Source organism: Pseudomonas sp. R1-7 (genome assembly GCF_051132105.1).
Taxonomy (GTDB): Bacteria; Pseudomonadota; Gammaproteobacteria; order Pseudomonadales; family Pseudomonadaceae; genus Aquipseudomonas.
Map to the genome: position 1 here is coordinate 4,700,627 of NZ_CP071661.1, position 115,343 is coordinate 4,815,969.

The following is a 115,343-nucleotide window of genomic DNA, read 5'->3' on the forward strand; positions in this document are numbered from 1 at the left end:
CCCAGCGTCACGCCAGCGCCAATCCGGGCCGCGCCTTCGATGACGACAAAAGGACCGATACTGGCCGTGGGGTCGACAATGGCATCCGCCGCGATCACCGCACTGGGATGGATGCCTGCCGCCGACTTGGGCTTGGGATCGAATAGATGGGAAATTCGGGCGTACGCCAGGTACGGATCGGCCACGACCAGCGCATCACCCACGAACCCTTCGGCATCGCCCGCTTTGAGCAATAACGCGCCAGCCCGGCTATCAGCCAGGTATTTGCGGTACTGGGGATTTGCCAGGAAGCTCAACTGAGCTGGGCCAGCCTCTTGCAAAGTGGCTAGCCCAGTGATTGGCTTCTCCGGGTCGCCACGCAGGGTGGCGCCGAGGAACTCGGCCAATTGGCCGAGCTTGATAGTCGCTGTCATGGATTACTTCAGCTGGTTCATGCGCTCGATGACCTGGCGCGTGATGTCATATTGAGGTTTGACATCGATGACCGCGCCCCGCTCGAACACCAGGTCGAAACCACCCTTCTTGATGACTTCTTCCACGGCGCTGTCGAGTTTCGGCTTGAGCTGCTTGAGCATTTCACGGTCGGCCACGGCTTTCGCTTCGTTCAGCTCCTTGGACTGGAACTGGAAGTCACGGGCCTTCTGCTTGAATTCAAGCTCCAGGCGTTCGCGCTCGCCTTGGGCCATCTTGTCGCCACCGGCGACCAGACGGTCCTGGATGCCCTTCGCACTGCTTTCCAGGCCCTTGAGCTTGGTCAGTTGCGGGCCGAATTTCTTCTCGGCATCCACGGCGTATTTCTTTGCCGCGTCGGACTCCAGCAAGGCCATCTGATAGTTCAGCACGGCGATTTTCATGTCGGCAAAAGCCGGGCCTGCGACCAGTACGGTCGCCAGGAGAACCAATTGAGTCAACTTACGCACGATGTACTCCTACAAAATCCATTGTCGTTATCTTGGGTCAGACGCTTAGAACGTCTGGCCGAGGGAGAATTGGAACACTTGGGTTTCAGCGTCATCCGGCTTCTTGATCGGCATCGCCAACGCGAAGCTCAGCGGGCCCAGCGCAGTGACCCAGGTCACGCCCACGCCGACGGAGCTGGCCAGGTTGCTCAGGCTGATGTCATTGCATTCCGCGTTGGATGACGTGCCATTGTTGTTGGTGGCGTTATCGCAACTGGAGTCGAATACGTTACCCACGTCCCAGAATACCGAGGTACGCAGGGAGCGCTGATCCTTGACGAACGGCATGGGGAACAGCAACTCAACCCCGCCCTGAATCAGCACGTTGCCACCGAATGGCAGCGGATCCTGGTCCGGATCTGCGATGGTCCCCTCGTTGCCAGTCACAGCTGCACCGCGGCTCGGCGTACTGCGCGGGCCCAAGGTGCTGTCCTTGAAACCACGAACCGAGTTGAAACCACCCGCGTAGTAGTTCTCGTAGAACGGCAGGCCGTCGGTCGAACCGTAGCCGTCGCCATAGCCCAGCTCGGTGTGCAGGCGCATGGTGTAGTTGTCCGACAGCGGCTGGAACAGCTGGCCACGGTAGTCGAGCTTGAAGAACGACAAGTCACTGCCAGGCGTGGTGGTTTCCAGGACGAGGCTTTGCGAACGGCCACGGGTTGCCAGCACACCCTTGTTCAGGGTCGACTCAGACCAACCAACAGATGCCTTGAAGTTCAGGTACTTGTCGCCTTCCTTCTCGACGAAATCGAAAATCTCGTCAACGGTATAGCGACCAGTGCTGATCTCGTCCTGCTGGGCGGTGAGGCCGAAGGTCAGGCGCGAAGTCTCGCTGATTGGATAACCCACGTTGACGCCGGCGCCCAAGCTGTCTACTGCATAGCTGGAAACATCGGAGTCGAGTTCGTCATAGTCAGTGGTGCGATAGAAGGCGTTATAGCCCAGGCTCACGCCGTCGGCGGTCCAGTAGGGGTCTACATAGCCGAAGTTGTAGCGGGTCTGGTATTCACTACGGGTCAGGCCGATGCTGACTTTGTTACCGGTACCGAGGAAGTTGTTCTGGGTGATCGAACCACCCAGGATCAGGCCCGCGCTCTGGGCGAAACCGACACTGGCGGTGATCGAGCCGGAAGCCTGCTCCTCGACGCTGTAGTTCACGTCGACCTGGTCATCGACGCCTGGTACGGCCGGGGTCTCGACGTTGACTTCCTTGAAGAAGCCCAGGCGTTCCAGACGGGTCTTGGATTGGTCGATCAGGTAGGTCGACGCCCAGCCGCCTTCCATCTGACGCATTTCACGGCGCAGCACTTCGTCCTCGGACTTGGTGTTGCCACGGAAATTGATGCGGTTGACGTAGGCACGCTTGCCCGGGTCCACGGCGAAGGTGATGTCGACGGTATGGTCTTCATCGTGCGGCTGCGGAACGCCGTTGACGTTGGCGAAGGTGTAACCCTCGTTACCCAAGCGGCGGGTGATCAGCTCGGAAGTGGTGGTCATCAGCTTGCGCGAGAACACCTGGCCTTTCTGTACCAGCAGCAGCGACTTGACCTGGTCCTCGGGAACCTTCAGGTCACCGCTGAGCTTGACGTCACGAACGGTGTACTTATCGCCTTCGTTGACGTTGACAGTGATGTAGACGTGTTTCTTGTCTGGCGTGATGGACACCTGGGTCGAAGCGATGTCCATGTTGATGTAGCCACGGTCCAGGTAATAGGAACGCAGGCGCTCCAGGTCACCGGAGAGTTTTTCACGGGCGTACTTGTCGTCATTCTTGAAGAACGACAGCCAGTTGGTGGTCTTGAGCTCGAACAGGTCGATCAGGTCTTCGTCCGGGAAAACCGTGTTGCCCACCACGTTGATGTGCTGGATGGCTGCCACCGTGCCTTCATTGATGTTGACCTTGAGGCCGACACGGTTACGCGGCTGCGGCACCACTTCGGTGTCGACGGTGGCCGAGTAGCGGCCCTGGGCAACGTACTGGCGCTGCAGCTCGTTACGAACACCTTCGAGGGTAGCGCGCTGGAAGATCTCGCCTTCGGCAAGGCCGGATTGCTTGAGGCCTTTCATCAGGTCCTCAGTGGAAATCGCTTTGTTGCCTTCGATCTCGATACTGGCGACCGACGGACGCTCGACTACCGTGATGACCAGGACATTGCCGTCGCGGCCCAGCTGGATATCTTGAAAGAAGCCGGTCTTGAACAACGCACGAGTGGATTCCACCAGGCGCCGATCATCCGCTTGCTCGCCGACGTTCAGCGGCAAGGCACCAAAGACGCTACCTGCGGAAACCCGCTGGAGGCCGTTGACGCGAATATCAGAGATAGTGAAGGACTCGGCGTGAACTTCGGCGATCATCAATACGGTGAGAACCGCAGTTAGCAGCAGACGTTTCATGAAGTCCTTTCTTATTCCAACTGGCAATAAACAAACTGCCGCAAAACGCGGCAGATTCGCAATTCAGCGAAGCGTTACAGACGACCCAGATCGTTGACCAAGGCAAGCAACATCACCCCGACCACCAAGCTGATACCGATCTGTATCCCCCAACCTTGCACCCGATCCGACAAGGGACGACCACGCGCCCACTCGATCAGATAAAACAGCAGATGCCCCCCATCCAATACCGGGATGGGCAGCAAATTCAGAACTCCCAGGCTAATGCTTAGATAAGCAAGGAAATTCAGGAAATCAGCGACGCCCGACTGGGCAGAAGCGCCCGCCACTTTAGCAATGGTTATCGGTCCACTCAAGTTTTTTACCGAGAGCTCGCCGAACAACATTTTCTTCAGCGAGTCGAGCGTCAGGACACTCATGGTCCACGTACGACGCGCGCCCTCGCCAATAGCCGCGACAGGACCGAAGCTGACCTCGCGAACCATCTCCGGCGGCCAGTCGACAGCCTTGACGCCCGCCCCCAGGTAACCCGTCGGGGCCTTGCCTTCGCCACGGGCGGCCAAGGTGACAGGCACATCGATTGAAGCACCGTCGCGCTCCACCCGCAGCAATATCTTGGTATCAGGACGGACACGAACCGAATCGACCACCTGCTGCCAGTCGCTGACCGCCTGGCCGTCGAACGCGAGCAAACGGTCACCGGTCTTCAAACCTGCGGCTTGGGCGGGACCTTTCGGATCGAGCTCGGCAAGCACGGGCGGCAGCGCGGGTCGCCATGGGCGGATCCCGAGGGAGCGGATCGGGTCGGGCTCGTCGGCCCCCTTGAGCCAGTTATCGAGCACCAGCTCCCGCGGCGAGTCCGCAGTGGAGCCCTCTTCGCGGACCATCATGTGCAGGGAGCCGCTCTCACCCAGGCGACGCACCAACTGCAAATTGACTGCAGCCCAACCCGAAGTTGGCTCGCCATCGATGGCGACGATTTCCTGGCCAGCGCCCAGTCCGGCACGCGCCGCAACGCTCCCCGCCTCGACCGCGCCAATGACCGGTCGCACCTGCTCGCTTCCCAGCATGGCCAGCGCCCAGAAAAACACCAGGGCCAGCAGGAAATTGGCGATCGGCCCCGCCGCGACGATGGCGATACGCTGACGAACGGTCTTGCGATTGAAGGACTGGTCGAGCTGGTCGGGCGGCACCTCGCCTTCGCGCTCGTCGAGCATCTTGACGTAACCACCCAGCGGAATGGCCGCGACAACAAATTCGGTGCCCTGCTTGTCGTGCCAGCGCAACAGAGGCATGCCGAAGCCGACAGAGAAACGAAGAACCTTGACGCCACAGCGACGCGCGACCCAGAAATGGCCGGATTCGTGAAAAGTGACCAGCACCCCCAACGCAACCAGGGTGCCGACAATCATATAGAGCGCGCTCATCTGTTTTCTCCACAATCCTGCCCGGGACAACCCTGGCTAACGTACCGCAGCCTCAACGCCCGTGGCGGCTCAACCATTGGCCTGCCAACTGACGGGCCCTGGCATCCACGGTGAATACCGCGTCGAGGTCATCGAGGGAGACCACGGCCTCGAGATTCAAGACTTCCTCGATGATACTCGCGATCTCGAGGTAACGGACACGCCCGTCTAGAAACGCTGCAACCGCCACTTCGTTGGCCGCGTTAAGCATGGCCGGCGCGCTGTTGCCCGCCTCGGCCGCCTGTCGCGCCAGGCGCAGGCAGGGAAAGCGCTGCTCATCGGGCGCCTGGAAATCCAGGCGCGCGATCGCGAACAGGTCCAGCGGCGCCACACCCGAATCAATCCGCTCCGGCCAGGCCAATGCATTGGCGATCGGGGTGCGCATGTCCGGGTTGCCCAACTGGGCCAGCACCGAACCGTCGACATAATCGACGAGGGAGTGAATCACGCTTTGCGGGTGGATCACCACCTCGACCTGCGATGGCCTGGCATCAAACAGCCAGCAAGCTTCGATCAACTCCAAGCCCTTGTTCATCATGCTGGCCGAGTCCACGGAAATCTTGCGCCCCATGGACCAGTTCGGGTGGGCGCAGGCCTGTTCGGGTGAAACATGCACCAATTCTTCCAGCGGTGTCTGCCGGAACGGACCACCGGACGCCGTCAGAAGAATCCTGCGCACACCGACCGCACCCAGGCCACGGGAAAAATCCAGCGGCATGCATTGGAAAATCGCGTTGTGTTCGCTGTCGATCGGCAGCAACACCGAGCCGCTTTTGCGCACCGCCTGCATGAACAGCGCGCCGGACATCACCAACGCCTCTTTATTGGCCAGGAGGATTTTCTTGCCGGCCTCCACCGCCGCCAGTGTCGGACGCAAGCCTGCGGCACCGACTATCGCCGCCATCACCGCGTCGACTTCAGGGTCGGAAGCGACCTGACAGAGACCTTCTTCTCCCACTAGCACTCGGGTTTGCAGCCCGGCCGCCCGCAGATCATCCTGCAGGGCGCGAGCCGCGCCAGCCTCAGGCACTACGGCAAACCTGGGCGTGTGACGAATGCACAACCCCAACAGCTCGCTCAAGCGCGTGAACCCGCTGAGGGCAAACACTTGGTAGCGCTCAGGATGCCTGCCGATGACATCCAGCGTACTGAGGCCGATCGAACCGGTGGCGCCCAGCACGGTGATCTGCTGCGTACGACTCACGACGCCGCCATCCACAGAAGCACAGCGAAGATCGGGATCGCGGCAGTCAGGCTGTCGATGCGATCCAGCACGCCGCCGTGACCCGGCAGCAAGTTACTGCTGTCCTTGATCCCGGACTGACGCTTGAACATGCTTTCGGTCAGGTCGCCGACCACCGACACGAACACGATGAGGGCCGCACCGAACAGGCCCATCAGCAACTGCGCGACAGTCCAGTCCCGCACGAAACCAACCACCGCCGTGATGACCAGGCTCAAGGCCAGGCCGCCGTAGACGCCTTCCCAGCTTTTGCCAGGGCTGACCTTGGGCGCCAGCTTGCGCTTGCCGAAGGCACGACCCGAGAAATAGGCACCCACATCGGCGCCCCAGACCAGCACCATCACCGCCATGATCTGCCAGTTGCCCAGCGGCCCCTGCTTGATCCAGATAAGCCCTTGCCAGGCCGGTAGCAGGATCAGCAGGCCGATCATTAACTTGGTGGCGGCATTGGCCCAATGATGCGTCGTCTGCGGATAGGTCAGGACCAGGAAGGTCGCCACGGCCCACCACAGCACTGCCGCACCCAGCACCCAAGGCGCGAGGCCGGGCACCACATACATGATGAACAGCATGGCTGCCACGGCTGCCGCATAGATCACGCGTGCCGATTGCGCCGCAAAACCCGCCAGCCGCGCCCATTCCCACGCGCCAAGGGTCACGACCAGGCCGATGAACAGGGCGAAGCCCGCACCTTCGAGCAGGAAAAAACCACCCAAGGCGATGGGCAACAGGATCAGGGCGGTGATGATTCGTTGTTTTAGCATTAAACCCGGGCTCCAGCTTCGATCTGCTCGCTCGTTTTACCGAAACGACGCTGACGGGAAGCGAAATCGGCCAGCGCGGTGCGCATGGCTTCGTGTTTGAAGTCCGGCCAGAACAGGTCGGAGAAGTACAGCTCGGCGTACGCCAGCTGCCACAGCAGGAAATTGCTGATGCGGTGTTCGCCACCGGTGCGGATGCACAAGTCCGGCAGTGGGAGGTCGCCGGTTGCCAGGCAGGTCTGCAGCAGTTCAGGAGTAATGTCTTCGGGCCGCAGATGACCGGCCTGGACTTCCCGCGCCAGTCGCTGGGCCGCCTGGGCGATGTCCCACTGACCGCCATAGTTGGCAGCGATTTGCAGGACAAACCGATCGGCGCCAGCCGTAGCTGACTCAGCCTCACGCATTGCCGCCTGCAGTTCCGGATGAAAACGCGAACGGTCGCCGATGATGCGCAAGCTGATCTTGTTGTCGTTGAGGCGCTTGGCCTCGCGACGCAGGGCCTTGAGAAACAGGTCCATCAAGGCACTGACTTCATCGGCTGGACGCTGCCAGTTCTCACTGGAGAAGGCGAACAGGGTCAGTACTTCGACCCCGGCTTCGGCGCACACCTCGATAACTGCACGGACCGCATCAACCCCGGCCTTGTGCCCGGCGACGCCGGGCATAAAGCGTTTCTTGGCCCAGCGGTTATTGCCGTCCATGATGATCGCCACGTGGCGCGGCACCGTGAACGGTACGGCCTGCTTGGTCTTATCCATTAAAACGAGACCCTTATACGGCCATCAGGTCTTTTTCTTTCTCGTCCGTGGCCTTGGTGATCTGGGCCTCGGATTCTTTGGTCAGCTTATCGATATCAGCGATGGCACGACGCTCTTCGTCTTCACTGATTTCCTTGTCCTTGACCAGCTTCTTCAGCTCACCCAACGCGTCACGACGGATATTGCGCACGGCAACACGCGCGTCTTCCGCTGCGCTACGGGCCTGCTTGGTGAAACCTTTGCGCGTTTCCTCGGTGAGGGCCGGCATCGAAATCAGCAGCAGCTCGCCCAGGTTGGTGGGGTTGAGGTTCAGGCCAGCACTCTGGATCGCCTTGTCTACAGCAGCGAGCATATTGCGCTCGAAAGCCACGACCTGCAGGGTGCGCGAGTCTTTCACGGTGACGTTGGCGACGCTGCTCAGCGGCGTGTCAGCGCCGTAGTAAGGCACCATGACGCTGCCGAGGATGCTCGGGTGAGCCTTGCCGGTACGAATCTGGCCGAATGCGTGGCTCAGGGACTCCAGGGATTTCTGCATGCGCTCTTGAGCGTCTTTCTTGATGTCGTTGATCATTGCTTGCCTTCCTCGATCAGTGTTCCTTCGGCGCCGCCATGGACAATATTGAGCAGGGCACCGGGTTTGTTCATGTTGAAAACGCGCAGCGGCATCTTGTGGTCGCGGCACAGGCAGATAGCCGTCAGGTCCATTACACCCAGCTTGCGATCCAGCACTTCATCGTAGGTCAGATGATCGAACTTCTCGGCATGCGGGTCTTTGAACGGGTCAGCGGTGTACACACCATCCACCTTGGTTGCCTTGAGCACGACATCGGCGTCGATCTCGATCGCTCGCAGGCACGCGGCCGAATCCGTGGTGAAGAACGGATTACCGGTACCGGCGGCGAAAATCACCACTTCCTTGGAGTTGAGGTGGCGCATGGCTTTGCGGCGATCGTAGTGATCGGTCACGCCAACCATGGAAATGGCCGACATCACGATGGCCGAGATATTGGCACGCTCGAGCGCGTCGCGCATAGCCAGGGCGTTCATCACAGTGGCCAGCATGCCCATGTGGTCGCCTGTGACCCGATCCATGCCGGCCGCGCTCAGCGCTGCGCCGCGGAACAGGTTGCCGCCGCCGATGACCAGGCCGACCTGGACGCCGATCCCGACCAACTGGCCAACTTCCAGGGCCATGCGATCCAGCACTTTCGGGTCGATCCCGAACTCTTCCGAGCCCATCAGGGCCTCGCCGCTAAGCTTGAGTAGAATGCGTTTATAGCGAGCCTGATAACCACTGCCCTGCTGAGCCATTGCGAATCTCTCCTGCGGCGTATTTTTTCAAAAAATTCTTTGCGGCTGTTTGCAGCCTGCGTTCACTCTAGCTTGGCACTGACACAGCGCCATCGGAACACGGCTTTGTAAGCCAGTTCCGGCAGGAAACCAATATAAATCGGCATCCCATCCAAAAAGAGGCTGCGCGCGTTAAGCGGGCAGCCTCTTCTGGGCGACGTTATGAAAACCGTCTTATTGCTTGCTGGCAGCAGCTACCTGGGCGGCAACTTCTTCAGCGAAGTTGTCGACCGGCTTCTCGATGCCTTCGCCCACTTTGAAGTAGGTGAAGGAAACGATTTCAGCACCGGCTTTCTTCGCCAGGTCGCCGACCTTGATTTCCGGGTTCTTGACGAACGCCTGCTCAACCAGGCTGGCTTCGGCCAGGAACTTGGAGATGCGGCCGCTGACCATCTTCTCGGCGATTTCGGCAGGCTTGCCTTTCAGCTTCTCTTCGTTCAGCTGCAGGAAAACGCCCTTCTCGCGCTCGATCGCTTCAGCCGAAACGTCCGAAGGCAACAGGAACTCAGGATTGGTCGCAGCCACGTGCATGGCGATGTCTTTCGCCAGCTCGGTATCGCCGCCCTTCAGGACAACTGCAACACCGATCTTGTTGCCGTGCAGGTAGGTACCGACCACGTCACCTTCAACGCGAACCAGGCGACGGATGTTGACGTTTTCGCCGGTCTTGCCAACCAGTACCAGGCGCGCTTCTTCCTGAGCTTCGATCAGCGGAGCTGCGTCGGTCAGTTTGTCAGCGAAGGCTTTATCGACGCTGGCAGCGACGAATGCCTTGAAGTCGTCTTGCAGAGCCAGGAAGTCGGTCTGGGAGTTGACTTCCAGCAGAACGGCGGCTTTACCGTCGTCCTTGATGGCGATGGCGCCTTCAGCGGCAACGTTGCCAGCTTTCTTGGCAGCCTTGATGGCGCCCGAAGCACGCATGTCATCAATGGCTTTCTCGATGTCGCCGCCAGCCTTGGTCAAGGCTTTCTTGCAATCCATCATGCCTTCGCCGGTACGCTCGCGCAGTTCTTTGACCAACGCTGCAGTAATCTCTGCCATTTCAAAATCCTCTTGGATAGGTTTTCAACCATTCCACCCGACCGAACGGGCGATCAATTCTTCCTGGAAAACCACCGTTTATAGACCGCTGCAGGTTACAAACAGGTAGCTGCGCTGGCGACAAGTGGTTTTCGAGGTGGCAAAAAGGGGGCCAAGCCCCCTTTTTGCTTACTGAGTCAACGCCAGGGGCGTCGATTACTCAGCGGCTGCTGCCGGAGCTTCGTCAGCTGCGAACTCAACAGTACCGCCAGAAACATTGTTGCGACCACGGATCACAGCGTCAGCCATCGAACCCATGTACAGCTGGATGGCGCGGATGGCGTCATCGTTGCCTGGAATGATGTAGTCAACGCCTTCCGGGCTGCTGTTGGTATCGACAACGCCGATGACCGGGATACCCAGCTTGTTGGCTTCGGTGATCGCGATGCGCTCGTGGTCAACGTCGATCACGAACAGTGCGTCAGGCAGACCGCCCATGTCCTTGATACCGCCCAGGGAGCGGTCCAGCTTCTCAAGATCGCGAGTGCGCATCAGCGCTTCTTTCTTGGTCAGCTTGGCGAAAGTACCGTCTTCGGACTGGACTTCAAGGTCACGCAGACGCTTGATGGAAGCGCGAATGGTCTTGAAGTTGGTCAGCATGCCGCCCAACCAGCGATGATCGACGTACGGCGAACCGCAACGTGCTGCTTCTTCAGCAACGATCTTGCCAGCGGAACGCTTGGTGCCGACGAACAGAATCTTGTTTTTGCCCTGGGCCAGGCGCTCTACGAAGGTCAGTGCTTCGTTGAACATCGGCAGGGTTTTTTCAAGGTTGATGATGTGGATCTTGTTACGCGCGCCGAAAATGTACTTGCCCATTTTCGGGTTCCAGTAACGGGTCTGGTGACCGAAGTGCACACCGGCCTTCAGCATATCGCGCATGTTGACTTGGGACATGATAGTTCCTTGATAAGTCGGGTTTGGCCTCCACGTATCCCAATGACCAACCAGTGGCTATATAGCCAAAGGCACCCAGGTCATCGTGTCGACACGTGTGTGGATTTAAGCTTACGGGGTCATCCCCGGAAAGCGGCGCATTTTATACCACAGCAAGGGCGAAAACGAAACCCGGATTCTGAAATCCTGGAGAAGCACCCTCGCCCCGCCCTTCCATTGGCTGTGAATACACGCCCTTATAGACAGAAGCGATGCACGCAGGCGCGGATTTGCCTTGCTCGTCTGTTAGAATCGCGTTTTTCAGGGCCGCATGGATCATCATCCACCGCCCATTTCGTTTTGAACAGCGCCGTCGGGCGCAGAGAGAGCCTGTATGACCGTTACCCTCAAGACGCCCGAGGACATCGCAAAAATGCGTGTCGCCGGCAAACTCGCCGCCGAAGTGCTGGAAATGATCGCCGACTACGTCAAGCCGGGCGTGACCACGGAAGAGCTGGACCGCATCTGCCACGACTATATCGTCAACGAGCAGAAAGCCATCCCGGCCCCGCTCAACTACAAAGGCTTCCCGAAGTCGATCTGCACCTCGATCAACCATGTGGTCTGCCATGGCATCCCCAACGAGAAACCGTTGAAGGACGGCGACACCTTGAACATCGACGTCACCGTCATCAAGGACGGCTACCACGGCGACACCAGCCGCATGTTCCATGTCGGCAACGTACCGGAGTGGGCCGAGCGCCTGTCCAAGGTCACCCAGGAATGCATGTACATGGCCATCGAGCTGGTGAAACCGGGCTGCCGCCTGGGCGACATCGGCGAAGTGATCCAGAAGCACGCGCAAAAGAATGGTTTTTCGGTGGTGCGCGAGTTCTGCGGCCACGGCATTGGCAAGGTGTTCCACGAAGAGCCGCAGATCCTGCACTACGGCCGTGCCGGCACCGGCATGGAACTGCAGGCGGGCATGACCTTCACCATCGAGCCGATGATCAACCAGGGCCGCGCCGACACCAAGGTATTAGGCGACGGTTGGACCGCCATTACCAAGGACCGCAAGCTGTCGGCGCAGTGGGAACACACGCTGCTGGTGACCGAGACCGGCTACGAGATCTTTACCCTGCGCAGTGACGACACCATCCCGCGCGTTTCCGCCTGACCCGTAACCAGCCTATAGATAGAAAGGAAAGCCATTCGATGCCGCAGGTGGATCCCGAACTCTTCGACCGCGGCCAGTTCCAGGCTGAACTGGCCCTGAAGGCAAGCCCCATCTCGGCGTTCAAGAAGGCGATCCGCCAAGCGCACGAAGTGCTCGACCAGCGCTTTCGCAGCGGTCGCGATATCCGCCGACTGATCGAAGACCGCGCCTGGTTCGTCGATAACATCCTGCAAAAGGCCTGGGAACAGTTCAATTGGAGTGAAGACGCCGACATTGCCCTGGTGGCAGTGGGCGGATATGGGCGCGGCGAGCTGCACCCCTACTCCGATATCGACCTGCTGATCCTGCTGGACAGCGCCGACCATGAGGTTTTCCGCGACTCCATCGAGCGGTTCCTGACGTTGCTATGGGACATCGGCCTGGAAGTCGGCCAGAGCGTACGCTCGGTGCAGGAATGCGCCGACGAGGCCCGCGCCGACCTGACGGTGATCACCAACCTGATGGAAAGCCGTACCATCGCCGGCCCCGAGCGCCTGCGCCAGCGCATGCTCGACGTCACCAGTACGGCGCAAATGTGGCCGAGCAAGGACTTCTTCCTGGCCAAGCGCGCCGAACAAAAGGCCCGTCACCACAAGTACAACGACACCGAGTACAACCTGGAACCCAACGTCAAGGGCTCGCCTGGCGGGCTGCGGGACATCCAGACGATCCTATGGGTCGCCCGGCGCCAGTACGGCACGCTGAACCTGCGAGCCCTGGCCGGCGAGGGTTTCCTGGTGGAAAGCGAAAATGCCCTGTTGGCGTCGTCCCAGGAGTTTTTGTGGAAGGTCCGCTACGCACTGCATATGCTCGCCGGACGCTCCGAGGACCGCCTGCTGTTCGATCACCAGCGTTCCATCGCCGGCCTGCTGGGTTTTGAAGGACAGGACGCCAAGCAATCCATCGAAAACTTCATGCAGCAGTATTACCGCGTGGTGATGAGCATCGCCCAGCTCAGCGAACTGATCATCCAGCACTTCGAGGAAGTGATCCTCGCCCCCGAAGACGAAGAGCCGCCGCAGCCGATCAACTCCCGTTTTCAACTGCACGACGGCTACATTGAAGCGCGCAACGCCAACGTATTCCGCCGGACGCCGTTTGCCATGCTCGAGATTTTCGTGCTCATGGCCCAGCAGCCGGAAATCAAGGGCGTGCGCGCCGACACCATTCGCCTGTTGCGGGAAAACCGCCATTTGATCGATGAGGATTTCCGGCACGATATCCGCAACACCAGCCTGTTCATCGAACTGTTCAAGTGCAAGATCGGTGTGCACCGCAACCTGCGCCGCATGAACCGCTACGGAATCCTCGGGCGCTACCTGCCGGAGTTCGGCTATATCGTCGGACAGATGCAACATGACCTGTTCCACATCTACACGGTCGATGCCCACACGCTGAACCTGATCAAGCACCTGCGTAAGCTGCAATACACCCAGGTATCAGAGAAATTCCCGCTGGCCAGCAAACTCATGGCCAAGCTGCCCAAGCCCGAGCTGATCTACATGGCCGGGCTTTACCACGACATCGGCAAGGGCCGTCAGGGTGACCATTCCGAAATTGGCGCGGTGGATGCCGAAGCGTTCTGCCAGCGGCACCAGTTGCCGGCCTGGGACAGTCGGCTGATCGTCTGGTTGGTGCAGAACCACCTGGTGATGTCGACCACCGCCCAGCGCAAGGACTTGTCCGACCCGCAGGTGATCCACGACTTCGCCCAGATCGTCGGCGATGAAACCCGCCTCGATTACCTCTACGTGCTGACCGTGGCAGACATCAACGCCACCAACCCGAGCCTGTGGAATTCCTGGCGCGCGAGCCTGTTGCGCCAGCTCTACACCGAGACCAAGCGTGCCCTGCGCCGCGGCCTGGAAAACCCGGTTGACCGCGAAGAACAGATCCGCCGCACCCAGAGCGCCGCCCTGGACATCCTGGTCCGCGGCGGCACCGATCCGGACGATGTCGAGCAGCTCTGGTCGCAATTGGGCGATGACTACTTCTTGCGCCACACCGCCGGCGATGTGGCCTGGCACAGCGACGCGATCCTGCAGCAACCGGCCGATGGCGGGCCGCTGGTATTGATCAAGGAAACCACCCAGCGCGAGTTCGAGGGCGGCACGCAGATTTTCATCTACGCACCCGACCAGCACGACTTCTTTGCCGTGACCGTGGCCGCGATGGACCAACTCAACCTCAACATCCATGACGCCCGGGTCATTACGTCCACCAGCCAGTTCACCCTCGACACCTACATCGTGCTCGACACCGACGGCGACTCGATTGGCGACAACCCGGCGCGGGTCAAGCAGATCCGCGACGGCCTTACCGAGGCCCTGCGCAACCCGGCGGACTACCCGACCATCATCCAGCGCCGGGTGCCGCGCCAGCTCAAGCATTTCGCCTTCGCGCCACAGGTGACGATCCACAATGATGCCCAGCGCCAGGTCACCGTGCTGGAACTCAGCGCACCGGATCGCCCGGGCCTGCTGGCGCGAGTTGGCCATATCTTCCTGGAGTTCGACCTGTCTCTGCAGAACGCCAAGATCGCCACGCTTGGCGAACGGGTGGAAGACGTGTTCTTCATCACCGACGCCCACAACCAGCCGTTGTCCGATCCGCAGCTTTGCAGCCGCTTGCAGGAAGCGATCGTGCAGCACTTGAGCGTCAACCAGGAACCCGACATCAACCTGACGCGAATCAGCATCTGATCGCGTCATGATTCAGCCGATTTGAGAGATTGCGCAACGATGAACAACGCCCTGTCCCAGCTCCAGCCCTACCCGTTCGAAAAGCTCCGCGCCTTGCTTGGTAGCGTCACGCCCAATCCGGACAAGCGCCCAATCGCACTGTCCATCGGCGAGCCCAAGCATCGTTCGCCCAGCTTCGTGGCTGAGGCCCTGGCCAGTAATCTGGAAAAAATGGCCGTGTACCCGACCACCCTCGGCATCCCGGAACTGCGTGACGCCATCACCGGCTGGTGCGAGCGCCGTTTCAACGTGCCGAACGGCTGGCTCGACCCGGCGCGCCACGTATTGCCAGTCAACGGCACCCGCGAAGCCTTGTTCGCCTTCACCCAGACCGTGGTCAACCGTGGCGACGACGCACTGGTAGTGAGCCCGAACCCGTTCTATCAAATCTACGAAGGCGCGGCGTTCCTGGCCGGGGCCAAGCCGCACTACCTGCCTTGCCTCGATGCCAACGGTTTCAATCCGGATTTCGATGCCGTCTCGCCGGACATCTGGAAACGCTGCCAGATCCTGTTCCTCTGCTCCCCCGGCAACCCGACCGGCGCGCTGATCCCGGTGGATGTACTGAAGAAACTCATCGCCCTGGCGGACGAATATGACTTCGTCATCGCCTCGGACGAGTGCTACAGCGAACTCTACTTCGACGAACAAACCCCGCCTCCGGGCCTGCTCACCGCCTGCGTCGAACTGGGCCGCAAGGACTTCAAGCGCTGCGTAGTGTTCCACAGCCTGTCCAAGCGCTCCAACCTGCCGGGCCTGCGCTCCGGTTTCGTGGCCGGCGACGCGGAAATCCTCAAGGGCTTCCTGCTGTACCGCACCTATCACGGCTGCGCGATGCCGGTTCAAACCCAACTGGCAAGCATTGCCGCGTGGAACGACGAAGTCCACGTACGGGCCAACCGCGCGCTGTACCGGGAGAAGTTCGATGCGGTGCTGGAAATCCTCAGCCCGGTGCTGGACGTACAACGCCCTGATGGCAGTTTCTACCTGTGGCCGAACGTGGCGGGCGATGACGCGGCCTTCTGCCGTGACCTGTTCGAACAGGAACACGTGACGGTCGTCCCAGGCTCCTACCTGTCCCGCGATGTCGACGGCGTCAACCCAGGCGCCGGGCGCGTGCGCATGGCCCTGGTCGCGCCATTGGCAGAATGCGTGGAAGCGGCGGAGCGGATCCGCGCATTCATTCAGCGTCGGGGTTGATGGCTATATCGGGGCTGTTGTGGCGAGGGGATTTATCCCCGCTGGGCTGCGCAGCGGCCCCAGCAAGTCAACTCAATTTGCCTGATAGAACCGGGGCCCTTGGGTTTTGGGCCGCTTCGCGCCCCAGCGGGGATAAATCCCCTCGCCACAGGTTCAGTGCTTCACAGGTATTTTTGTATTTGCCTTTCGATTTATCGCGAGCAAGCTTTGCTCCCACCGTGGAGTTGTGTGGCTCACACAACCTATGATCGATACCTGATCCTGTGGGAGCAAGCTTGCTCGCGATGAGGCCGGCACTTATTGCATCAAGTCCGAAGCTCTACCCGCAGACGGGGCAGAGCAAGCTCAGTTGCGTGTCGATTGAAGCCGCCTTCGGGCGGCTTTGCTTTCTATGAGAACAAGGCACGCCTGGCTTTGTTGCGCCTGAAATGCTGAAGATCCGCAAAGTGGTTGGATCTCCCCTGTGGCGAGGGGATTTATCCCCGCTGGGCTGCGAAGCAGCCCTCAAACCGAACAACGCGCAGTGTCAAACAGCTTGAATTGACTGTTTTGGGACTGCTGCGCAGTCCAACGGGGATAAATCCCCTCGCCACACTTAGCTTTGCGCCAAGGCTGCTACTTACCCAACCCCAAATTCGCCTCCGCCAAATCCAACTCCCCCAACACCTCCCGCAATACATCATCCCCAATCTGATGATGACGACTGAGCCGATACAGCTCCAGCCGCTGCGCCCGATAGGCCTTCAAACGCAGCCGGCGTTCCAGCAAGTCCATCTCGAACGCCTGCGCCTGGGCTTCGGCGGAATCGTTGTACACCGCCAGTTGATGGCGATACTCGGACATCAACCGCGCCTTGACCTCCGTCGCCAGCGCAGCCTTGGCCGCGTCCGGCGCAACGCTTGGCTCTTCAACTTCCAACGCATGAATCGCCGCCTCAGCGGTTTTGCGCCACGCCTCGCGGACTTCGTTTCGGCGCTTGTCGTCGGGGCTTCTCTCGATGCCGCGCAGCAGCATCGGCAACGCGACGCAGGCCGCAATCAACGACAGCAGAATCACCCCGGCGGCGATGAAGATCAGCAAGTCCCGCTCGGGAAACGCCTCCCCGCCCCCAAGCAGCAACGGCACCGACAGCACGCCCGCCAGCGTCACTGCCCCGCGCACCCCGCCAAACGTCAGTAACCAGCAAGAGCGCGCGGTCGGCACCAGGGTCAACTCGCCCTTGCCGCGCCAACGTCGCAACCACCCGGACAAACGCCAGATGCTTTGCACCCAGACAAACCGCAGCACCAGCAACACCAGGAAAATCGTCACCACGTCCAGGCAGCGGTAGAACAGCGTGGGCCATAACGTCGGCTCATGGCTGGTCACCGCCTTGACGATGTCCGGCAGTTGCAGTCCGAGCAGGAGGAAAATCAAGCCATTGAAGGCAAATTCCAACAGCGACCAGACGCTGCGATTGAGCAGCCGCGTACCAGTCTGGCGCGGCAGCAGGTCGAGCCAGCTCTGCATCATCCCCGCCGCGACCGCCGAGAGAATCCCCGATGCGCCCAAGCGCTCGGCCAGCACATAGGCGGCGAACGGCAGTAATAACATGAACACTACGTGGGTGGCCGGATCGTCCCAGCCCCGGGCGATCATCCACGCCCGCGAGCGGCCTACCAGCCAACTCAGGGCCACGCCCACTAACAGGCCGCCGACCGCCACCAGGACAAAGGCCAGGCTCGCACTCGCCAGGGAAAACACGCCGGTGATCGCCGCTGCCAAGGCAAATTTGAAGGTCACCAGGCCTGACGCATCGTTCATCAACGCCTCGCCCTGAAGCATGTGCATCAAGGGCGCGGGCAAGCGATCCCGGGCAATCGCCGAGACCGCCACCGCGTCGGTCGGCGACAACACCGCCGCCAGGGCGAAGGCCACCGGCAACGGGATGCCGGGCAGCAGCCAATGAATGAAATACCCCGCGCCCACCACCGTGAACAATACCAACCCCACCGCCAGCGTCAGGATCGGCCCGCGCAGTCGCCAGAGTTCGCGCTTGGGCATGCGCCAACCGTCGGAGAACAGCAGCGGCGGCAGGAACAGAAACAGGAACAACTCGGGATCAAGCGCTATATGAAGCCCCAGCGAGGGCCAGGCCAGCACGGCACCGGCGGCGATCTGCACCAGGGGCAACGGTAGCGGGATCAAACGTCCGATCAGGCGCGACACGCCCACCAGCATCAACAGGATCAGGACGGTATAGGCGCTTTGCATAACGGACTTCCACTGACAGCCATACACATCTCCGGCAACAGTTGGCCGGTGAAGTGCCATATTAACTGCCAAGGCGAACCGCTGCCGTTGCACATTGGTCGCACCGCAACGGCGCCAAAGCGCAGTCGCCTCCTGGCCGCTCCTAACCTCCACGCGGCAGGAGCGACCGGCGACTGTCCGAAGCTAAACAGCTCGCTCAGCGGCACTGAGGGTCGAGCGGGCCGAGACAAAATCGACGCTGTCGCCCTCATTGTCACTGTCTTCCCCGGTCTGTTCGGCAATCGACGTTTCGACCAAGGGCAACATTCCCTGCAGCTCATCCTGATGGGCAGGACCGGTGGAAAGCTTGTCCAACGCCGCGGAAGCCTTGTCCGCCAAGGGTTGGGTCATCACAGCCGTGGTCACCCAGGCGGCGAGCACTGGGGCCATCGTGGCGGTGACGGTCGCCTTGCCAGCCGCCGCGACACCCGCAGGCGAAATCCCGGCGTCCCTTGCCGCGTTGACAGCGGCGGTCTGGGCCATACCGATCGCCGTAATACCGCCGGCCAACGCGCCGAGACCACTGACCAAGCCAGTCGGCGTAACCAGAGCTTGCAGCGATTTACTGCCATCGCGCATCGCGTCCAGCGGCAGGCTGCCAACCCGCTTGGCAATGCCCATCGCCGCATTCCCTACGCCATAATTCTTGAGGTCCTTGTAACGCTGGTGCCAGTCTTGGCGCCCCAGCAGGTATTCCGGGCCAATCCGGTGTTTTGATTTGTCGATGGAATGCTGCAGGTCATAGGCGGCCATGCCTGAAAGCGGCGATCCGACGGCGGCTATCACCGAGTCCACCTTGCTGCCCGTCTGCGCATCAACGGTCTTCGTCACAACGGGCTGGACCACTGTGCGCAGAACGTTTCGCGCGGTGAAGGTCTGGAAGGTCAGGCTGCCTTCGATGGCCTGGGTTCCCAGGCTCGGCTTTACTGCCTGAGCGGCCTCTTGCATGACCGGCTCCAACTCGGCATTTTCGGCCACCAGCCACTGGGTATCGCTGGTGGCCCGTTTCATCAGGCCATTGCCGACCGTGTCGGCGGCGCTGCTGACCAGGCCGGCTATCGCCGACAACGCCAACGGGGCGGTAATCGAGCCATTGCCGGTCACCGCCGGGGCGAAGTCCAGCGCTATGGACGCTGCGCCGAAGGGCACCGAACGAAGGAATCCAACCGTGTCATGGGACGCGCGATCCAGCCGCGCGCCCTTGGTCAGCACCGCATCGACGCTTTCAGCGGTTTCGCCATCATTGGCCAAGGTACGCGAACGGTCATCGATCAGCGCTTCGAAAGCGTCGCGATTGGCGCCGTTCATATGCGGCTCGAATACCCGGGTCAGCTGGGCCTTGATGGCGCCAGTCCGATTGGCCAGGTCCTGTTCAGCCGTGACAGGGCCGATCGCGACGGACGCAACGGTCCCGGTCGTCGATGTCGTTGCCGGGGGCGGGAGGGTTTCTTCAGTTTGGTCCGTCAGTGGGTGGAACGATGTCAGGGAGATGGAATCCATGGGCGGGGCCTCTTGTGCGCAAAAGTGCTGGGTGTACCTGTGCTGTGTGGCTGGCCCCGTCCTATCGGTTCCGCCTCGTCCAATCCGTCGCGACAGTCAGGGCACTGAAAGCAATGACGTGGCATAATCGTCGGCTGATTTTCAGGACGATACCGGGAACGTTTTGGGGGAGCATTCATGCCCAGTGAAAACAAGCACTTACAGCTTTTCGGCATCAAAGCCTGCGATACGATGAAAAAAGCGCGAACCTGGCTCGATGAGCACGCGGTGCGCTATGACTTTCACGATTACAAAATTGCCGGCATCGACCGCGAGCACCTGACCCAATGGTGCGACGAGCATGGCTGGCAAGTGGTGTTGAACCGCGCCGGTACGACCTTTCGCAAACTCGACGACGAACGCAAAGCCGATCTCGACCAGACGAAAGCCATCGAACTGATGCTCGCCCAACCCTCGATGATCAAGCGCCCGGTGCTCGATCTCGGTGACCGAACCCTGATTGGCTTCAAGCCAGATATCTATGCGGCAGAGATCAAGTAAGCCTGCCCAGTCCATTTCGTAGAGGTAATTTCATGTCCACTACCCTGTTCAGCCTGGCCTTCGGCGTCGGCACCCAAAACCGTGAAGGCGCCTGGCTGGAAGTCTTCTACGCGCAGCCATTGCTCAACCCGGCAGCCGAGATTGTCGCAGCCATCGCGCCAATCCTTGGCTACAGCGAAGGCAACCAGGCCATCACCTTTACCACCGCCCAAGCCTCCCAGTTGGCCGAGGCGCTTCGCAGCGTCGATGCCGCGCAAGCCAAGCTGCTGACCCGCCTGGCCGAAAGCCACAAGCCACTGGTCGCCACCCTGCTGGCCGAAGATGCCCAACTGAGCTCCACGCCTGAGGCCTACCTCAAGCTGCACCTATTGTCCCATCGCTTGGTCAAGCCCCACGGCCTGAACCTGGCGGGCATTTTCCCACTGCTGCCGAACGTGGCCTGGACCAGCCAGGGCGCGATCGACCTGGCCGAACTCGCCGAACATCAGCTCGAAGCCCGCCTGCGTGGCGAGTTGCTGGAAGTATTCTCGGTGGACAAGTTCCCGAAAATGACTGATTACGTGGTCCCGGCAGGCGTGCGTATCGCCGATGCCGCGCGTCTGCGCCTGGGCGCCTATGTGGGCGAAGGCACTACCGTCATGCACGAAGGTTTCGTCAACTTCAACGCCGGCACCGAAGGCCCGGGCATGATCGAAGGCCGTGTCTCGGCGGGCGTGTTCGTCGGCAAGGGTTCGGATCTGGGCGGCGGTTGCTCGACCATGGGCACCCTGTCGGGCGGCGGCAACATCGTGATCAAAGTGGGTGAAGGCTGCCTGATCGGCGCGAACGCCGGCATCGGCATCCCGCTGGGCGACCGCAACACCGTGGAGTCGGGCCTGTACGTGACCGCCGGCACCAAGGTTGCCCTGCTGGACGAAAACAACCAGTTGGTGAAAGTGGTCAAGGCCCGCGACCTGGCCGGCCAGCCTGATCTGTTGTTCCGCCGCAATTCCGAGACAGGCGCGGTGGAGTGCAAGACCCACAAATCGGCCATCGAGCTGAACGAAGCACTGCACGCACACAACTAAGCGCCACACCCTCACCTGTGGGAGCGAGACTGCTCCCACAGGGTCCGGCGTAACTCCAGCAGGGCCCGAAAGCATGTTGATTCAATCCCCCTGGCGTGCCGATTTCCCGGCCGTCGCCGCCCTGCAACGGCAAGGCCAGACCTATCTGGACAACGCCGCCACTACACAAAAGCCCCAAGTCTTGCTCGACGCACTGGCGTATTACTACGCCAACGGCGCCGCCAATGTGCACCGGGCTCAACACTTGCCCGGCGCCCTGGCCACCCAGGCATTCGAAGACAGTCGCTCCAAGGTTTCGCAATGGCTCAACGCGGGAGACTGCGGGCAGGTGGTTTTCACCCACGGCGCCACTTCGGCGTTGAACCTCCTCGCCTACGGATTGGAACACCTGTTCAACCCGGGCGATGAAATTGTCATCAGCGCCCTGGAGCATCACGCCAACCTGCTGCCCTGGCAGCAACTGGCCGAGCGTCGCGCGTTGACGCTGGTGGTGCTGCCGCTGGATGCCGACGGCATGATCGACAGCACAGCCGCCGCAGAGCTGATCGGACCGCGCACACGCCTGTTGGCCGTCAGCCAGTTATCCAATGTTCTCGGCACTTGGCAGCCCCTACCGGCGCTGTTGGCGATGGCCAAGGCGCAGGGCGCGCTGACGGTCATCGATGGCGCCCAGGGCGTGGTCCACGGCCGTCATGATGTGGAGGCCTTGGGCTGCGATTTCTACGTGTTTTCCAGCCACAAACTCTACGGTCCCGAAGGCCTGGGCGTGCTGTTCGGCCGCACCGAAGCGCTCAGTCAGCTGCGTCACTGGCAGTTTGGCGGCGAAATGGTGCAGCAAGCCGACTACCACAGCGCGACCTTCCGTGTGGCGCCGCTGGGTTTGGAGGCGGGGACGCCGCCCATTGCCAGCGTGATCGGCCTGGGGGCGACGCTGGATTACCTGTCCAGTCTGGACGGGCAAGCAGTCTTGGACCATGAGACAGCGCTCCACGACTATTTGATTGGCGGCCTCCTGGCGCGCAACGGCGTGCGCCTGGTGGGCAATCCACAACTGGCCCTGGTCAGCTTCGTGGTCGAAGGCATCCACAACGCTGACCTGGCGCACCTGTTGACCGAGCAAGGCATTGCCGTGCGTGCCGGGCATCACTGCGCGATGCCACTGTTCAAGCATTTGAAGCTTTCCGGGGCGATCCGGGTGTCGCTGGCGTTGTACAACGATTCCGCCGATATCGAGCGTTTCTTCGAGGCCCTGGACCAGGCCCTGGAGATGTTGCGATGAACTTGCCTGACGATGCTGTCGCCGCGCTGCAGATTTTCCAGGACGCCTCAGGTTGGGAACAACGCGCCCGGCTGCTGATGCAATGGGGCGAACGCCTGGCGCCCCTGAGCGACGCAGAAAAGTGCGAGGCCAACCTCGTCCATGGCTGTGAAAGCCAGGTCTGGCTGGTGGGTCGGTTGCACGACGGGCGCTGGCAGTTTTCCGCCAGTAGCGATGCGCGGTTGATCCGGGGGTTGGTGGCGTTGCTGCTGGCGCGGGTCAACGGCTTGTCTGCCGAAGCGTTGAAGCAAGTGGATTTGCCGGATTGGTTCAATCAGCTGGGGTTGTCGCGGCAGCTGTCGCCGTCGCGCAGCAATGGCTTGAATGCGGTATTACAGCGGATGCGCGAATTGGCCCAATAACCGTGGCGAGGGACTCCCTCGCCACAAAATCGGTCACTGTTCGGGCTTGACCCTGTCCGCCGGCCGCCGCACACCCGCTACGATCTTATCCACAGCCTTGGTCGCCGCGACCATGCCGAACGTCGCAGTGACCATCATCACCGCGCCAAATCCACCGGCGCAGTCGAGCTTGACGCCGTCGCCGACAAAACTCTTCTGCAAGCAGATGCTGCCATCGGGTTTCGGATAGCGCAGCTGTTCGGTGGAGAACACACAAGGCACGCTGTAATGACGGGTCACGGTGCGGGAGAAACCGTAGTCGCGACGCAAGGTAGAGCGCACCTTGGAGGCCAGCGGATCGTTGAAGGTGCGGTTCAAGTCGCAGACCTGGATCAGCGTCGGGTCGATCTGCCCGCCCGCGCCGCCGGTCGTGATGATCTGGATCTTGCGACGCTTGCACCAAGCAATCAACGCGGCCTTGGCGTTGACGCTGTCGATGCAGTCGATAACGCAGTCGATGTTCGGCGTGATGTACTCGGCCATGGTGTCGCGGGTCACGAAGTCCGCCACCGCGTGCACCGTGCAGTCGGGGTTGATGCCACGCAACCGCTCGGCCATCACCTCGACCTTGGGCTTGCCGACGGTGCTGTCCAGCGCATGCAACTGACGGTTGGCGTTGCTGACACAGACGTCGTCCAGATCGAACAGCGAAATCTCGCCCACGCCACAGCGGGCAATGGCTTCCGCTGCCCAGGAACCGACACCGCCGACGCCGACGATTGCCACATGGGCCGCCCGCAAGCGTTCCAGGCCTTCAATGCCATACAAACGGGCGATGCCAGCAAACCGTGGATCTTCTGTACTCATGACCATTACCCCAAAAACCGGCGCGCATTATAGGGCTTTGCCACAGGTTTTGTGTTCCAACCGACAGGAGCAGAGGCCCATGCCGGTCGTTTTGCTATAAGATAACCGCCATTTTGCGCGAGCCAGCCCGCGCCTGCACAAGCCTTGCGTTCACACAATAATCCCGGAGCTTCCATGACGGCCCACGCCGACCTCTCGCCGACCTTGCAACTCGCCTGCGACCTGATCCGCCGCCCGTCCGTGACGCCGGCCGATGCTGATTGCCAGAAAATCATGATGCAGCGCCTGGGCGACGCCGGTTTCAAGCTCGAGCCGATGCGCATCGAGGATGTGGATAACTTCTGGGCCAGCCATGGCAAGCATGACGGCCCGGTGTTGTGCTTCGCCGGTCACACCGACGTGGTGCCGACCGGTCCGGTGCAGGCCTGGCAGCTCGACCCGTTCGACGCGGTCATCGACGACCAGGGCATGCTCTGCGGCCGTGGCGCAGCGGACATGAAGGGCAGCCTGGCGGCCATGGTCGTGGCGGCCGAACGGTTTGTCGCCGATTACCCGGACCACAAGGGCTCGCTGACCTTCCTGATCACCAGCGATGAAGAAGGCCCGGCCCACCACGGTACCAAGGCCGTGGTTGAACGCCTCAAGGCCCGACAGGAACGACTGGACTGGTGCATCGTCGGCGAGCCGTCGAGCACCACGTTGGTGGGCGATGTGGTCAAGAACGGCCGTCGTGGTTCCCTCGGTGCGAAGCTGACCGTACGCGGCAAGCAAGGCCACGTGGCTTATCCACACCTGGCCAAGAACCCGATCCACCTCGCCGCGCCAGCCCTTGCCGAGTTGGCCGCCGAGCATTGGGACCACGGCAACGATTTCTTCCCGCCGACCAGCTTCCAGATTTCCAACCTCAACTCCGGCACCGGCGCGACCAACGTGATCCCCGGCGACCTGGAAGCGGTGTTCAACTTCCGCTTCTCCACCGAGTCCACCGTCGAAGGCCTGCAACAGCGCGTCGCCGATATCCTCGACAAGCATCAACTGGACTGGCACATCGATTGGGCCTTGTCCGGCCTACCATTCCTCACCGAGCCAGGCGCCTTGCTGGACGCCGTGTCGTCGAGCATCAAGGACGTGACGGGCCGCGAGACGAAAGCTTCCACCAGCGGCGGCACCTCGGATGGTCGTTTCATCGCCACCATGGGCACGCAAGTCGTGGAGCTGGGGCCGGTCAACGCGACCATCCACCAGGTCAACGAACGCGTATTGGCGGCGGATCTCGACGTGCTCACCGAGATCTACTACAAGACGCTGATCAAGTTGCTCGCCTGATGCTCGCCTGCCCGATCTGCAGTGAACCGCTGAACGCGGTGGACAACGGCGTGGTGTGCCCCGCCGGGCATCGGTTCGACCGTGCGCGGCAGGGTTACCTTAACCTGCTGCCGGTGCAGCACAAGAACAGCCGTGACCCTGGCGACAACCAGGCGATGGTCGAAGCCCGCCGTGACTTTCTCAACGCCGGGCATTACGCCCCGGTCGCCCGCCGCCTGGCCGAACTGGCCGCCGAACGTGCGCCTGGACGCTGGCTCGACATCGGTTGCGGTGAAGGCTATTACACCGCGCAGATCGCCGATGCCCTGCCTGACGCGGATGGCTATGCCCTGGACATCTCTCGCGAGGCGGTCAAGCGCGCCTGCAAACGCAACCCGCAACTGACCTGGTTGATCGCCAGCATGGCCCGGATACCGCTGGCCGACGGCTGCTGCCAGTTCCTCGCCAGCGTGTTCAGCCCGCTGGACTGGCAAGAGGCCAAGCGCTTGCTCAGCCACGGCGGCGGCCTGATGAAAGTCGGCCCCACCGCCGGCCACCTGATGGAATTGCGCGAGCGCCTGTACGACGAAGTGCGCGAGTACACCGACGACAAACACCTTGCCCTGGTGCCGCCGGGCATGGCGCTGGATCACAGCGAAACGCTCGAATTCAAACTGGTGCTCACCCAAGGCCAGGACCGCGCCAACCTGCTGGCGATGACGCCTCATGGCTGGCGCGCCAGCGCCGAGCGCCGCGCCAGCGTGATCGAGCAAGCCGAGCCGTTCGAGGTCACGGTGTCGATGCGCTACGATTATTTCGTTCTTCAATAATTAACCTTGGGCCCCGGGCGATTGTCTGGGGCCACCTAAATCCGCGAATGGATTTTTCAAGACCGCAGCGAGGACATCCATGCGCCAACCCGATATCGAGATTTACCTGAAGGACGCCGACGTCGACCACAAGGCCATTGCCCATTGGCTCGGCGAGGCATTGGGCCCGTGCAGCGACTGGGTGCAGAAAGGCCAGACCTACAAATGCAAGGCCGGCAATATCCCGGTCACCTGGCTACCCAAGGCCGTAGGCAAATGGAACAGCTTGTACCTGGAAAGCGACCAGACCCCATGGGAAGACGACATCGCCTGCGCCCGCGCCGCCTTCGCCGCGCTGGATGTCGAAGTGCGCTGCGCGCCCGGTTCGTGGGTGGAGGAAGAAGGCGAGGAATCGGCGGATCGCTGGATTCGCATCAGCGCCGATGGAGAAGAAGAAATTACCTGGAAGACGGCGTGACGCTGATTTAGCGCCTGGCGATGGTTCCATGTGGGAGCGAGCCTGCTCGCTCCCACAATGGTTTTTTGTTGCCAGTGAGTATGGCTTACAACCCCACGACATCCTCAGCCTGCAAGCCCTTCTGCCCTTCCACGACCGCGTATTCGACCTGCTGGCCTTCGGTCAGTGAACGGTGGCCTTCACCACGGATCGCGCGGTAATGCACGAACACATCCGCGCCGCCTTCGCGCTGGATGAAGCCGTAGCCCTTCGCGTCATTGAACCACTTCACACTGCCGGTTTCCCGTGCTGCCATGATGCTCACTCCCATTTTTATTTTGAGTCGGCTTTTCGCAGGAAAGCCGTACGAATTTAAGCCACCGTCCGGCCGACCTAGAGAAGGCCGGGGCAGTAACTGGCCGAGTATATGACACCCGGAAAAACTCTCAACTGACTTTACTTCGGGGCTTTTTTGCCGATTTTCGATGAATCCGGCACACTGGCGCCCGCGCCACTCCATTCACTCATGCAGAAGCCGTATGACCCGTTCCCCGTTCCGCCGTCTTGTGTTTGGCACCTTGCGCCGACTGTTGTACCTCTGGGTTCGCTCCGAGACGATCAACCAGTCGTCCTTCACCCTCAACCTCGACCGCAGCCGTCCGGTGTTTTATGTCCTGCAAGACCCTTCGCTCACCGACTTGGCGGTGCTCGACGCAGAGTGCACCAAGGCTGGCCTGCCCCGCCCGGTGCTGCCTGTCTCAGTGGGCAACCTGCTGGAGCCGGCGGCCTTTTTCTACCTGACGCCGGCACCGGACTGGCTCGGGCGCCAGGACAAGCGCGGTGCGCCGCCCACCTTGACGCGGCTGGTCGACGCCCTGACCCACGACGCCGCCGAAGACGCGCAGATCATCCCGGTCAGCGTGTTCTGGGGCCAGTCGCCAGACAGCGAATCAAGCCCATGGAAGCTGTTGTTCGCCGACAGCTGGGCCGTCACCGGACGCCTGCGTCGGCTGCTGAGCATCATGATCCTGGGGCGCAAGACCCGCGTGCAGTTCTCCGCGCCGATCCACCTGCGCGAGCTGATCGAACACGACAAAGGTCATGAACGCACCGTGCGCATGGCCCAGCGGATCCTGCGGGTACATTTCCGCAATCTTAAAGCGGCGGTCATCGGCCCGGACATCTCCCATCGACGCAACCTGGTCAAGGGCCTGCTGAACCAGCCACTGGTCAAGCAGGCGATTGCCGAGGAAGCCGAGCGGGAAAAGATCTCCCCGGAAAAAGCCAAGGCCCAGGCCCTGCGCTACGGCAACGAGATCGCCTCGGACTATACCTACACCGCGATCCGCTTCCTGGAAGTGGTGCTGAGCTGGTTCTGGAACAAAATCTACGATGGCATCAAGGTCAACCACATCGAGGGCGTGCAGAACGTTGCCCAGGGCCACGAAGTCATCTACGTGCCGTGTCACCGCAGCCATATCGATTACCTGCTCCTGTCGTACCTGCTGTTCCGCAACGGCCTGACGCCGCCGCACATCGCCGCCGGCATCAACCTCAACATGCCGGTAATTGGCAGCCTGCTGCGCCGTGGCGGGGCGTTCTTCATGCGCCGCACGTTCAAGGGCAATCCGCTCTACACCGCGGTGTTCAACGAATACCTGCACACGCTGTTCACCAAAGGCTTCCCGGTGGAGTATTTCGTCGAAGGCGGCCGTTCGCGCACCGGGCGCATGCTGCAACCCAAGACCGGCATGCTCGCGATCACCCTGCGCAGCTTCCTGCGTTCGTCGCGCATGCCGATCGTGTTCGTGCCGGTCTATATCGGTTATGAACGGGTGCTGGAAGGCCGCACCTACCTGGGCGAATTGCGCGGGGCCAGCAAGAAGAAAGAATCGATCTTCGACATCTTCAAGGTCATCGGCGCGCTCAAGCAACGCTTCGGCCAAGTGGCGGTGAACTTCGGCGAGCCGATCAAACTGGCGGAATTCCTCGACAGCGAACAACCCGGTTGGCGCCAGCAGGAACTGGGCCCGCAGTTCAAACCGGCCTGGCTCAACGCGACCACCAACCGTCTGGGAGAGCGCGTAGCCCGGCACCTGAACGAAGCCGCGGCCATCAACCCGGTCAACCTTGTCGCGCTGGCATTGTTGTCGACCAGCCGCCTGGCACTGGACGACCAGGCCATGGCCCGCGTGCTGGACTTGTACCTCGCGTTGCTGCGCCAAGTGCCTTACTCTCCCCACACCACCTTGCCTGAGGGCGACGGCCGGGCGTTGATCGAGCATGTCAAAGGCATGGACCTGCTGTCGGAACAGAACGATGCCCTGGGCAAGATTCTGTACCTGGACGAGCAGAATGCGGTGCTGATGACCTACTACCGCAACAACGTGCTGCACATTTTCGCCCTTCCGGCGTTGCTGGCGAGCTTCTTCCAGAGCAGCTCACGCATGAGTCGCGAGCAGATTCTGCGTTATACCCGCGCGCTGTACCCGTACCTGCAATCGGAGCTGTTCATTCGCTGGTCGCTGGAAGAACTGGACGCCGTGGTCGACCAATGGCTCGAAGCTTTCGTCGAACAGGGCCTGCTGCGTTTCGAAAACAACCTGTACCTGCGTCCCGCGCCGAGTTCGCGGCACTTCGTGCTGCTGACCCTGCTGTCAAAAAGCATCGCCCAGACCTTGCAGCGCTTCTACATGACGGTTTCGCTGCTGCTCAACAGTGGCCAGAACACCCTCAGCGCCGAAGAACTGGAAGACCTCTGCACCGTCATGGCCCAGCGCCTGTCGATCTTGCACGGCCTGAATGCGCCGGAATTCTTCGACAAGAGCCTGTTCCGTCACTTCATCCAGACCATGCTCGACCTCGATGTGCTGCGCCGCGACGAAGCCGGCAAACTCAGCTATCACGAGCTGCTGAGCGAACTGGCCGAGGGTGCGGCCAAGCGAGTGCTGCCGGCGGAAATTCGCCTGTCGATCCGTCAGGTAGCGCTGCATCGCAGTGAAGACGCCGCGGACGTCGCCGTCAGCCCCGGCAATTGAATATCGTCGAACACTCACCGAGGAACAGGGAGCAGTTCCGGTGAGTTTGATGGGGGAGCCAGCGAATATTCCGACGCTGTTGAGCGCCTAAAGCGACGTCAGACGAAGAAAGGAACTACAGAGAACTCTGAGACAGGCCTCTAAGATGGGCTCACGTCAATGCCGACGCACTGAAAAGGAATTCAGCATGAGCCTGCACACCATTACCGCATCCATTCACCCGCCGGACGGCTATCAACTGCCTGAAAGCGGTGGTACTCACATAAGCCTAACGACACCGCATAGCTCCAGTGGCAGTGGCTCCAACCAAATACCGAAAATGCCATGGATCGTCACCCTGACCGTTGATGGCGAAATTGCCACCAAAGGGGAAGAGTTTTCGTTGAAGGTGCAAATCAACGGCCCTACCCCTGTGTTTCTTGATACCCCACATACCTTCATCTGGAACGGTGGTGATCAGGAAGTTGATGTCAATCTGACCCTTGCGCCTGTACCGAAGACCGAAACCACTCAGCCGCTTACGTTCGGCTCCTGATTCACAACGTTCAATTGGATACGAGGCAACGCCTCCAATCATTTTGGCACCTGCATATTGCTGGTGTCATTCAGCGCCACTGATGGCAAAAAACTTAATATAAGGACATTACTATGAACCACTACTACAACGTTCCGTGCATCGCCTACTACGTTGAAAAAATCGCCCTGGCTCCAAACTCCACTCTCTATGCGTCCCTTGAAGACATCACCGTCGCCGACGCGCCGGCTGAAATCGTTGCGACTTGCGTGATCAAAAACGCTGAAACCGCAGGCTTGGGTTTCGAACTCCGAGTGGCGGAATCGACTGTCATCGAAAATCGTACCTATGCGGTCAGGGCGCGGATCGAAGCGGAAGGGGAAGTGCGTTTTACCACCAAAAAAATTCACACCGTTGACCCTCGCGTCAATTACTTGAAGCCGATCGAGATACTAATGTCTTCGGTTTAATACCTATGCTCCATAATCCACCTATTCAAGAATAGGCAGCGTGTTTCGCGTTTGAGTTTCACACATCGAGGGGTGGAAGAATCGTCTGGACAGTGACGCTTCGGCTGGATTTTTACCTCTCGATGCTCCAGATTTGCTTTGGCGCCATCACGTTGCTGGCGTCAAAGCAAAAAGGTACTTCCAAATGAACAAGCTCGTTCTGCTCGCATTCACTGCCTTGCTGGCCGCTTGCCAGTCGTCATTCCCGCCCAGCGCATCCACCCAGAAACTGGACGGCGAAGTGTTTTATCTTCAACGCATCGCCCTGCCTCCTACCGCCATACTGACCGTGCGCCTGCAGGACGTTTCCCTGGCCGATGCCCCTGCGGTGGTACTCGATGAACAGAGCGGCCCGGTCAAAGGCCAGGTCCCGCTGCCGTTCCACCTCAGTTATGATCCCGCGCAGGTCAAGCCCGGCCATCGTTATGCCGTGAGCGCCCGCATCGAAGTGGACGGCCAACTGATGTTCATCACCACCGAACAACACGCCGTGCAACTCGATGGCAAGGATCAGCTACCGTTGAAGATCCGCGTCAACGCCGCACGCTGATTCTTTTTTCCTACTTTTTTTCAAGGAAGCCATCATGCTCCGTTCTACCCTCCGTTTCACCGGCCTGTGCGCGGGCCTGTTGATCTGCGCCAATGCCATGGCCCTGTCCTTGGGCGATCTGTCGCAAAAAGACGCTACGGGCGGTCTCAAGGACGCCTTGACCCAAGGCGCGCAGGTGGCGGTCAAGCAATTGGGCACACCTGGGGGTTTCAGCAATAACCCGGAGGTGAAAATCGAACTGCCCGGCAAGCTCGGCAAAGTCGCCAGCAAGATGAAAGCCTTCGGCATGGGTGAGCAGGTCGATCAACTGGAAACCAGCATGAACCAGGCGGCCGAAGCAGCCGTAGTCCAGGCCCAGCCGATCCTGGTCAATGCCGTGAAGAACATGAGCGTGAACGATGCCAAGGGCATCTTGAGCGGCGGCAATGACTCGGCCACGCAGTACCTGAACAAGAGCAGTCGAGAGCAGATCCGCGCCAAGTTCCTGCCTATCGTCAAGCAGGCCACAGACAAGGTCGGCCTGGCCCAACAATACAATGCCTTTGCCGGTCAGGCCGCCACCTTCGGCGTGCTGGACGCCAAAAGCGCCAACATTGAGAACTACGTGACCGAGCAGGCGCTGGACGGGTTGTTCGAGATGATCGGCAAGCAGGAAGCCACCATTCGCCAGAATCCGGCGGCTGCGGCAACCAGCTTGGCTAAAAAAGTATTCGGCACTCTCTGAGCCCTATCCTGCGGACACGACACCTGTGGCGAGGGAGCTTGCTCCCTCGCCACAGGTTAGGTGTGCACCGGTTGATCAGGTCTTCCTGACCCTGAACCACGCCGCGTACAACGCTGGCAGGAACAACAGCGTCAGCGCTGTCGCCACGATCAATCCCCCCATGATCGCCACCGCCATCGGTCCGAAGAACAGGCTGCGCGACAGCGGGATCATCGCCAGCACTGCCGCCAGCGCAGTGAGCACAATCGGACGGAACCGTCGCACCGTCGCTTCGATAATCGCCTGCCACGGGGCAAGCCCGGACTTGATGTCCTGCTCGATCTGGTCCACCAGAATCACCGAGTTGCGCATGATCATGCCGGACAGTGCGATGGTCCCGAGCATGGCGACGAAACCGAATGGCTGGCGAAACACCAACAGGAACAGCGTGACGCCGATCAACCCCAGCGGCGCGGTGAGGAACACCATCGCCGTGCGGGAGAAGCTGCGCAGTTGCAGCATCAGCAACGTCAGCACCACCACGATGAACAGCGGTACACCGGCATTCACCGATTTCTGCCCACGGGCCGAGTCCTCCACGGTGCCACCCACCTCTAACAGGTAACCGTCTGGCAGTTCCGCTTGTATCGGGTCCAGGGTCGGGAAAATCTGCTGCACCAGGGTCGCCGGTTGTTCCTTGCCATAGATATCGGCCCGGACAGTCACGCTCGGCAGGCGGTTGCGGTGCCAGATCACGCCCTCTTCAAAGCCATACTCCAACGTCGCGATCTGCGACAGGGCAACGCTTTGGCCATTGTCGGTCGGCACGGCCAGGCTTGGCAGCAACGACAGTTCGGTGCGTTCATGCACGGTGCCGCGCAGCAGGATCTCGATCAGCTCGTTGTCTTCCCGGTACTGGCTGACGCTGGATCCGGTCAGAGAACTTTGCAGGAAGCTCGACAGATTGGCAGTGGTCACCCCCAAGGCCCGGGCGCGGTCCTGGTCGATATTCAGGTACACCACTTTGCTCGGCTCTTCCCAGTCAAGATGCACATTGGCGACGTAAGGATTTTCGCGAACCTTAGTCGCCACTTTCCGCGCCAGCGCCCTGACCTCCTCGATGTGCTCGCCCGTCACGCGGAACTGCACCGGGTAGCCCACCGGAGGACCGTTTTCCAGGCGTGTCACCCGTGAGCGCAAGGTCGGGAACTGCTCGTTCAGGGTGGTGATCAGCCAAGTGCGCAGGGGCTCACGATCCTCGATGGTCTTGGCCAGCACCACGAATTGGGCGAAGCTCGGCGCCGGCAGTTGCTGATCCAGCGGCAGATAGAAACGCGGTGAGCCGGTGCCGACATAGGCCACGTAGTTGTCGATGCCGGCGTGATCCTTGAGCAACGCTTCCAGGCGCTTGACCTGCTCGGCGGTGTTCACCAACGAAGCGCCTTCGGCGAGTTTCAGGTCGACCATCAGTTCCAGGCGCCCCGATGCCGGGAAAAACTGCTGCGGGACAAAACGGAACAGCACCACCGAGCCCAGGAACAACAGCACGGTCAATGCGATGACGGTCTTGCGCCGGCGCACGCACCATTCCACCAGTCGCCGCACGCGCTGATAGAACGGCGTGCCGTAGGGATCGGGCTGGCCGTCTACCGTGCCATGCTTCGCCGCATGAATCTTCGCCAGGTCCGGCAGGAATTTTTCCCCCAGGTACGGCACGAACACCACCGCAGCGACCCAGGAAGCCAACAGCGCAAGGGTCACCACCTGGAAAATCGAACGGGTGTACTCACCCGTGCCTGACTGGGCCGTGGCAATCGGCAGGAACCCCGCCGCCGTGATCAAGGTGCCGGTGAGCATCGGAAACGCCGTGCTGGTCCAGGCGTAGCTGGCCGCCCTGATTCGGTCGAAGCCCTGCTCCATCTTGATCGCCATCATCTCCACGGCGATGATCGCGTCATCCACCAGCAGCCCCAGCGCCAAGACCAGCGCGCCGAGGGAGATCTTATGCAGGCCGATGCCCAGGTAATACATCGCCGCGAAGGTCATCGCCAGCACCAGCGGGATTGCCAGCGCCACCACCATTCCGGTGCGCAACCCCAGGGAGAAGAAGCTCACCAGCAATACGATAGTCAGCGCTTCCACCAACACTTGGACAAACTCGCCGACACCGGTCTTCACCGCCGCTGGCTGGTCCGAGACCTTGCGCAGCTGCATGCCAGCCGGCAGCGTATTCTGGATCCGGGCAAACTCGACCTCAAGGGCCTTGCCCAACACGAGGATGTCACCGCCCTCCTTCATCGCCACGGCCAGGCCGATTGCATCTTCACCCATGAAACGCATGCGCGGCGCGGGTGGATCGTTGAAGCCACGACGAACCTCTGCCACGTCGCCGATGCGAAAGGTGCGGTCAGCCACGCGGATCGGAAAGTCACGGATCTCTTCCACCGTCTGGAAATTCCCGGAGACCCGCAGTTGCAATCGCTCACTGCCGGTCTCGAAGAATCCAGCCGTGGACACCGCGTTCTGGGCTTCCAGGGCTTGCTGGACCGCCGCCAACGGCAGGCCGAGGGTCGCCAGTTTCACGTTCGACAATTCAACCCAGATCTTCTCGTCCTGCAGGCCGACCAGCTCGACCTTGCCCACATCCTTGACCCGCTGCAGCTGGATCTGGATACGGTCGGCGTAGTCCTTGAGCACCCCGTAATCGAAGCCATCACCGGTGAGCGCGTAGATGTTGCCGAACGTGGTGCCGAACTCATCGTTGAAGAATGGCCCTTGGATTCCGGGCGGCAAGGTATGCCGGATGTCACTGACTTTCTTGCGTATCTGGTACCACAACTCGGGAATCTGCTTGGAGTGCAGGGAATCCCGGGCCATGAACGTTACCTGGGATTCGCCCGGGCGTGAGAACGAGACGATTTTTTCGTAATCGCCGGTTTCCATCAGCTTCTTTTCAATGCGCTCGGTGACTTGGCGCGAGACTTCCTCGGCCGTGGCGCCGGGCCAGATGGTGCGAATGACCATGGCCTTGAAGGTGAACGGCGGGTCTTCGCTCTGGCCAAGCTTGGTGTAGGAAAGCGCGCCGACGATTGCCAGCAACAGCATCAGGAACAGTACGATCTGGCGGTTACGCAACGCCCATTCGGAAAGATTGAAACCCATCGGGGATTACTCCTTGGCCGCCAGGTTGACCACGCGGTTGGAGCGATCCACCGGCCGGACCTGCTGGCCGTCGAGGAGCACATGCACGCCAGCGGCCACCACCCAGTCGTTGGCGCCCAGGCCTTCGAGCACCGGCACGGTTTTTTCGCCGAAGGCACCGACGCGCACCGGGACTTTTTTCAAGGTGTTGTCGGGATTGACCACCCAGACGTAGGTCGCGCCGTTCTCGGCGGTAAGGGCCGACAGCGGCACTGACAGCGGGACCTTTTCGGCACTCTGGATAAACACCCGGGCACTCTGGCCCAGCTCCGCCGGAACGCTGCCGGCGGTAAACGCGACGCGAGCGGCGAATGTGCGGGACTTCGGGTCCGCGGCCGGCGAGAGTTCGCGGATGCGCCCGCTGAAGCGCTGGTCAGGCTGGCTCCACAGTTCGACCGAAACCGGCTGGCCGATCTTGAAGCGACCGAAACTTTGCTCCGGAAGGCTGATCAGTACTTCGCGCTCACCGTCGGTGGCCAGGGTGAAGACGGTTTGACCGGCCGACACGACCTGACCGACCTCCACCGAACGGCGGGCCACGACGCCATCCTGAGGCGCACGCAGTATCGAATAGCTGGCCTGGTTGCTGGCAACGTCGAATTCAGCCCTGATCTGCTTGAGCCGCGCGGCACCGGAGCGATAGAGATTTTCGGCGTTGTCGTATTGGGAGCGGCTGACCATCTGCCGCTCCATCAAGGTCTTGTAGCGGTCGCGCTCGGCGCGGACCAGGCTCAGATTGGCCTCGGCGGCCGCCACTTGGGCCCGGCTCGCTTCCAGTTGCAGGCGCACGTCTTCGGGATCGAGTTCAGCCAAGGGCTGGTTGGCCTTGACCCGCTGGCCCTCTTCGACCAGCCGTCGGCTGACTTTGCCACCAATGCGGAAGGCCAGATCCGGCTCGAACCGCGCCCGCACTTCACCGGGATAACTGTCCATCGCCTGGGCCGAAGGCTCTGGCTTGACCACCATGGCGGGGCGGACGGTCACGGCCACCGGCTCCTCGTGGCCACACGCAGACAATAAAAAGGCCAGGCTGACTGGCACGGCGAGGGGCAGGACATAGCGGAACATGGTGGATGACCTTTCGCTAATGATGCTTGGAATAATTATACTGGCGGGTATGTTATTAATAGCAAACTCACCAGTCCAGTATTAAAAGCGAATAATGTCGAACAATCCTGCCCCTCCCAGCGGCCCTGGCCGTCCGAAGGATCTGGCCAAGCGCCAGGCCATTCTCGACGCGGCGAAAAAACTGTTTTTGGGCCTGGGTTACGCCAGTACCAGCATGGATGCGGTCGCGACCGAGGCCGGTGTGTCGAAGCTGACCGTCTACAGCCACTTCAACGATAAGGAAACGCTGTTTTCCGCCGCTGTGATTGCCAAGTGCGAAGAACAGGTGCCGCCGCTGTTCTTCGAATGGGTGGATGGCGTCCCGATTGAACATGTGTTGTTGAATATCGCCCGGGGCTTCAATCAACTGATCAACAGCGATGAGTCGGTGAACCTGCATCGACTGATGGTAGCCCTGGGTAGCCAGGACCCGAAGCTCTCGACGATTTTCTACGAGGCCGGCCCGCAACGCATGCTCTCAGGCATGGAACGGTTGCTGGGCAAGGTCAACCAGAGCGGCGCCTTGAGCATCGACAAACCGCGAAATGCCGCCGAGCATTTCTTTTGCCTGATCAAGGGCGCGGCGAATTTCCGGTTGCTGTACGGCTGCGACGGGCCGCAGGACGCCGAAGCGGCCGAGGCTCATGTACAGGAAGTGGTGGGGTTGTTCGTGCGGGCTTATCGGACTTAGTTCTCAAGGGATTGGGCGATCCGGTCTCAAGCCTTGAGCGCCTTCTTGGGATAGATATCGTACCGACTGGACTTGCCCTCCAGCCCATGGCTCGGCTTCGGCCCTTCGATGCATGGCGCCTTGCGCGGACGCTTGACCACCACCCGGTGGGTCGCCAGCGCCAGCGCCGCGGCCAACAGCGCCGGTGCGTCATTGTCATCGCCCACCAGCGGCCGGAACAGGCGCATTTCCTTTTTCACCAGGGCGGTTTTCTCCCGATGAGGGAACATCGGATCCAGGTAGATCACCTGGGGCGGCTCGCCTTCCCAGTTGCGCATCACCTCGATGGAATTACCCTTGAGCAAATGCATGCGTGCCACGATCGGCGCCACATCGAAGTCCTCCGCGCCGCGCGCCAGGCCATCTTCCAGCAAAGCGCCGATCAGCGGCTGGCGCTCGATCAGACTCATTTCGCAGCCCAGGCTTGCCAGCACAAACGCGTCCTTGCCCAACCCCGCCGTGGCGTCGAGCACCCGAGGACGCACGCCTTGGGCGACACCGACGGCCTTGGCGATCATCTGGCCGCTGCCGCCGCCGTACAAGCGCCGATGGGCCGCGCCACCCTCGACGAAATCCACCCGCACCGGGCCCGGCGCGTCCGGCCCCAGTTGCTGCAGTTGCAGCCCCTGCTCGCCGACCTGCAAGGCAAACTCGCCGTCGTCCACTTGCAAAGGCAGGCCAAGCCGCTCGGCCCACTGTTCGGCCTGCGGTTGGAAGGCCGGGGCCAGGGCCTCGACATGGATGCGGCAGGCCGCAGGTTGCTCAATCATGAAAACACGCCCAAAAAATTAAGGATCGGCAAAATCGGCCGATAACAACGGTGAACGGCATTTTGCCAGAGCTGAGCGTCGACCGAGAAAAATGTCAGACATTCAATCCACATCGATAGGCGTTATCTCCCCTTACGGCGATTACAGCCTGCGTAACACCCAAGCGCTGAGCGGCGTCAGTCACCTGTGGCAGGATTTTTTTGCCCGGGCCCTGGCCGATCAACTGGGTGAAAACGCACCGGCGCCTGGCAGCTTCCAGCCCGTCGCCCTTGATGAAGCGGTTGAACCGACCCTCGGCGCCGAATTGCTGGACCACATCGTCAGCCAGCGCACCTGCGACGTGACTGAAACCCAGGTCAAGCCACCAGAGCCATTGTTCCTGCCAATTGCCGAATTCGAACTCGACTTGCTGGACAAACCGTTCCCACCCTTCCCGCCGGAAGAAATCGTCGCCCAGCAAAAACAGCAGACCTTCGAGAGCAACTGGGTTCGCCCGATCGTTCTCACCGCCGGCCAACCACTGCCGGAACCGGGCCCGGCGCCACAACCGCGTCCGTTGCACCTGCCGATTGCCGAGTTCGAACTCGACTTGCTGGACAAACCCTTCCCGCCGTTCCCGGAAGAGGAACTGGTGGCGCAGCAGAAACAACTCGATTTCGATACCCGTTGGGCACGTCCGATCGTGCTGCAGAACCTGCGTATCGCCGCCTGATTCTTACCGACAGATCCACCACGGCCCCACATCCAGATGGAAATGGTTTCGGTGCGCTTCGTTGTAGTCCGGGCTCAACACCACGCTGAACATGTCACAGGCACCGCCTCGCACCTGCCGCAGGAACTGCGCGTGGTTGTTGTCCTTCGGCCAGTCCTTGAGCACGCTGATCGCCCGCCCATCGGCCAGGCGAAACCCGGCGATATCGAGCGCGCTGGCGGTGGCATGCTGACTGCGCGACCCGCTTTCACGACCGTACATGTTGCGACACGCAAAGCTGCCCAAGTGATCGACCCGCGTGACTTTCTGCCCATAGACCGCCGTTGCCGCCGGTTGCAGCGCATGGCGCTCGAACAACGCGAAAGCCACGGCCAGCGGGCAACTGGCGAGGAAGCTGCTGCTCAGCGCTACCTCGCCGCCCTGTACCCGCAACACATTGGTCAGCGGACACGTCGTGTTGGCGCCGCTGTCCGCCTGGCGAGCGGTACGAAGCCCTGACGTCGCAAGCGCCTGATCGCACAGTTGCGGGTCGTTGCGCAGGGCCATCAGCTTGTAGCGGGTCAGCAGATTCGGCGGGACGTTGACGTCCAGCGGCGCCCAGGGATTCCATTGCGGCGGTACCGACAACCAGCCACGCCAGACGCCAAGCACTGCGGCGCCAACGATCAGCGCCATAATCATCAAACCTTTGAAAAACCGCACGACAACGCCTCGGGCATCAACCCTTGAATAATTGGTTAGCCTGGTTGAACGGCATCGAACGACGGGTAAAAGTGAACGTGCCCTGCTGCTGGATTTCTTCGGCAGCACGGAAGAATTCGCCATAGGCCGCCAACGCCAGGGCCGATCCGACGCTGATGCGCTTGACACCCAATTCGCTCAACTGCGCCACGGTGAGGTCCAGCGCGCCGGACATCAGCACGTTCACCGGCTTGGGCGCCACGGCCTGTACCACGGCGAGGACCTGTTCGGCGCTGCTCAGCCCGGGCGCATAGAGCACGTCGGCACCCGCATCGGAGAAGGCCCTCAGGCGTCGGATGGTGTCGTCCAGGTCGGGTTTGCCGTGCAGGAAATTCTCCGCCCGGGCGGTCAGCAAGAAGGGAAACGGCAAGCTGCGCACCGCGTCGGCCGCGGCCTTGACCCGCGCCACTGCGTGATCGAAGCAATAAATCGGACTGTCCGGGCGTCCGGTGGCGTCTTCGATGGAACCCCCCACCGCTCCGGCTTCTGCCGCACGCAACAAGCTGCGGGCACACGCTTCAGGCGCATCGGCGAACCCGTTTTCCAGGTCGACGGCCACTGGCAAATCCGTGGCTGCCACGATCGCCCGCACGTTAGCCAGCGTGTCATCCAGGCCCAGCGCCCCATCGGGTCGCCCCAGGGAAAAAGCGTGGCCGGCGCTGGTGGTCGCCAAGGCTCCAAAGCCAAGGCTGGCGAGCATCTTGGCTGAGCCGGCATCCCACGGATTGGGAATGACAAATGCGCCTTCGCGTTCGTGCAAAGCCTTGAACGCCTGGGCTCGCCGGGTTTGTGCATCCATGAAAGTCGCTCCTGAGCAGTGGACGAGTTTGCCTCAGAGCAAACCCAGTTGCTCGGCGGCGGGTTCTCTATATAGCTCAGCCAGCGCCGGCAAGCCAGGCAAACGGTTCATCAAGCGGCTGTGAAAATGCATTGCGAGTTTCGCCGCCTGGAGGTTGTCGGCGGTGTGCAGGAACATATACGGCGTGCGCCCCTCTTCAATCCACTCGGCGACCTTTTCCACCCAAGGCGTCAGGAACGGCTCGTTGGCTTCCACCACCGGATGACCGACGAAGCGCACCTGGGGGCATTGAGTGAAGGCCGCTGGCCGCGTGGGCACCCGTGGTTTCTTGTATTGGGCATGGATCACCGAAGGCTCGGTCGACGCGCAACTGAACAAGCCCCGTGGATCGAGGCAGATGCGTTCCACGCCGCGATCGAGCAACAGGCGATTGAGTTGGCGCTCGGCATCGCCCTTGGCGAAGAACTCATCGTGACGAACCTCGACCGCCAGCGGTCGCGGGAAAGCGTCGATGAAGGCCGCCAGCTCCTGCAACCGATTGGGCGTGAACGCCTTGGACAACTGCAGCCAGAACGGCGAGACCCGCTCGCCCAAGGGGCTGAGCAATTGAACGAAGGTTTCGGTGGCGGTCAAGTGTTCGCGCAAGTCACCGCCATGACTGATGTCACCGGGGATCTTGGCGGTGAAGCGAAAATCCTCGGGCATGATCTCTGCCCAGCGCTGGACGGTGGACTCAGAAGGGCTCGCATAGAAGGTCGTGTTGCCTTCCACGGCGTTGAATACTTGGCTATAGAGATTCAGGAAGTCGGAGCTTCTGGCGTCCTGGGGATAAAGATAATCGCGCCAGGCATTTTCGCTCCAGGATGGGCAGCCGAGGTAGTAAGGCAACCGCATCAGATATAGAGATCGAGCCCCAGCACTTCCATATCCCAGTCGACAAAACCGGCAGTGCTCAAGTAGCTGGCGAGCGCGGCGGAAACACTGTGACTCATGGAGCGGTGATACAACATGTCCTGCTGGCGGGCGGGAAGATTGCTCAGGCGTTGCGCGGAGGCTTTGGCAGCGCGGGCGGCCAGTTGCTCTTCGGACGGAAATTCCAGGTCGCCATCGATGTCATCGAAGTTTTCGGGCTCAACGGCTTTACCCGTACGAGGCCGACGCTTGATGGGGTAGGACTGAGATGAAACGCCGTCTATACGCATGACAGAATGCTCGGTATCAATGATGGCAATTTAGCGGCACATTCGTAGCCGCGCAAATGCGCAAGTGATAACTAGAACACATAAAGTCAAAAAGGTTTAAAAACGGGCTAAAAAAGTGACGACTGGCAAGGTCGGATGTGACTTAGGTAGGCGGAAATGAATTTGGCAACATCGGCTCCAAGGTCATCGAACGCCGTTGTGGCGAGGTAGCTTGTTCCCTCACTACAACGGCGTTCGCTTGAAATGAGGTCAAAGCCGCTCGGATTTCGGCGTTGCCACCTTGTCCCGCAGGTAAACCGGCTGCGCCTCATCGGCCGGGATGGCCTCGCCGCGTTCCCAGGCGAAGCGTGCGAGCGCCAGCAGGTCTTCGGCATGAGGCAACATCGAGGCGTCCTGGCCGGCAACGCGGGCACCGATCCGCTCACCATAACCCCAGCCCGTACCAGCGCCGAACCACTCGCCGCTCGCCTCAACCGGCAACGCCGCCGATTCGGGCGGCAATACCGCTTCAGGACCGACCAGGCGCATCTCGCCGTCGGTTTCGCAATAGCAGCCCCAGTACACCTCGTCCATGCGTGCATCGATCGCGGCCGCGACCTGGTGCGCACCGTGTTCGCGAAAGGCACGCTGCGCCAGCACCGCCAGGTTCGACACGGGCAGTACCGGGCGTTCCAGGGCGAAGGCCAAGCCCTGCACCACGCCGATGGCAATACGCACGCCGGTGAACGCGCCAGGCCCACGACCGAAGGCGATTGCATCCACCGCCTGCAGGGTGGTGCCGGCATCGCTGAGCAATTGCTGGATCATTGGCAGCAGTTTCTGCGCGTGCAGGCGCGGGATCACCTCGTAATGGCTCGTGACTTTGCCGTCGTGCAGCAAGGCAACGGAGCAAGCTTCAGTCGCGGTGTCCAGGGCCAGCAAGGTGCTCATCGATGTGTCCGTAAATCAGGTGGGAAAAAAGTGCGTCAGTATAAACAACTACGGCCCGCAAGCGGGCCGTAGTTGATGCAACGGATCAGACTTTTCAGCTCAAGGCTGCAAGCACTTTGGCCGTGATCTCTTCAACCGAGCCCACGCCCGGGATGTGGCTGTACTTCGGCTTGCCGCCGTTCCTGGCGGACAGATTCTGGTAGAACTCCACCAGAGGCTTGGTCTGGGAATGGTAGACCGACAAGCGATGGCGCACGGTTTCTTCGGTGTCGTCCTTGCGCTGCACCAGCTCTTCACCCGTCACGTCGTCCTTGCCTTCGGCTTTCGGAGGATTGTAGACGGTGTGATAGACCCGGCCCGACGGCTCATGAACGCGTCGACCGGCAATGCGCTGGACGATTTCTTCGTCTTCAACGGCAATTTCAACGACCGCGTCCAGCTCAACACCGGCAGTCACCAAGGCCTCGGCCTGGGGAATAGTGCGCGGGAACCCATCGAACAGGAAGCCATTGGCGCAGTCGGGTTGAGCGATGCGATCCTTGACCAGGGCGATGATCAGGTCATCCGACACCAGGCCGCCGGCATCCATGATGCTCTTGGCTTGAACGCCCAGCGGGGTGCCAGCCTTGACCGCGGCACGCAGCATGTCGCCGGTGGAGATTTGCGGGATACCGAATTTCTCGGTGATGAACTTTGCCTGAGTACCTTTACCGGCCCCGGGAGCTCCCAGCAGAATGACGCGCATCGATGTGCTCCTCAATTTTTTTATGTAAACGCTCGGATTCGCCTCGTGGGGCCAATCTCGCAAAACTGGATCGTGACCGCCCAAACGGCCAAAGGCTGATCAAGATACACAGCAGGCCCGACCCACACAAGCCGCCGAAAGTCGGAGGAACCCGCGTCGGACGCGACCTTCGTACGAGGTGGCGAGAGTCGCAACCGGGCAACAAACTGTCGCCTGGTCGACCTGCCCTTCCCCGCAAATGGCTACGCCCGGACGAGCCGGGCAAGCTGTTTCAGGCAACGACCCGACGTTAGCCGGTGTTGCGCAGACCAGCGGCGATCCCAGCTACAGACACCAGCAACGCCTGTTCCACGGGGCTGCCCTGGGCAACGTCCTGCTGTCGCGAACGTGCCAACAGCTCGGCCTGCAACAGGTGCAGCGGGTCGAGGTAAGTGTTGCGCAGACGAATGAATTCCAAGGTGTCTGGGCTATGTGCCAGTAGTTGGGACTGGCCGGTCAACCCCAGGACCACCGAGCAAGCCTGCGACAATAGGTCGCGTAAATGCTCGCCCAACGGCAGCAACGCCGGTTCCACCAGACGCTCATCGTAGGACAGCGCAATGTCAGCGTCGGCCTTGGCCAGCACCATTTCCAGCATGTCGATGCGGGTGCGGAAGAATGGCCATTGCTCGCGCATCTGCCCCAGCAACTCACCCTCGCCACGCTCCAGCGCCTTGCCCAGGGCGGTTTCCCAACCGAGCCAGGCAGGCAGCATCAGGCGAGTCTGGGTCCAGCCGAAGATCCATGGAATCGCCCGCAAGCTCTCGATCCCTCCAGCACGGCGCTTGGCCGGACGACTGCCGAGGGGTAGCCGGCCCAACTCCTGCTCCGGCGTGGACTGGCGGAAATACTCGACGAACTGGGGATTTTCCCTGACCACGGCGCGGTAGGCACTGACGCCGTCGGCCGCGAGTTCGTCCATCAGGTGCCGCCATTCCGGCGTGGGCGGCGGCGGTGGCAGCAGGGTCGCCTCCAGCACCGCAGCGAGGTAAAGATTGAGGTTCTGTTCGGCGATGTCCGGCAGGCCGAATTTGAAACGAATCATTTCACCTTGCTCAGTGGTGCGGAACCGACCGGCCACCGAGCCCGGCGGCTGCGACAGAATCGCCGCGTGCGCCGGGCCACCGCCACGGCCCACCGTGCCACCGCGACCATGGAACAGCAGCAGTTCGACTTGCTGCTCGCGGCAGATATCCACGAGTCGTTCCTGGGCCCGATATTGCGCCCAGGCCGCCGCCGTGGTCCCGGCGTCCTTGGCCGAATCGGAATAACCGATCATCACCTCCTGAGGCCCTTGCAGGCGCGAGCGATAGCCCGGCAGCGACAGCAGGCGCTCCATCACCGGCCCGGCGTTGTCCAGGTCGGCGAGGGTTTCGAACAGCGGCACCACCCGCATCGGCCGCAGCACCCCGGCCTCCTTGAGCAGCAACTGCACCGCCAGCACATCGGAAGCCGCTCCGGCCATGGAAATCACGTAGGAGCCCAGGGACGCCGCCGGTGCCGCCGCAACTTCCCGGCAGGTCGCCAGGACTTCGGCGGTATCAGCCGACGGCTTGAAATGTGGCGGCAGCAAGGGACGACGGTTATTCAGCTCATCCAGCAGGAAACCGATGCGCTGCTCTTCGTTCCAGTCTTCATAGCGACCCAGCCCGAGGTAATCGGTGATCTCGGTCATTGCCATCGTGTGGCGCGTCGAATCCTGGCGCACATCAAGGCGCACGAGGAACAGCCCGAACGTCACCGCGCGGCGCAGGCAATCGAGCAGCGGTCCGTCGGCAATCACACCCATGCCGCATTCGTGCAGGGACTGGTAGCACAGCTCCAAAGGGTCAAGCAGTTCACGGTTGTTCTGCAACACCTCGGCAGAAGCCGGCGTACTGGCTTTCAGGGAGGCCTGGGCCCAGTTGCGGGTGGCCCGCAGGCGCTCACGCAATTGCTTGAGCACCGCGCGATACGGTTCGGCGCTCTCTCCTGCCTGGGCACGCAAGGCTGCGCTGGCGTTTTGCATGGACAGGTCGGCGGCCAGGTGATCGACGTCGCGCAGGTAAAGGTCCGCCGCCATCCAACGCGCCAGCAACAGCACCTCGCGGGTGACCGCGGCGGTGACGTTGGGGTTGCCGTCGCGGTCGCCGCCCATCCAAGAGGCAAAGCGGATCGGCGCGGCCTCCAGTGGCAGCCGCAGCCCGGTGGCGGCATGCAGGGCTTGGTCAGCCTTGCGCAGGTAATTGGGGATGGCGTGCCACAGCGAATGCTCGATCACCGCGAAGCCCCACTTGGCCTCGTCCACGGGCGTGGGCCGGGTGCGGCGAATCTCTTCGGTGTGCCAGGCTTCGGCGATCAGTCTCTGCAAGCGTTGGTGGATCTGCGCGCGCTCGGCACTGGTGAGGTCGCGGTGATCCTGGGCCGCCAACTGCGCGGCAATGGCATCGTACTTCTGGATCAATGTGCGCCGGGCCACTTCCGTGGGGTGCGCGGTGAGAACCAATTCGATATCCAGCCGCCCCAACTGCCGGGCCAGCGATTCGGCACTGTGGCCTTCGGCCCGCAAGCGTGCCAGCAGCTCGGGCAGCACCCGTGCTTCGAACGGTGCAGGCTTGGATTCTTCGCGCCGATGAATCAATTGGTATTGCTCGGCGATGTTGGCCAGGTTGAGAAACTGGTTGAACGCCCGCGCCACGGGCAGCAGTTCCTCCTCGCTCAACTGGTTGAGGCTGGCGCTCAGTTCGGCGTCCATGGAACCACGTCGGTCAGCCTTGGCGCCTTTGCGGATCTGTTCGATCTTGTCGAGAAAGGTGTCCCCGTACTGGTCGCGAATGGTGTTGCCCAGCAGTTCGCCGAGCAGGTGGACGTCCTCGCGCAAGCGGGCATCGATATCGGTCATCAGCAGTTCTCCAGCAAAAAGGTCCGGACAGCTTTGTAGAAGAGAGTGCCGATGCCAGTCGTTAATGACAAGCGACGAAGGGACTTTAAACCTTGTCGGACAAAGCTAGTCTCATGGATAAGCCACACGACGGCTTGTCACTATCGCGCCTACCAAAAGCAGGGCTATTGAGGTCATCATGAAAATCCGTGAGCTTGCCCAGCACTGGGAAGAAAACGCCAAGGGTCGCCTGACCCAGACCGGCTACACGATTCATCTCGACGTCGAGGCCGCGGCACGCCTGGCGGCCATCTGCGACATGTACCCCAAGCGCCAGCCCGAAGAACTGCTCGGGGAGCTGATCGGCGCAGCGCTGGAAGAACTGGAAGCCAGCTTCCCCTACGTCAAGGGATCGCAAGTCGTGTCGACCGATGAAGAAGGTGATCCGCTGTACGAAGACGTGGGTCCGACCCCGCGTTTCCTCGCGTTGTCCCGCCGGCACTTGCGCGAACTTTCCTCCCACGGCGACAAATCCAAACACTGATCGCCCTCCTTTCCAGCGTGCAAACTTCCAGTGCGGAGCCTGTTCCAGCCGCGCTGGAATACCGCTGGGCGCCTTGAAAGTTCAGCTTTTTCGCACCTGACCAAGCAGTCAGCATTTCTTTTGGCTAATGGCCACCCTCGCCTGAACTTTTGAAAAAAGCCTCGGGTCACACCGAATAACCATACTGGAACGGCCGTTTAAATAAACGCGCCCTGGCGCCAGCGCCAAAACAGACGTCACGGCTTCGGTCCCAGCATGGAATGGTGTTTTTTTTCAGGAGTTTTCCAATGGAGTTGAAGCCTATGAATACCTGCACTGCCAAACCCTCATCCACTGGCCTGCGTGGCCTGAAGTTGGCTGCCCTGGCGATCGGTAGCAGCTTCATCCTGGCCGGTTGTGCCGGCAATCCGCCTTCGGAGCAGTACGCGGTCACGCAATCGGCGGTCAACAGCGCCGTCAGCGCCGGCGGCACCGAGTTCGCCGCGGTGGAAATGAAATCGGCCCAGGACAAACTCAAGCAAGCCGAGATCGCCATGCACGACGAGAATTACGAAGAGGCCAAGCGTCTGGCCGAACAGGCCGAATGGGATGCCCGCGTCGCCGAGCGCAAGGCCCAGGCAGCCAAGGCCGAACAGGCCCTCAAGGACTCCCAGAAAGGGGTTCAGGAACTGCGTCAGGAAGGCATGAACAAGGTCCAGTGACCCGGTTCTAGCCACGACGTACTTCTCATCGATAAAAGGACGACAGACTATGACGCACAAACATTTCATGATGCCCGCCCTGCTTGCCGCCTGCGTAGCCCTGGCCGCTTGCTCCCATGATCCGAACGCCAACCTGGAACAGGCCCGCACCAACTACAACGGTTTGCAGGCCGATCCAGCCGCCACCAAGGTCGCGGCCCTGGAAACCAAGGACGCCGCCGATTTCCTGGCCAAGGCCGACAAGGCCTACCTGGATAACGAGGACGAAGCCAAGGTTGACCAACTGGCTTACCTGACCAACCAGCGCGTTGAAGTGGCCAAGCAGACCATCGCCCTGCGCAACGCCGAAGCCGAGCTGAAAAACGCCGGTGACGAACGCGCCCGCGCCCTGCTCGAAGCGCGCAACGCACAGATCAAGCAGTTGCAGGACAGCCTCAACGCCAAGCAGACCGAGCGCGGGACGCTCGTAACTTTCGGCGACGTGCTGTTTGCCACCAACAAGTCCGACCTGCGTGCCAGTGGCATGACTAACGTGAGCAAGCTTGCGCAGTTCCTCCAGGAAAACCCTGACCGCAAGGTGATCATCGAAGGCTATACCGACAGCACCGGTTCGGATTCCTACAACCAGTCGCTGTCCGAGCGCCGCGCCAGCTCCGTGCGCACCGCCCTGGTGAAAATGGGCGTCGATCCGGCCCGCATCGTGACCCAGGGCTACGGCAAGGAATTCCCGGTCGCTGACAACACCAGCGTCTCGGGCCGCGCCATGAACCGTCGCGTGGAAGTCACCATCTCCAACGACAACCAGCCCGTCGCCCCGCGCTCGACCATGAGCGCCAACTGATCGGTTGAGTGCAACGAAAAAGCCCCGCCTGAGTTCATTCAGGCGGGGCTTTTTCGTGGGCGAATACAGTTGGCAGTACCCCTTCCCTATGGGAGCGAGCTTGCTCCCACATGGGAAAATGTGGTGTCCTTGGATTGGCTTACGGCTGCAACTTCTGCGGCGTCTCCTGCCCCATGCAGCGCACTGCGCGCTTCTTCTCGTTGATCAGCACGCCGGTCAGGCCTTTTTGCTCGGTGTCGAACAACACCAGCACGCCATCGATGCATTGCGCGACCTGCGGCGCCGGTTCCAGGGCGACTTTGTAGTCCTCGCCCGGCACGGTCTTGAGCATGGTGAATTCGTTGAGCAGCAACGCATCCTCGGGCTTGGCGAAATGCAGGTAGCCGTAGTACCAGAGCACCGCGACAGTGCCGAGGATGCTGCAGATACCAGTGATGATCAGGGGGATGGCGTTACGTTCTTCGCTCATTGCGGGTTCTCTGAAGATTCAGCGGATGATTGTGGATAATTCGGCACCTCGCCCAGGCGGCGAAGGCCGTCGAAGTGCAGGGGGTCGTCCAGGTAGCGCAGCATCACGGTTCGCCAGGTCGGGTCGGCGAAGGTCTGCACATGCCCGCCGCGGGTCAGTTGCAACACTCGGGGCGGCGGCGCAGCTTGATACAAGCGGATGCCATTGGAAAGAGGCACGATCGGGTCGTCGAGGCTGTGGTAGATCAGTTTCGGCACGCCGGTCAATTGTGCGATCGAGCCGATGGCGCTGTCGCCGTCCGGCACTAGCCACGACAGGGGCACCTGGAACGCCCAGGTCAGCCATGACGTGCCCAAGGCAAAACGTCCCACATCGCGATAGCTGGCGGGCACGCCGTCGAGCACCAGTGCCTTGAGCTGCCGTTGGCGCTGCGGATGCTCCACCAGATAGTGCACCGCCAGCGCGCCACCCAGGCTCTGCCCGAGCAGCACCAACGGCTTGCCCCGGACTTCGGGGGCCTTGTCGAGCCAGCCGAACGCGGCGTCGATGTCCTGGTAGATCGCCGGCAGGCTCGGCTCGCCTTCGGAAACGCCATAGCCGCGGTAATCGACCATCAACACCTGGTAGCCCTGCTCCGGCAACCACCAGCTCCCGCCGAGGTGCCAGGCCAGGTTGCCGCCATTGCCGTGCAGATGCAGCACCGTGCCCTTGACCTCCACGCCCGACTTCACCGGCAGCCACCAGCCTCGCAGTTTCAGGCCGTCAGCGGTGGTCAGGGTGACGTCGCGGTATTCGAGCTTGGCCCGCTCCGGCGTAAAGGGCAGGCCGCGTTCGGGGTAGAACAGCAAGGAGCTGCAGCCGGCCAGGGCCAGCAGCAGGCAGATGATGCCGAGGGTTCGCATCCGGTGAAGCCTCGCAAAAAATCAGGGTTGAAACACCTCCCACAGGGATGGGTGGTGCGACTAGAGGATATTGGAATAATCCGCTTCGATCCGATCCAGGCTGAGATGGTTCAGGAAGTTGGAGAAACACATCCAGGCCGAGAGAGCGTTCATGTCGCGAAATTGCTCGGGCAGGTATTTGGGCGGTACGACCAGGCCTTCATCCACCAACTGGCGCAATGTGCGCATGTCCTCCAGGGTGGTCTTGCCGCAGAACAACAGCGGCACCTGCTCCAGCTTGCCTTTGCGCACGGCCAGCTGAATATAGTTGTAAACCATGATGAAGCCCTTGAGGTAGGACAAGTCTTTGGTGAATGGCAATCCGGACGGCACCGAGCCACGGAAAACCCGGCTGGCATTGCCATAGCTTTCGGCCATTTCGAAGCCCTGCTCACGGAAGAACTCGAAGACCTGCAGGAAATCGGCGCCCTCCTCCACCATATGAATGGCCCGGGTGCGGTTGGTCAGTTTGCGCAGGCGGCTCGGGTAGGAGGCAAAGGTGATGATCTCCATGAGGATCGCCAGGCCTTCCTGGGTCACCGTCGACGAGGGCGGGCCTTTGGACAGGAACGTGCAGATCGGCTGGTTTAGCCCGTTGAGCGTGGTGCCGACGTGCACCAGCCCTTCGTGGACTTCCAGCGCCCGAACGTCGCGCTCGTTGAACATCGCGTCGGTGCGAATCTTGATGTAGTCGGCGCCCGCCGCCGCGTCGGCCACGATGCCGTCGGACTCGAACACGCGGATGGTTTCCTCGGCCTCGCCGAACACCCGGTTGAGGCGGTGTTGCAACAGGCTGACGGCCTCCTTGGCGCTGAGGACCTTGGGCTCGTCCTTGAGGTCGCCGCGGCCATCGATGTTGTTCAGGTAATCGGAGAGCATCAGGCCCAGGTCGGCCAGGGTCGGGTCGCCGGCGTGGAAGGCGTCGGATGCGGCGCCATACAGCTCTTGGGAAATCAGCCCGAAATCCTCGGTCCCGCGCGCTTCGAGCATGCGCACCACCATGCGGTATTCCTTGCACATGCGGCGCATGATCTGGCCAACCGGGTTGAATTGCCCCAGTTGGCGGGTGATGTCGCGCTCGATGTTCTGGAACTCGAGCTTTACCTTGCTGGAATCGAACGACAGCGGTCGGTTGAGGTAATAATCGCGGTCCACCGCCGGCATTTCCTTGCCCTTGGCCTTGAGAAAACCCTTACGGATGTTCTCGTCCCACTTCACCGCGTCGAGAATGCGAATCGGCGTCTGCGCCAGCACAATGCGATCGGACAAGGTGCGTATCGTCTGCTGGTAATCGTCCACCCGGAACTCCTGTGAAAAAACGTCCGCTTGTAACCGTTATTGGGATTTGACCAGTCGCTGGTAGCGCACGGCTTCCGAGAACACGTCGGAATTGGCCGGATCGTCGAGGTAGTTGAAAACCTTGCGCATGTCGCTATCTACCAACACGCCATCGCCCTCTTCGCTCGGGTTCGGCTGGCCACTGAGGAGCTTCTGGCCGATGGCCTGGTTGATCTGCTCCATGTCCAGGTTGTAGACCACCAGTTCCTGCTTGTCGGTCAGTTCGAAACCGGCGATGACGAAATGCCCGCCAAACCGGGCCGGCACCTTCGCCGACAGGTACCAGCGGCTGCCGTGCCGGGAGACCGTCACAGGGATGGCTTCGCGCTCCTGGGGCTTGGCCCTGAAATAGCTGATGGCCTGGTAGCGGTGCTTGCCGACTTCCGACAGTTCCAGGTTCAACGGTTCACCCCAGGCGTTGGTGCTGGTCCACTGACCGAGCAGGCCCTTGGGCGCGGCTTCACTGTCAGGCAACGGCGCCTTGAAGGACACCAGGCAACCACTGAGCAGCAGCAACGACACGGCCATTACAACGGCACGCCAGGCTTTCATTTGAAACTCCCTATGGCAGGCGCCCTGTCCGTTGTAACCCAAAAAGGATCACACCGACGCTAGTACCAAGTGCATATAACGGGTCAGGATGCCGAGCATGTCTTCTTCGGCTACCGGCTCGGCGCCATTGAGCAAGCCCTGATATTCCATCCGTCCGATAATCGCCGTCAACACTTTGGCATCCTGTTGCGGCTCGCGCGAGCCCAGGACCTGGAAAAACTGACACGTGCCGTGCAACAGGATTTGCTGATGGGAGCGTACCAATTCCGCCAGGCGCGGGTTGAGCAGCGCTTCCTGGCGGAAAGCCTGTTCGGCCATCAAGTAGTCGCGACGACTGTGCAATTGATGTTGAACGTAGTCGGCTGTCATCCGCGCGATGTCGTCGGCCAGTTGCGAGCGTGACTCGGCGCTGCCGTCCCCGTAGGCGACCATCTCGCGTAGCAGCCCTTCGTTGTTGGTCCACAACTTGGCCATGAACGCCGCGCTGCGCTCCACGTACTGGGCGAAGGTATCGGTGAGCAGGTCATCGATATCCTTGAAGTAGTAAGTGGTCGCAGACAGCGGCACACCCGCTTCGGCGGCTACCGCGCGGTGTCGCACGGCCCGCACGCCATCGCGCACGACAATGCGCATGGCCGCGTCGAGAATGTCCTGGCGGCGTTGTTCACTGCCCTGTCGGCTGGCCTTGCGGCCTTGGTACTGAACACTTTCAGCGACAGCAGTGGCGACGCCTGCTGCACCTTCTGGAGCCATTGCACGATTCACGACAGGTCTTTCCTCGCTATTTCAGAAGTAACCAATTGATACGTTTGTACCAGACAGGCAATAAAAAGCCGCCCATCGAGGCGGCTTTTTAATTGAAACATTTACGCTTGGGGCCGCATGTGCGGGAAGAGGATGACATCGCGGATCGACGGCGAGTTGGTCAACAACATCACCAGGCGATCGATGCCGATGCCTTCGCCGGCGGTCGGCGGCATGCCGTACTCAAGGGCGCGCACGAAATCGGCGTCGTAGTGCATGGCCTCGTCATCGCCTGCGTCCTTGTCGGCCACCTGGGCCATGAAGCGCTCGGCCTGGTCTTCCGCGTCATTGAGCTCGGAATAGGCGTTGGCGATTTCACGGCCACCGATGAACAGCTCGAAGCGATCGGTCACGCTTGGGTTTTCGTCGTTGCGACGGGCCAGCGGCGACACTTCGAACGGGTATTGGGTAATGAAGTGCGGCTGCTCCAGCTTGTGCTCGACCAGTTCTTCGAAAATCATCACTTGCAGCTTGCCCAGGCCTTCGAAGCCGAGCACCTTGGCGCCGGCCTTCTTGGCAATGGCGCGAGCCTTGTCGATGTCTTGCAGATCAGCCGCCGTGATTTCCGGGTTGTACTTGAGGATCGAGTCAAACACCGACAGGCGCACGAACGGCTCGCCGAAGTGGAACACCTTGTCGCCGTAGGGCACGTCGGTCGTCCCGAGAACAAGCTGGGCCAGCTCGCGGAAGAGCTCTTCGGTCAGGTCCATGTTGTCTTCGTAATCAGCGTAGGCCTGGTAGAACTCGAGCATGGTGAACTCGGGGTTGTGCCGGGTCGAAACGCCTTCGTTACGGAAGTTGCGGTTGATCTCGAAGACTTTCTCGAAGCCACCCACCACCAAGCGCTTGAGGTACAGCTCCGGCGCGATGCGCAGGAACATTTCCATGTCCAGGGCGTTGTGGTGGGTTTCGAACGGCTTGGCCGCCGCACCGCCAGGGATGGTCTGCAGCATCGGCGTCTCGACTTCCAGGAAGTCACGCTTCATCAGGAAGCTGCGGATGTGGGCGATAACCTGCGAGCGCACGCGGAAGGTCTGGCGCACGTCTTCGTTGACGATCAGGTCGACGTAGCGCTGGCGGTAGCGCTGCTCGGTGTCGGTCAGGCCGTGGTGCTTGTCCGGCAGCGGGCGCAGGGACTTGGTCAGCAGGCGCACGTTGGTCATCTCGACGTACAGGTCGCCCTTGCCGGAACGGGCCAGGGTGCCTTCGGCGGCGATGATGTCGCCCAGGTCCCAGGTCTTGACGGCGGCCAGGGTTTCTTCCGGCAGGGTCTTGCGGTTGACGTAGACCTGGATGCGACCGGTCATGTCCTGGATCACCATGAACGACCCACGGTTGAGCATGATGCGACCGGCAACCTTGACCGCAATTGCCGCCTCGGCCAGCTCTTCCTTGGTCTTGTCCGCATACTGCTTCTGCAAGACGTCGCAATACGCGTCGCGGCGGAAGTCGTTGGGGAAGGCCTGGCCCTTCTCGCGCTCGGCAGCAAGCTTTTCCTTGCGCAGGGCGATCAGGGAGTTTTCTTCCTGTTGCAGGGCTTGCGGGTCGAGTTCTAGGTCGCTCATGTCTTTAAGGTTTCCATCACAGGTTCGTTGCCCCCGGCCCGGGCCGGAGTTTGCGGGCAGGCCTCGCTCCCATGGAAGCGTGCCTGCCCACCGCGTGGTGTCGCGTTACAGCCCTTGCTTGAGGCTGGCGATCAGGTATTCATCGATGTCGCCGTCGAGCACTTTGTCGCAATCGCTGCGTTCGATGCTGGTCCGCAGGTCCTTGATCCGCGAGGCGTCGAGCACGTACGAACGGATCTGGTGACCCCAGCCGATGTCGGACTTGGTGTCTTCCAGGGCCTGCGACGCGGCGTTGCGCTTCTGGACTTCCTGCTCGTACAAGCGGGCCCGCAGCATCTTCATCGCGGTGTCTTTGTTCGCGTGCTGGGAGCGTTCGTTCTGGCAACTCACCACGGTGTTGGTCGGTACGTGGGTGATCCGCACGGCCGAGTCGGTGGTGTTGACGTGCTGGCCACCGGCACCGGAGGAGCGGTAGGTGTCGATGCGCAGGTCGGCCGGGTTGATCTCGATTTCGATGTTGTCATCGATTTCCGGCGAGACGAATACCGCCGAGAACGAGGTGTGGCGACGGTTGCCGGAGTCGAACGGGCTCTTGCGCACCAGGCGGTGCACGCCGATCTCGGTCCGCAACCAGCCAAAGGCGTATTCGCCCTTGATGTGCACGGTGGCGCCCTTGATCCCGGCGACTTCACCGGCCGACAGCTCCATGATGGTGGCGTCGAAGCCGCGCTTGTCGGCCCAGCGCAGGTACATGCGCAGCAGGATGTTGGCCCAGTCCTGGGCTTCGGTGCCGCCGGAGCCGGCCTGGATGTCCAGGTAGGCGTTGTTCATGTCCATCTCGCCGCTGAACATGCGGCGGAATTCCAGCTTCGCGAGGTTCTCGTCGAGGCGGGTCAGCTCGGCGACGACATCGCCGACCGCGCCTTCATCGTTTTCTTCGACGGCCATGTCCAGCAGGTCGCGGCAATCGGCCAGGCCGCTGGACAATTCATCCAGGGTCTCGACGATTTGCGCCAGCGCAGAACGCTCGCGGCCCAGTTCCTGGGCGTACGAAGGGTTGTTCCAGACATTCGGATCTTCAAGCTCGCGATTGACTTCGGTCAGACGCTCATGCTTTTGATCGTAGTCAAAGATACCCCCGAATAGTTTCGGAGCGCTCGGACAGGTCCTTGATGGTGTTCAGGATCGGGTTGATTTCCATGGCGGGCAGCACTCGTTGGCGAACTTTTGAAAGCCAGCGAGTATAACGTAATCAAGCGCCAGCGGCAGCCCGCCTGGCGGCTTTAGAGGGAATGAAACCCGGTGGCATCGTTCAACACTGCTCCCTCGCCACAAAAGCACTCTCGCTAGGCAACAGGTTTATTCAACCCCAACCCGATTGCGCCCATTGTGCTTGGCCAGGTACAACCCCTTGTCCGCCGCCGAGATCAACTGTCGGCTGTCGCCGCCCTGCTGGGGCGTGAAGGTCGCGACGCCGACGCTGATGGTCAGGTTCTCGCCGCCGTCGGGCGTGGCATGGGGGATCTTCAGGGCAACGACGCTCTGGCGCAGTTTCTCCGCCATCAGCCGGGCGCCGCCAGGCGAGGTGCCGGGCAATACCAGGGCGAATTCCTCGCCGCCATAGCGGGCCGGCAGGTCGGAGGGGCGACTGCACGCGTCGCGGATCGCCGTGGCGACTTTACGCAGGGCTTCGTCGCCCTCCAGGTGACCGAAATTGTCGTTGTAGGATTTGAAGTAGTCCACGTCGATCATCAGCAACGACAACTGGGACTGATCCCGCAGCGCCCTTCTCCACTCCAACTCCAGGTATTCATCGAAGTGCCGCCGGTTGGACAACCCGGTCAGCCCGTCGGAATTCATCAGTCGTTGCAGCACCAGGTTGGTGTCGAGCAACTGCTGCTGACTCACCCGCAGGGCACGATAAGCCGCGTCGCGCTGCAACAGCATCATGTAGGAACGTGAGTGATAGCGAATGCGCGCCACCAGTTCGATATTGTCCGGCAACTTGACCAGGTAGTCGTTGGCCCCTGCACCAAACGCCGCGCTCTTGATCAGCGGGTCTTCCTTGGTGGACAGGACGATGATCGGGATGTCTCGGGTGGCCGGATGATTGCGATATTCGCGCACCAGGCTCAGGCCGTCGAGGCCAGGCATCACCAGGTCCTGGAGGATCACCGTCGGCTTGATGCGCACCGCGTGGGCGATGGCCTGGTGGGGGTCGGAGCAGAAGTGGAAATCGATGTTCTGTTCGTTCGCCAGCCCGCGTCGTACCGCCTCGCCGATCATCGCCTGGTCGTCGACGAGCAGGACCATGGCGGCATTCTCATCGCGCTTGAAATCGTCGAGCTGTAAATCATTCATGGGGCTCACCTGAATACTGCCTGGGGTGCGGGGGTTCGTCATTGGGTGAAAATCTGCACCAAGCGTGGCGCTATTCTATCCAGCGCAAGGACCTGCGTGGCCGCATCGATGGCCACCGCTGCCTTGGGCATGCCGTACACCGCGCTACTCTGCTGGTCCTGGGCGATCGTCACGCAGCCCTGCTGGCGCATGAGTTTAAGCCCTTGCGCACCGTCGCGCCCCATGCCGGTGAGCAAGACGCCCACCGCATCACCGCCCCAGAAACGGGCGACACTCTCGAAAAACACATCGATGGAGGGCCGATAGATCTCGTTGACCGGCTCGGCGGTGTAGGCCAGCGTGCCGTTTTTCAACAGGCGCAGATGGTGATTGGTCCCGGCCAGCAACACCGTCCCGCCTTGCGGCGCCTCACCCTCGCGGGCCAGGCGGACGTTGAGTCCCGACACGCCGCTGAGCCACTCGGCCATGCCGGCGGCAAACACCTCGTCGACATGCTGGACCAGCACGATGGCCGGGGCAAAATCTCGCGGCAATCCCTTGAGCAGTGCCTCCAATGCAGCCGGGCCACCCGCCGACGACCCGATCGCCACCAAGCTCTTGCGTGACGACGATGCCCGATGCGCAGCCGGCGCGGCGTGGTCGCGGCCACCACGATCGCCAATCAGCCAGCCGATGTTGGCGATCTTGCGCAGCAGCGGTGCTGCGGCGTCTTCGGGCTTGCCGACGCCCAAGGCCGGCGTGTCGACCACGTCCAGGGCACCATGCCCCATGGCTTCGAACACCTGGTGGACGTTCTGCCGGCTGTCGCCGGTGACAATCACGATGGCACACGGCGTGTCCGCCATGATCCGCCGGGTCGCCTCCACGCCATCCATGATCGGCATGAACAGGTCCATCAGGATCAGGTCCGGCGTGTATTCATGACAACGTTGCACCGCCTCGGCACCGTTGGCGGCGACCCAGACCAACTGATGCGCCGGCTCCAGCGCCAGTGCGCGGCGCAGGGCTTCGACCGCCAGGGGCATGTCATTGACGATGGCGATCTTCAAGCGCGTGCTCCTCCGATCAATTCGACCACGGCGTCGAGCAAGGCGTCGTCATGAAAACTCGCCTTGGCTAGATAGTAGTCGGCGCCGGCATCCAGGCCACGGCGGCGATCTTCTTCGCGATCCTTGTAAGAAACCACCATCACCGGTAGCGATTGCAGGCGGTTGTCGCGCCGCAGCAATGACACCAGTTCGATACCGTCCATGCGCGGCATGTCGATGTCCGTGATGAGCAAGTCGAAGTCCTCCGAGCGCAACGCATTCCAGCCGTCCATGCCGTCCACGGCCACCGCCACGTCATAACCGCGATTGAGCAACAGCTTGCGCTCCAGTTCACGCACGGTCAGGGAGTCGTCGACGACGAGGATCCGCTTGCGCGGCGCCTGGGCCTCGTTCTGTCGGGCGATCCGCTCCAGTCGCCCGGTGTCGAGCAACTTTTCCACCGAGCGCAGCAGGTCCTCGACGTCGACGATCAACACCACTGAGCCATCGTCGAGCAAGGCCCCGGCGGAAATATCCTGGACCTTGCCCAAGCGCTCATCCAGGGGCAGGACCACCAGCGTTCGCTCACCGATGAATCGCTCCACCGCCACGCCGTAGATCACCTCCCGCTCGCGGATCACCACGACCTTGAGGGCCTGGCCACTGTTGGGCGTGACCGGACGGTTGAGCAACTGCGTCGCGGCAACCAGGCCCACGTGCCGGCCTTCGTGCCAGAAATGCTGGCGACCCTCGACCAGGACGATGTCATCGGGCGCCAGGTCGCACATGCGTTCGATGTGGGCCAGCGGGAAGGCGTAGGCTTCGCCGCCGACTTCCACCACCAGGCTGCGCACCACCGAAAGCGTCAGCGGCACCTCGAGATGGAAACGACTGCCCTCGCCCGCCGTCTGTTCCAGCACCACCGCCCCGCGTAACTGGCGGACCATATGCTGGACCGCATCCAGGCCGACACCGCGGCCGGACACCTCGGTGACCTTGTCCCGCAGGCTGAAGCCCGGCAGGAACAAAAACGCCAGCAGTTCTTCTTCGCTCAGGCTGGCGGCGGTCTGCTCGGTAGAAAGCCCACGCTCCACAATCGTTCGGCGCACCCGCTCCAGGTCCACGCCGCCGCCATCGTCCGACAGTTCCAGCACCAACAGGCCGGCCTGGTGTGAGGCGCGCAGGCGAATCAGCCCTTCGGCGGGCTTGCCGGCCAACAGCCGCTGCTCCGGCGTTTCGATGCCGTGGTCCACGGCATTGCGCAGCAGGTGCGTCAGCGGCGCTTCGAGCTTCTCCAGGACATCACGGTCGACCTGGGTCTTCTCCCCTTCGATTTCCAGGCGCACCTGTTTGCCGAGGCTACGGCCCAAGTCACGGACCATCCGCACCTGGCCCGAGAGCACATCGGCAAACGGTCGCATGCGACAAGCCAACGCCGTGTCGTACAGCACCTGCGCCCGCTGGCTGCCCTGCCAGGCGAACTCGTCCAGCTCAGCGATCTTTTGCACCAGCACTTGCTGGGTTTCGGCCAGCAGGCGCCGGGCATCGTTGAGCGCTTCCTGGGCCTGGAGACTCAAGGCGTGATCCTTGAGATGCACGTTCAAATCTTCAAGGGCGCGCAGGCCACTGCTTTGCTGGCGCTTGAGGCGTTGCATCGTCGCCAGCCAAGGCTTGAGGCGCTGGGTTTCCACCAGGGACTTGCTCGACAAGTCCAACAGGCTATTGAGGCGGCCCGCCGTGACCCGCAAGACCCGCTCGCCATCTTCGGTGACACGTTTTTTTCGAGCGACCGGCTCGATGGGCTCCATGGGCGCAAAATCAGGCATTTCGACGCGCACGGGCTCGACGGGTATTTCGATTCGCGGCGGCGCGGCCATTGATGCCGGCGCAGCGGCAGGATCCAGCAGGCGCCCCAACAGGGCGACATAGGCCTCGATCTCCTCGGCTCCGACGGTGTTGCCAGGCGTCGCGATGCGGGTCAACAGATCGGTGCCCTGGAGCAAGGCGTCGATATGTTCGGCGCCCAACACCATGCGCCGCTCCTGGGCACTGACCAGGCAATCCTCCATCACGTGGGCCACGCTGACCCCGGCATCGACCCCGACAATTCGCGCCGCGCCCTTGAGCGAATGGGCTGCGCGCATGCACGACTCAAGGTGATCGGCCTGGGTCGGGTCACGCTCCAGAGCCAGCAGGCCGGCGCTCAACACCTGGACCTGGGCTTCGGCTTCCAGGCTGAACAGCTCCAGCAACGAGGCGTCGCGCATCTGATCGGGGGTCATGACAGGCTCCGGGACACGGCGGACAACAGTTGCTCTTCATCCAGCCAACGCAGGCTGCGACCTTTGTACGGCAGCACGCCACGGGTGTATTTGCCCTTTGATTGCGAAGCGCCGGCCAGGATGCGTTCGTCGATGGCATGAATGCCGTCCACCTCATCCACCGGCATCAGCACCGGCCCGCCCTGCGCGGCGACGATCAGCATGCGCGGCATGATCCGACCACCGGAGGACGTCGCCGAACCCGGCTCCAACCCCAGCAGTTCCACCAACGACAAGCAGGCCACCAGGGCTCCGCGCACGTTCGCCACGCCCAACAGGGCCCGCGAGCGCTGGTGGGGCAACGAGTGGATAGCCTGCACTGGCGCCACTTCCACCAGGCTGCGAGTGCTCAGGCCGAGCCATTCTTCGCCGAGGCGAAACATCAATAACGAGCGAGTGACGACATCGCTGTCCACCGGAGCGTGGGCCCGGTCATGATCGTCCTGGCGCAGGGCGTAACGGTCGAGCAGGCGTGTGGCGGCGGCCGAGTACACCGAGCAGTTTCGGCAATGGATATGCTCGGCCAGCAACGGGCAGGACTTGTCGCCATGGACACCGATGCGGTTCCAGCAGTCATCGATGGCCTGGGCATCGTCGTGGGTCACGTTATAGGAAGCCGAACCGCTCATCGTTTGTGCTCACTGTTTGCCGTGCGCCCGCTGCGGGCCGCGCGTTCCTGCAATCGACGGGCGCCAGCCGCGTCTCCCTGGGAAGCCAGCAGCGCCGCCAGGTGCACCAGGGCCTCGGCGTGTTGCGGCTCAAGATACAGCGCCTTGCGATAGAAACCCTGGGCTTCGAGCGCACTGCCCGCCATGTCGCTGAGCAGGCCCAACCAATAGAACACCTGGGCGTTGGGCGCGTGGCTGCACAAGTATTCTTCGCAAGCCACACGGGCCTCGACGCTTTTCCCGCCGTTGGCGAGGGCGGCAATATTGGCCAGGAGCGTCGCGGCGTCGTTGTTTTTCACTTCGGCAATCGGCGTCGCGGCGCTGGCGAAGGGTCGAGGCCCTATGACGGGCGGAACAACCCGTGGCGGCGGCTGGCGAATCGGCAATGGCGTCGGCATCAATGCCGGCAGCGGTTGCGGCTCGGGGGCGCCCTGGCGGCTGAACGCGAATGACTGGGCGATGCCGATCGAGCGCATGCCTAGCCGTCCCAGCAGACTGCCTTCGGCGGGGCCGATGAACAGAACGCCGTCCTGATGGGTCAGGCGCTTGAGTACTTCGAACACTTGTTGTTGGGTCGGCTGATCGAAATAGATCAGCAGGTTGCGGCAAAAGACGAAATCATAAGGCGCCTCGTTCACCAGCAAGGCCGGATCAAGCAGGTTGCCCACTTGCAGGCGCACCTGTTCGCGCACGCGGTCGTCGAGGCGATAGCCCTCGTCTTCGGCGTTGAAGTACCGTTCACGGAAGCCGAGGTCGGCGCCCCGGAAGGAGTTCCTGCCATAACGCGCTTGCCTGGCTTTATCGACGGACAGAGGGCTGACGTCCATGGCATCGACCTTGAACTGATGGCCCCCTAGGCCCGCGTCAAACAGCGCCATGGCGATCGAATACGGTTCTTCGCCCGTGGAGCACGGCAAACTGAGGATGCGCAGGGCGCGCAGGTGGTTGATGTCGGCGAGGCGCCGGCTGGCCAGTCGGGCCAGCGTCGCGAAGGATTCAGGGTAACGAAAGAACCAGGTTTCCGGGACGATCACGGCTTCGATCAGCGCCTGCTGCTCCTGCGCGGAATGCTGCAGGGACTGCCAATACTCGTCGGTGGTTCGCCCGGGGACGGCGAGCACGCGTTGGCGCACGGCCCGCTCGATGATGGCGGTGCCGACGGAGGTCACGTCCAGGCCGATGCGCTCCTTGAGGAAATCGAAAAAACGCTGGTCGTTATTCATGGCTGTTCCTCGAAGCCATCGAGGCTCAGCGGCGGCGAGGGAAACAGCAGTGCGCGAACCGACTCGTCGAGCAAATCGTTGACCCGCACCCATTGCAGCATGCCTTGGGCGTCTTCGCGTACCGGGCCGAGGTAAGGCGCCTGGCGATTGTCCAGGCCATAGGGTTTGAAATCCGCCGGATCGCAGCGCAAGGTGTCGGTAGCCTGCTCCAGTATCAAGCCCAGCACCTGTCCGGTTTCCTGCCCCTGCGGCCGATAATGCACCAGTACGAGCCGGGTACTGGTGCGCGCCTCGGCGTCCTGGCCGAAGGTCAGGGCGCACAGATCGATCACCGGCACCACGGCCCCGCGCCAGGCAAATATGCCGGCCACCCAGGACGGCATTCGGGCAATCGGCTTGAGCGACAGGCGCGGCAGCACTTCCACCACATCGATGGCTTGCAGGGCGTAGCGCTCGTTACCGATGCAGAACACCAGGAACAACGTTTTCCGGGCCGGCTGCGCGGCGCCACGGCGGGCTTCTGGCTCGCCCATCAGACTTTGAAACGCGAGACGCCGCTGCGCAGTCCCACCGCCACCTGACTGAGTTCGTCGATGGCGGAACTGGCCTGGCGCAGGGATTCCACGGTCTGGCTACTGGCATCGCCCAGTTGCACCAAGGCGTGGTTGATCTGCTCGGCCCCGGTGGCCTGGGCCTGCATGCCCTCGTTGACCATCAGCACCCGCGGCGCCAGCGCCTGGACCTGATGGATGATCTGCGACAACTGCTCGCCCACCTGCTGCACCTCGGCCATGCCACGGCGTACTTCTTCGGAAAACTTGTCCATGCCCATCACACCGGCCGACACAGCGGATTGGATCTCGCGGACCATCTGTTCGATGTCGTAAGTGGCGACGGCGGTCTGGTCGGCCAACCGCCGCACTTCGGTGGCGACCACGGCAAAACCGCGACCGTACTCGCCCGCTTTTTCGGCCTCGATGGCGGCGTTGAGCGACAGCAGGTTAGTCTGGTCGGCAACCTTGACGATGGTCACCACCACCTGGTTGATGTTGCCGGCCTTCTCGTTGAGGATCGCCAGTTTTGCGTTGACCAGGTCGGCCGCGCCCATCACTGAATGCATGGTTTCTTCCATGCGCGCCAGGCCTTGCTGGCCCGAGCCGGCCGCCACCGAGGCCTGGTCAGCGGCGGTGGACACTTCGGTCATGGTGCGAACCAGGTCGCGGGACGTGGCGGCGATTTCGCGGGATGTCGCGCCAATCTCAGTGGTGGTGGCGGCGGTTTCGGTGGCCGTGGCCTGCTGCTCCCGGGAGGTAGCGGCGATCTCGGTGACCGATGTGGTGACCTGCACGGAAGAGCGCTGGGCCTGGGACACCAGGGAGGTCAGCTCGGCCATCATGTCGTTGAAGCCGGTTTCGACGGCGCCGAATTCGTCTTTGCGGGCCAGGTTCAGGCGTCGACTAAGATCGCCGCTGCGCATGATCTCGAGAATCTCGACGATGCGGTTCATCGGCCCCATGATCGCGCGCATCAGCAACAAGCCGCACAGCACGGCGACGAGCACCGCGACCAGGAACGACAAGCCCATGGCGATCTCGGCCCCCGTCACCGCACGGCCAATGGTCAGGGAAGCTTGCTCCGCCAGCTCACGATTACGCTCGATGATCTGGTTCAAATGCACGCGACCGGCGAGCCATGCCGGCGTCAGTTCTTTTTCCAGGGCCAGCCTGGCGCCTTCGTAATCCTTGCGCTGATACAGGTCCAACACCTTGGCCAAGGCTTTGTTGAAGTCCTGGTGGTTGACTTCGAACTCATCGAACGAAGCCTGGTCCGCCGGGTCCTCGATGAGCTTTTGATAGTTCTGGATTTCCTCACGCAGGTGTTTTTCGTAACCCTGGTAGAGCGCCTGGTCTTCGGCGGTGATTTCCCGTTGGCCGGAAAGGCCGACGAGTTGCTGGGTCTTGACGTAGCTGTCGACCCAACCGCCCCGGATCATGGAGCTGTAATACACCCCTGGCACGGCGTCGGTACGCACCTTCTGTTCACTGGACTCGATCTTCAACAACCGGGAGTACGTGACAACCACCATCAGCAGCATGATGGTGATGATCACCGCAAAACTCGCCAGGATGCGTTGGCGCAACGTCCAGTTCTTCACAGTAAAACCTCGGGGCACTTTGAATTGCCGGGAGTATAGCCGAGGGCGGTAGGGCGTCTGTATGGCGGTTGTGGGAGATTTTTCAGTCGCCGTTTCGTACAGAGTGGCGACGCACTTCGTGGCGAGGGGACTTGCTCCGGTTCGACGGCGCAGCCGCCGTCAAACAGCCGATGAAATCCTTCGGCAAGCGCATTTTTCGGGGCGGCTTCGCCACCCAGCGGGAGCAAGCTCCCTCGCCACGGGGATCTTGCCGCAATGGTCAGGCAACCGCCTCGCGCACCTGTTTCTCCAGTTCTGCCTTCAACCCTGGCTCCAGCTTCAATTGCCGCGCCAGTTCGTCGAGGTAGGATTTCTCCATGAAATTCTCTTCGTCCACCAACATCACGCTGGCGATGTACATTTCGGCGGCGATTTCCGGCGTGCTTGCGGCGCGGGCGACGTCCGTGGGGTCCAGCGGTTTGTTGAGCTCGGCATGCAGCCAATGTTGCAGTTCCTGGTCGTTATCGAGCTTGGTGAATTCGCCTTCGATCAGTTGCCGCTCGCGTTCGTCCACATGGCCATCAGCCTTGGCCGCCGCGACCAGGGCCTTGAGAATCGCCTGGCTGTGCTGCTCGACCTGCCCCGCCGGGACGCGATCCAGGGTCTGCGGTTCGGTTTTCGGCGCGCTGCCCTGTTGGGCCTGCCAGTTGCCGTAAGCCTTGTAGGCAATCACGCCCAGGGCAGCCAGGCCGCCATAGGCCAAGGCCTTGCCACCGAAGTTGCGGGCTTTCTTGTTGCCCAGCAGCATACCCATGGCGCTCGCCGCCAATGCCCCGCCTCCCGCGCCGGACAGCATGCCGCCCAGGTTACCGGAGCCGCCGAGCAACCCGCCCAGGCCACCGGATGACGACTTGCCCTGTGAACCACCGGCCTTGTTCTGCAGCATTTCCTGACCGGACTTGAGTAACTGATCGAGCAATCCACGGGTGTTCATTTCCTGCCTCCACGCATTCGGGTTAACCGGATCATAAGGCCCACAGCCTAGAACGAAAGTGCCCTGTCGCCTTGGCCAGATTGCTTCTAGATGTTGCCCGCGCAGTCCGGGGCTCGCCGCAGCCATTCGATAAAAACGATATACACTCCATGATCTCGATAAATTCGATCCAAGGATGTGCGTCATGATGACCTTGCGCCAGATCCGCCATTTCATCGCGGTGGCCGAGACCGGCTCGATCTCTGCCGCTGCGCAGACCGCATTCATTTCCCAATCCACCCTGACCCTGGCGATCCAGCAACTGGAAGAGGAAATCGGTGTCAGCCTGTTCAACCGTCACGCGAAGGGCATGACGCTGACCCATCAGGGGCATCAATTCCTGCGTCAGGCCCATCTGATCCTCGCTACTGTCGACAACGCCAAGCGCAGCCTGCAGCAAAGCACCGACCAGGTGGCCGGCCAGGTTACCATCGGCGTGACCAGCCTGGTCGCCGGCTATTACCTGGCGGACCTCCTGACCCGTTTCCAGCGCGCCTACCCCAATGTGGCGATCCGGGTGATGGAGGACGAGCGCCCTTATATCGAGCATTTGCTGGTCAGCGGCGAGATCGACGTCGGCGTGCTGATCCTCTCCAACCTGGAAGACCGCCACGCCCTGCAGACCGAAGTGTTGACTCACTCCCCCCATCGCTTGTGGCTGCCGGCCCAGCATCCATTGCTTGAGCACGACAGCATCCACCTGGCGGATGTCGCCCGGGAACAGCTGATCCAATTGAACGTCGATGAGATGGATCGTAACGCGCAACGCCTGTGGCGCGGCGCCGGCCTGCAACCGCAAGTCACCTTGCGCACCGCGTCGACCGAAGCGGTGCGCAGCCTGGTGGCGGCCGGCCTGGGCGTTTCGATCCAACCAGACATGACCTACCGCCCCTGGTCGCTGGAAGGCGACATCATCGAGGCGCGACCCATCGCCGACCTCAACCAGACACTGGATGTCGGGCTGGCCTGGCGCCGGGGAACCGCGCGACCGGCCTCGGTCGACCCGTTCCTGGCCGTCGCCCGGGAACAATCCCACAGTGGACGCAAGCCATCGATTTAATCGAACGTAGCCTTGAGTATTTCGAATTTGTCGGCCTTGCGGGCGCGAACTAGTCTTGCTGAATCCTCAAGGCTGCTGACAACGAGAAATAAAACATGGCTGGCACGCAAACCCCGTTGTGTACCGCGTTGTTGATCAACGGAGAACTGGTGGCCGGGGAGGGTTTTGTCGAGCCGATTCTCAACCCGGCCACGGCTGAAGTGGTGGCGCACATCGCCGAGGCCAGCACCGAACAGGTCGAAAGCGCTATCCACGCAGCTCATCATGCTTTTGACGGCTGGTCACGGACCACGCCGCAGCAGCGCTCGAACCTGCTGTTGGAAATCGCCAGCGCCATCGAAAAAAACGCCGACCTTCTGGCTCGTCTCGAATCCTTGAACTGCGGCAAGCCCTTGCACCTGGCCCGCCAGGATGATTTGAGCGCCACGGTGGATGTGTTCCGTTTCTTTGCCGGCGCCGTACGCTGCCAGACCGGCCAGCTCAGCGGTGAATACTTACCCGGTTATACGAGCATGGTGCGTCGCGACCCGATCGGCGTGGTGGCGTCCATTGCACCGTGGAACTACCCGATCATGATGGCGGCCTGGAAAATCGCCCCGGCCCTGGCTGCCGGCAATACTTTGGTCTTCAAGCCCTCGGAGCACACGCCACTGTCGATCCTGGCCCTGGCGCCAATGCTGGCGGAGATCCTGCCGCGCGGCGTCATCAATATCATCTGCGGTGGCGGCGAAGGTGTGGGCAGCCATCTGGTCAGCCATCCGAAGGTGCGCATGGTCTCGCTGACCGGCGATATCGTCACTGGCCAGAAAATCCTCCAGGCGGCGGCGAAAACCCTCAAGCGCACGCATCTGGAATTGGGCGGCAAGGCCCCGGTGATTGTCTGTGACGACGCCGACATCCAAGCCGTGGTCGATGGCGTGCGCACCTATGGTTATTACAACGCGGGACAGGATTGCACCGCCGCCTGCCGGATCTACGCCCAGGCAGGGATCCACGACCGGCTGGTGGCCGAACTCGGCGCAGCGGTTGGCAGCCTGCGCTTTGCCGGCAAGCGCGACGCCGACAATGAAATCGGCCCGTTGATCAGCGTGCGCCAGCGCGACCGTGTCGCCAGTTTCGTCGAGCGCGCCCTTGGCCAGCCGCATATCGAACGCATCACCGGTGCCGCGGTGCATTCCGGCGCCGGTTTCTACTATCAACCGACGCTGCTGGCCGGCTGCAAGCAAAACGATGAGATCGTCCAACGGGAAGTGTTCGGCCCGGTGGTCACCGTGACCCGCTTCGACGAGCTCAGCCAGGCGGTGGACTGGGCCAACGATTCGGAATATGGCCTGGCCTCCTCGGTATGGACCCAGAATCTCGACAAGGCGATGCAGGTCGCGGCACGGCTGCAATACGGCTGCACTTGGATCAACAGCCATTTCATGCTGGTCAGCGAAATGCCCCACGGCGGCCTGAAACGCTCAGGCTACGGCAAGGATCTGTCCAGCGATTCGCTCCAGGACTACAGCGTGGTGCGCCATATCATGGCCCGCCACAGCCAGCATCTGTAAGGAACAGCACTACTCTAATAACAGGCCCTTCGTGGCGCTTCACCGGTTCAAAACTGCCCCGACCATAATTAAAGCAAGAGGGATTTCCATGTACGCGCACAAGACCGTATTGCTCAGCGCAATGACCACGGCGCTGCTGACCAGCGTCAGCCTCCAGGCCGCCGAACCGCTCAAGGCCGTTGGCGCCGGCGAAGGCCAATTGGATATCGTCGCCTGGCCGGGCTACATCGAACGCGGTGAAAGCGACAAGGCCTACGACTGGGTCACGGGGTTCGAGAAGGAAACCGGCTGCAAGGTCAACGTCAAGACCGCCGCCACGTCCGACGAAATGGTCAGCCTGATGACCAAGGGCGGCTACGACCTGGTCACCGCCTCGGGCGACGCCTCGTTGCGGCTGATTGCTGGCAAGCGCGTGCAGCCGATCAATACCGCGTTGATCGCCAACTGGAAAAATCTCGACCCGCGCCTCAAGGACGCGCCGTGGTACGTGGTCAACCAGCAGACCTACGGCACGCCTTACCAGTGGGGCCCGAACGTGTTGATGTACAACACCAGCGTGTTCAAGCAGGCGCCTGCCAGTTGGAGCGTGCTGTTCGAAGCGCAGAACCTGCCCGACGGCAAGCCGAACAAGGGTCGCGTGCAAGCCTACGATGGCCCGATCTACATCGCCGACGCGGCGTTGTACCTCAAGACCGCCAAGCCTGAACTGGGCATCAAGGACCCGTACCAGCTCGACGAAGCCCAGTACAAGGCCGTGCTCGAATTGCTACGGGCCCAGCAGCCGCTGATCCACCGCTACTGGCATGACACCACCGTGCAGATGAGCGACTTCAAGAATGAAGGCGTGGTCGCCTCCGGGGCCTGGCCGTACCAGGTCAACGGCCTGATGAACGAGAAGCAACCGATCGCCTCGACCATTCCCAAGGAGGGCGCCACGGGTTGGGCCGACACCACCATGCTGCATGCCGAGGCCAAGCATCCGAACTGCGCCTACAAATGGATGGACTGGTCGCTGCAACCGAAAGTCCAGGGTGACGTGGCCGCGTGGTTCGGCTCCCTGCCGGCCGTGCCCGAGGCGTGCAAGGGCAGCGAACTGCTGGGTGCCGAAGGCTGCAAGACCAACGGCTTCGATCAGTTCGACAAGATCGCCTTCTGGAAAACCCCACAGGCCGAGGGCGGCAAGTTCGTGCCGTACAGCCGCTGGACCCAGGATTACATTGCGATCATGGGTGGGCGTTAACCGCAGCCGAACACTGCTTTTGTGGCGAGGGGATTTATCCCCTCGCCACGAGTCCGTGTCTGTCCCCTGGTAATGATTTAACGAAAGCCCGCTTTTCCGGAGCCCAGCACCATGACGCTTGCAGTCCAATTCAGCCACGTTTCCCGTCAGTTCGGCGATGTGAAGGCCGTTGACCGGGTCTCCATCGATATCCAGGACGGCGAGTTCTTTTCCATGCTGGGCCCTTCCGGCTCAGGCAAGACCACCTGCCTGCGGCTGATCGCCGGGTTCGAGCAGCCCAGCGCCGGCTCGATCCGTATCCATGGCGAAGAAGCCGTGGGACTGGCGCCCTACCAGCGGGACGTGAATACGGTTTTCCAGGACTACGCCCTCTTTCCCCACATGAACGTGCGCGACAACGTCGCCTACGGCTTGAAGGTCAAAGGCGTCGCCAAGGCCGAGCGCATCCAGCGCGCCGACGAAGCGTTGGAGATGGTTGCCTTGGGCGGCTATGGCGAGCGCAAGCCGGTGCAACTTTCCGGCGGCCAGCGCCAGCGTGTCGCCCTAGCCCGCGCGCTGGTCAATCGACCAAGGGTGTTGCTGTTGGATGAGCCCCTGGGCGCCCTCGACCTGAAGCTGCGCGAACAGATGCAAGGCGAGTTGAAGAAGCTGCAACGCCAGCTGGGCATCACCTTCATCTTCGTCACCCACGACCAGACCGAAGCGTTGTCGATGTCCGATCGGGTGGCGGTATTCAACAAGGGCCGCATTGAACAGGTCGATACACCGCGCAACCTGTACATGCGGCCGGCCACCACTTTTGTCGCCGAGTTCGTTGGCACTTCCAATGTGATCCGTGGCGAACTGGCGCGGCAACTGAGCGGTTATCCACAGCCGTTCTCGATTCGTCCGGAACATGTGCGTTTTGCCGAAGGTCCGCTGGCGAGCCATGAAATCGAGGTCAGCGGCCTGCTCCATGACGTCCAGTACCAGGGCAGTGCGACACGCTACGAATTGAAGCTGGAAAACGGCCAGACCTTGAGCCTCAGCCAGGCCAACACCCAGTGGAGCGACAACGGCACCGGGCACCAGGCCGGCCAGCACCTCGCCGTGCGCTGGGCCCGCGAAGCGATGGTTGCCCTGCACGACACCGTCGGCGGCGAGGCCTGAGATGAGCACCCTGGCCATGACTCATACAGCGACACACAGCTCTGCGCTGCGGCGCTTTTCGAACCTGCTGTACCGACGGCCCAATCTCTACCTGTCGATGCTGCTCGTGCCTCCGCTGCTCTGGTTTGGCGCGATCTACCTGGGTTCCCTTCTGACCTTGCTCTGGCAGGGTTTCTACACCTTCGACGACTTTACGATGGCGGTCACGCCGGACCTGACCCTGGCGAATTTTGCAGCGCTGTTCCAGCCGTCCAATTTCGACATCATCTGGCGCACCCTGAGCATGGCCATCGCGGTGTCCATCGCCAGTGCCATCGTCGCGTTCCCGATTGCCTACTACATGGCGCGCTACACCAGCGGCAAGACCAAGGCATTCTTCTACATTGCAGTCATGCTACCGATGTGGGCCAGCTATATCGTCAAGGCCTATGCCTGGACACTGCTGCTGGCCAAGGGCGGTGTGGCGCAATGGTTCATCCAGCACCTGGGCCTGGGGCCGCTGTTGCAGTTCGTACTGGAAATCCCGGGCGTCGGCGGCAGCACGTTGTCCACCTCGCACCTGGGCCGTTTCCTGGTGTTCGTCTACATCTGGCTGCCGTTCATGATCCTGCCGATCCAGGCATCCCTGGAACGCCTGCCGCCATCGCTGCTGCAGGCCTCGGCGGACCTGGGCGCCAAGCCACGCCAGACGTTCATGCAGGTGATCCTGCCGTTGTCGGTCCCGGGTATCGCAGCGGGTTCGATCTTCACGTTCTCGCTGACCCTGGGGGATTTCATCGTGCCGCAACTGGTGGGCCCGCCGGGCTACTTCGTCGGCAGCATGGTCTACGCCCAGCAAGGCGCCATCGGCAACATGCCCATGGCCGCGGCGTTCACGCTGGTGCCGATCGTATTGATTGCCGTCTATCTATCCATCGTCAAGCGACTGGGGGCTTTCGATGCACTCTGACTCTCGAGGGTCGTGGGGCTTGCGGATCGCGGCATGGGGCGGGCTGGTGTTCCTGCACTTTCCGATCCTGATCATCTTTCTTTATGCGTTCAATACCGAAGACGCTGCGTTCAGCTTCCCGCCCAAGGGCCTGACCTTGAAATGGTTCAGCGTGGCCTTTTCGCGCCCGGACGTGCTGGAAGCGATCAAGTTGTCCTTGCAGGTAGCAGCCATCGCCACGCTGATCGCCATGGTGCTCGGCACGCTGGCCTCGGCGGCGCTGTATCGCCGGGATTTCTTTGGCAAACAAGGCATTTCACTGATGCTGATCCTGCCGATCGCCCTGCCGGGGATCATCACCGGTATCGCCTTGTTGGCGACTTTCAAGACCCTGGGCATCGAACCGGGGATGTTCACCATCATCGTCGGCCACGCGACCTTTTGCGTGGTGATCGTCTACAACAACGTCATCGCCCGCCTGCGCCGCACGTCCCATAGTCTGATCGAGGCCTCGATGGACCTGGGCGCCGACGGGTGGCAGACCTTTCGCTACATCATCTTGCCCAACCTCGGATCGGCACTGCTGGCCGGTGGGATGCTGGCATTCGCGCTGTCGTTCGATGAAATCATCGTCACCACCTTCACCGCCGGCCACGAGCGCACCTTGCCGCTCTGGTTGCTCAACCAGCTCAGCCGCCCGCGCGACGTGCCGGTGACCAACGTGGTGGCGATGCTGGTGATGTTGGTGACGATGTTGCCGATTCTCGGTGCGTATTACCTGACCCGCGGGGGTGAGAGTGTGGCGGGGAGTGGTGGGAAGTGAATGTCACTGTGGGACCGAATCCCACAGGAATCACAAACAAGATTCAAGAGGACATGGACATGCAAACCAAACTGCTGATCAACGGCCACCTGGTCAACGGCGAAGGCCCTGGCCAGGCTGTTTTCAATCCGGCCCTGGGCCGGGTGCTGGTGGAAATCAACGAAGCCAGCGAAGCCCAGGTCGATGCCGCCGTGCGCGCCGCCGACAGCGCCTTTGAATCCTGGTCGCAGGTGCCGCCCAAGGACCGTTCCCTGTTACTGCTCAAGCTGGCGGATGCCATCGAATCCAATGGCGAGGAACTGGCGAAACTGGAGTCGGACAATTGCGGCAAACCCTTCAGCGCTGCGCTGAATGACGAAATCCCGGCAATTGCCGACGTGTTCCGCTTCTTTGCGGGCGCGAGTCGCTGCATGAGCGGCTCGGCGGGCGGCGAATACCTGCCTGGGCACACGTCCATGATTCGCCGGGATCCGGTCGGCGTCATCGCCTCCATCGCACCGTGGAACTACCCGTTGATGATGGTTGCCTGGAAAATCGCCCCGGCGTTGGCCGCGGGCAACACGGTAGTGCTCAAGCCGTCGGAACAGACACCGCTGACTGCGTTGCGCCTGGCGGAACTGGCGTGCGAGATATTCCCGGCCGGCGTGCTCAACGTTATCTTCGGCCGTGGACAGACCGTGGGCAACCCGTTGGTTACGCACCCCAAAGTGCGCATGGTTTCCCTGACAGGCTCGATCGCCACCGGCTCGAACATCATTTCCAGCACTGCCGATAGCGTCAAGCGCATGCACATGGAATTGGGTGGCAAAGCCCCGGTGATCATCTTCGACGACGCCGACATTGACGCTGCGGTGGAAGGTATCCGCACCTTCGGTTTCTACAACGCTGGCCAGGACTGCACCGCTGCTTGCCGTATCTATGCCCAACAAGGCATCTACGACAAATTCGTCGAGAAACTCGGCGCCGCCGTCGCCAGCATCAAGTACGGTATGCAGAACGAGCCCGACACCGAAATGGGCCCACTGATTACCGCCCAGCACCGCGACCGGGTGGCCGCGTTCGTCGAGCGGGCCATCGCCCAGTCGCATATCCGCTTGGTCACCGGGGGCAAGGCGGTAGAGGGCAACGGCTTTTTCTTCGAACCGACGGTGCTGGCCGATGCCCAGCAGGATGACGAAATCGTGCGCCGCGAAGTCTTCGGCCCGGTGGTGTCCGTCACGCCGTTCCTGGATGAAGCCCAAGTGCTGGCCTGGGCCAACGATTCGGACTACGGATTGGCCTCATCGGTCTGGACCGCCGACATCGGCCGAGCCCATCGCCTCTCGGCGCGACTGCAATACGGCTGCACTTGGGTAAATACCCACTTCATGCTTGTCAGCGAAATGCCCCATGGCGGTCAGAAACGGTCGGGCTACGGCAAGGACATGTCCATGTATGGGCTGGAGGATTACACGGTGGTGCGGCATGTGATGTTCAAGCATTGACGACAAGACAACGTTGGCAACACATGCCCATGCCTGCCACGCATTCGTCCTGCTAAGGTTTTCGTCGATCGGTGCACGCTCGCCGGTTGACGGAAATCCTCGTGCCACCTAGGGTGTCTACAACGTATACACCGGAGATAAACCATGGCCTCGCCCGTTTTGTCCTTTCGTGTGGAGGAAGATCTGGCGCAACAGCTGGACTTACTGGCTGCCGCCACCGACCGCGACCGTCAATATCACCTCAAGCGTGCACTGGTTCGATATGTGGAAGCCGAATCGTGGCATCTGCAAGCGATCAGCGAAGGCATAGCGGATGCCGATGCTGGACATCTGACCGACCTGGACGCCGTGAAGGCTAAGTGGGCAAAGCGTGCCGAGCATCGTACTGACCGACAAAGCACAGAGTGACCTCGACTCGATCCATGAATATTACGCCCACACTATCGGCCCGGACGATGCTGATGAGGTCATCCTCACAATCCTTGAAACGTTGCAGCAACTGCAACGCTTTCCTGGTTCGGGTCGTCCCTCACTCGCTCCCGATATCCGAGAGCTGGTGCTGACGCGCTATCCGTTTGTTGCCCCCTACCGGCTCGTGCAGGGGCAATTACAGGTCCTGCGGATACTGCACCAACGCACCGAACGTCCTAAGGATTGGTCAGAGCAGTGAAGCCCGCCGGCCCTTCCCGATCCAACCGTCCATCAGTGCCGTATTCAAAACCGCGAAACACTGCGCATCGCATCCACCAGGCAACGCATGGCGATCCGGTCGTTTTCCGACAGCTCCCGGTAGCGCTCGATCAATCTCAATTCTTCCAGGCTGAGTCGGCGCCTCCTGCGCGCGTTGATCAGGCCCGGGAAGACTCCCAGGATTTCGGCAATGCCCAGTATTTTCGTCATGACTTGTCCTTCGTTACGTCAAGTTGACCCAATAGCGCCCAGTGAACCGGTTACATCGGCTATTAACCACAAGAATAGGGACGATCCACCGGGTGAAAAAGAGAGTTTTAGAGTAATTAGTCAAAAAATTCCGAATTTTTCACAAAAAAAGAAATAACTGTAAGAAAATTTGACCTGACCACGTTTTCCTATCTCTCCAAGCCCCTATTTCCCCTATGATTTTGCGCCTCGGTGAACCGATCCAGCTCTCAGGTATCTGTTCTTACGTTCGTCGCGTTTGGCCAAAGGCATGTCCGAACTCATTTATCAATCTTTGTTGCCAGGGTCGGCTCGGGATTGTTTCGAGAAAGGTTGTACTTATGCACCGCAGGAACCTGCTCAAGGCCTCCATGGCCTTCGCCGCCTACACCGGGCTATCGGCCTCCGGACTCATGGCCGCGCGCGCCTGGGCCGCCGATCAGACTGCCGATGGCGAAGCCCGTCCCTTCGACTTCAAAGACTTGAAGGATCAGGCCCGGCGGCTGGCCGAGAGCCGCTACGTCGACACCAAGCAAGTCCTGCCACCGACATTGGCCCAGATGTCGCCATTGCAATTCAACGCCATCAAGTACGATACCAACCACTCACTGTGGAATGAGCTGGACGGGCAACTGGACGCACAATTCTTCCATGTCGGCATGGGGTTCAAACAACCCGTACGCATGTACAGCGTCGACCCGAAGACGCGCATGGCCCGGGAAGTGCATTTCCGCCCGGAGCTGTTCAATTATGAAAAAACCACAGTCAACACCTCGCAATTGACGGGTGACCTGGGCTTCGCCGGTTTCCGGGTATTCAAGGCACCGGAGCTGGACCGACACGACATCGTTTCATTCCTTGGGGCCAGCTATTTCCGTGCTGTAGATGCCAGCGGCCAGTACGGGCTGTCGGCCCGTGGCCTGGCCATCGACACCTACGCCAAAAAGCGCGAGGAGTTTCCTGACTTCACCAAGTTCTGGTTCGAAACGCCGGACAAGAACAGCACCCGTTTCGTGGTGTATGCGCTGCTCGACTCGCCTAGCGCCACCGGCGCCTATCGTTTTGATATCGACTGCCAGCCGACCCGGGTCGTCATGGAAATCGACGCGCACGTCAATGCCCGTACCGCCATCGAGCAACTGGGCATTGCACCAATGACCAGCATGTTCAGTTGCGGCACGGTCGAGCGTCGCATGTGCGACACCATTCACCCGCAAATCCATGACTCCGACCGGCTGGCCATGTGGCGTGGCAACGGCGAGTGGGTCTGCCGTCCACTGAACAACCCCGCCACCCTGCAATTCAACGCGTTCGCCGACAAGAACCCGAAAGGCTTCGGGCTGGTGCAGACCGACCATGACTTCGAGAGCTACCAGGACACCGTGGACTGGTATAGCAAACGCCCAAGTCTGTGGGTCGAGCCTACGACCGCTTGGGGGGAAGGCTCGGTCGATCTGTTGGAAATTCCTACAACCGGCGAAACCCTGGACAACATCGTCGCGTTCTGGACCCCGAAGAAACCGGTTGCCGCCGGTGATTCGCTGAACTATGGCTACAAGCTTTACTGGAGCGCCTTGCCACCGGTGAGCACCGACCTGGCGCGAGTCGATGCCACCCGTTCCGGCATGGGCGGTTTCATCGAAGGTTGGGCACCCGGCGAGCACTATCCAACTGTCTGGGCCCGGCGCTTTGCCGTGGACTTCACGGGAGGCGGACTCGACCAATTGCCAGCGGGCACCGGTATCGAGCCGGTGGTGACGTGTTCCCATGGCGAGGTCAAGGACTTCAATGTATTGGTGCTCGATGCGATCAAGGGCTACCGGATTACCTTCGACTGGTACCCGACCGATGATCGCGTGGACCCGGTAGAGATGCGGCTGTTTCTCCGCTCCAAGGACCGTACGTTGAGCGAGACCTGGCTGTATCAGTATTTCCCGCCAGCACCGGATCGGCGCAAGTATCCCTGAGCGAACTCAGGACGCCCCGATAAACCAAAAGCCCCGGCCAAGACGACCGGGGCTTTTGGTTTTTATCTGTCGATTCAGTCCCGCAAATCCGACTCATGGATCGGCTGGTCCCGATGCGTCGCTCGCTGGTACTGCGCCGGCCAGGTGGCCTTGCGCCCGCCCAGGTCATCATCGGCATGCAGGGCCCAGTACGGATCGCGCAACAACTCCCGGGCGAGGAAGATAATGTCGGCCTGGCAGGTGCGCAGGATATGTTCGGCCTGGGCCGGCTCGGTAATCATGCCCACGGTGCCGGTGGCAATCTCCGACTCCTTGCGTACCCGTTCGGCGAAACGCGTCTGATAACCCGGGCCGGTGGGAATCTCCGCATTGGCGGCAGTTCCGCCCGACGACACGTCAATCAAGTCCACTCCCAACATGCGGAATCGCCGCGCCAGCTCTACGGTTTCATCCGGGTTCCACCCATCTTCGACCCAATCGGTGGCGGAGACGCGGACAAATACCGGCAGTTCGTCAGGCCACACCGCCCTCACCGCCTCGGTCACCTGCAACACCAGCCGGATGCGATTTTCGAACGACCCGCCATATTGATCGCGCCGTTGATTGCTCAAGGGCGACAGGAACTGGTGCAACAGATAGCCGTGGGCCGCATGGACCTCGACCACCTTGAAACCGGCGGTCAGGGAACGCTTGGCCGCGTCGACGAACGCCTGGATGACCTCGGCGATCTGCCCCTCATCCAACTGCCTCGGCTGGGTGTGCTGCGGGTCGAAGGCGATCGGTGATGGACCGACCGGAACCCAGCCACCGTCCTCGAGCTTGACGCTGCCATGTTTGCCCAGCCAGGGCCGCCAGGTACTTGCCTTGCGACCCGCATGAGCCAGCTGGATGCCCGGCACGGCCCCTTGGGCAGTAATGAAACGGGTAATACGTTGCAGCGCGGGAATCTGGTCATCGTTCCATAAGCCGAGGTCCTGGGCAGTGATACGACCATCCGCCGTGACCGCGGTGGCCTCGGTGAATATCAGCCCGGCGCCACCCACGGCGCGGCTGCCCAGGTGCACGAGGTGCCAGTCGTTGGCCAGGCCATCGACGCTCGAATACTGGCACATCGGCGAAACCGCGATGCGATTGGGCAGGGTCAATTGGCGAAGGGTATAGGGTTCCAGCAGCAGACTCATGGGGCACCTCTCGAATCAGTGGGCAGGCTCCAGGGTTCTGTTTGAAAAGTCGACGAGTGACAAAAGGTACAACACCCGCCCCCGCGGGAAAAAAAACGACAAGACGTCACAAGGGCTATCAAGCAGTGCTTAGAGACTAGTCGACAACCCGAGGGGAAGCAGGGTTCAGAACTTAAAAACTGGCCTGACAAATTCCAGGTCCACGTCGTGGCAAGGGACTTTTCCCTCGCCACAGGCTACCGCGGCTCGATATGGGCAATCATCAGTTGCACCGTTTCCTGGCCACGAAATTCGTTAAGGTCGAGTTTGTAGGCCAGCTCCACCCAGCGCACCGTCGGGTTCGGCCAGATCTCGCGGTCAATGCCAAAGGCAATGCCGTCGAGCTTCACCGAGCCGCACTCGCTCTTGAGAACGACCTTCAGGTGTCGCTCGCCCACCACTCGCTGCTCGACCAACTGGAACACACCGTGGAACACCGGTTCCGGAAAATGCTGTCCCCACGGCCCGGCGTGGCGCAGTGCCCGGGCCAATTCCAGATGGAACTCCTCTACCGCCAGGGTGCCGTCCGAGAGGAGTCGTCCGGTCAGGTCCTCTTCACGCAGCTGCCTACGTACTTCGGCGTCGAATGCCTCGGCAAACAACGGAAAATTCGCCTCGGGCAACGTCAGCCCTGCAGCCATGGCGTGGCCGCCATATTTGCTGATCAGCGTCGGGTGCTGTGCCGCGACGACGCTCAGCGCATCGCGAATATGGAAGCCTGGCACCGAGCGGCCGGATCCCTTCAGGAGACCATCCCCGGCATCGGCAAAAGCGATGGTCGGACGGAAATAACGTTCCTTCATGCGCGACGCCAGGATACCGATGACACCCTGGTGCCACTGGGGATCGAACAAGCACAAGCCAAACGGCATCGACTCTACCGGCAGGTCCTTGAGTTGAGCCAGGGCTTCGCGCTGCATGCCCTGTTCGATGGACTTGCGATCCTGGTTCATGCCGTCCAGTTGCGCCGCCATCTCACGGGCAAGCGCCGGGTCGGCGGTGAGCAGGCATTCGATGCCCAGGCTCATGTCGTCCAGGCGTCCCGCCGCATTCAGTCGCGGGCCAAGGATGAAACCGAGATCGGTGGAGGTTATGCGCGACGGGTCGCGCTTGGCCACCTCCAGGATGGCCTTGATTCCCGGGCGGGCGCGGCCGGCGCGAATACGCTCGAGGCCCTGATGCACCAGGATCCGATTGTTGGCGTCCAGGGGCACCACGTCGGCCACGCTGCCCAACGCCACCAAGTCCAGCAGCTCGCCGATGTTCGGCTGGGGTTTACTGGCATACCAACCCAGGTTGCGCAGGCGCGCCCGCAATGCCATCAGTACGTAGAAAATCACCCCGACGCCCGCCAGCGCCTTGCTTGGGAACTCGCAACCCGGTTGGTTCGGGTTGACGATGGCATCGGCCTCCGGCAACTCTAATCCAGGCAAGTGGTGATCGGTGACCAACACCTTCAGGCCGGCGGCCTTGGCCGCCGCCACGCCTTCGACGCTGGAAATGCCGTTGTCCACGGTGATCAACAACTGCGGTTCGCGTGTGAGGGCGACCTCGACGATTTCCGGCGTCAGGCCATAGCCATATTCGAAACGATTGGGCACCAGGTAATCGACATGGGCCGCACCCAGCAGCCGCAGGCCCAGCACGCCAACCGTACTGGCCGTCGCACCATCGGCATCGAAATCGCCGACGATCAGAATGCGCTGACGTTGTTCCAGCGCCGTCACCAGCAGGTCCACCGCGGCGTCGATCCCCTTGAGCTGTTGATAGGGAATCAAGCGAGCCAGGCTTTTATCCAGCTCAGCCGCCGATTGCACGCCTCGGGCGGCATACAGGCGGGTCAACAAGGGCGGCAGGTCACCTAGGAACGGCAGGGTGTCGGGTAACTGGCGGGGTTCTATGCGCATGGGGGAAGACGAAAACTTCTCTTAGAGTGGAAATCCTTGCGGCGCGGAAGCAAGCTCCCTCGCCACGGTGAATCTATGCAACATGGCCCATCAGCCACGCTCGCCGAGCAACCACTGCAACTGGACTTCATGCTGGCCACGGTCGTCGGTCACGAAAATGGTCCCTTCGCTGATCATCACGTCCCACTTGATGACGCGGGGCATGTCCTGAGCCAGGGTTTCGAGAACCTCCTGGGGCACGGCGGCGATATTCACGTTCTTCAGATTCTTCACGGCGGGAATCACCTTGCCTTCCCAGACTCGCAGGCTGCCATACGCCAGCAGGCTGGTGCGCTCGGTGCGGCGTGAACACCACGTCAGGCGCTCGGCATCCGGTTGACCCACTTCGATCCAGTGCAAGACGCGGTCGTCCAGGCTCTTTTCCCACAAGGCGGGTTCATCGACGTCTGACAGACCACGACCGAACGACAGCAGCTCGTTGTACCAGAACGCGTAGGCCAGCAGGCGCACCGTCATGCGCTCCTCGGTTTCCGAAGGATGGCGGGCGATAGTCTGCTTCACGCTCTCATACACATTGCGGTCGAGGTCGGTGAGGTTCAGTTCAAATTTGTAGGTCGTGGACGGCTGGGCCATGGACGGGCTTCTTGATACGAGGAAAGGCGGCAAGTCTAACCGATGAGACGGCCAATCCACGAATTGCCGACCATCAACCTGCGGCGAATGGCGTTGGCCTATGATAAAACGCTCTATTGGTTCTGCCTTTGTCCTACAGGATTCGTCATGTCGCTCACTGCCAAACCCCTAGCCGGCGTCAAGGTCATTGAACTCGGTACCCTGATCGCCGGCCCTTTCGCTTCGAGGATCTGCGGTGAATTCGGAGCCGAGGTAATCAAGGTCGAATCGCCCGACGGCGGCGATCCGCTGCGCAAATGGCGCAAACTCTATGAAGGAACATCCTTGTGGTGGTTTGTCCAGGCACGCAACAAAAAGTCCCTGAGCCTGAACCTCAAGCACCCTGAAGGCCTGGCAATCCTCAAACAGTTGATCGGCGAAGCGGACATCCTCATCGAGAATTTTCGTCCCGGCGTGCTGGAGAAGCTCGGCCTGGGATGGGACGTGTTGCACGCACTGAATCCGAAACTGGTCATGGTGCGGCTTTCCGGGTTCGGGCAGACCGGGCCGATGAAAGATCAGCCCGGATTTGGCGCCGTCGGCGAATCCATGGGCGGCCTGCGCTACATCACGGGTTTCGAGGACCGCCCGCCGGTGCGCACGGGGATTTCCATCGGCGACTCCATTGCCGCGCTCTGGGGCGTCATCGGCGCGCTGATGGCCTTGCGTCATCGCGAGGTGAACGGCGGGACTGGGCAAGTGGTGGACGTGGCGCTGTATGAAGCGATATTCGCCATGATGGAAAGCATGGTGCCGGAATTCGATGTGTTCGGCTTCATCCGCGAGCGCACCGGCAACATCATGCCTGGCATCACTCCGTCGTCCATCCATACCAGCGCTGACGGCAAGCACGTGCAGATCGGCGCCAATGGCGACGCAATCTTCAAGCGCTTCATGCAAATCATCGGGCGCGACGACCTGGCCAACGACCCGCAACTGGCCAGCAACGATGGACGCGACAATCGCCGCGACGAGCTCTACGGCGTGATCGATCGCTGGGTCAATTCACTGCCGCTGGACGCTGTCATCGAACAGCTGAACCAGGCCGGAGTGCCGGCCAGTCGGATCTTCAGCGCCGAAGACATGTTCAGCGACCCGCAGTTTCTCGCCCGGGAAATGTTCTTGCAGGCCAAGCTGCCGGACGGCAAGGCGTTCAAAATGCCTGGCATCGTACCGAAACTGTCGGACACGCCGGGCACATCCGAATGGGTGGGGCCGACGTTGGGTGAACACACGGCTCAAGTACTTGGCGAGCTTGGCTACGATGCACAGCAGATTTCCAGGCTGCGCACCGATGGCGCCATTTGATACGTCCCGCGGAACTCCCCGGGACGACAAATCCCAGGCAAAAAGAAACCCCGAGAAGTGGGGAGACAACTCGGGGTTAAACGTGACCATTCAAGGTCCGTGCAACAAGCGACAAGCACCGGAGCACAATGCCTGCTCTTGTTGGTAAAAGTTCTGACTCACTAGGATGTAGGAAGGTTCCCTCAGAACATCGCTCAATTAGGGGCAGCCATGACCTTGTCACGTGCCAGATTACGCAAAGCCGCGATCACACAAGGCTCCAGGCGCCCCTCGGCGATCAGTACATCGCGGTGCAGCCCATCGACCACATCGGTCAATTGGCGCTTGTCGGCAAGTTGGGCCTGGTTGAACAAGCGCTCGACCATGATCGCCCCGGAGGGGTTCTTCAGCGTTACCAGGCATTCGCCCTTGGCGCCGGAGGGAGTGAGCGTGACCTGATACGGGTTCAAGGCTTCATTCAGCAACAGGCTGATACTTTCCATTCGATCACCCTTCAATAGTCCGAAAAAACAACTGCACAATAAGTGACCGTGGGCCCTGGCTGAAAGTTCTGCCAGCGCAACGAACCGATACGTTCGCGGCCTGTTCAACCGAGCATGCGCGTCCAATATGACAGGCAGGCAACAGGTTCTTAAGCGATTCGATCAAGCGAGCAACCGGTTGCGGCCCCACCGGCGCCTGACATCGACCCAGCCCCCCAGCAGACCGCGCAACTGGCCATCGGCACCATAAAACGGCACTGACCAATGATAGATATCCCGCAATCCACCGCTGAACATCAGTTGGCGGTCGACGAAGCGCGGTTGACGGGTTTGCAACTGCTCCATCAACTCCCCATGCAACAATTCGGCGGTTGCCGCTGGAAATGCCGCGGAGTCAGTCAGGCGCGTGCCCTGCAGCTTCTCGAAGCGAGTATCGAACTGATCCTCATAGCTTTTGTTGCACATGATCAAACGTCCTTCCAGGTCGCGAATGAAGATCGGATCGGGAATCGCATCCATCAAGGCTCGTTGGAACTTGAGTTGATCGTTCAGGACTGCCTCGACCCTCAGGCGCTGGTCGATCTGGAATTGCATGCGGCGATTCCACAACAGAGACATCAGCGATAACAGGCCGAACACCCCGAACACGACCACGCACCAGTAGCCCCATCGGGTTGGGCGCAACCAGGAAGATGATGCCTGAAGGGGGGCAATCCCTGTCAGCCATTTGGAACGCAGCGCACGCATCTCCTCGGCCGGGAACGCTTCCAGCGCCTTGTTCAGGATACTCAACAACGGGCGCAGGTCTTGTCGCACAGCCAGATAGTCCGGTTCCCACCTGCCTTCGAGGTTGCTTCCTACCCGCAGTTGCCCCGCAGGGTACAGGTGCGCGCCGGTTTCATTCTCAATGGTGGCGTAGGCTTCACGGCTTTCCACCAACGCCCGTGCCTCAGCGTACGTCTTGACCGTGCGCAACTCGATGGCCGGATGGTTGCGCCGGATCTCCGTCTCCAACGCATGCCGTGCCGGCAACGCCAAGACTTTGCCCTCGAGTTGCTTCAGGGAACGAAGCGCGGGTTCTGAACTACGTCCGACGAAAACCCAGCCAGAACCTCCGAATGCATGGCTGAAACTCAAGAACGCCCGGCGCTCGTCGTTCATCGCCAGGGTGGTCGTCATGTCGGCCTCGCCATTTTCCAACATGGCGATCAACCGATCGGGAGAGAACGATTCCCGGTGGACGAATTCAAGTCCGGTCATGTGTCCGATACGCCGGAGAATGTCGTCGTTCAGCCCATTCCACTGCCCGCGTTCATTTTTGAACAGGTACAAAGGAAACTGCATCGAGGCGACGACAACGCGAGGGTTCTCCCTGACCCATTCAAGTTCCTGGTCATCGAGCGCAAGCCGCCCGCCGGCTTCGAACGGTGGTTTGCCAGAAGCCGCCAACTGAGCCGCGCCTCCCCCTTGCGCCCAACACAACAACATCAGGCCCATCATCCAGCTCATCGCTGGTTTGCATCGGTTAAAGAACAACATCTGCACTTCCTTCGAGATTACCCGCCCGTCCCTCCAAGGGCGGAAACCCGGTCAGTTTGGCATGCAGAAACAAGAAAGCCCGTCAGTAGACGGGCTTCAAAATGTGACAACTGCGAGACGTCAGAGAGGCTTGCCGCGGTTGCCATGCTGACTGACAAAGGCCTGCACGGCTTTCAAGTCATTGGGCAACACTGTGCAACGCTCGTTTCGCTCAAACAAATCCGAAAGATGTGCAGGCAGCTCAAGCGCTTTTCCTACGCCAGCTTTCTCCACCGCTTCAGGAAACTTGACCGGATGAGCGGTGCCCAAGATGACCATCGGGATATCCAGGCTACGGCGGCACTCGCGCGCGGCCTTCACACCGATGGCAGTGTGCGGGTCGAGCAACTCACCGCTCTGCTCGAACACCTCGGCGATGGTTTCGCAGGTCTGCGCGTCATCCACCGCCAGGGAATCGAACAGTTTACGGGCTTCTGTCCAGCGCTCCGCTTCGACGCTGAAACCACCGCCCTGGCGGAAGCTATCCATCAGGCCCGCAATCGCCGCGCCGTTGCGACCGTGCAGGTCGAACAGCAGGCGCTCGAAGTTCGACGACACCATGATGTCCATCGACGGCGACAGCGTGGCGTGCAGGGTCTCCTTGACGTACTGGTTGCCACTCATGAAGCGGTGCAGGATGTCGTTGCGGTTGGTGGCGACGATCAATTGATTGATCGGCAGCCCCATGTTGCGCGCCAGGTACCCGGCAAAGATATCGCCGAAGTTGCCGGTCGGCACCGAGAACGCCACCGAACGGGCCGGGCCACCCAACTGCAGGGCCGCATGGAAGTAGTAGACGATCTGGGCCATGATCCGCGCCCAGTTGATCGAGTTAACCGCTACCAGACGGGTACCCTTGAGGAAGCTCTGGTCGGCGAAGCTGGCCTTGACCATTTCCTGGCAATCATCGAAGTTGCCTTCGATGGCGATGTTGTGGATGTTATCGCCGAAAATCGTCGTCATCTGCCGACGCTGCACTTCCGAGACACGGTTGTGCGGGTGCAGGATGAAAATGTCGACGTTCTCGCAATGCTTGCAGCCTTCGATGGCGGCCGAACCGGTGTCGCCGGACGTTGCACCGACAATCACCACACGCTCGCCACGCTTTTGCAACACGTAGTCCAGGAGGCGGCCGAGCAGTTGCAGCGCGAAGTCCTTGAACGCCAGGGTCGGGCCGTGGAACAGCTCCATCACCCATTCGTTACCGTTGAGCTGACGCAGCGGTGCGATAGCATTGTGGGAAAAAACGCCATAGGTCTCTTCCAGGATCTTCTTGAAATCGGCGTCCGGAATACTGCCGGCGACAAACGGGCGCATCACTCGGAATGCCAGCTCGTGGTAAGGCAGGCCAGCCCAGGAGGCGATTTCTTCCTGGGTGAAGCGCGGCAGGTTTTCCGGCACGTAGAGGCCGCCATCCGTGGCCAGGCCGGCCAGCAGGACATCTTCGAAATTCAGGGCCGGTGCCTGGCCGCGGGTACTGATATAGCGCATAGGGGCAAACCTTCGGTTTGAGCTGTAAGCGGTAAGCTACGAGCCTCAAGTAAAAGCGGATCTGCCTTTACCTGGAGCTTGCAGCTTGCCGCTCACAACTGCTTCAGTTCAAGTGTTCGACGCGGATACGGACCACTGGGCCAACGACCCCCTGGAGCGCTTCCAACGCGGCGATCGCATCGTTGATGCGCTGCTCGACCACGCGATGGGTCAGCAGGATCATCGGCACCAGGCCGTCGTGTTCCTCGACTTCCTTCTGCATGATCGACTCGATGTTGATGCCACGTTCCGAAAGAATGCTCGCCACCTGGGCCAGCACACCGGGATGGTCCTTGGCCTGGATGCGCAAGTAATAGGCACTTTCGCACGCGTCGATCGGAAGAATCGGATGGGCCGACAACGAATCCGGCTGGAAGGCCAGGTGTGGCACACGGTTCTCCGGGTCGGAGGTCATGGCGCGAACCACGTCCACCAGGTCGGCGATCACCGAGGAGGCCGTCGGCTCCATGCCGGCGCCAGCGCCGTAGAACAGCGTCGAGCCGGAGGCATCGCCGTTGACCATCACTGCGTTCATTACACCGTTGACGTTGGCGATCAAACGATCGGCCGGGATCAGCGTCGGGTGTACGCGCAATTCGATGCCAGTGGCGGTGCTGCGTGCCACGCCCAGGTGCTTGATGCGGTAGCCCAGGGCTTCGGCATAGTTCACGTCGGCCGTGGTCAGCTTGGTGATGCCTTCGGTGTAGGCCTTGTCGAACTGCAGCGGAATACCAAAGGCGATGGAAGCCAGGATCGTCAGCTTGTGCGCTGCGTCGATGCCTTCCACGTCGAAGGTCGGATCGGCCTCGGCATAACCCAGGGCCTGGGCTTCGGTGAGTACATCCTCGAAGGTGCGCCCTTTTTCGCGCATCTCGGTGAGGATGAAGTTGCCGGTGCCGTTGATGATCCCCGCAACCCAGTTGATACGGTTGGCCGACAGGCCTTCGCGAATCGCCTTGATCACTGGGATGCCACCCGCCACGGCGGCTTCGAACGCCACGATCACACCCTTCTCGCGCGCCTTGGCGAAAATTTCATTACCGTGAACGGCAATAAGCGCCTTGTTCGCGGTGACCACATGCTTGCCATTCTCGATGGCCTTGAGTACCAGCTCTCGGGCAACGGTATAGCCGCCCATCAGCTCTATCACGATGTCGATCTCAGGGTTCGTGGCCACTTCGAACACATCGTTGGTAATCGCAATACCGGTCGTCTGGAACTGAGGCTTTGGCGTGCGCATGGCAATTTGTGCCACTTCGATTCCACGCCCGGCACGACGAGCAATTTCCTCGGCGTTGCGCTGAAGTACGTTGAAGGTGCCGCCACCGACGGTACCTAACCCACAGATGCCTACTTTGACCGGATTCACTCTTGACTCCCCATGAAACGGCCGACGCAAGGTCGGCCGTGAAATACAGCCGCGCAGCAACGCGACTTTGTGTTTAACGGCCCGACGAACGCTTTCGCCGAGCCGTGATCTTCAAAAGCGGATCGACGCAGGTCATTTTGCGTCCAGGGCCAGTTTGGCGACTTGCGGCGCCGGCTGATAGCCCGGAATCACCTGGCCGTCGGCCAAAACGATGGCCGGTGTGCCGTTGACGCCGATGGACTGACCGAGGGCGAACTGCTTGGAAACCGGGTTCTCGCACTTGGCGGCCTTGATTTCCTTGCCATCGACCATCTTGTCCATGGCCGCTTTCTTGTCCTTGGAGCACCACACCGCCTGCAACTGTTCATCGCCCGGCGAGCCCAGGCCCTGGCGCGGGAACGCCACATAACGCACTTCGATGCCACGCTTGTTCAGCTCCGGCACTTCCGCGTGCAGCTTGTGGCAGTAAGGACAGGTGGTGTCGGTGAACACAGTGATGTGCGACTTGGTTTCGCCGATTGCCGGGTAGACCACGGTTTCCGCGACCGGGATGCCGTTGATCAATTTGGAGATGCCCTGGCGCTCGGTGATCTCGGTGAGGTTGACCGGCTTGCCATCCTTGAGTGCGAACAGATTGCCCTGGACGATGTACTGACCGTCAGCGCTGGCATACAGCACGCGGCTGCCCTTGAGCTTGACTTCATAGAGCCCGGACATGGGGCTGGCAGAAATGGTTTCGATCGGCACTTCAAGCTCGAGGTTGGCCAGGCTCTTGCGGATAGCCTGGTCAGCCGCGTCGTCGGCGATGGCAAAGGTACTGGCCAACGCAATGGCGGCGGCGGTGAACATCTGGATCAAACGCATGAGGACTCCTGAGGCGAACAAATAGGCGGGGAACACCGACGCATGGATTCGGGTTCAAGCCGCCCACTGTGCAAACCGTAGAAGCCTACCACATAAGGCCCGCGTGGCCGAATTCACCTGTCGCAAGACAACACTGTGGCGAGGGAGTCCCCCTTCAACCGCGCGGATGGTGCTTGGCATGCAAGTCTTGCAACCGCGCCCGAGCCACATGGGTATAGATCTGGGTTGTGGATAAGTCGCTGTGTCCCAGCAGCATCTGCACGACTCGCAGGTCAGCGCCGTGGTTGAGAAGGTGTGTAGCGAAGGCATGGCGCAAGGTGTGGGGCGAAAGTGACTTGTTGATCCCGGCCACCTTGGCCTGGTGCTTGATGCGGTGCCAGAAAGTCTGGCGGGTCATTTGCTCGCCGCGCAGGCTCGGAAACAGCACATCGCTGGGACGCCCGCCCAGCAGGTCATGGCGGGCATCGCGCATGTAGCGCTCGACCCAGACGATCGCTTCCTCGCCCATCGGCACCAACCGCTCCTTGCTGCCCTTGCCCATCACCCGCAGCACGCCCTGGCGCAGGTTCACTTGCTCCAGCGTCAAACTGATCAGTTCAGTCACCCGCAAACCACAGGCGTACAACACCTCGAGCATGGCCCGGTCGCGCTGGCCGATGGGATCGCTGAGGTCGGGGGCTGCCAGCAGCGCCTCCACATCCGCTTCAGACAAGGATTTTGGCAGCGGACGGCCCAGTTGCGGCATTTCCACGCGCAAGGTCGGGTCTACCGCTATTACCTTTTCCCGCAGCAAATAGCGATAGAAACCACGCAGACCGGAAAGAAATCGTGCGGTGGAGCGCGGTTTGTAGTTCTGTTCCAGGCGCCACGCCAGATGATCAAGGATCAGCTCCCGGCCGGCATTGGCCAACTCCAGGTTCTGTTCCTGTAACCAGCCGTTGAACAGGGCCAAGTCGCTGCGATAGGCGCCACGGGTATTATCGGACAGCCCCTTCTCCAGCCACAGGGCGTCGAGGAACTGGTCTATCAGCGGATGATCGATGGCTGGCATAAAGACTCATGAGCTAGCGAAGACTGCATTGCATAAAAATGACGAGAGAAGAGTGCTCAAAGCACAAATCGCAGGCAACAAAAAAGCAGCCCGCAGGCTGCTTTTTTTGCATCGGAAGCTGGACTTAAGCCAGTTTTTCCTTGATGCGAGCTGCTTTACCCGACAGGTCACGCAGGTAGTACAGCTTGGCTTTACGTACGTCACCGCGACGCTTGACAGCCATGCTGTCGATTTGCGGGCTGTAGGTCTGGAAAGTACGCTCTACGCCAACACCGTTGGAGATTTTACGAACGGTGAATGCACTGTTTACGCCGCGGTTACGCTTGGCGATAACAACGCCTTCGAACGCCTGCAGACGCGAACGGTCGCCTTCCTTCACTTTCACCTGGACGACAATGGTGTCGCCTGGGGCAAAGGTAGGGATCTCTTTGGTCATCTGCTCTGCTTCGAGTGCAAGGATGATTTTGTTAGTCATGCTGTGCTCCTAAGGCAAGTCAGTGGACTTACCATCGATACGTTGTTAACTATCGTCCCGCTCGCGGATGTATTCCTCGAGCAGCTTCTTCTCTTCTCCAGAAAGCGAGCGGCTTTCCAGAAGATCGGCGCGTCGTTCATAGGTCCGACCAAGGGACTGCTGTAAACGCCAACGCCGGATGTGCGCGTGGTTGCCACTTAGCAACACGTCGGGAACACGCTGATCCGCATACACCTCCGGTCGGGTGTAGTGCGGGCAATCCAGCAGACCATCCGTAAAGGAATCTTCCTCGGCGGAATCCGCATGCCCTAAAGCTCCAGGCAGCAGTCGTGTAACCGCGTCGATCAGGACCATCGCCGGCAGCTCGCCGCCAGACAGTACATAGTCGCCAATCGACCACTCTTCATCGACATGAGCTTCAATGAAACGCTCGTCAATGCCTTCATAACGGCCGGCAATCAGGATCAATGCATCCGAATTCGCCAGCTCGCGTACCGCCGACTGAGTCAGTTGGCGGCCTTGGGGCGACAGGTAGATCACCTTCGCACCCTCCCCTGCTGCCGCCTTGGCCTGAACCAGTGCATCTTCCAGGGGCTTGATCTTCATCACCATGCCCGGACCACCGCCAAACGGGCGATCGTCCACAGTGTGATGCCGATCCGTGGTGTAGTCCCGCGGATTCCAACAGGTTAGCTGCAACAGCTCCTGTTTCACCGCGCGGCTGGTTATGCCGTATTCGCTGATGGCGGAAAACATCTCGGGAAACAGCGTGATCACTTCAACGCGCAAATTAGCCACGTTTAGAAATCCGCATCCCATTCCACCTTCATCTCGCCAGCTTCAAGGTCGACGGCCAACACGCATTGCTCGGTATAGGGCAACAGGCGCTCGCGATCATCCAGGCTGCCGACGCAAGGCTTGACCACCATGACATCGTTCGAACCGGTCTCGAGCAGGTGATCGATTTTCCCGAGCAATTGCCCGAGGTGGTCGATGACCTTCAGACCCACCAGCTGGTACCAGTAGTACTCGCCGTCGGTCAGTTCAGGGAACAGGTTGCGCGGCACGCAGATCTCATAACCGGCCAGAAGACGCGCTTCTTCACGATCATCGAGACCCTTGAGCTTCGCGACCAGGAACTTGTCGTTCCCGCGTCCGCTGACCAGCTCCACCTGTTTCACGCTACCTTCGCGCTTGAGCGTCCAGGTTTTGTAGTCCAACAGGTTCTTAATCGGATCAGTAAAGGAATACACCTTCACTTCGCCGCGAACGCCATGTACAGAATAGATCTTGCCGACAACGATCAAATCACCGGCATCATTTGGCGTCGCGTTCATACTGCTCAGGCCGCGGCCTTAGCCGATTCCTTCAACAACTGAGCAACGCGCTCAGAAGGTTGTGCACCAACGCTCAGCCAGTAGGCTACGCGCTCTTGGTTCACGGACAGACGAACTTCCTGACCACGGGCAACAGGGTTGAAGAAACCAACCTGTTCCTTGTGGGAACCGTCGCGCGGGTTGCGGCTGTCGGTTACGGTCAGGTGGTAAAACGGGCGCTTTTTGGAGCCGCCAAGGGCAAGACGGATTGTTAGCATGTGAACATCGTTCCTGTAGTCGGTGCTGCAAATCTAAATGCACAGCGGGCATAGGTGCCCGAAAGGCCGCATATTCTAAGGAATATCCGGACTTTTGCAAATGACTTTTTCCGGCGCCTGGCGCCGTGCGATCAAGATTTGCCATAGAGCCGTCATGAAAAACGGCAGATCAGCTCCCGCGCAGTGCGGGTTTGCTGGAGATCCCCGCTTCCGTGCGGGGCAACGCCGACATGACAGCCGGCGCAGATTCTTTACATTTTCGGCATGCCGCCACCGGGCAACATACCGCCCATGCCGCGCATCATCTTGGCCATCCCGCCCTTGGCGGAGAATTTCTTCATCATCTTCTGCATCTGCTTGTGCTGCTTGATCAAGCGACCGATGTCCTGCACCTGGGTGCCGGAACCCATGGCGATACGGCGCTTTCGCGAACCGCTGATCAGCTCAGGGTCGCGGCGCTCGGCCGGGGTCATGGAGTTGATGATGGCTTCCATCTGCTTGAACTGCTTTTCAGCCGCGCCCTGGGCGTTGCCCATTTGCGCCAGGTTCACGCCGCCGATGTTCGGCAGTTTGTCCATGAGGCCGCCGAGGCCGCCCATGTTCTTCATTTGTTGCAGTTGGTCACGGAAGTCTTCGAGATCGAAGCCCTTGCCCTTCTTCAGCTTCTTGGCCAGTTTGTCGGCCTTGTCCTTGTCGAGGGTCTGTTCGGCCTGCTCGATCAGGCTGAGCACGTCGCCCATGCCGAGGATACGCGACGCGATCCGCTCAGGATGGAACGGCTCGAGCGCTTCGCTCTTCTCGCCCATGCCGATGAACTTGATCGGCTTGCCGGTTATGGCACGCACCGACAGCGCGGCACCGCCACGGGCGTCGCCGTCGACCTTGGTCAGGATCACGCCGGTCAGCGGCAGCGCATCACCGAAGGCCTTGGCGGTGTTGGCCGCGTCCTGGCCGGTCATGGCATCGACCACGAACAGGGTTTCCACGGGGTTGATCGCGGCATGCAGTGCCTTGATCTCGCCCATCATCTCTTCATCGATGTGCAGGCGACCGGCGGTATCGACGATGACCACGTCGATGAATTTCAGTTTTGCTTCTTTAATAGCCGCCTGGGCGATGTCCACCGGCTTCTGGCTCAGGTCGGACGGAAAGAACGTCACGCCGATGTCGTTGGCCAGGGTTTCCAGCTGCTTGATCGCCGCCGGGCGGTAGATGTCCGCAGACACCACCATCACCGACTTCTTCTTGCGCTCTTTAAGGAAGCGCGCCAGCTTGCCGGCAGTGGTGGTCTTGCCCGCGCCCTGGAGACCAGCCATCAGCACCACCGCTGGCGGCACGGCGCTCAGGTTCAGGTCTTCGTTGGCAGCGCCCATCAGGCTTTCGAGCTCGGCCTGGACGATCTTCACGAAGGCCTGGCCCGGCGTCAGGCTGCGCGACACTTCGGTGCCGACGGCGCGTTCCTTCACCGAATTGACGAAGTCCTTGACCACCGGCAGCGCGACGTCGGCTTCGAGCAACGCCATGCGCACTTCGCGCAAGGTGTCTTTGATGTTGTCCTCGGTCAGTTTCGCCTTGCCGGTGACATGGCGCAGCGTCTGCGAGAGACGGTCGGTTAGGTTTTCAAACATGCGCGATCCTTTCAGGCCCAGATGAGACCGGGATAATGGCGGCCCAGACCGTGAAATATGTGCTCGGCGAGCCTGCGGCGTGGGCAGGTCGCGGATTATAGCGAAGAAGCGTGCGACGTACACCTTGCTGTCAGTTGCGGCGGTCTTTCGTGCGGTAGCGGTTCTATGCCAAACTCAGCGCCTTTCGGGCCTGCCTAACAGGATTTATGCTCCCCTTGTCACCCAGCTTGCTTGCTACCCTCGCCGCCGCTTGTCTTTATGCCGCTGCGACCTTCTATCAGGGCACCCGCCTGGCCACCGGTGCCAAGGCGAACAAGCGCCTGCTGGTCACGCTCGGCGTGCTGGCGGTGCTCGGCCATGCGGTCAGCCTGTTCACCCACTTGATGACGCCGATCGGCCTGGGCCTGGATTTCTTCAACGCCGCCAGCCTGATCGCCGTCGCCGTAATCGCCCTGACGCTACTGGCCTGCTCGCGCATCCCGGTGGAAAACCTGCTGGTGCTGCTTTTCCCGCTGGGGCTGGCCACAGTGTTGCTGGCGCAGTTCGCGCCCTCTGGCACCGTGCAGATCATCGATGAAGAGCCGGGCATCCTCGCTCACATCCTTCTGTCGATCCTCGCCTACGGCCTGTTTACCATCGCGGTGTTCCAGGCGTTGCTCCTGCTGGTCCAGGACCACCAACTCAAGCACAAGCACCCGTCCGGGCTGATCCGCAATTTCCCGCCGCTGCAAACCATGGAGAGCCTGCTGTTCGGTTTCCTTTGGGCAGGCTGGACCCTGCTGTCACTGTCGCTGATCTCCGGCTGGCTGTTCGTCGAGAACCTGTTCGCCCAGCATCTGGTGCACAAGACGCTGCTGGCGTGCCTGGCGTGGGTCGTGTTCAGCGTGCTGCTGTGGGGCCGCAACCGCCTCGGCTGGCGTGGCCACAAGGCCATCCGCTGGACCCTGGCAGGGTTCTGCCTGCTGATGCTGGCCTATTTCGGCAGCAAGCTGGTCCGCGAATACATCCTGCATGTCTGACGGACGACGCTGATGGATAGGCTGCCCTTGGGGCCATTGTTTGCGGTGATGGTGGTGCTGATCCTCTGGTCAGCCTTGTTCACGGCCATCGAAGCCGCCCAGCAACATCTGCTCGCCCAACGCAGGGCCTCGCGCGCCGGCGACAAGCCCTTGGCGAAGCTGAATTTCCCGCTGGCCAGCCTGATCCTCTGCAATACCCTCTGTCGCGCCCTCGCCGTGGTCATCGGCACATGGCTGGCTATTTTCACCTGGTTGGAAAACGGTCCGTGGCTGGCTTGGCTCGGCACCAGTGCCGCCCTGCTGGTGTTCGCCGATTACCTGCCGCGCACCCTTGCCACCCGTCATCCCGATGCAGTGCTGGGCCTGGGCAACGGTTTGCTCGGCATGCCATTGAAAATCCTTTATCCGGCGGCCTGGCTGCTCGATGGCCTCAGCCAACTGCTGCTGCGCCCCTTTGCCCGCAAGGCCGGCGCGGTCCAGCAAAGCGATGATGAAATGCCCGCGGCGCCGCGCACCGAGCATGAGCAGGAACAGGGCAGCGGTCGGGTCCATCCGGTTTCCGGCATCCATGCGCTGGACAACATCACCGTCAACGACATCCTCGTACCTCGTAGCGAGGTGGATGGGATCAACCTCGACGACCCCATTGGCGACATCATCGACCAGTTGCGCCTGAATCGGCGTACCCGCCTACCGGTGTTCCATAGCGATATCAACCAGGTCGAAGCGGTACTCAATACCCGTCAGGTTCGCCATTTGCTGGCAGATGCGAGCCTGACCAAGGAAGCACTGCTGGCTGCCTGCCACGAACCTTACTTCGTTCCCGAAAGCACCCCACTGCAGTTGCAGTTGCTCAACTTTCACAAGCAGCAGCGGCGCCTGGGCATGGTGGTAGATGAATATGGTGAAGTGCTGGGTATCGTGACCCTGGAGGACATCCTCGAGGAAATCGTCGGCGAGTTCGAAAGCGAGCACAGCCTCGACAACCCCCACGTCCATCCCCAGCCCGACGGACGCTTGATGATCGATGGCGCGGCATCGATCCGCGAGCTGAACAAGACCCTCGGCTGGCATTTGCCTTGCGATGGGCCCAAGACCCTCAATGGCCTGGTGACCGAAGCGCTGGAAACCATCCCCGAGAGCCCGGTGTGCCTGAAGATCGGCCGCTACCGGCTGGAAATCATCGAAACCGTTGATAACCGCGTCAGCCAGGTGCTGGTGTGGCATAACAGTACGGTGCCAGTGGTCCTCTAACCAGTGCCCTGTGCGCGCTTCAATATTGTGTTCCGGTTCACTTGTTGATTCGTTAGCCTCCTTCTTATACTCAATCCGCTTACCCAGCCTTGCCCGAACCCGGTGCCTACCCTGCATCAAGACGGTTCCGGGCCGCTCACCGGCTATATCCGCTTCAGCCCTGCGACTGTTCCTACCCGAAACAGCGACAGCGCCCACCCCACATCCCTGGGTGTTCGACCATAATAATTCGCTCCAACGGAGCACATGACTGTCAGGGATAACCGCATGACAACCACTACCTGCAACGACGCCGTGCCTGTCGAGCCAACCAACTCCGCCACTCGAGTGGCGACCGCGAGCTTCATCGGCACCGCCATCGAATTCTACGATTTCTACGTCTATGCCACCGCCGCCGCCCTGGTGATCGGCCCGGTATTCTTCCCGCAGACCTCAGGCACGGCACAGATGCTGTCGTCCTTCCTGACCTTCGGCATCGCGTTTCTCGCCCGCCCGCTGGGCTCGGCGCTGTTCGGCCATTTCGGCGATCGGATCGGACGCAAATCGACACTCGTGGCCTCGCTGCTGTTGATGGGCGTGTGCACCACCCTCATCGGTGTGCTGCCCGGCTACGCCAGCATTGGTGCCTGGGCTCCCATCCTCCTGTGCCTGCTGCGTTTCGGCCAGGGCCTGGGGCTCGGCGGAGAATGGGGCGGCGCGGCTTTGCTGGCCACCGAAAACGCGCCCAAAGGCAAGCGCGCCTGGTTCGGCATGTTTCCCCAATTGGGTCCTTCCATCGGCTTCCTGGCGGCGAACGGGTTGTTCCTGACCTTGGCCATGACCCTGGATGACGAGCAGTTCCGCTCCTGGGGCTGGCGAATTCCGTTCCTGCTCAGCGCCGTGTTACTGATCGTCGGCCTCTACGTACGCCTCAAGCTCCACGAGACGCCGGTGTTCGCCAGCGCCATGGCCCGCCAGGAACGGGTAAAAATCCCTCTGGTCGAGCTGTTCAGCCAGTACTGGGCGCCGACACTGCTTGGCGCGGCCGCGATGGTGGTGTGCTACGCCCTGTTTTATATCTCCACGGTATTTTCCCTGAGCTATGGCGTCGCGAGTCTGGGCTACAGCCGCGAGACCTTCCTCGGCCTGCTGTGCTTCGCGGTGTTGTTCATGGCCGCTGCCACGCCGCTGTCGGCCTGGGCGAGCGACCGGTATGGCCGCAAGCCGGTGCTCATTGGTGGCGGCCTGCTGGCGGTGGCCTCGGGTTTTCTCATGGAACCCCTGCTGACCCAAGGGTCGACGGGTGGCGTGGCGCTGTTCCTGTGCATCGAACTGTTCCTGATGGGCGTGACCTTCGCCCCCATGGGCGCATTGCTGCCGGAGCTGTTTCCTACGCATGTGCGCTACACCGGTGCCTCGGCGGCGTACAACCTGGGCGGCATCGTCGGCGCCTCGGCGGCGCCGTTCTTCGCTCAGAAGCTGGTGGCGATGGGCGGCCTGAGCTACGTCGGCGGCTATGTCTCCGCTGCCGCGGTGCTCAGCGTGATCGCGGTGCTATGCCTGAAGGAAACGCGTCATAACGACTTGAACCGGATTTCCTGAAGTCTCCGTGGCGAGGGACCAACCTCCCTCGCCACGCCGACCTGTCGCCGACCTGAACGGGAGTCAGTGAAATAACAGCTGACAACTCCCCCCATTGAAACCACCCCCCACCTGCCCCATCTAAGATCCATACTCCATTGCGCAGGTGCCCCATGAGCGACCAGCACTCTACTGAAGCGACGAACGAATACGCTGAATCCGAGCACATCGAACATACTTCTTCCGGCACCGGCCTGGCCCTGCCCGGCCAGAGCCTGCCGGACAAGGTCTACATCATTCCAATCCACAACCGTCCGTTCTTCCCCGCCCAGGTGCTGCCGGTCATCGTCAACGAAGAACCGTGGGCCGAAACGCTGGAATTGGTGGCCAAGTCCGAACATCACTCCCTGGCGCTGTTCTTCATGGACTCGCCCCAGGAAGACCCACGTCATTTCGACACCTCGAAGCTGCCGCTCTACGGCACGCTGGTGAAGGTGCACCACGCCAGCCGGGAAGCCGGCAAATTGCAGTTCGTCGCCCAGGGCCTGACCCGCGTACGCATCCGCACCTGGCTCAAGCACCATCGCCCGCCTTACCTGGTGGAAGTCGAGTATCCGCACCAGCCAAGCGAGCCGACCGACGAGGTCAAGGCCTATGGCATGGCGCTGATCAATGCGATCAAGGAACTGCTGCCGCTCAATCCGCTGTACAGCGAAGAGCTGAAGAACTACCTCAACCGCTTCAGCCCCAATGACCCATCGCCGCTGACCGATTTCGCCGCCGCCCTCACTTCCGCCACCGGCAGCGAGCTGCAGGAAGTGCTCGATTGCGTGCCGATGCTCAAGCGCATGGAGAAAGTCCTGCCGATGCTGCGCAAGGAAGTCGAGGTCGCGCGGTTGCAGAAGGAGATTTCCGCCGAGGTCAACAGCAAGATCGGCGAACATCAGCGCCAGTTCTTCCTCAAGGAACAACTCAAGGTCATCCAGCAGGAGCTGGGGCTGACGAAGGACGACCGCAGCGCCGATCTGGAGCAGTTCGAGCAACGCTTGGAAGGCAAGGTGCTGCCGGCCCAGGCCCAGAAGCGCATCGAAGAGGAAATGAACAAACTCTCGATCCTGGAGACCGGTTCTCCGGAATACGCCGTCACGCGCAATTACCTGGACTGGGCAACGTCAGTGCCGTGGGGTGTTTACGGCCAGGACAAGCTTGACCTCAAGCATGCACGCAAGATTCTCGACCAGCACCACGCCGGCCTGGACGACATCAAGGACCGCATCCTGGAATTCCTCGCCGTGGGCGCCTACAAGGGCGAGATCAGCGGCTCGATCGTCCTGCTGGTGGGCCCGCCCGGCGTGGGCAAGACCAGCGTCGGCAAGTCCATCGCCGAATCCCTCGGGCGGCCGTTCTACCGTTTCAGCGTCGGCGGCATGCGCGACGAAGCCGAGATCAAGGGCCATCGGCGCACCTACATCGGCGCCCAGCCGGGCAAGTTGGTGCAGGCGCTCAAGGACGTCGAAGTGATGAACCCGGTGATCATGCTCGACGAAATCGACAAGATGGGCCAGAGCTACCAGGGCGACCCGGCCTCAGCGCTGCTGGAAACCCTCGATCCTGAGCAGAACGTCGAATTTCTCGACCATTACCTGGACATGCGACTGGACCTGTCGAAGGTGCTCTTCGTGTGCACCGCCAATACCCTCGACTCGATCCCCGGCCCGCTGCTGGACCGCATGGAAGTGATTCGCCTGTCGGGCTACATCACCGAAGAAAAAGTTGCCATCGCCAAGCGCCACTTGTGGCCCAAGCAACTGGCCAAGGCCGGCGTGTCCAAGGGCAGCCTGAGTATCAGCGACAGCGCCCTCAAGGCCCTGATCGACGGCTATGCCCGTGAAGCCGGGGTGCGCCAACTGGAAAAACAACTGGGAAAACTGGTGCGCAAGGCGGTGATGAAGCTGATCGAGGAGCCAAAAGCAGTGATCAAGCTTGGGCCGAAGGATCTCGAGGCCTCCCTGGGCAAACCGGTGTTCCGCAACGAGCAGGTCCTGTCCGGCGTCGGGGTGATCACCGGCCTGGCCTGGACCAGCATGGGCGGCGCGACCCTGCCGATCGAAGCCACGCGGATCCACACGCTCAATCGGGGCTTCAAGCTCACCGGGCAACTGGGCGAGGTGATGAAGGAATCGGCGGAAATCGCCCACAGCTACGTCAGTTCACACCTGAAGCAATTCGGCGGCGATCCGAAGTTCTTCGACGAAGCTTTTGTCCACCTACACGTACCGGAAGGGGCCACGCCCAAGGACGGCCCGAGCGCCGGCGTGACCATGGCCAGCGCCCTGCTGTCCCTGGCGCGCAACCAGCCACCGAAGAAAGGCGTGGCCATGACGGGCGAACTGACCTTGACCGGGCATGTCCTGCCGATTGGCGGTGTACGCGAGAAAGTCATCGCCGCGCGCCGGCAGAAGATCAATGAACTGATCCTGCCAGAAGCCAACCGCGGCAACTTCGAGGAACTGCCGGACTATCTGAAGGAAGGCGTCACGGTGCACTTTGCCAAGCGGTTTGCGGATGTGGCGAAGGTGTTGTTTTGATGTTCCTCTAGCGGCTGTACCGGCCTCATCGCGAGCTAGCTCGCTCCCACAGGGTTTGGTGTGGATCACAAATGCTGTGAACACCACAAATCCACTGTGGGAGCGAGCTTGCTCGCGATGGCGACATCAGCAACAACACATCCCAACCTGACACACCCAGTAGCATCTTCGGTTATGCTCGCCGTTCGTCGTGAATGCCGGAGCCGTTGCCCTTATGTCCCTCACTCGCCTGCTTGTCCCCGTCAGCCTCGCCCTGCTGAGCGCCTGCGCCACACAGCCGAAACACATCGTGACGGTGGAAAAACAGAGCCAATGCCCGGTGCAGCTCAAAAGCGGCCAGAACCTGATCCTGAGCCTGCCGAGCAACCCCACCACGGGCTATCGCTGGAGTATCCAGGACTCGGCCGGTGGCGTCCTTAAAGGCCTTGGCCCTGAGGTCTATCGCAACCCCGAGGACGCTGGCGTGGTCGGGGCCGCCGGGGTCTCGACCTGGCGCTTCCAGGCCTTTGCAATTGGCACCGGGCGCTTGCGCCTGACGTATCAACAGCCTTGGGCACCGGAAGTGCCAGCCGTGGAAACGTTTGATTGCGCCATTTCGGTGGATTGATCGTGGGCTGGCTGATCCTCGCGCTGATGGGTGCGGCCACCTACCTTTACGGCCTGGCGATGCATGCCACGTTGCTGTGCCTGCTGGTCAAGCCGATGCCGGTGCTGGCCCTGCTCGGCTGGCTGCACGACGCGCCGCCAGGCGAATATCGACGCTGGATCAGCCTGGGGCTGATTTTTTCGGTGGTGGGCGATGTACTGCTGGCCTGGCCGGGGGACTTGTTTGTATTCGGGCTCGGCGCGTTCTTGCTGGCGCACCTGGCCTATTTGAAAGCCTACCTCAGTGACTGCCGCCGCCCAGCGCTGGTGCCGCTGGCCGTTGCCTTGTTCATCGGCGCCTTGCTGTTGGGAATACTGGTGTCGAATGGCCTCGGGCCGCTGCTGGTACCGGTGGTCGTCTATGGCCTGGTCATCAGCGCAATGCTTTGGAGGGCCCTGGCGCGCTTGGGGACCGAGGTGCCGAAACGCTCGGCCCTGCTCGCGTCCGCCGGAGCGCTGGGTTTTGTCTTCTCCGACAGCCTGATCGGTATCAACCGGTTCGTGGCGCCTTTTCATGCCGCGCCTTACCTGATCATCGTCAGCTACTGGCTGGGCCAGTGGGGAATCACTGCGTCGGCGTTTCCCCGAAAGCCGCACTAAAGCTCCGACTTTCTGGTTAAAATGCCGGCCTTTTCTACACCCCAGCCGCTGGAACCGCCGTGAGCAAAGAGCCCGATCGCCTATTCGCCCAACCCTTGGCCCAGGTGCCCGACTTCGCCTTCAATGAAGACGTGGTGCAGGTGTTCCCGGACATGATCAAGCGCTCGGTGCCAGGCTACCCGACCATCGTCGAGAACCTCGGCGTACTCGCGGCGCAATTCGCCCAGCCCAACAGCGTGCTCTACGACCTGGGATCGTCCCTCGGGGCGGTAACCCAGGCCCTGCGCCGCCATGTGCGCACCGACGGTTGCCGGGTGATTGCGGTGGATAACTCGGCGGCCATGGTCGAGCGCTGCCGCGAATACCTAAATGGTCAGGACTCGATGTTCCAGGAGCTGCTGCCGGTGGAAGTGATCGAAGGCGACATCCTCGCCCTGACGTTCCAGCCGGCCTCGGTGGTGGCATTGAATTTCACTTTGCAATTCATCGCGCCCGACCAGCGCACCGCCCTCCTGGGCCGCATCCATCAGTCGCTGCTGCCCGGCGGTGCCCTGATTCTCTCTGAGAAGTTGCGCTTCAACGATGCCGAAGAGCACGCGCTGCTGACCGACCTGCACGTGGCGTTCAAGCGCGCCAACGGCTACAGCGAACTGGAAATCGCCCAGAAACGCAGCGCCATCGAAAACGTCATGAAGCCCGACAGCCTCGAAGAACACCGCGAACGCCTGCTGGCCGCCGGGTTCTCGAAAGTCGTCCCGTGGTTCCAATGTCTTAACTTCGCCTCGTTGATTGCCCTGCCATGATCGATCTGTCCCCCCTCGCCCGCCATCTGGCCGGCACGCCCCTGGCCGACTGGGCCGTGACGTTGCAAACGCAGCTCGACATCAAGATGGAAAAAGGCCACGGCGATCTGGAGCGTTGGCAAAGCGCCCTCGATGCGCTACCGGTCTTGCAGCCCACCACCGTGGACCTGCTGAACGGGCTGACGCTGGATGCCGATTGTTCCGACGAAACCCGGGCCCAGATGCGTACCGCGCTGATGGGCCTGTCGCCTTGGCGCAAAGGCCCATTCGACCTGTTCGGTGTGTACGTCGACACCGAATGGCGCTCGGACTGGAAGTGGTCGCGCGTGGCGCCGCACCTCGACCTCCAAGGCAAGCGCATCCTCGACGTGGGCTGCGGCAATGGCTACTACATGTGGCGCATGCTCGGCGCCGGGGCCGACACGGTGATCGGCGTTGATCCCAACTGGCTGTTTTTCTGTCAGTTCCAGGCGGTACAGCGCTACCTGTCGCAGCCCAACGCCTGGCACCTGCCGTTCCCGTTCGAGGCCCTGCCGCCGGAGCTCGAAGGCTTCGACACGGTGTTTTCCATGGGCGTTTTCTACCACCGCCGTTCGCCGATCGAACATTTGCTGGCCTTGAAGGATTGCCTGGTCAAGGGCGGCGAACTGGTGCTGGAAACCCTGGTGATCGAGGGCGACGAGCATCAGGTGCTGGTGCCCGAGGATCGCTATGCGCAGATGCGCAACGTCTGGTTCCTGCCGTCGGTCCCGGCGCTGGAGCGCTGGCTGCGCCGCGCCGGGTTCAGCGATGTGCGTTGCGTGGACGTGAGCCTGACGACCGTGGAGGAGCAGCGCAGCACCGAATGGATGAAATATCAGTCGCTGAGTGACTTCCTCGATCCTGCGGACCACAGCAAGACCATCGAAGGGCTGCCGGCGCCGATGCGGGCGGTGATTGTGGCGCGCAAATAAGTGCTCAGTCTGAAGGCTTGGCTCGCCTGGCCTTGAAAAACTCGCTTAGCACCGTGCTGCACTCCTCAGCCAGCACCCCACCCTCGAACGTCACCCGATGGTTCAGAAAGCCCTGGCTGAAAAACTGCCCCTGGCTCTGCACAATCCCGGCCTTGGGCTCCAAGGCGCCGTAGACGACCCGGGCGATGCGCGAATGAACGATCAGGCCCGCGCACATGCTGCACGGTTCCAACGTGACGTAGAGCGTGCTGCCCGGCAGGCGATAGTTGCTCAGCGCCTGGGCCGCGGCACGGATGGCGACCATTTCGGCATGGGCGCTGGGGTCGTGGCCGCTGATCGGGCAGTTGAAGCCGCGGCCGATGATTTCACCGTCCTGCACCAGCACCGCGCCCACCGGCACTTCGCCCAGGGCCGCGCCTTGTGCGGCGAGGGCTAGGGCTTCGCGCATGAAATCCTGGTCACGGCTGCGGTCGATGATCCTGGCAGGGCGAATCTGGCGCATCACGCCACCTCGATGGCGGCCATCAGGCCGGTTTCCATGTGGTCGATCACATGGCAGTGGAACATCCATACGCCCGGATTATCCGCCACCAGCGCCACCTGCGCCCGCTCGTTCTTGCCCAGCAGGTAGGTGTCGGTGAAGTACGGGATGACCTTGTGCCGGTTCGACGCAATCACCTTGAAGCTCATGCCGTGCAAATGGATCGGGTGCTGGTATTGGGTCATGTTCTTCAATTCAAAAATGTAGCTCTGGCCTTTCTTCAGCGTGGCGATCGGCCGGTCGGCGCAGGTCTTGTCGGTGATGTCCCAGGCCTTGCCGTTGATCTGCCACAGGCTCGGCGGCTTGCCGTTGTCGACATTGACCGACACCGAGCCGACCCATTCGAAATTGAAGTTGAGTTTCTCGGCGTTGGCCAGGTCCGGCTCGGCCACCGGGTTGGGCGGCAATGCAGGCGGCCATGGCGTCGGCGCATCATTGTTCGGTACCGAACGCAACGTACCCAGGCGTACCGGACCGTTGCGCAGCGACAACTCTTCACCGGCCGGCGGCGCCTTGATCGCCAGGCAAATGCGCATGCCCGGGCCAAGCCAGTATTCCTTGCCCAGCGGGCGCGGTTCGATAGGGTTGCCATCCAGCGCATAGATCTGCGCTTCAACGCCGGGGATGTTGATACGGTAAGTCAGCGTGTTATCGAGGTTGAGCAAGCGCACCCGAGTGATCTGCCCGGCCGGCAGGTCAATCACCGCTTGCGGCACACCGTTGATGGTCGACAATCGTCCGGCCGTGCCGCCACGCGCTGCCTCGCGAGGAATGCTGAACGCGACGAACTCGCCCTGTTCATCCACATGCCAGCTCTTGAGGCTCAGGGTCTGTTCGTACTTGAAACCGGTGGGCTCTCGCTCTTCGATGATCAACGGCCCCACCAGCCCACGCCCGAGCTCTTCACTGCTGTTGACGTGGGGGTGATACCAATAGCTGCCGGCGTCGGGCACGCGGAACTTGTAATCGAAATACTCACCCGGCAATACCGGCAATTGCGAGACATAGGGCACGCCGTCCATTTCCAGCGGCAAGCGGATGCCATGCCAATGAATGGTGGTGGCGACCGGCAGGTGGTTGATGAAACGAACCCGCAACCACTCGCCCTGGCGCACCCGCAGTTCGGTACCCGGCGCCGACGGGCCGAACGCCCAGGCCTGGGTCTTGTGCCCGGCCACCAGTTCCACATCCAGAGGCGCGGCGATCAGTTCATAGTCGTGACCGGCCTCGGCGTCGGCCATTTTGCCCAACCAATACCGCGACGCGCCTCCTGCACCCACACCTACGACAACAAGACCGGCCAGGCCACCGAGTATTTGGCGACGGGTAAAGGACATGAACGCGACTACCTCTGCATCTGCGACGGACCGGTGGGCCCGCAAAAGGCGAATACGATACACCCGCAGATGAGAAACGGTAAGGAAACGAAGATGAAAAAACGTGTGGCGGTTATTTCCCGACAGAAACTCCATTACCCGCGAAACACCGAACGCCCCCCTCGCCGGACCGCTCTTGTGGCGAGGGAGCTTGCTCCCGCTGGGCCGGTCCGACGCTTCGGGCGCAGCCCCCCCCTCCGACAATTAGCCCGGCAGGCCTGTAATCAGATGCACTACGCCGTTGTCCAGCGTCATCACTCCCGCCACACCGGCGCCGCTCAACGCTGCCCGATCGATCCGTGCCACATCCCGCAGTTCCACCCGCAGCCGCGTCAACGCCACGGGCTGATGGGACTTGAGATTTTCCGCGCCGCCCAACGCTGCCATGACGGCCGGCGCCAGCCCTTCAACCGCTGCCGGCCGCTTGGGTTCTTCCGGTACCAGGTCCGGGGTCAGGGCTTTCCAGAACGCCCGTTGCAGTTTGTCGAACATGTTCAATGCTCCATGGCCAGGTTGGCCGGGTTGGCGGTGGATGAGTGAGTACGCAGGAGGTCACGCACCTGCTCCGCGCTGTCCTGGCCCAAGGCCTGTTGAGCGAGCGTGCGGCATTCCGTCAGATCCCAATTACGCACGCAGGCCTTGATCGCCGGAATCAGCGGCACACTGACCGATAACTCGTCCACGCCCAACCCCAGCAACAGCGGCACCGCCAAGGGTTCCGAGGCCAGCGCGCCACACACCCCGACCCATTTGCCGTGGGCGCGAGCCGCCTCGGTCGTGCGAGCGATCAGGCGCAACACCGAAGGGTGCAGGCTGTCGGCCTGGCTGGCCAGGCGCGGGTGGTCACGGTCCATGGCCAGGGTGTATTGGGTCAGGTCGTTGGTACCGATGGAGAAGAAATCCACCTCCGGGGCAAACAGGTCGGCCAGCAGCGCTGCCGCGGGCACTTCGATCATGACACCCAGCTTCGGCGCCTGCTTGAGTCCCAGCTGGCGGACCTCTTCGTCCAGCATCTGCCGCGCCAGGCGCAGCTCCGCCAGTTGCGTGACCATGGGCAGCATGATGTGCAGCCGCGCAAGCCCCGAACAGGCAAGAATCGCCCGGAACTGTTCGCGCAACAACTGCGGACGTTCCAAGCACAAGCGAATGCCGCGCATGCCCAGGAATGGATTGGTCTCATGAGCCATCGGAACATAAGCCAGCGGCTTGTCCCCGCCCACATCCAGGGTGCGAACCACCAGGTTGCGCTCAGCCCCAAGGATCCGGGCGACGGCGCTGTACAGGGCCGCTTGCTCGTCATGGCCAGGCGGGTGAGTACGATCCAGATAAAGCAGTTCGGAGCGCAATAGTCCCACACCTTCGCCTCCCAGCGTCATGGCCTGTTCCACGTCCCGCAGCGACCCGACATTGGCACTGACCTCGACTCGATGACCATCCAGGGTAAGGGCCGCCTGGGCCGACTGCTCCAAATCACGCTGATGTCGTTGGCGCTGCTGCTCACTCGCGGCCTGACGTTGGTCGATCAGGGCCTGGTCCGGGCTCACATGCAGTTCACCGCTGTCGGCGTCCAGCAATACCCGGGTGCCGTTCTCCAATGCCAGCACGTCTTGCGCCACGCCACACAACGAGGGCAGGCCCAGCGCCCGGGCCAGGATCGCGACATGGCTGGTGGCGCCACCGCCCACGGTAACAAACCCGGCGATGCGTGAGGTGTCGAGGCTGGCGGTCTGGGAGGGCGTCAGTTGCTCGGCCACCAGAATCGCCTGTTCGGGCAGGTTCCAGGCGTTGTCCTGCACCCCGAGGATCAACTTGAGCACCCGTTGCCCGACATCGGCCAGGTCCGTTGCGCGCTCGGCCAGCAAAGCGCTGCCCAATTGCTGGAACAGCGCAGCGCTCGCCTCGGTGGCGGTTTTCCAGGCGAACGCCGCGCTCTTGCCCGCGGCGATCAAGGCTTGGGCCTGCTCCAGCAAGGTGGGGTCTTCCAACAACTCTTGATGGGCACGAAAAATCTGTGCCTGGACGCTGCCTGCCGCCTCGTCCTGCAATGCTTTCAAGGCTTTTGTCGCCTGCTCCAGCCCTTGCTTCAGCGCCGTCTGCTCAACCTCGATGCCGGCGCCTGCCTCATCGATATCCCATACTCGGGAGGCGATCCGGACCACTTCGCCAAACGCCGAGCCGGGCGATGCGCAGACACCCCGTAGCCGACCGGGCATCGACGGTTCGATGGCGGTGATCGGCTCCAGTGTCAGCGGCGCCCGCACTGTTTCGCCGCACCCAGACAGCAACAATTGTTCCAGCGCTTCGATGGCCTGCCCAGCCTGGGCACCGGCGGCGCTGATCTGCACACTGTCGCCCTTGGCCGTCTGCAACGCCATGATCGCCACCAGGGATTTGGCGTTGGCGCTGGCTTGCTGCTTATGCAGTTGGATATGAGCATCAAAGCCCTTGGCCGCCTGGGCGAGTACCGCGGCAGGACGGGCATGCAGGCCACTTTCATTGGATAAGATCAACGACCTGGAAAACAGCACCGTGCCCAGCTGCGCCTCATCGATCGCCCCTTGCTCACCTGGGCGCACCTGCAACAACGGCACGCCGCTCTCGACGCAAGTGGCCTCGTCCGCAAGCAGGCTGAAGGGCTCGCCACTGACCACCAGCATCAGCGTCAACAGACTACGTGCGTGCAAGGCGATGTAGTCGGCATCGAAATCGATCAGCGGCTGGCCAGCCTCGACCCGCTGCCCCATGGTCACCCGCGAAGTGAACCCCTTGCCAGCCAGGTTAACCGTGTCCAGGCCTATATGCATCAGCACCTGGACACCATTGTCAGCAGTGATGCTCACTGCATGGGCGCTGTCCTGAAGCGTGCCGATGACACCGGACAGCGGCGCGCATAGGGTTTGCGAGGTTGGATCGATACAAATGCCATCCCCCACCACTCGGCTGGAGAAGACCGGATCCGGCACGCTGTCCAAAGGCATCAAGACCCCGGACAGCGGTGCGAGCAATTGCAAGGATTGCGTTGTGTTCATGACTTTACCTGCTGCTGTCTGTTCTTTTTCGCATCGCGGGCACGCAGCTCAGCGACCCGCGCCTGCACGGGTCATTTCCACCAATATTCGACCTGCAACCCCACGTTGGAACCATGTCGCGCTCCACCAAACACACCGGTGTCGGACAGCGCCGAGCCGGCGGCCAGTTGATTGGCTGCACGCTGGGCCGCCGCGTTCCAACTGGCGTAGGTGTAATAGAGCCGAATTTCCGGGCGAGCCCAGAATTCCGGGCCCTTGGGCGACCAGGTGGGGGCAAAGGTGAATTTGCTCAGCTTGCGTGTTCCATCGTTGGCATGCACCTGGTCGTGGCCCAGTTCGGCCACCAGCTTGAACTGATCGGTGATGGCGTACGCCGGGCGAACCCCCAACGACAGCCAGTCCTGGTCGGCGCCATCGGGGCGAATGTCCTTCTGATACACCGCCTGCACCTGCCCGCCAAAACGCGGCGTGACCTGCCAATCGAAAAACTCCACCAGACGATAACTCTTGTTGTTGTCGTCCAGCCCGGTGTCGCCGGTATACCCCAGCCCCGTGCCGGGGCCCTCGCCGTATTGCAAGGCCAGTTTATTCTTGCCACCCAGGAAGTCCTGCTGCACATGCTGGGCGGTCAGGGCCCAACCACGATGAGCGTCACGACGGTTCGCCCGGTCGATGAAACTCAGGCCAAATTCCAGCTCGCCGCCAGCGTTGGTCCTGAAACCGGCGACGTTGAAGTCATGCCGGTTGACCGGGTCTTTCTGGTAGAGGTTGTCCTTGCGCGAGAAGGCGTAGCTGTATTTCAGCCCACCGATCAGCACATCCTCGATCCCGCCACCCGTGGCGCTCTGGTTCCAGTAGTAGAAATCCGAAATATGGATGTCGTTGCGTTTGTAATACCGCCGGCCGGCCCACAATGACCCGCCGTTCAGGCTGGGCATGTTCGACCATTGGGCATACATCTGCGGCATGCGCGCCGCGCCGTTTTCACCTTGGAAGGTCGGCGTGCGATCGTAGCGGTTGTACAGCGACGCCATGCCGTCCACGCTCAACACCGAGCCATCGTCGAGGGTGAACAGATCCTGGCGCAGCTCCAACTCCCCGTACTGCTCGCACTCGTTGCCCAACCGATATTTAGTCTGCGCCCCAGGCAGTTGGAAACAGGATTGAGAACGGCCATTGGTCGCGCTGCCGACGCCACTGCGCAGATAACCGGAAAACTCCAGCGCCTGAACCGGGAACGGCAGCGCCAGGCAGATACAGGACGCGGCCAGGCCACGGTTTATTGTTGTTTTCATACGCCTCTCCATTGTTTCTTATTGTTGTTTGCTCCATGACTTCCCCCCTTGTTTGCCGTTTGGCCGACGACAAAGGGCTCACGATGCGTCTAGCGCAACGTGTTCGCTGTCAGGCATTGCCTGGGTCAGGGGAAGTTTTTTATTCAGTCGCTCAGGTGCAGCACGAACGACTCGTAGGGCCGCAGGCGCAGCCGTCGGTAACGGTGTTCACCGGCCTCGTAGTTGCCGACCACCCAACGTTGTTTCGTGTCAGGGGTGAGGACGCCTTCGGGCAGCTCCACCTCGCAGTCGCCTGCATAAAAATGGCTGACCACCAGCAGGCGCTCTCCCTGCCCTTCGCGCAGGTACGCCCACACATGCGGATGCTCAGGCAACAGCAGGCGGTAGACGCCGTCCTGGATCAAGGCTTCGCTGCGACGCAGGGCGATCAGCTCGCGGTAGTAATGCAGCACCGAGGTCGCGTCTTTTTGTTGTTGCTCGACATTGATAAACGCGGCGTTGGCAGGCACGCCAATCCAGGGTTCGACCGGACTGAAACCGGCGTTCGGCCCGGCACTCCATTGCATCGGCGTGCGCCCGTTGTCACGGGACTTCTGCATGATCGGCGCCATGGCCTCGGCTTCGGGGACCCCGGCGTTGCGCTTGAGGCGATAAATGTTCAAGGTTTCCACATCGCGGTATTGCTCGATGTGGTCGAAACCCGGATTGGTCATGCCCAGTTCTTCGCCCTGGTACACGAACGGCGTGCCCTGGAGAAAGTGCAACGCCGTGGCGAGCATCTTCGCCGACGGCACGCGGTACTCTGCGTCATCACCAAACCGCGACACCACCCGCGGCTGGTCATGGTTACACCAGAACAGCGCATTCCAACCGTCGCCGGCCTGCATGCCGACCTGCCAGTCGGACAGGATGCGTTTGAGCTCGAGAAAATCGAAGTCGGCCCGCACCCACTTTTGCAGGTTCGGATAATCCACCTTCAGGTGGTGGAAATTGAAAGTCATCGACAGTTCACGGGAGGCCGGGCACGAATAACGAACACAGTGTTCCAGGCTGGTGGACGACATCTCGCCAACGTTGATCAGGTCGAACCCCTCGAAGACTTCCCGGTGCATTTCCTGCAGATAGCGGTGCACGTTGGGACCGTCAGTGTAGAAACGCCGGCCGTCGGTGTGGTCGTCAGGGAAGTCGGCCGGCTTGGAGATCAGGTTGATCACATCGAGACGAAAGCCGCCCACACCCTTGTCCCGCCAGAAACGCATCATCTTGAACACTTCGGCACGGACCTGGGGATTGTCCCAGTTCAAGTCGGCCTGGGTGTGGTCAAACAGGTGCAGGTAATATTGGCCAGTCTGGGCTTCATACTCCCAGGCCGAGCCGCCGAACTTGGACTCCCAGGTGTTCGGCTGGTCCCGCCAGATATAGAAATCGCGGTACGGGTTGTCGAGGCTGCTGCGGGCGGCCTGGAACCAGGGATGCTCGATGGACGTGTGATTGACCACGATGTCGAGCATCAGCTTGATGCCGCGCTTGCGTGCTTCGGCGATCAACAATTCGCAGTCGGCCATGGTGCCGTAGCTGGGGTCGATGGCGTAGTAGTCGCTGATGTCGTAGCCATTGTCCCGTTGCGGCGAACGCAGGAACGGCGTCAGCCACAGGTAGTCCACACCCAGCCAGTGCAAGTAGTCGAGCTTGTCCACCACCCCCAGCAAATCACCGGTGGCCTGTCCGCCATGGCTGTAGAAACTCTTGGGATAGATCTGGTAGATCACCGAGCGTTGCCAGTCTTGCATCTGCAGTTCCTTCAGTCTGTTTGGTTCGGCCTTACGGGCCTCATCGTGCAAGCATCCGGTGTCAGGCCACCCGATAGCCCGGCCGGACGATCTTCATGCTCAACGCGCAGGTCAGGGCAAAGGGCACGCTCATGGCGATCACCATGCCGACCACGAACATCGGTATGTAGTCCGGCACGATGGAAATGAAACCCGGCAGCCCACCCACGCCAATCGCCGAGGCCTTGATCTTGTTCAGCGACAGGAAAATGCAACCCAGGGCCGAGCCGGCCAGGGCGCAATAAAAGGGGAATTTGTAGCGCAGGTTGACCCCGAACATCGCCGGTTCGGTGATGCCGAAATAAGCGGAAATCGCCGAGGTGGACGCCATGCTCTTGTCCCGCGCATTGCGGGTCATGTAGAACACCGCCAGCGCCGCGCTGCCCTGGGCCAGGTTGGACATGACGATCATCGGCCAGATGAAGGTGCCGCCCTGGGTCGAGATCAATTGCAGGTCCACCGCCAGGAACATGTGGTGCATGCCGGTCACCACCAGCGGCGCATAGAGCAGGCCGAAAATCGCCCCGCCAATCACCGGCGCCAGGTCGAACAGCGCCACCATGCCTTCGGTGATCAGGATGCCCAGGTGGCGGGTGACCGGACCGATGATGGCGAGGGCCAGCACCCCGGTGATCACGATGGTGGTGATGGGGATCACCAGCAGTTGGATCGCGTTGGGCACCCTGGCCCGCAACCAGCGCTCGATCACACTCATGACATAGGCCGCCAGCAGGATCGGCAGGATCTGCCCCTGGTAGCCGACTTTCTCGATCCGGAACCAGCCGAAGATGTCGAAATACGGCAGGCTCTGGCCTTCCAGTCCCGCCACCGCCTTGCCGTAGTTCCAGGCGTTGAGCAGGTCCGGGTGCACGAGCATCAGGCCCAGCACGATGCCGAGGATCTCACTGCCTCCGAAACGCTTGGCCGCCGACCAACCCACCAGGGCCGGAAGAAAAACGAAGGAGGTATTGGCCATCAGGTTGATCAGGCTCCAGACGCCGTCCAGGTTGGGATAGGCATCGAGCAATGTCTGTCCGGCAATGAACATGCCCTTGGCGCCCAGCAGGTTGTTGACGCCCATCAGCAGGCCAGCAATCACCAGCGCGGGCAGGATAGGCATGAACACATCGGAGAGCACCCGCACCAGGCGCTGCATGCCGTTGCCCTTCTGCGCGCCCTGGCGCTTGACGTCGGCAATGGTGGCGGCGGCCAGGCCCGTCAGCTCGCGCAGGGCGGCGTAGACCTTTTCCACCTCGCCCGGGCCAATGACCACCTGGAACAGGCCGCCGGTAAAAAACGACCCCTTGATCAGGTCGATCTGGTTCAGCGTGGCGCTGTCCACCCGGGCCGCGTCCTTGAGGGACAGGCGCAAGCGCGTCACGCAATGGGCGGCCTGCTCGATATTGTCGACGCCACCCAAGCTTTGCAGCAGCTCGCTGGCGATTTTGGAGTAATCGTGGCTCATGCTTTTTTCTTCCGCGTCATTCTTGTTATTGAGAGTCGACAGCACGTGGGAGAGAAAGTACTCGTCTGTACGAGTTAAATCAACAACTCGTACAGACGAGTTATGTTTTTGTTTATGATGAGGCCCCGAAGAGCCCGGAAACGTCCTACGCTCCTGTCGGGAAAAAATGACAGGTGATTGGACAAATCCCCCACTTGGCCCGTAAGGTTCCGCCCCGGTGAACAGCGCGGTACAGAGCCCTCTCCATGAGCAAATACAACCAGATCTACAACGATCTCCTGACCAGCATTACCACTGAACGTCTGGAGCGCGGCGCTCGCCTGCCCTCCGAAACCGAACTGATGGACAGCTACCAGGCCAGTCGCGGCACGGTGCGCAAGGCCATCGAACAACTCCAGGAGCGCGGCTTCGCGCAGAAGATCCATGGCAAGGGCACCTTCGTGCTGTCCACCCAGCCCATCGAATTCCAGCTCGGCGGCATCGTCAGTTTCCAGGAGACCTACCCGCGCCTGGGCAACGATGTCAGTACCGAAGTGGTCGAGTTCAGCCAGTTGCCGTTGGAAGGCACGCTGCTCGAGCACATCAAGGCCCCCGCCGGCAGCCTGGTCACCCGCATCAAGCGGGTCCGGCGAATCGATGGCAAGCGCGTGATCCTGGACATCAACCACTTCGTCAGCGACGTGATTCCCGGCCTGACCCGTGACATCGCCGTGCAGTCGATCTACGCCTTCATCGAACAGACCCTGCAACTGCAAATCGCCTACGCCCAGCGCACCATCGAAGCGGTCCGCTGTGGCAAGGACGATCAGCAGCACTTGGACCTCGAAGGCCAGAGCCATGTGATCGTGGTCAGCAACCAGACCTTTCTCCAGGACGGCCGGCAGTTCGAGTACACCGAATCGCGGCATACCCTGGACAAATTTTATTTTTCGGATGTGGCGCGGCGGTGAAGTCAGCCTAGATGACAGCCTTCATAGGCCGTGATCGAAAACTGTTGCGCGCATCCAGCCAAGCCTGGACACGTCTACGGCGTCGGAATGCTGGTTCAGTGACTTCCCAAGGCGGTCACCCAACCAAAGCGTCCAACTCTTCGCAAGCCATACCAGGAAACCGTAGGCCTTCTTTCGCAACGTTGACCTGCAGCGCCTCCTGGGCGACATCCAACACTTCCCTGGTAAGCGAATAGTTGCCCCTGGCCTGCAGCCAGGTCAGCACGTCCGCCAAATGCCAGATAGAAGCACTTTCCTCGTGCACCGGCGTCGGGAAACTGCCTGGATGAGCCAACATCAGCTTGCGCATGTTCTGCCGAGACACACCTACGATCTCAGGCCATACCGTTCGATGATAAGCGTGTCTTGGTACCCGCTGAGACGACAATCGTAGCGAAAGGTGACGGGGAAGCTGCATGAAGCCCCCGACGCCTGCGGCTTGTGCCTGGTCAATGAATAGTGGCCTAATGGCATCTTTGTCGCCCTTTCACCTGCTGCACAGGCTTCTTTGGACAAGGACTGTTTCATGACCTCCCGACCGACCCTGCAAGTGGATCCGCTGCTCACCAGCAATATCGATGCCCTGCTCAGTTCTGTGGTCGATGCTGACCAGCGCCAGCTGAAGGTTCCCGATGGCGCGCGCTCCGAACGCGAGATGCTGAAGGACAAGCGCCTCCAGGAACTGCTCGACCGCTGCCGCGAAGAAGCCCTGCAACAGGTGGTCGGCCCCTTCGGCCTGACCCCGGCGATGTTCTCGGACATCGACGGTGGCAACGTCACCACCCAGCACAATGCCAACCAGGACATCTACGCCAAGGACTCTGAGCATTACGATCGCGAAGCCGACTACGACTACTCAGCCGCGAAAACGAAAAAGAAGAATGATGCGGTGAAGAACGGCACGATGAACTCGCAGACCTTCGTCGACGCCTACACCAACGAAAAGGCACCGACCAAACGCACCGCCAAGTCCAATGGCAAGCTGGTGATGAACGCAGAGCTGGACCACACCATCCCCTTGAAGCAGGTGCACAAGGAGGGCGGCTGGATGCTGACCCCGGAGCAGCGCAAGAAGCTGGCCTCGGAAGAAGACAATCTGAATTTCACCACCTTCGAAAACAACCGGGAAAAGAGCGATACCGCGGCAGAGACTGCGCTCTCTGCCGAAAATGGTTACGACGAATCCATCACCAAGCCGTTGATTGACAAAGCCCGCGCCGCCATCGACCAGCATCAACCCGATACAAAGGACCGCCTGCTCTACCATGGCAAGGAGCTGGGCATCACAGGCGCGAAGGAGTTCGGTAAGACCGGCCTGCGCCGGGCAATGGGCGTGCTGTTGTTCGAAGTGGTCAACGGCAGCTTCGTCGAGGTGCATAAGGTGGTCAGCCAGCGCGACGACCAACAGCCCCTGCTCGACCGCGTGGTGGCGGCGGTGGAGCGCGTGCTCAAGCGCGTGCAGGGCAAGTTCAAGGCCGCCTTCGAAGCCTTCTTCGATGGCGGCATGCAAGGCTTGGTGAGCAACTTGCTGACCTTCCTGATCAACAATCTCATTACCACCTCGGCCAAGGTCGTGACGATCATCCGCGAAGGTATGCAAGAGCTGTTCAAGGCCCTCAAGCTGCTGCTCTGGCCGCCCAAGAATATGTCCGGCGCCGAGGTCATGCGCGCGGTCAGCAAGAGCCTGGCGGGCCTGTTCACCTTGGGTGCAGGCATGCTCCTGGAGCAATCGGTGAACACCTTCATCGTCGGCATCCCGGTGCTCGCACCACTGGCGGGCATGATCGCCCCTGTGCTCACAGGCCTGATGACCGGCCTCGCCAACGCCCTACTGATGTATGCCATCGATTCGCTGATCGATTGGATGCTGGATAAGGGCACCGACTTCATCAACGCGCAGATCGATACCCTGCAAGCCACAGCCGAACTGGGCGAGCGCATGATCGAACGGGTAGAGCTGCAGTTCCGCCTGTCGGCGCGCTACCGGATGATGGTCCAACTCAATCAGCGCATCGCCGAGCGCTTCGACCAGGCAACCGAGGCCGCGCAAGCCTCGGTGCAGCACGCGCAAGGCACCGTCGGAGAACAGGCGGCGACAATCGCCGCGCTATCCCAGGCCATCGACAGCAAGAAACAGTTCAACGAACGCCTCGGTTCGTTGCTTCAGCAGTTCAGGAAGGAAACATAAGGGATGTCCAAGGTCATTAGCCAACTCGCCAGCACCGTCCCCAGCGACGACCTGCTAGCCCGGATAGACATCGCCGAGGTGTACGAGAAGTTCCACAGTACCTTCAAGCGCCTAGACGATTTCAAGAGGGTGCGCGACGAACATGAGCAGCGTAACTTCCTCGGCCGGCTGTTCCATCGCGGGGAACTGAAGAACGCCCAGCTCGACGCCCAGGAAGTGCAGGCGGAATTCTCCAAGACTCTCGCCCAGTTGATGGTGATCAGTTCGCTGCAGGCGCAGCAACTGACCGAGCAGCAGGGGCAACTGGCCGACCAGCAGAAGACCCTGGATGCCAAGGCCGAGGAACTGGCTCGACAGAACATGCGCCTCGAACAGCACCAGACCGTGATCAAGCATCAGGCCGCAGGCTTGCGCCAATACGTCACCGACCTGTTGAAAGTCCAGGGACTGACCGACGAACACGGCGAGATGCTGATAAGCATCGCCAAAGAAGTGATGGAAACCCGGGATCGCCTGCTGACAGACTTCGACAATCGCATGCGGCAGGTGCAGGCAGCTCTGGACGAACAGCAGCAGGTGCTCCGGGAAGTGCTCGATGAGCAGGCGAGCACCTTGGAACAGCGCCTCACTCAGTTGCAGCAGACGGTCGACTCAACCCAGGAACAACGTCTCCAGGCCGTCGAGCAAGGTCTGCTCGCTGCACTCGACGAACAGCGACGCGAGGCCGTCGGCCAGACCGAGCGGCTCGATGCCAACCTGGCCTTCCAAGGGAAGTTGCTGGACGAGAATCACCGCGACCTGGACCGCCAGCTCTCGGAACTTCGCGAAGTGCTGGCCGAACAGGGGCAAGCGCTACTTAACGAGCGCAGCGAACGGCAGCAGGAGCAGGCCGCGCGCCAGGCCGAAGTGCATGCCCTGCGTAACGAACAGAACAATTGTGAAACACGCCTGCGCCGCGAGCAGCGTCATCTCATGGCTTGGCTGTGCGGCTTGGTATTGATGTGCATTGGCGCACTCGCCGGGTTCACCTTCTGGAGCACGTCGAAGCCTGTTTTGGCCCCGGCCGAAATCCACGAGGCTCAAATACCAGCGTCCTGAGCAGCCTGTTCAGATCCATGATCCCAAACCGGATCGGCACCCGAGCAGCCCGGCCCGACGCTGCGAATGCAAAAAACCTGTCCAAAGGAGCGGCATTAGGTGAACAAGATACTGTGGGTCAAATTCGGATGGTCAGAATACTATCGAGGCGGCGACATCGCTGGTAACTTTGCCTGGCTTAATCAGAACAAAGGTACGGAAAACGAAGGACGAGGCCATGAAGCGTACAATTTCATGCCCGATATCGACGGGACCTACTATTGTTATGTCCCTCCCCAGGGAGGCAACTACGCGCCTTATCACGACGACTCGGAAGGCTGGACGGTTGTATGTCTGGCCAAGAATCCGGCAACCCGAGGTGTACATGTGGTGGGCTGGTATACAAACGCAACGCTTCATGGTGAGTGGATTGTCCGCCCCGACAACACCGACCAGCGCCAGCAAATTTTTCCCCATCCTGCGTACGACTGGTCATATTGCATAACCAGCAAATCCGCCTTCTTCATCCCTCCCGAGGAGCGAATTCTGCCTTTCTCGGATCCCTCCGTGAAACAGGGAAAATACTCTTTTCTCGACGGCCCAAACGTTACGAAGACCGATAACAAAAAAAGAATGCGAGCTCGGCTCGAGGGATTGATGACGCGTTTGGCTTCAGTCGCAATAAAAAACCCCAATGAGCACACCGTTTTTGACCCAGAACTGGATCAGGCCGACCCCCTTCGGGGATTTGGCAGCCCTGAACACCGTAAGGCCGTTGAGCTGGCCGCCGAGGACGCGGTGATCGCGTACTACATAGAACAAGGCTACAGCTACCAACGCACGACACACCTTCCCTGCGGGTATGACTTTATTTTCACGCGCCAAGACTCAGCGCTACATGTCGAAGTTAAGGGCACGGCCGGCGCGACGCCACGTTTTTTCCTCACACGTAACGAACACAATGCAGGACTGATGCTAAACCCAGACTGGAGGTTAGCCATGGTGACGTCGGCGCTATCCGATACGCCGCAGGTCACAGAGTACGATCCTCGCCAGTTAAAAGAGGCGTTTAGCCTTGAGCCTTACGTTTACATCGGGGCATTCGCACCAAAGCCCGAA

General features: G+C 61.2%; 105 protein-coding genes and 1 pseudogene (2 of these 106 running past the window's edge). 43 read left to right on the top strand and 63 right to left on the bottom strand.

Annotation, left to right across the window (positions count from 1 at the left end):
• The 11 genes from lpxD to rpsB all read right to left on the bottom strand — a co-directional run.
• Positions 1-413, bottom strand: partial view of a UDP-3-O-(3-hydroxymyristoyl)glucosamine N-acyltransferase gene (gene lpxD, locus J3P79_RS21065; RefSeq protein WP_434605477.1) — the beginning only. The gene continues 643 nt to the left of window position 1, outside the view; 413 of the gene's 1,056 nt are visible here — the first part of the coding sequence; it begins with the start codon at positions 411-413; the stop codon falls past the left edge of the window.
• A 3-nt stretch (positions 414-416) separates the two neighbouring features.
• Complete coding sequence (locus J3P79_RS21070) at positions 417-920, bottom strand: OmpH family outer membrane protein (RefSeq protein ID WP_003184901.1); 504 nt, start codon at positions 918-920, stop codon at positions 417-419.
• Positions 921-965: 45 nt separating this feature from the next.
• Positions 966-3,353, bottom strand: a complete 2,388-nt coding sequence (gene bamA / locus J3P79_RS21075) for an outer membrane protein assembly factor BamA (protein ID WP_434605479.1) — start codon at positions 3,351-3,353, stop codon at positions 966-968.
• A 74-nt stretch (positions 3,354-3,427) separates the two neighbouring features.
• The gene (rseP, locus tag J3P79_RS21080; RefSeq protein WP_434605480.1) at positions 3,428-4,780 is read right to left on the bottom strand and encodes an RIP metalloprotease RseP; all 1,353 of its coding nucleotides are present in this window, start codon (positions 4,778-4,780) and stop codon (positions 3,428-3,430) included.
• 52 nt (positions 4,781-4,832) lie between these two features.
• The gene (gene ispC, locus J3P79_RS21085; protein ID WP_434605481.1) at positions 4,833-6,023 is read right to left on the bottom strand and encodes a 1-deoxy-D-xylulose-5-phosphate reductoisomerase; all 1,191 of its coding nucleotides are present in this window, start codon (positions 6,021-6,023) and stop codon (positions 4,833-4,835) included.
• Complete coding sequence (locus tag J3P79_RS21090; protein ID WP_434605483.1) at positions 6,020-6,826, bottom strand: phosphatidate cytidylyltransferase; 807 nt, start codon at positions 6,824-6,826, stop codon at positions 6,020-6,022. Before J3P79_RS21090 ends, ispC begins: the two co-directional genes overlap by 4 nt.
• Positions 6,826-7,581: a polyprenyl diphosphate synthase gene (gene uppS, locus J3P79_RS21095; RefSeq protein WP_434605484.1), complete on the bottom strand. Its 756-nt coding sequence runs from the start codon at positions 7,579-7,581 to the stop codon at positions 6,826-6,828. The genes J3P79_RS21090 and uppS overlap by 1 nt, the downstream gene beginning before the upstream one ends.
• Before the next feature lie 13 nt (positions 7,582-7,594).
• The gene (gene frr, locus J3P79_RS21100; RefSeq protein ID WP_434605485.1) at positions 7,595-8,152 is read right to left on the bottom strand and encodes a ribosome recycling factor; all 558 of its coding nucleotides are present in this window, start codon (positions 8,150-8,152) and stop codon (positions 7,595-7,597) included.
• Positions 8,149-8,892, bottom strand: coding sequence for a UMP kinase (gene pyrH, locus J3P79_RS21105; protein ID WP_039591983.1), 744 nt, complete (start codon positions 8,890-8,892; stop codon positions 8,149-8,151). Before pyrH ends, frr begins: the two co-directional genes overlap by 4 nt.
• A gap of 213 nt (positions 8,893-9,105) precedes the next feature.
• Positions 9,106-9,972: a translation elongation factor Ts gene (tsf, locus tag J3P79_RS21110; RefSeq protein WP_030139490.1), complete on the bottom strand. Its 867-nt coding sequence runs from the start codon at positions 9,970-9,972 to the stop codon at positions 9,106-9,108.
• 195 nt (positions 9,973-10,167) lie between these two features.
• The gene (gene rpsB / locus J3P79_RS21115) at positions 10,168-10,908 is read right to left on the bottom strand and encodes a 30S ribosomal protein S2 (RefSeq protein ID WP_039591984.1); all 741 of its coding nucleotides are present in this window, start codon (positions 10,906-10,908) and stop codon (positions 10,168-10,170) included.
• Between the two features lie 373 nt (positions 10,909-11,281).
• Between rpsB and map the strand changes: the two genes are divergently transcribed.
• Genes map through dapC form a run of 3 tightly spaced genes read left to right on the top strand, consistent with a single transcriptional unit; the run spans position 11,282 to position 16,044 of the window.
• Positions 11,282-12,064, top strand: a complete 783-nt coding sequence (gene map / locus J3P79_RS21120) for a type I methionyl aminopeptidase (RefSeq protein WP_030139491.1) — start codon at positions 11,282-11,284, stop codon at positions 12,062-12,064.
• Between the two features lie 38 nt (positions 12,065-12,102).
• The gene (locus tag J3P79_RS21125; RefSeq protein WP_434605487.1) at positions 12,103-14,805 is read left to right on the top strand and encodes a [protein-PII] uridylyltransferase; all 2,703 of its coding nucleotides are present in this window, start codon (positions 12,103-12,105) and stop codon (positions 14,803-14,805) included.
• 39 nt (positions 14,806-14,844) lie between these two features.
• Entirely contained in the window at positions 14,845-16,044 is a 1,200-nt protein-coding gene (dapC, locus tag J3P79_RS21130; RefSeq protein WP_434605488.1) for a succinyldiaminopimelate transaminase, read from the top strand.
• Between the two features lie 615 nt (positions 16,045-16,659).
• On the opposite strand, the gene J3P79_RS21135 is transcribed toward dapC, so the two are convergent.
• Positions 16,660-18,297: a Na+/H+ antiporter gene (locus J3P79_RS21135; protein WP_434605489.1), complete on the bottom strand. Its 1,638-nt coding sequence runs from the start codon at positions 18,295-18,297 to the stop codon at positions 16,660-16,662.
• 183 nt (positions 18,298-18,480) lie between these two features.
• Positions 18,481-19,836, bottom strand: coding sequence for a type III effector protein RopAA (locus J3P79_RS21140; protein WP_434605491.1), 1,356 nt, complete (start codon positions 19,834-19,836; stop codon positions 18,481-18,483).
• Positions 19,837-20,013: 177 nt separating this feature from the next.
• Between J3P79_RS21140 and J3P79_RS21145 the strand changes: the two genes are divergently transcribed.
• The 4 genes from J3P79_RS21145 to J3P79_RS21160 all read left to right on the top strand — a co-directional run bounded on the left by J3P79_RS21145 (position 20,014) and on the right by J3P79_RS21160 (position 23,123).
• Positions 20,014-20,376: an ArsC family reductase gene (locus tag J3P79_RS21145; RefSeq protein WP_434605492.1), complete on the top strand. Its 363-nt coding sequence runs from the start codon at positions 20,014-20,016 to the stop codon at positions 20,374-20,376.
• Between the two features lie 32 nt (positions 20,377-20,408).
• Positions 20,409-21,443: a 2,3,4,5-tetrahydropyridine-2,6-dicarboxylate N-succinyltransferase gene (gene dapD / locus J3P79_RS21150; RefSeq protein ID WP_434605493.1), complete on the top strand. Its 1,035-nt coding sequence runs from the start codon at positions 20,409-20,411 to the stop codon at positions 21,441-21,443.
• Positions 21,444-21,516: 73 nt separating this feature from the next.
• A complete protein-coding gene (locus J3P79_RS21155) occupies positions 21,517-22,722 on the top strand; it encodes an aminotransferase class V-fold PLP-dependent enzyme (RefSeq protein ID WP_434605495.1) in 1,206 nt (401 codons plus the stop codon).
• Positions 22,719-23,123, top strand: a complete 405-nt coding sequence (locus J3P79_RS21160) for a SufE family protein (protein WP_434605496.1) — start codon at positions 22,719-22,721, stop codon at positions 23,121-23,123. The genes J3P79_RS21155 and J3P79_RS21160 overlap by 4 nt, the downstream gene beginning before the upstream one ends.
• A 33-nt stretch (positions 23,124-23,156) precedes the next feature.
• On the opposite strand, the gene tcdA is transcribed toward J3P79_RS21160, so the two are convergent.
• Positions 23,157-23,969, bottom strand: a complete 813-nt coding sequence (gene tcdA, locus J3P79_RS21165; RefSeq protein WP_018603749.1) for a tRNA cyclic N6-threonylcarbamoyladenosine(37) synthase TcdA — start codon at positions 23,967-23,969, stop codon at positions 23,157-23,159.
• Positions 23,970-24,143: 174 nt separating this feature from the next.
• Between tcdA and dapE the strand changes: the two genes are divergently transcribed.
• From dapE to J3P79_RS21180, 3 genes are all read left to right on the top strand, one after another.
• Positions 24,144-25,295: a succinyl-diaminopimelate desuccinylase gene (dapE, locus tag J3P79_RS21170; RefSeq protein WP_434605498.1), complete on the top strand. Its 1,152-nt coding sequence runs from the start codon at positions 24,144-24,146 to the stop codon at positions 25,293-25,295.
• Positions 25,295-26,104: a putative RNA methyltransferase gene (locus J3P79_RS21175; RefSeq protein WP_434605500.1), complete on the top strand. Its 810-nt coding sequence runs from the start codon at positions 25,295-25,297 to the stop codon at positions 26,102-26,104. Before dapE ends, J3P79_RS21175 begins: the two co-directional genes overlap by 1 nt.
• Before the next feature lie 79 nt (positions 26,105-26,183).
• Complete coding sequence (locus J3P79_RS21180) at positions 26,184-26,561, top strand: hypothetical protein (RefSeq protein WP_434605502.1); 378 nt, start codon at positions 26,184-26,186, stop codon at positions 26,559-26,561.
• An 85-nt stretch (positions 26,562-26,646) separates the two neighbouring features.
• Here the strand turns inward: J3P79_RS21180 and J3P79_RS21185 are convergent, their stop codons facing one another.
• Positions 26,647-26,856 carry a cold shock domain-containing protein gene (locus tag J3P79_RS21185; protein WP_003198198.1) on the bottom strand — a complete coding sequence of 70 codons (210 nt, stop codon included), beginning with the start codon at positions 26,854-26,856 and terminating at the stop codon, positions 26,647-26,649.
• A gap of 223 nt (positions 26,857-27,079) precedes the next feature.
• Between J3P79_RS21185 and plsB the strand changes: the two genes are divergently transcribed.
• The 5 genes from plsB to J3P79_RS21210 all read left to right on the top strand — a co-directional run bounded on the left by plsB (position 27,080) and on the right by J3P79_RS21210 (position 31,875).
• Positions 27,080-29,578 carry a glycerol-3-phosphate 1-O-acyltransferase PlsB gene (gene plsB / locus J3P79_RS21190; RefSeq protein ID WP_434605504.1) on the top strand — a complete coding sequence of 833 codons (2,499 nt, stop codon included), beginning with the start codon at positions 27,080-27,082 and terminating at the stop codon, positions 29,576-29,578.
• Between the two features lie 187 nt (positions 29,579-29,765).
• The gene (locus J3P79_RS21195; protein WP_434605506.1) at positions 29,766-30,113 is read left to right on the top strand and encodes a hypothetical protein; all 348 of its coding nucleotides are present in this window, start codon (positions 29,766-29,768) and stop codon (positions 30,111-30,113) included.
• 113 nt (positions 30,114-30,226) lie between these two features.
• Positions 30,227-30,562, top strand: coding sequence for a YbaY family lipoprotein (locus J3P79_RS21200; protein ID WP_434605508.1), 336 nt, complete (start codon positions 30,227-30,229; stop codon positions 30,560-30,562).
• 184 nt (positions 30,563-30,746) lie between these two features.
• Positions 30,747-31,151 carry a YbaY family lipoprotein gene (locus J3P79_RS21205; protein ID WP_434605510.1) on the top strand — a complete coding sequence of 135 codons (405 nt, stop codon included), beginning with the start codon at positions 30,747-30,749 and terminating at the stop codon, positions 31,149-31,151.
• Positions 31,152-31,185: 34 nt separating this feature from the next.
• Entirely contained in the window at positions 31,186-31,875 is a 690-nt protein-coding gene (locus tag J3P79_RS21210; protein ID WP_434605512.1) for a DUF4197 domain-containing protein, read from the top strand.
• Positions 31,876-31,950: 75 nt separating this feature from the next.
• Here the strand turns inward: J3P79_RS21210 and J3P79_RS21215 are convergent, their stop codons facing one another.
• On the bottom strand, positions 31,951-35,016 hold the full coding sequence (locus J3P79_RS21215) for an efflux RND transporter permease subunit (RefSeq protein WP_434605514.1): 3,066 nt from the start codon (positions 35,014-35,016) through the stop codon (positions 31,951-31,953).
• Positions 35,017-35,022: 6 nt separating this feature from the next.
• Positions 35,023-36,123, bottom strand: coding sequence for an efflux RND transporter periplasmic adaptor subunit (locus J3P79_RS21220; RefSeq protein ID WP_434605516.1), 1,101 nt, complete (start codon positions 36,121-36,123; stop codon positions 35,023-35,025).
• A 94-nt stretch (positions 36,124-36,217) separates the two neighbouring features.
• On the opposite strand from J3P79_RS21220, the gene J3P79_RS21225 reads away from it, so the two are divergent.
• Positions 36,218-36,853: a TetR/AcrR family transcriptional regulator gene (locus tag J3P79_RS21225; RefSeq protein ID WP_434605518.1), complete on the top strand. Its 636-nt coding sequence runs from the start codon at positions 36,218-36,220 to the stop codon at positions 36,851-36,853.
• Between the two features lie 26 nt (positions 36,854-36,879).
• Here the strand turns inward: J3P79_RS21225 and J3P79_RS21230 are convergent, their stop codons facing one another.
• Positions 36,880-37,662, bottom strand: a complete 783-nt coding sequence (locus tag J3P79_RS21230; RefSeq protein ID WP_434605520.1) for a class I SAM-dependent methyltransferase — start codon at positions 37,660-37,662, stop codon at positions 36,880-36,882.
• Positions 37,663-37,753: 91 nt separating this feature from the next.
• Between J3P79_RS21230 and J3P79_RS21235 the strand changes: the two genes are divergently transcribed.
• On the top strand, positions 37,754-38,374 hold the full coding sequence (locus tag J3P79_RS21235; protein ID WP_434605522.1) for an energy transducer TonB: 621 nt from the start codon (positions 37,754-37,756) through the stop codon (positions 38,372-38,374).
• Between the two features lie 3 nt (positions 38,375-38,377).
• Here J3P79_RS21235 and J3P79_RS21240 read toward each other — a convergent pair whose 3' ends face one another.
• The 7 genes from J3P79_RS21240 to ppc all read right to left on the bottom strand — a co-directional run bounded on the left by J3P79_RS21240 (position 38,378) and on the right by ppc (position 45,711).
• Positions 38,378-39,076: an extensin-like domain-containing protein gene (locus J3P79_RS21240; RefSeq protein WP_434605524.1), complete on the bottom strand. Its 699-nt coding sequence runs from the start codon at positions 39,074-39,076 to the stop codon at positions 38,378-38,380.
• Between the two features lie 16 nt (positions 39,077-39,092).
• The gene (locus tag J3P79_RS21245; protein WP_434605525.1) at positions 39,093-39,914 is read right to left on the bottom strand and encodes an isocitrate lyase/PEP mutase family protein; all 822 of its coding nucleotides are present in this window, start codon (positions 39,912-39,914) and stop codon (positions 39,093-39,095) included.
• 33 nt (positions 39,915-39,947) lie between these two features.
• A complete protein-coding gene (locus J3P79_RS21250; protein WP_434605527.1) occupies positions 39,948-40,808 on the bottom strand; it encodes a DUF72 domain-containing protein in 861 nt (286 codons plus the stop codon).
• Positions 40,808-41,116, bottom strand: coding sequence for a hypothetical protein (locus J3P79_RS21255; protein ID WP_434605529.1), 309 nt, complete (start codon positions 41,114-41,116; stop codon positions 40,808-40,810). The genes J3P79_RS21250 and J3P79_RS21255 overlap by 1 nt, the downstream gene beginning before the upstream one ends.
• A gap of 249 nt (positions 41,117-41,365) precedes the next feature.
• Positions 41,366-42,046: a tRNA (adenosine(37)-N6)-threonylcarbamoyltransferase complex dimerization subunit type 1 TsaB gene (gene tsaB, locus J3P79_RS21260; RefSeq protein ID WP_434605530.1), complete on the bottom strand. Its 681-nt coding sequence runs from the start codon at positions 42,044-42,046 to the stop codon at positions 41,366-41,368.
• A gap of 94 nt (positions 42,047-42,140) precedes the next feature.
• A complete protein-coding gene (adk, locus tag J3P79_RS21265) occupies positions 42,141-42,791 on the bottom strand; it encodes an adenylate kinase (protein ID WP_434605532.1) in 651 nt (216 codons plus the stop codon).
• 289 nt (positions 42,792-43,080) lie between these two features.
• Positions 43,081-45,711 (bottom strand): phosphoenolpyruvate carboxylase, encoded by a 2,631-nt coding sequence (ppc, locus tag J3P79_RS21270; protein ID WP_434605533.1) that lies wholly within the window; start codon positions 45,709-45,711, stop codon positions 43,081-43,083.
• Between the two features lie 178 nt (positions 45,712-45,889).
• On the opposite strand from ppc, the gene J3P79_RS21275 reads away from it, so the two are divergent.
• The 3 genes from J3P79_RS21275 (at position 45,890) to J3P79_RS21285 (ending at position 47,776) form a co-directional block, all read left to right on the top strand.
• Positions 45,890-46,234 (top strand): hypothetical protein, encoded by a 345-nt coding sequence (locus tag J3P79_RS21275; RefSeq protein ID WP_039592022.1) that lies wholly within the window; start codon positions 45,890-45,892, stop codon positions 46,232-46,234.
• 287 nt (positions 46,235-46,521) lie between these two features.
• Positions 46,522-46,935 carry a DUF4398 domain-containing protein gene (locus J3P79_RS21280; protein ID WP_014336761.1) on the top strand — a complete coding sequence of 138 codons (414 nt, stop codon included), beginning with the start codon at positions 46,522-46,524 and terminating at the stop codon, positions 46,933-46,935.
• 49 nt (positions 46,936-46,984) lie between these two features.
• Positions 46,985-47,776, top strand: a complete 792-nt coding sequence (locus J3P79_RS21285; protein WP_039592023.1) for an OmpA family protein — start codon at positions 46,985-46,987, stop codon at positions 47,774-47,776.
• A 139-nt stretch (positions 47,777-47,915) separates the two neighbouring features.
• Here J3P79_RS21285 and J3P79_RS21290 read toward each other — a convergent pair whose 3' ends face one another.
• The 15 genes from J3P79_RS21290 to J3P79_RS21360 all read right to left on the bottom strand — a co-directional run bounded on the left by J3P79_RS21290 (position 47,916) and on the right by J3P79_RS21360 (position 64,174).
• Complete coding sequence (locus J3P79_RS21290) at positions 47,916-48,245, bottom strand: hypothetical protein (RefSeq protein ID WP_045155163.1); 330 nt, start codon at positions 48,243-48,245, stop codon at positions 47,916-47,918.
• Positions 48,242-49,147: an alpha/beta hydrolase gene (locus J3P79_RS21295; protein ID WP_434605536.1), complete on the bottom strand. Its 906-nt coding sequence runs from the start codon at positions 49,145-49,147 to the stop codon at positions 48,242-48,244. The genes J3P79_RS21290 and J3P79_RS21295 overlap by 4 nt, the downstream gene beginning before the upstream one ends.
• 60 nt (positions 49,148-49,207) lie before the next feature.
• Positions 49,208-50,485, bottom strand: a complete 1,278-nt coding sequence (locus tag J3P79_RS21300) for a flavohemoglobin expression-modulating QEGLA motif protein (RefSeq protein ID WP_434605538.1) — start codon at positions 50,483-50,485, stop codon at positions 49,208-49,210.
• 36 nt (positions 50,486-50,521) lie between these two features.
• The gene (locus J3P79_RS21305) at positions 50,522-51,076 is read right to left on the bottom strand and encodes a hypothetical protein (protein ID WP_434605539.1); all 555 of its coding nucleotides are present in this window, start codon (positions 51,074-51,076) and stop codon (positions 50,522-50,524) included.
• Between the two features lie 48 nt (positions 51,077-51,124).
• Positions 51,125-51,841: a TetR/AcrR family transcriptional regulator gene (locus tag J3P79_RS21310; RefSeq protein WP_039592028.1), complete on the bottom strand. Its 717-nt coding sequence runs from the start codon at positions 51,839-51,841 to the stop codon at positions 51,125-51,127.
• Between the two features lie 101 nt (positions 51,842-51,942).
• Positions 51,943-53,445 (bottom strand): lysine--tRNA ligase, encoded by a 1,503-nt coding sequence (lysS, locus tag J3P79_RS21315; protein ID WP_434605540.1) that lies wholly within the window; start codon positions 53,443-53,445, stop codon positions 51,943-51,945.
• A gap of 105 nt (positions 53,446-53,550) precedes the next feature.
• Positions 53,551-54,646, bottom strand: a protein-coding gene (gene prfB, locus J3P79_RS21320) for a peptide chain release factor 2 (protein ID WP_095963568.1) whose coding sequence is annotated in 2 segments (ribosomal slippage) — positions 53,551-54,573 and positions 54,575-54,646 — 1,095 coding nt in all. Because the reading frame shifts where the segments join, the coding sequence is not laid out codon by codon here.
• Positions 54,647-54,804: 158 nt separating this feature from the next.
• Positions 54,805-55,806 carry a diguanylate cyclase domain-containing protein gene (locus J3P79_RS21325; protein WP_434605541.1) on the bottom strand — a complete coding sequence of 334 codons (1,002 nt, stop codon included), beginning with the start codon at positions 55,804-55,806 and terminating at the stop codon, positions 54,805-54,807.
• Between the two features lie 38 nt (positions 55,807-55,844).
• Entirely contained in the window at positions 55,845-56,855 is a 1,011-nt protein-coding gene (locus tag J3P79_RS21330; RefSeq protein ID WP_434605542.1) for a chemotaxis response regulator protein-glutamate methylesterase, read from the bottom strand.
• Entirely contained in the window at positions 56,852-59,116 is a 2,265-nt protein-coding gene (locus tag J3P79_RS21335; protein ID WP_434605544.1) for a hybrid sensor histidine kinase/response regulator, read from the bottom strand. The genes J3P79_RS21330 and J3P79_RS21335 overlap by 4 nt, the downstream gene beginning before the upstream one ends.
• Entirely contained in the window at positions 59,113-59,784 is a 672-nt protein-coding gene (locus J3P79_RS21340; protein ID WP_434605545.1) for a chemotaxis protein CheW, read from the bottom strand. The genes J3P79_RS21335 and J3P79_RS21340 overlap by 4 nt, the downstream gene beginning before the upstream one ends.
• Positions 59,781-61,046, bottom strand: coding sequence for a CheR family methyltransferase (locus J3P79_RS21345; protein ID WP_434605546.1), 1,266 nt, complete (start codon positions 61,044-61,046; stop codon positions 59,781-59,783). Before J3P79_RS21345 ends, J3P79_RS21340 begins: the two co-directional genes overlap by 4 nt.
• On the bottom strand, positions 61,043-61,579 hold the full coding sequence (locus J3P79_RS21350) for a chemotaxis protein CheW (RefSeq protein ID WP_434605547.1): 537 nt from the start codon (positions 61,577-61,579) through the stop codon (positions 61,043-61,045). Before J3P79_RS21350 ends, J3P79_RS21345 begins: the two co-directional genes overlap by 4 nt.
• The gene (locus tag J3P79_RS21355; RefSeq protein WP_434605549.1) at positions 61,579-63,201 is read right to left on the bottom strand and encodes a methyl-accepting chemotaxis protein; all 1,623 of its coding nucleotides are present in this window, start codon (positions 63,199-63,201) and stop codon (positions 61,579-61,581) included. The genes J3P79_RS21350 and J3P79_RS21355 overlap by 1 nt, the downstream gene beginning before the upstream one ends.
• Before the next feature lie 259 nt (positions 63,202-63,460).
• Positions 63,461-64,174, bottom strand: coding sequence for a tellurite resistance TerB family protein (locus J3P79_RS21360; protein WP_434605550.1), 714 nt, complete (start codon positions 64,172-64,174; stop codon positions 63,461-63,463).
• 184 nt (positions 64,175-64,358) lie between these two features.
• On the opposite strand from J3P79_RS21360, the gene J3P79_RS21365 reads away from it, so the two are divergent.
• The 9 genes from J3P79_RS21365 (at position 64,359) to J3P79_RS21405 (ending at position 73,120) form a co-directional block, all read left to right on the top strand.
• Positions 64,359-65,273 (top strand): LysR family transcriptional regulator, encoded by a 915-nt coding sequence (locus J3P79_RS21365; protein ID WP_434605552.1) that lies wholly within the window; start codon positions 64,359-64,361, stop codon positions 65,271-65,273.
• Between the two features lie 95 nt (positions 65,274-65,368).
• The gene (locus tag J3P79_RS21370; RefSeq protein WP_434605554.1) at positions 65,369-66,826 is read left to right on the top strand and encodes a gamma-aminobutyraldehyde dehydrogenase; all 1,458 of its coding nucleotides are present in this window, start codon (positions 65,369-65,371) and stop codon (positions 66,824-66,826) included.
• 88 nt (positions 66,827-66,914) lie between these two features.
• On the top strand, positions 66,915-68,066 hold the full coding sequence (gene ydcS, locus J3P79_RS21375; RefSeq protein WP_434605556.1) for a putative ABC transporter substrate-binding protein YdcS: 1,152 nt from the start codon (positions 66,915-66,917) through the stop codon (positions 68,064-68,066).
• 111 nt (positions 68,067-68,177) lie between these two features.
• On the top strand, positions 68,178-69,215 hold the full coding sequence (locus J3P79_RS21380) for an ABC transporter ATP-binding protein (protein ID WP_434605558.1): 1,038 nt from the start codon (positions 68,178-68,180) through the stop codon (positions 69,213-69,215).
• A gap of 1 nt (position 69,216) precedes the next feature.
• On the top strand, positions 69,217-70,164 hold the full coding sequence (locus J3P79_RS21385; RefSeq protein ID WP_434605560.1) for an ABC transporter permease: 948 nt from the start codon (positions 69,217-69,219) through the stop codon (positions 70,162-70,164).
• A complete protein-coding gene (locus tag J3P79_RS21390) occupies positions 70,154-70,966 on the top strand; it encodes an ABC transporter permease (protein ID WP_434605562.1) in 813 nt (270 codons plus the stop codon). The genes J3P79_RS21385 and J3P79_RS21390 overlap by 11 nt, the downstream gene beginning before the upstream one ends.
• A 59-nt stretch (positions 70,967-71,025) precedes the next feature.
• On the top strand, positions 71,026-72,450 hold the full coding sequence (locus J3P79_RS21395) for a gamma-aminobutyraldehyde dehydrogenase (protein ID WP_434605563.1): 1,425 nt from the start codon (positions 71,026-71,028) through the stop codon (positions 72,448-72,450).
• A 144-nt stretch (positions 72,451-72,594) separates the two neighbouring features.
• A complete protein-coding gene (locus J3P79_RS21400) occupies positions 72,595-72,858 on the top strand; it encodes a CopG family ribbon-helix-helix protein (RefSeq protein ID WP_434605564.1) in 264 nt (87 codons plus the stop codon).
• Positions 72,821-73,120 (top strand): type II toxin-antitoxin system RelE/ParE family toxin, encoded by a 300-nt coding sequence (locus J3P79_RS21405; RefSeq protein WP_434605565.1) that lies wholly within the window; start codon positions 72,821-72,823, stop codon positions 73,118-73,120. The genes J3P79_RS21400 and J3P79_RS21405 overlap by 38 nt, the downstream gene beginning before the upstream one ends.
• Positions 73,121-73,164: 44 nt before the next feature.
• Here J3P79_RS21405 and J3P79_RS21410 read toward each other — a convergent pair whose 3' ends face one another.
• Positions 73,165-73,350 carry a hypothetical protein gene (locus tag J3P79_RS21410; protein ID WP_434605566.1) on the bottom strand — a complete coding sequence of 62 codons (186 nt, stop codon included), beginning with the start codon at positions 73,348-73,350 and terminating at the stop codon, positions 73,165-73,167.
• Between the two features lie 359 nt (positions 73,351-73,709).
• On the opposite strand from J3P79_RS21410, the gene J3P79_RS21415 reads away from it, so the two are divergent.
• Positions 73,710-75,335, top strand: a complete 1,626-nt coding sequence (locus J3P79_RS21415; RefSeq protein ID WP_434605567.1) for a glucan biosynthesis protein D — start codon at positions 73,710-73,712, stop codon at positions 75,333-75,335.
• A 74-nt stretch (positions 75,336-75,409) separates the two neighbouring features.
• Here J3P79_RS21415 and J3P79_RS21420 read toward each other — a convergent pair whose 3' ends face one another.
• The 3 genes from J3P79_RS21420 to J3P79_RS21430 form a co-directional block, all read right to left on the bottom strand.
• Positions 75,410-76,516, bottom strand: coding sequence for an NADH:flavin oxidoreductase/NADH oxidase (locus J3P79_RS21420; protein ID WP_434605568.1), 1,107 nt, complete (start codon positions 76,514-76,516; stop codon positions 75,410-75,412).
• Positions 76,517-76,752: 236 nt separating this feature from the next.
• Entirely contained in the window at positions 76,753-78,462 is a 1,710-nt protein-coding gene (gene recJ / locus J3P79_RS21425) for a single-stranded-DNA-specific exonuclease RecJ (RefSeq protein WP_434605570.1), read from the bottom strand.
• Positions 78,463-78,552: 90 nt separating this feature from the next.
• The gene (locus J3P79_RS21430) at positions 78,553-79,095 is read right to left on the bottom strand and encodes a YaeQ family protein (protein ID WP_434605571.1); all 543 of its coding nucleotides are present in this window, start codon (positions 79,093-79,095) and stop codon (positions 78,553-78,555) included.
• A gap of 147 nt (positions 79,096-79,242) precedes the next feature.
• On the opposite strand from J3P79_RS21430, the gene J3P79_RS21435 reads away from it, so the two are divergent.
• Positions 79,243-80,442, top strand: coding sequence for a CaiB/BaiF CoA transferase family protein (locus J3P79_RS21435; protein ID WP_434605572.1), 1,200 nt, complete (start codon positions 79,243-79,245; stop codon positions 80,440-80,442).
• A 194-nt stretch (positions 80,443-80,636) separates the two neighbouring features.
• Here the strand turns inward: J3P79_RS21435 and J3P79_RS21440 are convergent, their stop codons facing one another.
• The 11 genes from J3P79_RS21440 to ffh form a co-directional block, all read right to left on the bottom strand.
• Entirely contained in the window at positions 80,637-80,924 is a 288-nt protein-coding gene (locus tag J3P79_RS21440) for a DUF3509 domain-containing protein (protein WP_434605573.1), read from the bottom strand.
• 162 nt (positions 80,925-81,086) lie between these two features.
• Positions 81,087-82,463: a transporter substrate-binding domain-containing protein gene (locus J3P79_RS21445; RefSeq protein WP_434605574.1), complete on the bottom strand. Its 1,377-nt coding sequence runs from the start codon at positions 82,461-82,463 to the stop codon at positions 81,087-81,089.
• A gap of 120 nt (positions 82,464-82,583) precedes the next feature.
• Positions 82,584-83,993 carry a threonine synthase gene (gene thrC / locus J3P79_RS21450; RefSeq protein WP_434605576.1) on the bottom strand — a complete coding sequence of 470 codons (1,410 nt, stop codon included), beginning with the start codon at positions 83,991-83,993 and terminating at the stop codon, positions 82,584-82,586.
• A 103-nt stretch (positions 83,994-84,096) separates the two neighbouring features.
• Complete coding sequence (locus J3P79_RS21455; RefSeq protein WP_434605577.1) at positions 84,097-85,401, bottom strand: homoserine dehydrogenase; 1,305 nt, start codon at positions 85,399-85,401, stop codon at positions 84,097-84,099.
• Positions 85,402-85,533: 132 nt separating this feature from the next.
• The gene (locus J3P79_RS21460) at positions 85,534-86,265 is read right to left on the bottom strand and encodes a DsbC family protein (RefSeq protein ID WP_039592056.1); all 732 of its coding nucleotides are present in this window, start codon (positions 86,263-86,265) and stop codon (positions 85,534-85,536) included.
• A 154-nt stretch (positions 86,266-86,419) separates the two neighbouring features.
• Entirely contained in the window at positions 86,420-87,316 is an 897-nt protein-coding gene (gene xerD, locus J3P79_RS21465; RefSeq protein ID WP_039592057.1) for a site-specific tyrosine recombinase XerD, read from the bottom strand.
• 124 nt (positions 87,317-87,440) lie between these two features.
• Positions 87,441-87,791, bottom strand: coding sequence for a 50S ribosomal protein L19 (rplS, locus tag J3P79_RS21470; RefSeq protein ID WP_003175895.1), 351 nt, complete (start codon positions 87,789-87,791; stop codon positions 87,441-87,443).
• A 45-nt stretch (positions 87,792-87,836) separates the two neighbouring features.
• Positions 87,837-88,610 (bottom strand): tRNA (guanosine(37)-N1)-methyltransferase TrmD, encoded by a 774-nt coding sequence (gene trmD, locus J3P79_RS21475; protein ID WP_434605579.1) that lies wholly within the window; start codon positions 88,608-88,610, stop codon positions 87,837-87,839.
• A complete protein-coding gene (gene rimM, locus J3P79_RS21480; protein ID WP_039592064.1) occupies positions 88,592-89,128 on the bottom strand; it encodes a ribosome maturation factor RimM in 537 nt (178 codons plus the stop codon). Before rimM ends, trmD begins: the two co-directional genes overlap by 19 nt.
• 5 nt (positions 89,129-89,133) lie before the next feature.
• Complete coding sequence (gene rpsP, locus J3P79_RS21485; RefSeq protein WP_003198088.1) at positions 89,134-89,385, bottom strand: 30S ribosomal protein S16; 252 nt, start codon at positions 89,383-89,385, stop codon at positions 89,134-89,136.
• Between the two features lie 251 nt (positions 89,386-89,636).
• Entirely contained in the window at positions 89,637-91,013 is a 1,377-nt protein-coding gene (ffh, locus tag J3P79_RS21490; RefSeq protein ID WP_003198085.1) for a signal recognition particle protein, read from the bottom strand.
• A gap of 206 nt (positions 91,014-91,219) precedes the next feature.
• Here ffh and J3P79_RS21495 point away from each other — a divergent pair, with 206 nt between their 5' ends.
• From J3P79_RS21495 to cmoB, 8 genes are all read left to right on the top strand, one after another.
• The gene (locus J3P79_RS21495; RefSeq protein ID WP_434605581.1) at positions 91,220-92,032 is read left to right on the top strand and encodes a cytochrome C assembly family protein; all 813 of its coding nucleotides are present in this window, start codon (positions 91,220-91,222) and stop codon (positions 92,030-92,032) included.
• Positions 92,033-92,044: 12 nt separating this feature from the next.
• Positions 92,045-93,286: a CNNM domain-containing protein gene (locus tag J3P79_RS21500; protein ID WP_434605583.1), complete on the top strand. Its 1,242-nt coding sequence runs from the start codon at positions 92,045-92,047 to the stop codon at positions 93,284-93,286.
• Positions 93,287-93,553: 267 nt separating this feature from the next.
• Positions 93,554-94,867, top strand: a complete 1,314-nt coding sequence (locus J3P79_RS21505; RefSeq protein ID WP_434605584.1) for an MFS transporter — start codon at positions 93,554-93,556, stop codon at positions 94,865-94,867.
• 152 nt (positions 94,868-95,019) lie between these two features.
• Positions 95,020-97,434, top strand: coding sequence for an endopeptidase La (gene lon / locus J3P79_RS21510; RefSeq protein WP_434605586.1), 2,415 nt, complete (start codon positions 95,020-95,022; stop codon positions 97,432-97,434).
• A gap of 214 nt (positions 97,435-97,648) precedes the next feature.
• Positions 97,649-98,041 carry a protease inhibitor I42 family protein gene (locus J3P79_RS21515; protein ID WP_434605587.1) on the top strand — a complete coding sequence of 131 codons (393 nt, stop codon included), beginning with the start codon at positions 97,649-97,651 and terminating at the stop codon, positions 98,039-98,041.
• 2 nt (positions 98,042-98,043) lie between these two features.
• Positions 98,044-98,679 carry a lysoplasmalogenase gene (locus tag J3P79_RS21520; protein ID WP_434611571.1) on the top strand — a complete coding sequence of 212 codons (636 nt, stop codon included), beginning with the start codon at positions 98,044-98,046 and terminating at the stop codon, positions 98,677-98,679.
• 59 nt (positions 98,680-98,738) lie between these two features.
• On the top strand, positions 98,739-99,482 hold the full coding sequence (gene cmoA, locus J3P79_RS21525) for a carboxy-S-adenosyl-L-methionine synthase CmoA (protein ID WP_434605588.1): 744 nt from the start codon (positions 98,739-98,741) through the stop codon (positions 99,480-99,482).
• Positions 99,479-100,435, top strand: coding sequence for a tRNA 5-methoxyuridine(34)/uridine 5-oxyacetic acid(34) synthase CmoB (gene cmoB / locus J3P79_RS21530; protein ID WP_434605589.1), 957 nt, complete (start codon positions 99,479-99,481; stop codon positions 100,433-100,435). Before cmoA ends, cmoB begins: the two co-directional genes overlap by 4 nt.
• 4 nt (positions 100,436-100,439) lie before the next feature.
• Here the strand turns inward: cmoB and tadA are convergent, their stop codons facing one another.
• From tadA to treP, 7 genes are all read right to left on the bottom strand, one after another.
• The gene (gene tadA / locus J3P79_RS21535) at positions 100,440-100,937 is read right to left on the bottom strand and encodes a tRNA adenosine(34) deaminase TadA (protein WP_434605590.1); all 498 of its coding nucleotides are present in this window, start codon (positions 100,935-100,937) and stop codon (positions 100,440-100,442) included.
• Positions 100,937-102,313, bottom strand: coding sequence for a multicopper oxidase family protein (locus J3P79_RS21540; RefSeq protein WP_434605591.1), 1,377 nt, complete (start codon positions 102,311-102,313; stop codon positions 100,937-100,939). Before J3P79_RS21540 ends, tadA begins: the two co-directional genes overlap by 1 nt.
• 243 nt (positions 102,314-102,556) lie before the next feature.
• Positions 102,557-102,844, bottom strand: a complete 288-nt coding sequence (locus J3P79_RS21545; RefSeq protein WP_434605593.1) for a PTS transporter subunit EIIB — start codon at positions 102,842-102,844, stop codon at positions 102,557-102,559.
• A 2-nt stretch (positions 102,845-102,846) separates the two neighbouring features.
• Positions 102,847-105,381 carry a phosphoenolpyruvate--protein phosphotransferase gene (gene ptsP / locus J3P79_RS21550; RefSeq protein WP_434605594.1) on the bottom strand — a complete coding sequence of 845 codons (2,535 nt, stop codon included), beginning with the start codon at positions 105,379-105,381 and terminating at the stop codon, positions 102,847-102,849.
• A gap of 71 nt (positions 105,382-105,452) precedes the next feature.
• Entirely contained in the window at positions 105,453-106,676 is a 1,224-nt protein-coding gene (locus J3P79_RS21555) for a maltoporin (RefSeq protein WP_434605595.1), read from the bottom strand.
• Between the two features lie 143 nt (positions 106,677-106,819).
• A complete protein-coding gene (gene treC, locus J3P79_RS21560) occupies positions 106,820-108,466 on the bottom strand; it encodes an alpha,alpha-phosphotrehalase (RefSeq protein WP_434605597.1) in 1,647 nt (548 codons plus the stop codon).
• Between the two features lie 61 nt (positions 108,467-108,527).
• The gene (gene treP / locus J3P79_RS21565) at positions 108,528-109,970 is read right to left on the bottom strand and encodes a PTS system trehalose-specific EIIBC component (protein WP_434605599.1); all 1,443 of its coding nucleotides are present in this window, start codon (positions 109,968-109,970) and stop codon (positions 108,528-108,530) included.
• Positions 109,971-110,215: 245 nt separating this feature from the next.
• Between treP and treR the strand changes: the two genes are divergently transcribed.
• The gene (gene treR, locus J3P79_RS21570; RefSeq protein ID WP_434605600.1) at positions 110,216-110,920 is read left to right on the top strand and encodes a trehalose operon repressor; all 705 of its coding nucleotides are present in this window, start codon (positions 110,216-110,218) and stop codon (positions 110,918-110,920) included.
• 115 nt (positions 110,921-111,035) lie between these two features.
• Here treR and J3P79_RS21575 read toward each other — a convergent pair.
• Positions 111,036-111,296: pseudogene (locus J3P79_RS21575) on the bottom strand (helix-turn-helix transcriptional regulator); the annotation flags it as partial.
• A 189-nt stretch (positions 111,297-111,485) separates the two neighbouring features.
• Between J3P79_RS21575 and J3P79_RS21580 the strand changes: the two are divergent.
• The 3 genes from J3P79_RS21580 to J3P79_RS21590 form a co-directional block, all read left to right on the top strand.
• The gene (locus J3P79_RS21580) at positions 111,486-113,147 is read left to right on the top strand and encodes a hypothetical protein (protein WP_434605602.1); all 1,662 of its coding nucleotides are present in this window, start codon (positions 111,486-111,488) and stop codon (positions 113,145-113,147) included.
• A gap of 3 nt (positions 113,148-113,150) precedes the next feature.
• A complete protein-coding gene (locus tag J3P79_RS21585) occupies positions 113,151-114,245 on the top strand; it encodes a hypothetical protein (protein ID WP_434605603.1) in 1,095 nt (364 codons plus the stop codon).
• Between the two features lie 99 nt (positions 114,246-114,344).
• Positions 114,345-115,343, top strand: partial view of a DUF3883 domain-containing protein gene (locus J3P79_RS21590; protein WP_434605604.1) — the 5' portion only. 6 nt of this gene lie beyond the right edge of the window; only the first 999 of its 1,005 coding nucleotides appear in the window; its start codon is at positions 114,345-114,347; its stop codon lies off the right edge, out of view.

Excerpts from the sequence above, each read along its gene's own strand:
- J3P79_RS21420 (WP_434605568.1), bottom strand. The coding sequence starts at position 76,516 with ATGAGTCTGCTGCTGGAACCCTATACCCTTCGCCAATTGACCCTGCCC.
- J3P79_RS21140 (WP_434605491.1), bottom strand. The coding sequence starts at position 19,836 with ATGGATTCCATCTCCCTGACATCGTTCCACCCACTGACGGACCAAACT.
- J3P79_RS21245 (WP_434605525.1), bottom strand. The coding sequence starts at position 39,914 with ATGGATGCACAAACCCGGCGAGCCCAGGCGTTCAAGGCTTTGCACGAA.
- uppS (WP_434605484.1), bottom strand. The coding sequence starts at position 7,581 with ATGGATAAGACCAAGCAGGCCGTACCGTTCACGGTGCCGCGCCACGTG.
- treP (WP_434605599.1), bottom strand. The coding sequence starts at position 109,970 with ATGAGCCACGATTACTCCAAAATCGCCAGCGAGCTGCTGCAAAGCTTG.
- J3P79_RS21200 (WP_434605508.1), top strand. The coding sequence starts at position 30,227 with ATGAACCACTACTACAACGTTCCGTGCATCGCCTACTACGTTGAAAAA.
- adk (WP_434605532.1), bottom strand. The coding sequence starts at position 42,791 with ATGCGCGTCATTCTGCTGGGAGCTCCCGGGGCCGGTAAAGGTACTCAG.
- frr (WP_434605485.1), bottom strand. The coding sequence starts at position 8,152 with ATGATCAACGACATCAAGAAAGACGCTCAAGAGCGCATGCAGAAATCC.
- J3P79_RS21250 (WP_434605527.1), bottom strand. The coding sequence starts at position 40,808 with ATGCGGTTGCCTTACTACCTCGGCTGCCCATCCTGGAGCGAAAATGCC.
- J3P79_RS21345 (WP_434605546.1), bottom strand. The coding sequence starts at position 61,046 with ATGAATAACGACCAGCGTTTTTTCGATTTCCTCAAGGAGCGCATCGGC.
- bamA (WP_434605479.1), bottom strand. The coding sequence starts at position 3,353 with ATGAAACGTCTGCTGCTAACTGCGGTTCTCACCGTATTGATGATCGCC.
- J3P79_RS21325 (WP_434605541.1), bottom strand. The coding sequence starts at position 55,806 with ATGAATGATTTACAGCTCGACGATTTCAAGCGCGATGAGAATGCCGCC.
- ptsP (WP_434605594.1), bottom strand. The coding sequence starts at position 105,381 with ATGAACACAACGCAATCCTTGCAATTGCTCGCACCGCTGTCCGGGGTC.
- J3P79_RS21380 (WP_434605558.1), top strand. The coding sequence starts at position 68,178 with ATGACGCTTGCAGTCCAATTCAGCCACGTTTCCCGTCAGTTCGGCGAT.
- J3P79_RS21540 (WP_434605591.1), bottom strand. The coding sequence starts at position 102,313 with ATGTCCTTTACCCGTCGCCAAATACTCGGTGGCCTGGCCGGTCTTGTT.
- J3P79_RS21410 (WP_434605566.1), bottom strand. The coding sequence starts at position 73,350 with ATGACGAAAATACTGGGCATTGCCGAAATCCTGGGAGTCTTCCCGGGC.
- J3P79_RS21430 (WP_434605571.1), bottom strand. The coding sequence starts at position 79,095 with ATGGCCCAGCCGTCCACGACCTACAAATTTGAACTGAACCTCACCGAC.
- J3P79_RS21235 (WP_434605522.1), top strand. The coding sequence starts at position 37,754 with ATGTCAGACATTCAATCCACATCGATAGGCGTTATCTCCCCTTACGGC.
- recJ (WP_434605570.1), bottom strand. The coding sequence starts at position 78,462 with ATGCGCATAGAACCCCGCCAGTTACCCGACACCCTGCCGTTCCTAGGT.
- treR (WP_434605600.1), top strand. The coding sequence starts at position 110,216 with ATGAGCAAATACAACCAGATCTACAACGATCTCCTGACCAGCATTACC.
- rimM (WP_039592064.1), bottom strand. The coding sequence starts at position 89,128 with ATGAACGCGACGCCAAATGATGCCGGTGATTTGATCGTTGTCGGCAAG.
- J3P79_RS21160 (WP_434605496.1), top strand. The coding sequence starts at position 22,719 with ATGAACTTGCCTGACGATGCTGTCGCCGCGCTGCAGATTTTCCAGGAC.
- J3P79_RS21195 (WP_434605506.1), top strand. The coding sequence starts at position 29,766 with ATGAGCCTGCACACCATTACCGCATCCATTCACCCGCCGGACGGCTAT.
- J3P79_RS21385 (WP_434605560.1), top strand. The coding sequence starts at position 69,217 with ATGAGCACCCTGGCCATGACTCATACAGCGACACACAGCTCTGCGCTG.
- J3P79_RS21230 (WP_434605520.1), bottom strand. The coding sequence starts at position 37,662 with ATGATTGAGCAACCTGCGGCCTGCCGCATCCATGTCGAGGCCCTGGCC.
- J3P79_RS21305 (WP_434605539.1), bottom strand. The coding sequence starts at position 51,076 with ATGAAAGCCTGGCGTGCCGTTGTAATGGCCGTGTCGTTGCTGCTGCTC.
- J3P79_RS21350 (WP_434605547.1), bottom strand. The coding sequence starts at position 61,579 with ATGGGCGAGCCAGAAGCCCGCCGTGGCGCCGCGCAGCCGGCCCGGAAA.
- ydcS (WP_434605556.1), top strand. The coding sequence starts at position 66,915 with ATGTACGCGCACAAGACCGTATTGCTCAGCGCAATGACCACGGCGCTG.
- J3P79_RS21495 (WP_434605581.1), top strand. The coding sequence starts at position 91,220 with ATGCTCCCCTTGTCACCCAGCTTGCTTGCTACCCTCGCCGCCGCTTGT.
- J3P79_RS21335 (WP_434605544.1), bottom strand. The coding sequence starts at position 59,116 with ATGACCCCCGATCAGATGCGCGACGCCTCGTTGCTGGAGCTGTTCAGC.
- J3P79_RS21145 (WP_434605492.1), top strand. The coding sequence starts at position 20,014 with ATGCCCAGTGAAAACAAGCACTTACAGCTTTTCGGCATCAAAGCCTGC.
- rseP (WP_434605480.1), bottom strand. The coding sequence starts at position 4,780 with ATGAGCGCGCTCTATATGATTGTCGGCACCCTGGTTGCGTTGGGGGTG.
- J3P79_RS21205 (WP_434605510.1), top strand. The coding sequence starts at position 30,747 with ATGAACAAGCTCGTTCTGCTCGCATTCACTGCCTTGCTGGCCGCTTGC.
- J3P79_RS21460 (WP_039592056.1), bottom strand. The coding sequence starts at position 86,265 with ATGCGTTTGATCCAGATGTTCACCGCCGCCGCCATTGCGTTGGCCAGT.
- pyrH (WP_039591983.1), bottom strand. The coding sequence starts at position 8,892 with ATGGCTCAGCAGGGCAGTGGTTATCAGGCTCGCTATAAACGCATTCTA.
- tadA (WP_434605590.1), bottom strand. The coding sequence starts at position 100,937 with ATGCGCCAGATTCGCCCTGCCAGGATCATCGACCGCAGCCGTGACCAG.
- J3P79_RS21390 (WP_434605562.1), top strand. The coding sequence starts at position 70,154 with ATGCACTCTGACTCTCGAGGGTCGTGGGGCTTGCGGATCGCGGCATGG.
- J3P79_RS21545 (WP_434605593.1), bottom strand. The coding sequence starts at position 102,844 with ATGTTCGACAAACTGCAACGGGCGTTCTGGAAAGCCCTGACCCCGGAC.
- J3P79_RS21505 (WP_434605584.1), top strand. The coding sequence starts at position 93,554 with ATGACAACCACTACCTGCAACGACGCCGTGCCTGTCGAGCCAACCAAC.
- J3P79_RS21090 (WP_434605483.1), bottom strand. The coding sequence starts at position 6,826 with ATGCTAAAACAACGAATCATCACCGCCCTGATCCTGTTGCCCATCGCC.
- J3P79_RS21215 (WP_434605514.1), bottom strand. The coding sequence starts at position 35,016 with ATGGGTTTCAATCTTTCCGAATGGGCGTTGCGTAACCGCCAGATCGTA.
- dapD (WP_434605493.1), top strand. The coding sequence starts at position 20,409 with ATGTCCACTACCCTGTTCAGCCTGGCCTTCGGCGTCGGCACCCAAAAC.
- trmD (WP_434605579.1), bottom strand. The coding sequence starts at position 88,610 with ATGGGATGCGGATTTCTAAACGTGGCTAATTTGCGCGTTGAAGTGATC.
- lon (WP_434605586.1), top strand. The coding sequence starts at position 95,020 with ATGAGCGACCAGCACTCTACTGAAGCGACGAACGAATACGCTGAATCC.
- J3P79_RS21180 (WP_434605502.1), top strand. The coding sequence starts at position 26,184 with ATGCGCCAACCCGATATCGAGATTTACCTGAAGGACGCCGACGTCGAC.
- J3P79_RS21280 (WP_014336761.1), top strand. The coding sequence starts at position 46,522 with ATGGAGTTGAAGCCTATGAATACCTGCACTGCCAAACCCTCATCCACT.
- J3P79_RS21370 (WP_434605554.1), top strand. The coding sequence starts at position 65,369 with ATGGCTGGCACGCAAACCCCGTTGTGTACCGCGTTGTTGATCAACGGA.
- J3P79_RS21440 (WP_434605573.1), bottom strand. The coding sequence starts at position 80,924 with ATGGAAAGTATCAGCCTGTTGCTGAATGAAGCCTTGAACCCGTATCAG.
- cmoB (WP_434605589.1), top strand. The coding sequence starts at position 99,479 with ATGATCGATCTGTCCCCCCTCGCCCGCCATCTGGCCGGCACGCCCCTG.
- thrC (WP_434605576.1), bottom strand. The coding sequence starts at position 83,993 with ATGCGCTATATCAGTACCCGCGGCCAGGCACCGGCCCTGAATTTCGAA.
- ffh (WP_003198085.1), bottom strand. The coding sequence starts at position 91,013 with ATGTTTGAAAACCTAACCGACCGTCTCTCGCAGACGCTGCGCCATGTC.
- J3P79_RS21395 (WP_434605563.1), top strand. The coding sequence starts at position 71,026 with ATGCAAACCAAACTGCTGATCAACGGCCACCTGGTCAACGGCGAAGGC.
- J3P79_RS21515 (WP_434605587.1), top strand. The coding sequence starts at position 97,649 with ATGTCCCTCACTCGCCTGCTTGTCCCCGTCAGCCTCGCCCTGCTGAGC.
- J3P79_RS21360 (WP_434605550.1), bottom strand. The coding sequence starts at position 64,174 with ATGAACACCCGTGGATTGCTCGATCAGTTACTCAAGTCCGGTCAGGAA.
- lysS (WP_434605540.1), bottom strand. The coding sequence starts at position 53,445 with ATGAGCGACCTAGAACTCGACCCGCAAGCCCTGCAACAGGAAGAAAAC.
- J3P79_RS21185 (WP_003198198.1), bottom strand. The coding sequence starts at position 26,856 with ATGGCAGCACGGGAAACCGGCAGTGTGAAGTGGTTCAATGACGCGAAG.
- J3P79_RS21500 (WP_434605583.1), top strand. The coding sequence starts at position 92,045 with ATGGATAGGCTGCCCTTGGGGCCATTGTTTGCGGTGATGGTGGTGCTG.
- dapE (WP_434605498.1), top strand. The coding sequence starts at position 24,144 with ATGACGGCCCACGCCGACCTCTCGCCGACCTTGCAACTCGCCTGCGAC.
- J3P79_RS21295 (WP_434605536.1), bottom strand. The coding sequence starts at position 49,147 with ATGCGAACCCTCGGCATCATCTGCCTGCTGCTGGCCCTGGCCGGCTGC.
- J3P79_RS21580 (WP_434605602.1), top strand. The coding sequence starts at position 111,486 with ATGACCTCCCGACCGACCCTGCAAGTGGATCCGCTGCTCACCAGCAAT.
- rpsB (WP_039591984.1), bottom strand. The coding sequence starts at position 10,908 with ATGTCCCAAGTCAACATGCGCGATATGCTGAAGGCCGGTGTGCACTTC.
- rpsP (WP_003198088.1), bottom strand. The coding sequence starts at position 89,385 with ATGCTAACAATCCGTCTTGCCCTTGGCGGCTCCAAAAAGCGCCCGTTT.
- J3P79_RS21285 (WP_039592023.1), top strand. The coding sequence starts at position 46,985 with ATGACGCACAAACATTTCATGATGCCCGCCCTGCTTGCCGCCTGCGTA.
- rplS (WP_003175895.1), bottom strand. The coding sequence starts at position 87,791 with ATGACTAACAAAATCATCCTTGCACTCGAAGCAGAGCAGATGACCAAA.
- J3P79_RS21400 (WP_434605564.1), top strand. The coding sequence starts at position 72,595 with ATGGCCTCGCCCGTTTTGTCCTTTCGTGTGGAGGAAGATCTGGCGCAA.
- J3P79_RS21175 (WP_434605500.1), top strand. The coding sequence starts at position 25,295 with ATGCTCGCCTGCCCGATCTGCAGTGAACCGCTGAACGCGGTGGACAAC.
- tcdA (WP_018603749.1), bottom strand. The coding sequence starts at position 23,969 with ATGAGTACAGAAGATCCACGGTTTGCTGGCATCGCCCGTTTGTATGGC.
- J3P79_RS21415 (WP_434605567.1), top strand. The coding sequence starts at position 73,710 with ATGCACCGCAGGAACCTGCTCAAGGCCTCCATGGCCTTCGCCGCCTAC.
- J3P79_RS21220 (WP_434605516.1), bottom strand. The coding sequence starts at position 36,123 with ATGTTCCGCTATGTCCTGCCCCTCGCCGTGCCAGTCAGCCTGGCCTTT.
- J3P79_RS21155 (WP_434605495.1), top strand. The coding sequence starts at position 21,517 with ATGTTGATTCAATCCCCCTGGCGTGCCGATTTCCCGGCCGTCGCCGCC.
- J3P79_RS21255 (WP_434605529.1), bottom strand. The coding sequence starts at position 41,116 with ATGCGTATAGACGGCGTTTCATCTCAGTCCTACCCCATCAAGCGTCGG.
- dapC (WP_434605488.1), top strand. The coding sequence starts at position 14,845 with ATGAACAACGCCCTGTCCCAGCTCCAGCCCTACCCGTTCGAAAAGCTC.
- tsf (WP_030139490.1), bottom strand. The coding sequence starts at position 9,972 with ATGGCAGAGATTACTGCAGCGTTGGTCAAAGAACTGCGCGAGCGTACC.
- J3P79_RS21275 (WP_039592022.1), top strand. The coding sequence starts at position 45,890 with ATGAAAATCCGTGAGCTTGCCCAGCACTGGGAAGAAAACGCCAAGGGT.
- J3P79_RS21340 (WP_434605545.1), bottom strand. The coding sequence starts at position 59,784 with ATGAGCGGTTCGGCTTCCTATAACGTGACCCACGACGATGCCCAGGCC.
- plsB (WP_434605504.1), top strand. The coding sequence starts at position 27,080 with ATGACCCGTTCCCCGTTCCGCCGTCTTGTGTTTGGCACCTTGCGCCGA.
- J3P79_RS21225 (WP_434605518.1), top strand. The coding sequence starts at position 36,218 with ATGTCGAACAATCCTGCCCCTCCCAGCGGCCCTGGCCGTCCGAAGGAT.
- treC (WP_434605597.1), bottom strand. The coding sequence starts at position 108,466 with ATGCAAGACTGGCAACGCTCGGTGATCTACCAGATCTATCCCAAGAGT.
- J3P79_RS21210 (WP_434605512.1), top strand. The coding sequence starts at position 31,186 with ATGCTCCGTTCTACCCTCCGTTTCACCGGCCTGTGCGCGGGCCTGTTG.
- xerD (WP_039592057.1), bottom strand. The coding sequence starts at position 87,316 with ATGCCAGCCATCGATCATCCGCTGATAGACCAGTTCCTCGACGCCCTG.
- J3P79_RS21125 (WP_434605487.1), top strand. The coding sequence starts at position 12,103 with ATGCCGCAGGTGGATCCCGAACTCTTCGACCGCGGCCAGTTCCAGGCT.
- J3P79_RS21555 (WP_434605595.1), bottom strand. The coding sequence starts at position 106,676 with ATGAAAACAACAATAAACCGTGGCCTGGCCGCGTCCTGTATCTGCCTG.
- J3P79_RS21445 (WP_434605574.1), bottom strand. The coding sequence starts at position 82,463 with ATGTTGTTCTTTAACCGATGCAAACCAGCGATGAGCTGGATGATGGGC.
- J3P79_RS21585 (WP_434605603.1), top strand. The coding sequence starts at position 113,151 with ATGTCCAAGGTCATTAGCCAACTCGCCAGCACCGTCCCCAGCGACGAC.
- J3P79_RS21135 (WP_434605489.1), bottom strand. The coding sequence starts at position 18,297 with ATGCAAAGCGCCTATACCGTCCTGATCCTGTTGATGCTGGTGGGCGTG.
- J3P79_RS21290 (WP_045155163.1), bottom strand. The coding sequence starts at position 48,245 with ATGAGCGAAGAACGTAACGCCATCCCCCTGATCATCACTGGTATCTGC.
- J3P79_RS21365 (WP_434605552.1), top strand. The coding sequence starts at position 64,359 with ATGATGACCTTGCGCCAGATCCGCCATTTCATCGCGGTGGCCGAGACC.
- J3P79_RS21435 (WP_434605572.1), top strand. The coding sequence starts at position 79,243 with ATGTCGCTCACTGCCAAACCCCTAGCCGGCGTCAAGGTCATTGAACTC.
- tsaB (WP_434605530.1), bottom strand. The coding sequence starts at position 42,046 with ATGAGCACCTTGCTGGCCCTGGACACCGCGACTGAAGCTTGCTCCGTT.
- map (WP_030139491.1), top strand. The coding sequence starts at position 11,282 with ATGACCGTTACCCTCAAGACGCCCGAGGACATCGCAAAAATGCGTGTC.
- ppc (WP_434605533.1), bottom strand. The coding sequence starts at position 45,711 with ATGACCGATATCGATGCCCGCTTGCGCGAGGACGTCCACCTGCTCGGC.